A 115,343-nucleotide genomic window follows, 5' to 3' on the forward strand; every position below is an offset into this window, starting at 1 on the left:
GCTCAGGATCGTCAAAATGGTGTGGCTCACTTCCGCAGGCTGGACTTTCTGACCGCTGACAAAGCCGGACATCTGCATCACAATGCCTACCAGCATCACCGCACCGGCCTGAGATGCCTTGCGGGTCAGGGTCATGATGCCGGCGAAAATCCCTTCGCGGCGCTGGCCGGTGATTACTTCATCCACGTCAGCAATGTAGGTGTAGGTATTCCATGGCACGTAGTTGATACCGCCGCGGCCCAGCCCAGCCACTGCAGAGATCAGCAACAGCAGAGCGTAGACGTCGCTCAGGCCCGCATAATAGAGCATGGCGTAAGAGAGAGACGCAAGGCCAAACAGCACCACGACCATGCGGTAGGACGGAGCAGGTCCGAAGCGAATACACAGCGGGATCATCCCGATCACAGCGAGGAACTGGAAGATAGCCATCGTGCCCAGCAGATTGGACGCCATTGAGGCTTCCTGCATCAGCACAAACACCACGTAGTAAGTGAACACCGCATTAAACACGTCCTGCGCGATATAGCCGCCGAGGTACATGCCCAGATGCTGACGGAAAATCTTGATGCGCAGCGTGGAGCTTAACTCAACGATCAGGCGGTTGAGACTCTGCCCCAGCGTCAGCTTCTTCTTCTCTTCTTCAGCACGCAGCGCCGCTTCAGACCACTCCTCACGCGGGCGCTCCCAGGTAAAGAACCAGACAAAGGTCAGCATCAGCGCGCACAGCACGGAGAAGACCAGGCTTGCGTAGAAGAAGGAAACGGCGTTGTCTTTCCCGAATTGCGTGAGCAGGATCCCCGGCAGGAAGGAGGCCAGAATGGCGGACATCTGCGCCATAGAGATACGCGCCCCGGAGAACTTCGTTTTCTGTTTGAAGTCATCGGTCATTTCCGGCACCAGCGTTTCGTAAGGCACCAGAATCATGGTGTAGACAATATCAAACACCAGATAGGTCAGCAGGTAGTACCAGAAATTCATGTCCCCCACCCACATCAACGAGTAGCTGAACACGCATGGAATACCCAGCAGGATAAAGAACTTACGGCGACCAAAGCGTTTCCCAAGCCAGGTCGTACCGAAGTTATCCGTCAAAAAGCCCATTAACGGGCTGACAACAGCATCCAGCACCCTCGCAGCGGCAAAGATGAAGGTTGCCTCAATCGGTGTGAGTCCACAGAAGGTGGTATAAAAATACAAAAGCCAGGCCGCCGTCAGGGCGGTAGTACCTGCCCCAAGAAAATCGCCTGCTCCGTAGGCAAGATAATTTGCGAGTCCAATTTTACGTGTTTTCATTGCCGTCAACCCTAATCAAATTTGGGAGACTCCCTGCAGGTAAGGCTCATCGGGGAGTTTTTACACGGCTACAGTAAATGCAACGACGTCCTGATACCTTTCTGTTTCTGCCATCACGAGCAGGGTGAATGGCAAAAATGCAAAGGGTCGCGTCACGCGTGTCACTAATTTATAAAACAGCGTTTCTATTGCATCAAAAGAGGAGGTCAATTTTGCGAGACAGCCATCAGAATTGACTGATGGCTGGCGAAAAGGCAGGCAGCTAGCGGTAGTTGACGATGACAGAATTACTCTGCACCTTCAGCGCCGGGATCAAACGTCCCCCGCCCGGCACTTCCCAGATAAAACGCAAGGGTTCAATGGCCGGCACGCCGTTGAACGCCTGGGTTGTGCCATTTTCTCCGTCGATCTCCGTACAGCGAGTCTGAGAACAGAGACGCACCCGAAGCCCGGCAGGGGTTGGGCCAATCAGCCGGTAGTTCCAGACCACCATCCCCATCTGACCAGAAACCGTTTCAGAAGGCGACAGCGGGTTAGAGGACATGGCGACCCCCCGGTTGCTGAGGGTCACCCCCATGCTGCTTGCCTGCCAGGAGCCTTCCCCGGCAGCCTGAACCGCCAGCGGGAAGAACAAAATCCATAACCATTTACCCATTATTTTCCTCCAATCGTCGCCGTCATGCGGATATGGCGGTTGTCCGACAGCTCCATATTCGACAGCACAACCAGCTGGTTCAGGCTGCGACGCAGGAAGCGCGACAGTAGCGGGCGCAGCGCGTGGTTGACCAGCAGCACCGGCGGTGCCCCCAGCATCTCCTGACGCGCCAGCGCTTCCTGGGTCTGCTCCAGCAGGCGATCCGCCAGCCCAGGCTCCAGGCCGCCTCCGCCCTGCAGGGCCTGCAGCAGAAGGCGTTCAAGCGGCGTATCGAGGCCAATAACCTGGACTTCACCGGTTCCCGGGAACCACTGTTGGGTGATCGCGCGCCCCAGCGCCACGCGCACCACCGCCGTCAGCTCGTGCGGATCGCTTTGCAGCGGCGCATGCTCAGCAAGGGTTTCCAGAATGGTACGCATATCGCGGATCGGCACTTTTTCCTCAAGCAGGTTCTGCAGCACCTTGTGCAGCGTGGTTAACGTCAGCACGCCCGGCACCAGGTCTTCCGTCAGCTTCGGCATCTCCTGCGTCACGCGGTCGAGAAGCTGCTGCGCTTCCTGACGGCCAAACAGTTCAGCCGAGAATTGGCCAATCAGATGATTAAGGTGGGTTGCCACCACGGTACTGGCTTCGACAACCGTATATCCCTGAATTTGCGCCTGCTCTTTCAGCGCGCTTTCAATCCAGATTGCCGCCAGGCCAAAGGCCGGATCGACGGTTTGCTCGCCCGGGAGCGTGCCTGCTGCGGTGCCGGGGTTAATGGCCAGCCAGCGGCCCGGGTAGGCATCACCGCTGCCAATTTCGACCCCTTTCATCAGAATGCGGTAGCGCGCGGGCGGCAGGTCCATGTTGTCCTTGATGTGAACCACCGGCGGCAGAAAGCCCATGTCCTGGGCGAATTTTTTACGGATACTCCGGATGCGGCCAAGCAGCTCGCCATCCTGCTGGAAATCCACCATCGGGATCAGGCGATACCCCACTTCCATTCCCAGGGAATCTTCCAGTTGAACGTCGTTCCAGGTCGCCTCTACAGCCTGGGTGTTCTCCGGCATTTTCACCGGAACCGGTTCCGCAGCCGGCCTGGTCTCGCGGCCACGCATCCACCAGGCCAGGCCCAGCAGCCCCGCCGTAAACAGCAGGAATACGAGGTTTGGCATCCCCGGCACCAGGCCGAGCAGTCCCAGCACCGCAGCCGCCAGCAGCATCACGCGCGGGTTACTGAAGAGCTGGCCAACCATCTGCTCGCCAACGTCCTGGTCGGTACTGACGCGCGTCACGATAACACCCGCCGCAGTGGAGATGACCAGCGCCGGGATCTGTGCAACAAGACCGTCACCAATGGTCAGCAGCGTATAGCTTTCCGCCGCGTGGCCCATGTCCATCCCGTGCTGCAATACCCCCACCAGCAGGCCGCCGACTACGTTAATCACCATGATCAGGATGCCCGCGATGGCATCACCGCGAACAAACTTACTCGCACCGTCCATGGAGCCGTAGAAGTCCGCTTCTTGCGTCACTTCCGCGCGGCGCTTTTTCGCTTCATCTTCGGCAATAAGCCCGGCGTTCAGGTCGGCGTCGATCGCCATCTGCTTGCCCGGCATCCCGTCCAGCACAAAACGCGCGCCTACTTCCGCGATACGCCCCGCGCCTTTGGTGATAACCATAAAGTTAATGATAACGAGGATAACGAACACCACGATACCGATAGCGAAGTTCCCGCCCACCAGGAAGTGGCCGAAGGCTTCGACCACCTTCCCTGCCGCTGCCGCGCCAGTGTGGCCTTCCATCAGGATGATACGCGTGGAGGCCACGTTCAGCGCCAGCCGCAGCAAGGTGGTAAACAGCAGAATGGTCGGGAACGCGGCGAACTCCAGGGTGCGCTGGGTGAACATCGCCACCAGCAGCACCATAATGGACAGCGCAATATTGAAGGTAAAAAGCAGATCGAGGATGAATGCCGGGAGCGGCAGTACCATCATCGACAGAATCAACAGGATGAGGATCGGCCCGGCAAGGATCTGCCATTGAGTCGATTTCAGGTTGCCGGGCAGGCGCAACATTGCCACCAGATTAGCCATCAGTGTCCTTCTCGTTCATAAAATCCAGCGCGGCAGGCACCGGAAGGTTCTCAGGTTTGACAGGCCGTTGACCGCCGGCCAGACGCCAGCGCTTCAACTGCCATACCCAGGCCAACACTTCCGCCACCGCGGCGTAGAGCTGTCCAGGGATCTGTTGTCCGATATCCGCGTGGCGGTAGAGGGCTCGCGCCAGCGGAGGTGCTTCCAGGATCGGCACGCGGTTTTCGGTGCCAATTTCCCGGATGCGCAACGCAATCAGCCCCGCCCCTTTCGCCACCACTTTCGGCGCGCTCATTTTGTTTTCGTCATAGCGCAGCGCCACGGAATAGTGTGTCGGGTTGGTAACGATGACGTCCGCCTTCGGCACATCTTCCATCATGCGGCGACGGGCGGCGGCACGCTGCATCTGGCGGATGCGCCCCTTCACGTGCGGGTCACCTTCCATCTGCTTATACTCGTCGCGGATGTCCTGACGTGACATCCGCAGTTTCTTGAAGTGGGAATAAAGCTGGAAGATCACGTCAAAACCCACCATCGGAATAATGCTGAGCACCACCAGCAGCGCGCAAAGCCCGACCAGATTCAGCGCGTTGCTCATCGCGGTGAGGGGCGACTCGCTGATAAGGCGCATCATTTCGGGCCAGTGGTACCAGAGAAAAAATCCCGCGGAACTGCCCATCAGCACAGATTTGAGAATAGCCTTGAGCAGCTCGGCCCCGGTCTGCGCCGAGAACATTTTCGCAATGCCCGGCAGCGGGTTGAGTTTCGAAAATTTGGGTTGCAGCGATTTTCCGCTAAAGACCAGGCCGCCCAGCATCACCGGCGAGACCAGCGCCACCAGCACTACGCCGGTAATCAGAGGCAGCAGCGCAACCATGGCCCCTTTTATCAGCTGAATAATCTGGCTGAGGATCAGATTCGGGTCGTTGACCATGCTGTGGTCAAAACGTAAGCCGGTGGAGAGCATCCCCGCCAGCTTGCGGGCGAGCGACTCCCCGCCCCACCAGATAATGCACACCCCGACGATAAGGATCAGCAGGGAGGTCAATTCTCGGGATCGGGGTATCTGCCCTTCCTCACGCGCCTTTTCTAGTCGGTGGGGTGTGGGGGCTTCCGTTTTGTCGTCGTTCTCTTCTGCCACAGTACATGCTCAGCCCATTACGTCACGGGTATCATGCCAGCGCAGCGGAAATCCAATGGCGGGAAAAGCCCGTTTATTCGGGCTCTTTTCGGTGATTTTGTCGCAAACCGCCCCAGGCGGCGTTATCCCCCTGAGGCGGAATGGACCATCAGAAGCCGAGGCTGTCGAGAAGGTCGTCCACCTGGTCCTGGCTTGCCACCACGCCCGCCTTGCTGGCGTCGAGCTGTGGACCATTGAGCAGGCTTTCGTTCTCGCGTTTTGGACGGGCTGCCGGTTCCGGGATGTTCTCCAGCAGAACCATCAGCAGCTGACGCTCAATCTCCTGGATCACATCCATCATGCGCTTGATCACCTGACCGGTCAGGTCCTGGAAATCCTGCGCCATCATGATGTCCAGCAGCTGAGCGTTGGTAAAGCTGGTGTGGCCCGGCACATCACCCAGGTACTGACGGGTATCCGTCACCAGCTCGCGGGCATCCGCCAGCTCGATAGGGTTCTCAAACCACTCGTCCCAGCGTTTGCTCAGCGCTTTTGCGCCCTTTTCCATCGCATCCTGATGCGGCTGCGACGCTTCAACGCTGTTCAGCGCACGTTCAGCCGCCTGAGCGGTCATCTGCACAACGTAGTCCAGACGATCGCGGGCGTCCGGAATCGCTTCCGCCGCTTCGGCAATAGCCTGATCCAGCCCCAGTTCACGCAGGCTGTCACGCAGCATGCGCGTCAGGCTGCCGATGCGCACGATGATGTCGCTCGGCGAGTGTTCTTCAACGGGTTTCATTGCAGGTTGCATCATCACCAACACCTCACATGCCGAGTTTCTCGAAGATCTTACCGAGCTTCTCTTCCAGGGTCGCCGCGGTGAATGGCTTCACCACGTAGCCGCTTGCGCCCGCCTGTGCTGCAGCAATGATGTTCTCTTTTTTCGCTTCTGCAGTGACCATCAGCACCGGCATAGACGCCATTCCCGCGTCTGCACGAATCGTTTTCAGCAACTCCAGACCGTCCATGTTTGGCATGTTCCAGTCGGAGATGACAAAACCAAACCCGCCGGCCTGCAGTTTGTTCAGCGCATCAACGCCGTCCTCCGCCTCTTCAACGTTGTTGAAGCCCAGCTCTTTCAGCAGGTTGCGCACGATGCGACGCATGGTGGAAAAGTCATCCACAACCAAAAACTTAAGCTCTTTATCCGCCATAAAATAATACTCCTGAGTCAAATACGTATTGCCTGTCCGGCACTGATTTTCGCCAGCATCTGCTGGCTTACCTGGCTAAGATCGACCACTTCGCTCACGCCACCCATATTGATGGCCTCGCGCGGCATGCCGAACACCACACAACTTGCTTCATTCTGCGCAATCGTCCAGGCGCCAGCCTGGTGCATTGCAAGCATTCCGGCGGCACCGTCGTTGCCCATCCCCGTCAGGATCACCCCGACGGCGTTGCGCCCCGCATGTTTCGCCACCGAATGAAACAGCACATCCACTGACGGACGGTGCCGGTTGACCGGCGGTCCGTCATGAATTTTGATTTGATAGTTAGCGCCGCTGCGTGCCAGCTCCATATGCTTGTCGCCCGGGGCGATATACGCATGTCCCGGCAGCACGCGCTCGCCGTCTTCCGCCTCTTTCACGCTGATCTGGCACAGCTTGTTCAGGCGTTCGGCGAACGAGCGGGTAAAGCCTGGCGGCATATGCTGAGTAATCAGAATACCCGGACTTGAAAGCGGCAATGGCTGGAGTACATGGCGAATTGCCTCTGTTCCTCCGGTTGACGCTCCAATAACCAGCAGTTTTTCCGAGCTGAGTAACGGACCGGCCTTGAGGGTTACCGGCGCGGCCATCGGCTTGTGGGCCGCGAGCTTCGCACGCGATGCGGTGCGAATTTTCTCCGCAATCATCTCGCTGTACGCCAGCATACCCTCGCGAATGCCGAGCTGCGGTTTGGTGACAAAATCCACCGCCCCTAGCTCCAGCGCGCGCAAGGTGATCTCCGATCCTTTCCCGGTCAGGGAGGAGACCATCACCACCGGCATGGGCCGCAGCCGCATCAATTTTTCCAGGAAATCTATGCCATCCATGCGCGGCATCTCGACATCCAGCGTTAGCACGTCGGGGTTATATTTTTTAATTAAATCCCGCGCTACCAGCGGATCTGGCGCTGTGGCCACCATCTCCATGTCGCTGTGGCTATTGATTATTTCAGTCATGATCTGGCGCATCAGCGCTGAATCATCGACGGACAATACCCTGATTTTACTCATGCTTTTTCCTTACTCAGCGCATATACCGTTTGCCCACGCAGGCTAAACTCACGCGCGAGGTTGCTGAAGTTTTCCGAGTGCCCGGCAAACAGTAAACCGTCAGGCTTGAGCAACGGAACAAACCGACGCAGAATGTCCTGTTGCGTCGTTTTATCAAAATAGATCATGACGTTACGGCAAAAAATGGCGTCGAAAGGCCCCGGCACGTTGTACTGCTTATCGAGCAGGTTAACGGGCGCGAATTCGACGAGGTTCGCCAGCTCCTGGCGTACGCGAACCAGGCCTTCATGCGGCCCCGTACCGCGCATGAAGTAACGCTGCAGCTGCTGCGGTGACAGCGTTTTCAGCTCGTCCTGGCGATAAACGCCGTTGCGCGCCTTCTCCAGCACCTCGGTGTCGATATCGCTGGCGTAGACCTTCCAGCGCCCGGCCGCCATCCCCAGGGTATCGGCCAGGGTAATCGCCAGCGAATACGGCTCTTCACCCGTCGAGGCGGCCGCACTCCAGACGCGATACTCCCCGGTGCGACGGCGCGCGTGCTCGGCCAGGACCGGGAAGTGGTGAGCTTCGCGGAAAAAAGCCGTCAGGTTGGTGGTTAATGAGTTAATAAAAGCCTGCCACTCTGCGCTGTTTTGGTTGGCCTCAAGCATGCTCAGATAGCGGCCAAAATCATCCAGCCCCAGCGTACGCAAGCGCCGCACCAGTCGGTTGTAGACCATGTCCCGCTTATGATCCGCAAGCACGATCCCCGCACGCTGGTAGATTAACTGACATATCCGACGAAAATGCGCGTCGGACAGCGCGAGGCGCTGTGTCATCTGCAACAATAATGACGTTTGCCCAGGGGGCATTGGTGATGTCATAGCGCCTTCTTAATTACATTCAGGATACAACTGGCACGGCCTGCGACCGCCCGACTTCTGTTACTGCTTCAACGTGCTCTTTCACATTAAATACTGCGACCAGACCGGTCAGACGATCTGCCTGGCTGGCCAGTTGATCGGTTGCCGCTGCCGCTTCCTCAACTAACGAGGCGTTCTGTTGCGTTACCCGATCCATCTGGCTGACGGCCTGGGCAACCTGCTCAATCCCGCGACGCTGTTCATCCGACGCGGAGGCAATTTCGCCCATGATGTCGTTCACCCGCGTCACGGAGGTGACGATCTCGTGCATGGTTTGCGCCGCCGTATCCACAAGGGTTGAGCCCTGCTGAACACGCGAGACCGACTCTTCGATCAGCACCTTAATCTCTTTCGCCGCGTTGGCGCTGCGGCTCGCCAGGTTACGCACTTCCCCGGCTACCACCGCAAACCCACGTCCCTGCTCGCCGGCGCGCGCCGCTTCAACGGCAGCGTTCAGCGCCAGAATGTTGGTCTGGAACGCAATACCGTCGATCACGCTGATGATGTCGCCAATCTTCTGCGAGCTGGTGGCAATCTCCTGCATGGTGCTGGCGACATGGGACGCCTGGTCGCCGCCTTTCTTCGCCGTCATCGCCGCCTGTTTTGACAGATCAGACGCCTGACGCGCGTTATCGGCGTTCTGGCTAACCGTTGCGGTCAGCTGCTCCATGCTGGCCGCCGTCTGCGCCAGCGAGGCCGCCTGCTGCTCGGTGCGGGACGAGAGATCGTTATTGCCTGCCGCAATCTCTGAGATCCCGGTGTGCATGGCATAACTGCCCTGACGCACGTCGGATACCGTTTCCCGCAGAGCGCCCTGCATCGCCTTCAGGCTGGCAAAGATCGCCGATATTTCGTTTTTGCCGAACACCGCCACCGGACGCGCCAGGTCCCCCTTCGCAATACTGTCGAAGTGGCTGCTGACGATCGCCAGCGGCTGCACAATCATTCTGCGCACCCAGAGCAGCGCCCCGCCGGTCAGCAGCCCCGCCAGGATCACGACGACGGCAAAGATAACGCCGGACATGTGATAGCTGATACGGCTCGCTTCACCTGCACGCTGAACAGACCGGTTAATATCCTGCTGCCACGCGTTAAAGCTGCCGTCAAACGCGGCCTGAGACGCCTGAACCGGTGCGCTCATAAAGTCCGAAAGCTGGTTGTTCTCAAGCCAGGTCGCCTGGTGGTCCAGATCGCTGAACCACTGCTCAAAGTTCTTTTTCATGGCTGCCTTCAGCGCTTTCTCTTTCTCGCTGTCGGCTGCCTGCGCCGTGAAGGCCTTAAACTGTGCGTCTGCCTGCTTCAGGCTGTCGCGCGCCGTTGCCATCAGCGCTTTAATGTCATCCGGCGGATAGCTGAGCGCGGTTAAGGTTCCTGCCTTGTTCAGCGCAGTGCTTGCCTGCAACAGCACGGCACGCGTTTGTGCCAGTGCGGAGCGCTGCTGATTACTCGCCTCAACGTCCTGCAAATTCTGATAGCCATCGCGAAACGCCCAAAAAGACAACCCGTTACTGCCAACCTGCAACACACCGCAAAGGATCAGAATCAAAAACAGTGTGGTCGAGATACGAATACGATTTAACATCCACGCTCCCATCAAGCGGCAAGCAGCCGCGGTCTAATTGTCAGTCAAAATGTTTCCCAGTTTTCATCTTGTCCGGCCGTTGCAGCACGCATGCGGGTGACCGCCGGGTCGGCGGCTGGCGCGCGGTACGTCGACTGCGAAGTGACCGTATTTCCAGCGAGTGAAGCGAGACGAAACGCCGAGACGGCCATCTTCAGACGGCTCGCCTGGTCTTCCAGGGCAGCGGCCGCCGCAGCGGACTCCTGCACCAGGGCGGCGTTTTGCTGTGTCACGCGATCCATTTCCGATACCGCCAGGGCAACCTGGTCGATACCACGACTCTGCTCATCGGATGCAGAGGCGATTTCACCCATGATGTCCGTTACGCGGGTAACGGCATTCACGATGTCATTCATGGTCTCCCCGGCGCTTTCCACCAGCACCGAGCCGGTATCCACGCGGGAGACGGAGTCTTCAATAAGGGCTTTGATCTCTTTCGCCGCGTTGGCGCTGCGGCTGGCCAGGTTGCGCACTTCCCCGGCCACCACGGCAAACCCGCGGCCCTGCTCGCCCGCGCGCGCCGCTTCCACGGCGGCGTTGAGCGCGAGGATGTTTGTCTGGAAGGCAATGCCGTCGATGACGCTGATAATGTCAGCGATTTTCTTCGAGCTGTCGGCGATTTCGTGCATGGTTTTCACCACGCCATCCACCACGCGACCGCCGCGCTGCGCCGTCTCGGAGGCGCTTTCCGCCAGCTGAGACGCCTGGCGAGCGTTATCGGCGTTCTGCTTCACAGTTGCCGTGAGCTGCTCCATGCTGGCGGCCGTCTCTTCCAGAGCGGAAGCCTGCTGCTCGGTACGGGATGAAAGGTCGTTATTGCCCATCGCGATTTCGCTGGTGCCGGTATAGATAGCCTCTGACCCGTTACGCACGTTGGCGACGGTCTCGATCAATGAACGCTGCATATGGTCGACGCTGTTGGCCAACTCGGTGATCTCATTGCGCCCGGACACGGTCAGCGTTTTAGTCAGGTCACCGCTGGCAATATCGCGGATATGGGCAATCACGCGACCGAGCGGGTTCAGCAGGATGTGGCGAATGCCGTACCAGACCGCGATCAGCACAATGACCAGCGCCAGCGCCAGCACCGCCATCTGCCATTTCGCAAAGCGGTAGTCATTCTGGCTTTCAGTAAAGGCCGAGTGATACAAATCGCCGCTGGCCTTCGCGTATTCCCCCAGCGCCGCGCCGAGTGCGTTTTGCATCCCCTGCGTCGGCTGTGCGAAGTAGGCGTCCATGTTGCCACTCTCCAGGAACTGAATCAGCTCCGTCAGCCCGGCATAGTAGGCGTTATATTTTTCATCAATATTCTGGCTCACCTGCGCCATAGCGGGCTGCGGGGCGATCTGTTTGAAGGTGGCGTAGTGTTTTGCCGCGTCGGCCAGCGTGGCCCGGGCATTTTTTAGCAGATCGGTTTTCGCGCTGCTCTGCTGATTGTTGGGATCCATCATCATGCGCGCGGACGAGCGGCTCAGGTTGATGCGCGTTTGCAGCATCAGATCCCACGTTGACGTAAGCTCGCTCTGCTGAAGGCGGAGATCGTTCGAGGCGGCGAAGCTGTCCTGGTTCTGTTTTAACGACGAGAAAAAAAGCCCGCCGGAGATAAGCTGAAGTAGTGCGAAAATGACCAGCACCATCATGAGCATTGTGACAACGCGGATACGGTTCAACATACAACACCTTCTCATAGATTTATTAACGGTGTTATCGGCACAGGCCACAGGAACTTTACATTTGCGAAAGGGAAAAGCGCGGGGTTAAAACGCGACGTCAACAATCAGCGTATCGGTGTAGGTGCCGGCGGGTGGCGTGGCCTGATTGGTCAGGACCTTAGCGGTATAGTTGTAGGTTCGCAGCAACCCGTCGCTACTGACCTGGGACGACGTCGCGCTGGACCAGCGTTCGGCACCGCTGCCGCCCCAGCGGTTACCGCTGGCTTCTTTATAGATGTCGTAGCTCAGGGCGTTACTGCCGCTCACCATACGCCGCACGTTGTTCAGCGCGTTGGCACCATTATTAATGCCAATGGTGTAGGTGCTGCCTTTGGTACAGGTCACGGCAATAGCCTGCGAAACGTTGGGAAAACTTTGCACCAGCGGTGCGCTGTTAAAGTTTACGTCCGGCGTGGTCATGGCGCTGCAGTCGTTGGTGACGGTCATGTTAAGCAGAATACTGGTCGTTGCGGTTCCCGACTGGGGAGATGTACACAGGCTTCCCAGACCGACGGCGCAGACGTTGTAGTTGATGCTGAAGGTCAGCAGCACCTGATAAGGCCCGGCAGTCACGTTTTGTCCGGGGATGGTGCGAAAATAGAGCGGTATGTTGTACCGTTTTGACCCGAGTAGCCCCAGCAGTGTGTTCCCACTCCAGGTATACGAATTACTTATCTGCACCTCGCTGCTGCTCGCGCAGCCCGATAATCCGCACAGCCGGGTGGGGATCACGTCCGTGATGGCCGCGTTATCCGTGCGTTTCATGGTGGCGCGGCTGTTGCCCGATACCGACGCTGCGGTGTAGTTCAGGGTCACCGAGTCGTTGGTCAGCACATTGAGCACGGCGTCACACGCCACCACCAGCGTGCCGGTGGTTTCCACTTCCCCGTTTCCGCTCAACGCAAACGACGTGACGCTGCCAAACGACGCATTGACCGTACTGACGGTGCACGCCGCCCAGCCGCCGCCGGAGAAAAGCAACAGCAACAGCAGCAGCAGGCGCGTCATGGCCCCTCCCGACAAACCAGCGGACCGTAGGTTTGCAGCTTGTGCTCCGGATTGGCCCCCACGGTCAGGGTCGCCGTGCAGCGTTTTCCGGCAGGGGTGATCACCTCAAGCGGGTTCACATCGCTGAGGTTCTCCAGCCACGCGATGCCGTCATACCCCACCACCGCATTGCTGCGCGAGGCACGTCGGACCTGGCTTCCCACCGGGATCGCCTGCCCCTGCGCATCGTGCAGAATGACGCTTGCCACCCGCTCCTGCTCCATCGGGAAGTCCACCAGATAGCCGCTGTGACGACGAATGGCGATCCGCCGCTCAGTCTCCTTCAGCCGGGTATCCGCCGGCAGATTCAGCGTATCGATCCGGTAGCTTGCCGGATAGTACGCCGACACCCCGCTGACCAGCAGGTAGCCGTTGTTATTCGTTTTGCCGACGGGCTGGTTTTCATAGCTGACGGGCACGTCCGGATGGCCGTCGGTGCTGATCACCACAAACGCATCGTTGATTTTGTTCGCCGCGAACAGCTCGCCGTCCATCAGGACAATGGCGCCCATCGCCTCGCCCCACCAGGTCATGGTGTCCCTCTCGCCATAGCCACCGCCCTGCAGTTCGATATTGTTATTGCGCCAGCCCAGCGTACCCTGCTGATAATCACTGGATTTTGACTGGTTGGCCCAGGCCATGTTCCAGCTAAACCCGCCGTCAGAAGGCATAGAGTGGTTGTAGTTAATGCGCTGCGAGCTGCCTGCATCCGGGGTGTTTTCGAAGGTGACGGCAGCGCTGTCGCGTTCCCCCAGCGGCACCTGCAGCGACAGCGCGACCGTCCAGTCCCCACGCTGCTGGTCCCGACTGCCGGCCAGGTAAATACTGCTTGCCCCCCAGAGATTGCGGCTCCAGGAGAGATTCAGCAGTTCCGTTTTCTGGCTGTCAAAGCTTTCCACGCCGATCCAGGCCGCGCCAATATTGCCGTACTGCCCCAGATTGAAGGTCAGAGAATACTGGTCCGTATTGCGGCTAAAGCTGGCGATGGGTCTGTCATTTTCGTCATATACCGTCGGTTGGTCATAGAGAGCGAGATTGCCAAAGCCGCGATCGCGACGGGTGTGCTGGGTCGCGACGCTAAACTCGCTGGTGCTGTACTGATAGCCCCAGCTGATTTGCCCGCCGTCGTCCCCGCGCATGCGGCTTTGTGAGTAAGAGGAATTCACCACGCCAAACTGGCCGAGCTTTATCACCGTCCCCGCCCCGCCCAGCGCCAGCTCTTCTGCCCCTTCCGCGTGGCCCTCCAGCGTCAGCCAGTCCGTCATCCCGTAGCGATACGAGCCGCTGCCTGCCGCAGGGCCGTAGTCAAAATTCCTGATGCCGTAATTCCGGCGCAGGCTGCCGAGCGTCACGGCCCCGTCGCTCAGCCCTGTTTTAAGCAAATCACTGGTGACATAAAACGGGAGCGTGGTGCTCACCTGGCGTCCCAGCGCATCGGTGGTGACCAGCACCGCATCCCCCGCCCCGTTGATATAGGGCAGATTGGTCAGAGTGAAGGGGCCCGGCTGAAGCTGAGTTGAGCCGGACCGATAGCCGTTGATAAAGAGATCCACCGAGGTGGGGACCGCGGCCTCCCCCGAAAATTCGGGCAGCGGCCATGTCACCAGGTCCGGGCGCAGGGAGAAATCGCGTCCGTAGCTGATACCGCCCATCCGCACGCTGGAGGTCCAGCTCAGGGCATCGCTGATAACGTCTCCGGCGCTCCAGGTGGTCGCGTCATCCTCATTCGTTATCAGCAGCGTGGTGTCATAGCGAACATACCCTTCCTGCTGACCGTCGTTTCCGGTGAAATTTTTCCGGGCGTACCCGGTGGTGGAAAACGAGCCGTTCTCGTCGAAGTAGCGGAGTTCATGCCAGAGCGACGCCTGGCCGCCAGTATGCTCCGTGTGGTTGGTGTAGAGATCGTAATTCAACAGCGCGCCACGCCCGTAGTGCGGTTTGGACTGCGCCGTTTGCGCGCTAAAGGGTGTCACCCGGGCGGCGATCCAGTCCCGGGGAAGGGTCAGCAGCAGGCGCTGCGCGGCGCTGTCGTACTCCACACGAACCTGGCTCAGTGAGGAGAGATTCACCTCTCCGGCGGGCACATGCTCCTGGGGCAGCCCGGCGCGCAGCAAATCGGCGCTGGAAATAAAGAAAGCGCCGTTGCGCTGCGTCACGGGGACCACCAGACCGGTGTCATAGTGGTTGAGCACGAGGGCAAGCTGAAAGACCGCTTCATCATTTACCGCCTGTGCCTGGGGAGGCGGCGGCAAACTGTCGTCGCCGGGTTCGCCCCAGGCTGTGGTACTGACGCAAAGCAGCATCATCATTGCCGGCTTCAGTTGACGGGCGTCGACTGCCATTGTGCGTCCCTGGCATTAATCTGCGCGCTCATCCGGTCTGGCTGACGAACGCCAGCGGGTATCGGCCAGCTACGGGTACTGCCCGGCAGGACGTATCCCAGTAATCCCTCCGCTACGGTGCGTTTTTGCCCCCCCTGCACCAGCGACACCTGGCTAAGCCTGACGTGCACATCCCCCTGATTACGCACCTGTAATGCAGGTTGTCCTCCCTCCTGCGTCACCCGCCAGCTCAGGTTTCGGGTCTCCACCAGCGCGTGATGCGCTCCCTCTTTCAGGGTCGGGATCCCCTGTCCGTAAACAAACAGCGGAATGGAGTAACGCATCTGTAATTTGAGGCCGATGGCGGGTGCAGCTTTGGCGTCAGGCTGCGGGATTTCATCCACGATAATGCGGTACGCCTGTTCAACGCCTGCAGGAACCGCGCCCTGTTTAATAAGACGAATCAGCTGCTTATTACCTTTCTGGATGGTGACAATGGGCGGGCTGGCGACCACGTCCTGCTGCGCGCTGTAGCGTTCGTATCCGCCCTCCTGCTTCCAGCGCACAATCCGCACCTGCATGGTCGTTGCGCTGTTCCCCTGGTTCTGGATCCACAACTCCGTGGCGTTAGCATCGGCGGCAAGCCAGGGATCGATGGGCCAGAGCAGAATGGTGGCCGCCGCCTGCGCCTGTCCGGCCGCCGCGACGCATGACAACACACCCGCCAGACACATATGCCTGATAATTGGCTTCATTGCCTCTCTCCCTTTATTACCATGACAAGGTCACGGTGAGCTGATCGGAATAGGTTCCTGCCGGGCTAAACCCGGTCAATAGCGCCACGCCAAAAAGGGGCAGCGCGATGTTATTGCTGTTGGTATAGGTCACCGGTATCGCCTGGTTAACGCCGATTTCGCTGTTCGCGGCCAGCGAACTGCTGCTGTACAGCCGGTACGGGACCATTTCCGTCCCGTTCGTACGTTTCATTCGGCGAACGGATGAATAATTCTGACCGCCATTAATACTCATAGTCAGCGCCACGCCCGGTGTGCAGGCGATGGACAAGGCCCCGTTTGGTACAAAGCTGGTGCTCACCGGCGCACTTTCCACGCCGTTATGGGTGCCAAAATCCAGCGTACCGAGAATTCCCCCGCTGCCGGTAGCCACTGCGCATCCCGGTACAATGGTCGCGCTGACCTTAAAGGATTGCGATGTTACCGCCCCCGCAGTGGGGAGCAGCAACAACCCGACGATTAGCGCGAAAAAAGGCTGCACGTGTCCCTCTGCGCTTTTGCGCAGACCTATAAAAAGTGCCTTCATGGCAGTGCAGATCTAATAGGTCACGCTGACGTTAATCGTGTCGGTATAGGTGCCCGGTACCACCGTAACGCTGTTACCGCCGCCGGTAATACGTCCGTAGAGGGTGTAACTGTCAACGCCCCCCGCCGTGGACGCGATCGGCAACGCGGCGTTATTAGCTACCACCGTGTTGAATCCGCTGTCGCTGTACAGGCTGTAAGCCACCCCCTGCGCCGTATTGGTCGTGTTTACCAGATAGCGCGCGGGCGTTCCCGGCGAGCCGACAACGGTGCCAGGTGCCGTGGAGTTGGTGTTGCCGGTGATCGCCACCGAATAGCTGGCGGTCGTGCATTGAATGGTGAAGGTATTTCCGCCGCTGGCGCCGGTTAGCTGCGTGGTCAGAGTGGAAAACGTTGCGGGATGGGTGCCGAAATCAAGTATCCCGAAGTTAATGCCGCTTTGGGCGGGCGATCCGTTAATCAGACAACCGTTTGTTAGCGTCAGCGTGGCGCCAATGGTGCCGTTGCTGGTGACGGCCAGGGCCTGATGGGCCGTTGTCGCAGTCAGCAACGTGCCTGCGCAGATCAAAAGGAGTTTTCTTTTCATTTACCACCCTCCAGAAGACGTCTCTGTTCCCTTGCGACATTTTATTTTTAACGTTCAAGATGTTAGCCCCGCTAAACCTTCCTCTGAGGGGGTTATTGAGAATTTAGTTTACGGATATCGCTTCGACCACCCGACGTGGGGCAGGCAAAACCCATGCCCTGACCGGATCATATGTAGATATAAAACAATGGGTTAAATAATAATAAAGGAATATTCCTGCACTTTGACTGAGGATATATCCATAAAAGTGTGATTAGCATCACAATATATCGTTCAGGCATTAACAACAAAATTAATAAAAATTAAAAAGGAGTTGTATCCCCCTACGCTTTGCGTCAATTTATGTGCCGAATAATTTCCCGCGTCGCAATAAAAAATTTATATGTATCGGCGCGGGCTACAACCGAAGCGCATAGAGGGTCTTTTTTCGTGGCAAGTGCAAACAAACTCACACTCTTCATCGTGATATTCATGCTGGCGGGTATTCTTTCAGGGGCGGCAATTCACGAGTACGCATCTGCGGATGCCATCAAAGCCTGGTCGGATAATATTACCCTTCTGACCGATATTTTCCTCCGTCTGATCAAAATGGTTATTGCGCCGCTGGTCTTCAGCACGCTTACCGTGGGCATTATGAAGCTGGGAGAAACCTCCACCATTGGCCGCGTGGGCGGCAAAGCGATGGTGTGGTTTATCAGCTCATCCGTGCTCTCCATTCTGGTCGGACTGTTTATCGTCACGCTGGAGCGTCCGGGAAGCGGTCTGAACCTGACGGTCCCAACCGAGGCGGTAGATACAGGCCTGGCCGTGGGCGGGATGACGCTGAAAGCGTTCCTGTCTCACACCATTCCAACCAGTATCGCAGGGGCGATGTCGAACAATGAGATCCTGCAGATTGTGGTGTTCTCGATGTTCTTCGGCATTGGTGGCGCGTCGCTGGGGCAGAAATTCAACGCGCCGCTGGTGGCCGCGCTGGATGTGGTTTCCCATATCATGCTGAAGGTAACGGGTTACGTGATGTACGTTGCGCCGCTGGCCATCTTTGCGGCGATCTCCTCCGTCATTGCCACGCAGGGTCTTGGCATCCTGTTAAACTACGCCTCCTTTATTGGCGGCTACTACGTTGCCATTCTTCTCACCTGCATGGTGCTGCTGGCCGTGGGTTACATGGTGCTTAAAAAAGAGGTATTTCGCCTGGTCAGCATGCTGAAAGATCCGGTACTGGTCGCATTCACTACCAGCAGTTCTGAAGCAGCCTACCCTAAAACGCTGGAGCAGCTGGAGCGCTTTGGCTGCTCGCGCAATATCGCCTCTTTCGTTCTGCCAATTGGCTACTCCTTCAACCTGGTGGGGTCGATGGTGTACTGCTCTTTCGCCTCGATGTTCATCGCTCAGGCGTACAACATTCACCTGAGTTTCTCTGAGGTGACGGTGCTGATGCTGACCCTGATGCTGGCGTCGAAAGGGATTGCGGGCGTACCGCGTTCTTCGCTGGTGGTGCTGGCAGCGACCATTCCGAGCTTTAATATTCCTGTGGCGGGGATCCTGCTGCTGATGGGAATCGACCACTTCCTGGATATGGGGCGTTCCGCGATTAACGTGCTGGGGAATGGTATTGCGACCGCGATGCTGTCTCAGAATGAAGGTGCGCGGGAAGCGGAAGCTGAGCTGGTAAAGCAGGAAGCGTAATGGCATGAAAAAGGGTGAGGCCTGATGCCCTCACCCCGGCCCTCTCCCACAAGGAGAGGGAGCAAACACAAAAAACGGCAACCCGGTTGCCGTTTTGCATTTACCTACGCTACATGATTCGCCGCGATATCCAGCAGCGCCATCTCTTCGCTGTTCAGCAGCTTCTCAATGTTCACCAGAATCAGCATACGCTCGCCGAGCGCGCCCAGACCGGTCAGGTATTCGGTCGACAGCGTGACCGCAAATTCCGGCGCAGGGCGGATTTGGTCAGACGTCAGGGAGAGGACGTCAGATACGCCATCCACCACGATACCCACCACGCGCTGCCCCAGGTTGAGGACGATCACCACGGTGTTGTCATTGTAGTCAACGTCGCCCTGGCTGAACTTCACGCGCAGATCGACGATTGGCACAATCACGCCGCGCAGGTTGGTGACGCCTTTAATAAACGCAGGCGTGTTCGCGATGCGGGTAACCTGGTCGTAACCGCGAATTTCCTGCACTTTCAGGATATCGATGCCGTACTCCTCATCGCCCAAAGTGAAGACCAGGAATTCCTGCCCTGATGGCTCGCCCGCCAGTTTCGTTACATTACTCATACCGGTCATGTTATTACCTTCTACTTAATCAGGCGGCTGTGTACGCCACACGTTGTTCACGATTTAATCCCTGAAGCGCCGACACGTCGACGATCAGCGCCACGCTACCATCCCCCAGGATGGTGGCAGCAGAAATACCCGGCACCTTGCGGTAGTTGCTTTCGAGGTTCTTCACCACCACCTGGTGCTGACCAATCAGCTGATCGACCAGCAGCGCGTAGCGGCGGCCCGCGCTTTGCAGGATCACCACGATACCCTGCGTGGCCTCGGTCTTCGCCCCGTCCACTTCGAACACTTTCCACAGCTCGACCAGCGGCAGGTACTCACCGCGCACCTCAAGCACGCGCTCGCCGCCCGCCAGCGGATGCAGATCTTCCTCACGCGGCTGCAGGGATTCCATCACCGCATTCAGCGGCAGAATGAAAACTTCGTCCGCCACTTTCACCGACATACCGTCGAGGATCGCCAGCGTCAGCGGCAGCAGAATACGGATGGTGGTGCCGGAACCCTGTTTAGACTGGATCTCAACGTGGCCGCCCATCTCCTGGATGTTACGCTTCACCACGTCCATGCCGACGCCGCGCCCGGAAACGTCCGTCACCTGCTCGGCGGTCGAGAAGCCCGGCGCGAAGATGAGCATGCCCACCTCTTCGTCGGTCATGTTTTCATTCACCGCCATCCCCTGCGAAATGGCCTTCGCCAGGATGCGCTCGCGGTTAAGACCGGCACCGTCGTCGGTCACTTCGATGCAGATGTTCCCGCCCTGATGTTCCGCTGAGAGGATCAGGTTCCCGACCGGGGATTTCCCGGCGGCAATGCGGTTTTCCGGCAGTTCGATACCGTGGTCCAGGCTGTTACGCACCAGGTGCGTTAACGGGTCGATGATGCGCTCGATCAGGCTCTTATCCAGCTCCGTTGAGCTGCCCATCAGGGTCAGTTCAATCTGCTTATTCAGCTTGCTGGCGAGGTCGCGCACCAGGCGCGGGAATCGGCTGAAGACATATTCCATCGGCATCATGCGGATGGACATGACCGATTCCTGCAGATCGCGGGCGTTACGCTGCAGCTGGCCCATGCTGGTGATCAGATCGCCATGCGTGACCGGGTCCAGTTCATTGGAGCGCTGCGCCAGCATGGACTGGGTGATTACCAGTTCGCCAACCAGGTTAATCAGCTGATCGACCTTCTCAACGGCAACGCGAATGCTGGTGGACTCGCTGGAGCGCGCGGCCGGTTTTTCAGCGCGGCCAGGTGCTGCGGTCTCTTTTGGCACAGCCTTCAACGCCGGTGCCGCAGACGCAACAGCCGGTGCCGCAGCCTGGGCAACGACGGCAACCTCTTCTGCTGCAGCCGGCGCTTCTGCCGCGGGGGTTTCCGTTTCGAAAGCAATCTGGTCGGCTTCAATCACAAAGCACAGCACCGCCACGATATCGTCCTGACTGATACCGTCATCGAGGGTCGCCGCGAGGCTGTCTTTGCCTTTCACCACATTGCTTAACTTCGCCAGGTTGCCCAGCTCTTCTTCCAGCAGGTTAACTTCGCTCTCTTTCAGGCGTGACAGCACAACGCGCAGTTTGCCCGCTTGCGCAGCGGGCGCGGCCTCTTCAGCAGCAACCGCATCAACAACGCTCAGTTTTGCCGCAGGGACAACGGCTGCAGCGACCTCACCTTTTGCTTCCAGGGCGAGCTGGCGCAGCGCATTGCAGATGTATTCAAAGCTGGCGGCATCAGGCTCTGCCGAACTTTTATAGGCGTCGAGCTGTTCCTGCATAATATCTTTGGTTTCCAAAAACAGGTTGATAATGTCGGTATTGAGCTGCATCTCACCGCGTCGTGCTTCATCGAGCAGGTTTTCCATTAAATGGGTCGTTTCCTGCAGGATGGTAAATCCAAACGTTCCGGCTCCGCCTTTAATGGAATGCGCCGCGCGGAAGATGGCATTGAGCTGCTCGGAGTCCGGTGCTTCGGGCACCAGATCGAGCAAATGTTGCTCCATATCCGCCAACAATTCGTCGGCTTCATCAAAGAATGTCTGATAAAAATCGCTAATATCCATGCTCACGCTATCACCTCGGATTGGCTGGTGGCGATGTTGGAACGGCAGCCGCAGGGACGGCCCCAGGCTGTTTTAAATCGTCCAGTGACTCATTCTGACTTTCGGCGTTTTCATGCAGGATGGCCTGCTCCGCCTGCTGGTTCAGCACTAAAAGACTGATACGACGGTTGATGGCGTCATCCGGCCCGCGGTCGGAGACGCGCATGGTTGCTGCCATGCCGACCACGCGCAGTACCTTGCCATCATCAAGCCCACCTGCCACCAGCTCGCGACGCGAGGCGTTGGCACGATCGGCAGAAAGCTCCCAGTTGCTGTATCCCTTCTCCCCACTGGCGTACGGGAAATCATCCGTGTGGCCCGACAGGCTGATTCGGTTAGGAATACCGTTCAGCACCGGGGCAATAGCGCGCAGAATATCGCGCATGTAAGGTTCAACTTCCGCACTCCCGGTTTTAAACATCGGGCGGTTCTGGCTGTCGATAATCTGAATGCGCAGCCCTTCCTGGACCAGATCGATTTTCAGGTGCGGACGCAGCGCGCGCAGTTTGGGATCCGCTTCAATCAGCTGATCGAGATCGCCACGCAGCTTTTTCAGGCGCGCCTGCTCCATCTTTCGTTTCAGCTCGTCGATGTTCGGCTCTTTTTTCACCTCACCCTTCTGCTGGGTGTAATCATCGCCGCCGCCAGGAATGGGGCTTTCGCTGTTAGAGATACGCTGCCCACCGGTCACTGCCGTCGCCAGCGGGGTACGGAAATATTCAGCAATCTGGATAAGCTCTTTCGGGCTGGAGATGGAGATCAGCCACATCACCAGAAAGAACGCCATCATTGCGGTCATAAAGTCGGCGTACGCGATTTTCCAGGAGCCGTGGGAACCATGTCCGCCGCCCTTGTGCTTGCGTTTTTTTACGATGACGATCGGATGGGACTGGTTTTTCATGCGTCCTCAGTTGTCGTCTGTTGGTTTGGGTTTTTCACCGCGCGCACGTGTTCTTCAAGCTCGATAAACGACGGACGCTCGCTGGAGTAAAGCGTTTTACGGCCAAATTCAACCGCGATCGGTGGCGCGTAACCGTTGAGGTTAGAGAGCAGCGTGATCTTCACGCACTGCATCATTTTGGTGGTTTCCGCGCTCTTCTGGCGCAGCACGCTTGCCAGCGGAGAGATAAAACCGTAAGCCAGCAAAATACCGAGGAAGGTACCCACCATCGCATGGGCAATCAGCGCGCCCAGTTCGGCCGCCGGGCGATCCGCTGAGGCCAGGGCGTGTACTACCCCCATGACCGCCGCCACGATACCAAACGCCGGAAGGGAGTCGCCCACCAGCGCCAGGCTGTTGGCCGGCACTTCTGATTCGCTTTCGTGGGTTTCGATCTCTTCGTCCATCAGCGCTTCGATTTCGAAGGTGTTCATATTGCCGCTGATGATGAGTCGCAGATAGTCGACGATGAAATCCAGCATCATGGCGTCCGCCAGAATGCGCGGATAGCTTGCAAAAATCTCGCTCTCTTTCGGATTTTCAATATCCCGTTCGAGCGAGAACATTCCCTGCTGTCGCGACTTCGCCATCAGGCGATAGAGCAGCGCCAGCAGATCCATATACATGCTTTTGGTGTATTTCGAGCGACGGAACAGCAATGGAATTGCTTTCAACGTGCCCTTGATCGATTTACCGTTGTTACCAACGATAAAAGCCCCTACCCCTGCGCCGCCGATGATAATAAGTTCAGCCGGTTGATAGAGTGCTCCAAGGTGCCCGCCGGTCATCATGTAACCGCCGAAAACTGTACCGAGAACTACCAGGTAACCTAATAAGATAAGCACGACATCATCCTTCCGCTAGTGACTATGGCAAGGACGTCCAGTTCGCAGCGTTTACCGTTTGCGGGGTAAAAAAAAGCAGCGGTAATTGCTTACCGCTGCTGGAATCTTGCCCACACGTTCGGGTTAAACAGCTTGTTCGATCTGTTCATCCAGCAGTTGTGGAATAATATCGGCAGCATCCCGGGAAAGTTTACGTCTTTTTACTGCGCGGGATGGCGGCTGACATAAACTACAGGCGAAGCTGCCTGCAGGCTGATGAGCATGGGTAATAAAATTGCCATCGCAGCAATTGCAGCGCGACAGTTCAAGCATTCCGCTCTCAACAAAACGCACCAGCGTCCATGCGCGGGTCAGCGCCAGCAGAGGGCCTTCTTCCTGCTGTGGGCATTGTTCAAGGTAAAGTTTGTACGCTTTGATCACGGCGTCTACGCCGCTACACAAACCGGTTTTGAGAAGATACTGCCAGGCATTACAGAACATGGAGGCGTGGATATTCTGCTCCCAGGTCATAAACCAGTCCGTAGAAAACGGCAGCATGCCTTTCGGCGGGGGACTACCACGTAACTCTTTATACAGTTTGATGAGGCGACCACGGCTCAGCTGAGTCTCGCTTTCCAGCATTTGTAAACGAGCACCCAGCGTAATCAGCTCCATGGCCAGCTGTATGTCACGCGCTTCCTGAACAATGCTTTTTTCGCTCATTGCTAGGCCCTTTTCTTACGGGCTGCGTCATCAGGCTGGCTGATGTCGCTAAGCAAGCGAGTGGAGAGCAGAATACCGGTATGGATCTGTTGGAGATCGTCAACGCGGGATTCCTGCGTCAGACGCGTTATCGTCTGCGGATTATCAAAACGGAACTGGCACACCAGTTGATTCGTTTCCGCCAGTTTTACCATCTGTGGGAGGGTTAACCCACCCAGCATGGTTGCCATTTCTTCGTTAATACCCAGACGAAACATCGCGGACGCTTTGTCCTGACTAATTAAACGCTGCGCGAGCAGTAAATATGACAAATTGATGTCATAGATATGTTTTAGCAACTCGGATGTATGCATTGTTCCCATCCCGAATAACCAACTATTATTTTTATGCGGAAAGACCGCACCCCGTGATGTCGCCGGGAAATCACCCGGTATAAAAAAGAAAAGGCTAAATGCATAGTTGAATCTAGGTTTGTATTCATCGAAACGCGCAAGGGATGCAACAGGGTTACATCTCTGACACGGTTTATCATTTCTTACAAATAACTAAGATTTTTCCTAATTCGACGCAAACTCTACTCGTCAGATTTGCCACATACAATGCAGGCACCCTCAAATTTAAAAAAAATGTGATCCACGTCACATAATTTAAGCGAATACACCCCATAAATCCATCAGTATGACTTCTAATTTGCTCATTTTTTGCTCAATCAGCACTGTTTTGTATTCTTAATCGACGAATACTCATGCATAAGCGTGAGCAAAAGTGGCATGCAACGTGCTTTTACCATTACGTGCAGCATCAGCAATCGTTTACATCCCATATGTTTCAGGGACACATTTTGATTACCTCTATAAAACATATAGTTATGCATAGCGGCCGAAAAAATTGTTTCTGCGCGTAATCATTTGAAATGCGTTTATAACTTGTTAAAACCATTTGATAGCGAAAGCGCAGATTTGTGTGACTTACGTTAAGTTGTTAATTTTTTTCATTTAGGCTCGTTTTTTAGTTATTCTTCTTATAAGAATAATTAATGAATAATTATGATTAGCTTCACACTAATGTCGTATTCAACTCTTGCGGAACCAGGAAATTCGCGGTAATGGTGATGTAACGCTGCCTGTCAGACATCTTAAGGAGTGCGCCATGAGTTACTCCCATCTTCTTGTTTCTGTTGCTGTTTCCCCCGAAAGCCACCAGCTTGTCGCCCGGGCCGTTTCGATCGCCAGGCCCCATAATGCGCGCATCAGCCTTATCACCCTTGAGGCCGAACCCGAGATGTACAATCAGCTGGCGGCCCCCATGCTGGAAGATATTCGTGAGGTATTGCAGGAAGAAACACAGCAGTTTCTGCGAGAGCTTGTCGAAAAAGCAGATTACCCTGTACATGAAACCGTTATTGCGACGGGGGAACTGAATGCCCATATTCTTGATATGTGCCGCAAGCAGAATATTGATTTAGTGATTTGCGGGAACCATAACCACAGCTTTATATCGCGGGCTACCTGTGCGGCAAAATCTATTATCGCCTCAAGCGAGGTAGACGTGCTGTTAGTACCGCTTGGAGGGGCTTAACCCCCCCAGAGGAAAATCAGGCGAGTTTAGGGAAAGTCGCGATCTTTTTTTGCAGATCGCCTTCATGACTTTGCGGGGTTATTTCGCGTAGATCCTCAATAAAACGCGCCTGCCAGTGATTAATATCGTTTTTACGGATCGTCTCCATCATTTCGGCATGGCGGGAAATTCGCTCCGTCAGCGGCATTGTCAGGGCGCGGTTGAGGGCGTTAGCCACATCATCCCGATCGTAAGGGTTTACGAGCAGCGCAGAGGTCAGTTCGTTCGCAGCCCCGGCAAACTGGGAAAGCACCAGCACGCCCGGATCCGCAGGGTCCTGAGCCGCCACATACTCTTTTGCCACCAGGTTCATCCCGTCACGCAGCGGCGTGACCAGCCCCACGTCCGCGTAGCGGAAGACCTTCATCAGGATCTTACGGTCAAAATGCTGATTCAGATAAAAGAGCGGCGTCCAGCCCAGCTGGCCGTAGCGCCCGTTGATGCGCCCCGCTTCTGTCTCCAGTTGATGACGGATATCCTGGTAGGCCTGGACTTCCCCGCGCGACGTTGGCGCGATCTGGGTATAGCGGATTTTACCGTGGTGTTGGGGGTATTTATCCAGCAGCGTTTCATAGGCCAGGAAGCGTTCCGGCAGCCCTTTGGAATAATCCAGACGCTCTACCGAGAAGATATTCTTCACATGCTTGAGTTCATTCTTAAGCTGCGCCAGCTTCGGCGGCAGCGGGCCGGAAGCCTGTTCCGCAATTTCGTCGGGTTCAATCCCTATTGGATACACTTCGGTATGGAAGGTTTTCCCCCACGCCGTATGGCTTTTACCGCCCCTGGTGACCAGACGCGCTTTGCCTGATACGGAGTCCAGAAACGCGAGACGGTCATTTTCGGTCTGGAAGCCCAGCAGGTCATAATCACACAGCGCCTCCAGCAGCTCTTCATGCGGCGGCAGCGCGGTGAAAATCTCCGGCGTCGGGAAAGGAATATGCAGGAAGAAGCCAATCCGGTTATTGACTCCCCTTTTACGCAGCTCCCGGGCGAAGGGCAGCAGGTGATAATCGTGGATCCATAAAATATCGTCTTCTTCTATTAAAGGCAGCAGTTTATCCGCCAGCAGTGCGTTTACGCGCGAATAGCCCTCGAAGGACTCACGCTGGAATTTCACCAGGTCAAGACGATAGTGAAACGCAGGCCACAGGACGGCGTTGGAGAACTGCGAGTAATACTCGTCATAGTCTTTCTCCTTTAACGCAAATGATGCCCACGTAATGTTCCCGCGCGTCACCTTTTTAAGCGGTTTCTCTTGTTCATTGATTTCACCACTCCAGCCAAACCACAGCCCGCCAGCGGCTTTTAAGGCACCTAATACCCCTACCGCCAGGCCACCTGCACTGGCTTTTTTATCATCAGGCGGTGCAATTCGGTTAGAGACGACGACTAAGCGACCCATAATGGTTTCCCCCTTTGTTTTGCGCTATTTGTTGTTGTTGCTGGTTAGCGATATCAGAAATCCACTGCCAGACACCGGCGACATTCGCCAGACGCCATTCAGCGACAGTGTCACCAGGCCCCACCTTAACGGCGATCCCTCCGGCCTGTTTTACCACGCGAAACCCGGCCTCATCGGTCAGGTCATCGCCAAAAAATACCGGTGTACGTCCCTTAAATGGCGGTTCCGCCATAAACGCCGCAATAGCAGCGCCCTTATTAATGCCCTCAGGTTTTATCTCAACGACGCATTTCCCCGGCTGCAGCGCAAGCTGCGGGTGTGCATCGGCCACGCTGCGGGCAATCGCAAAGATCGCCGCTTCGTGATGCGGAGCCTGCCGATAGTGCAAGGCGAACGCCATGCCTTTCGCTTCCAGTTCCGTGCCCGGGAGCGATGCCAGCGCTAAGGAGAGTTCAGTCTGTAACGCCTGAATTAAGGTATCGGGGAGTGATACAACATGCAGTTGATCATGGATATCGCGGCGCTCCGCTCCGTGTACACCGGCTAGCGGAAAGTGGTAAGGACTGGCGAGCACGTCCAGCTCGGCCATTGAGCGCCCTGAAATCAATGCCAATGCGCCCTCGTTCAGTCGAGAGAGCTGCTGCAAATTCTCTAACACCGTATCCGGTACGACCACGTCGTCAGGATGCGGCTGGATCCCGGCGAGCGTCCCGTCGAGGTCAAAAAAGAAAGCATATTTTCCGGGCAGTACAGGCGGTGCGGTTAACAAGTCAGCCACCCTAATCCTCCTTACGGTTTACGAGAGGTAAACGCCTTTACCTCTTTCATAGCCATGTAAGTATAGACAGTGTGATGGGCCTCGCCATTTGACAACCGCCCCGCCAGCAAAACTGGCGAGGCGGTTCAGGGGTCAACTATGGTTATTAGTTGAGCAATAAAAAGTCAGCGCTGGAGTTACACGGTACGCTTCGCTTTTTGCTTGTAACGGTCGAAAATCACGGCTGCCAGCAGGATCAGGCCCCGCACGACGTACTGAGAGAACGGCGAAATATTCAGCAGGTTCATGGCGTTCTCCACCGTGCCCAAAATCAGGATACCGGCCACCACATATGAGATTTTTCCGATGCCGCCCTTGAGGGAAACGCCCCCTAAAACGCAGGCTGAGATGACGATCAGCTCATAACCGATAGAGGTCATAGGCTGTCCGCTGGTCATACGCGAGGCCAGAATAATCCCGGCAGCGGCAGAGACCAGCCCCGAGAGCACAAAGATAATAATCTTGGTTCGTACGACCGGCACCCCTGCCAGACGCGCCGCTTCTTCATTACCGCCGATCGCCAGCGTGTTACGGCCAAAGGTGGTGCGGTTCAGCAGGAAGCCGAACAGGATCAGGCAGGCCACGGTGAGCCAGATAGGCGCCGGCAGGCCCAGCCAGTTAGCATAGCCCAGCGTAAAGAAGCGCTCGTCTTCAATCCCCACCGCTTTGCCGTCGGAGATGATATAGGCCAGACCGCGCACTATCTGCATCGTCGCAAGCGTGGTGATCAGGGCGTTAATCTTCAGGCGTGCGATAACAAAACCGTTCACCAGACCGCTGATGACGCCGAGCAACAGACCGGCAAAAACGCCAATCCACAGGCTTTCCGTCATGTTGATCACCACCGCCGTGGTGACGCCCGCACAGGCGATAACCGAGGCTACCGACAGGTCGAAATCACCGGAGGCCAGACAGAAGAGCATGCCGCAGGCCACCATGCCGGACATGGAAATAGCCAGCCCCAGCCCTTTCATATTAATAAAGGTGGCAAAATTAGGCACGAAAATCGCACAGGCGATGAAGAGTGCGGCAAAGACCACCAGCATGCCGTACTGATCCCAGATACGGCCAAAACTGAATGCCGACTTCGGCGCTCCGGATGTAGTAACAGAGGACATCATTAACTCCTTACTCAGGCGACTGCCTGGCTGACTTTAGGCATGGCGAGGTTCAACGCCTGTTGTTCATTCGCCTGTTCATGAAGTAATTCACCGGCGATTTCACCTTCCCGCATCACCACAATGCGGTCGGCAACGCCAAGCACCTCAGGCAGATCGCTGGAGGCGAACAGCACCGCCACGCCGCGTTTTGCCAGTTCATAGATCACGTTGTAAATCTCGTGTTTTGCGCCCACATCAATACCGCGCGTCGGCTCGTCCAGCAAAATGACCTTCATATCTTCCGACAGCCAGCGGCCCAAAATGGCCTTCTGCTGGTTCCCTCCTGAGAGATTCATAATCAGCTGTTCCGGGCCGGGGGTTTTGATGTTCAGCGAGCGAATATGGTGGTCGGCGTTGCTCGACTCCCAGCCGTCGTTTATCAGGCAGCCCGCGCGGATAAACTTACGGCGGGCAGAAATGTTGATGTTGTCGCGCACCGAATGCACTGGAATGATCCCCTCCGCCTTGCGGTCTTCAGGGCAGAGCATCATTCCGGCCCTGATTGCATGGGCAGGTTTCTGAATATCCACCGGCTCGCCGTCAATGGAGACCTGGCCTGCGGTAATGCGGGTACCGCCGAACAGTCCTTTCATCAGCTCGCTGCGCCCGGCCCCCACCAGACCAAACAGCCCGACGATCTCACCGCTGCGAACGGATAACGAAACCGGCGTTCGCACGCCTGGCGCTTTGACGTTGTCCAGGCGCAGGCGCTCGGGGCCGTACTCGCGCGGTTTCCAGTGATAAATATCGCCCAGATCGCGCCCGACCATCGCCTGAACGAGCTGATCATGGTTAACCTGCTGCATATCGGTAAAGGTGCGCACATAACGCCCATCTTTAAATACGGTGATGGCATCGCTCAGGGCAAAAATCTCCTCCATGCGGTGCGAGACATACAAAATGGTGCGGCCTTCCTGACGCAGCTCGCGGATCACGCGGAACAGGTTTTCGATTTCACGTGCGGAGAGCGAACTGGTGGGTTCATCAAAGGCAATAATTCTGGCGTTACGCGCCAGCGCCTTGGCAATTTCAACCATCTGCCACTGGCCGATGGAGAGGTATTTCAGCGGCGTCTGGGGATCGACGTCCAGACCCAGGTGTTTAAGCTGCAGCCCCGCTTCATAATTAAGTAGCGAACGATTCACTACGCCGCTTTTGTGCGGAAGCTGCCCTAAATAGATGTTTTCAGCCACGGTCATCTCAGGGATGAGGTGCAATTCCTGATAGATAATGGCGACACCAGCGTTGAGCGCCGCCGTGGTATCGGCGAAGGCCACCTCTTCGCCGCGAATGGCCAGCGTGCCGGTTGTTGGCGCGTAGTTGCCGCTGAGGATTTTTAGCAGCGTGGATTTCCCCGCTCCGTTTTCCCCCATCAGGGCATGAACCTGGCCGGCATAGCAGTCGAAGCTGATATCGGTCAGCGCGTTAACACCGGGAAACGTTTTCCCGATGCCGCGAAAAGAGAGATACGGATTAGACTGTTGCATAACGACTCCGTGATTCCTGTAGTGTGTACGTCTGGCCCCTTACGGCGAGTAAGGGGCACAATCACAGCGTATTACTTACCGCCCAGTCCTTTTTTCGCCAGTTCCTCTTTGAAGTTGTCGCGGGTAATCAGCACCACGTCGGTCACTTCTGTAAATTTCGGCGGTTCTGCCCCTTTGGTTACCCAGTTGAAGAGCATTTCGCTGGATTTGTAGCCATGGACGTCCGGGCTTGGCAGCAGAGAGCCGTAGAAGCCGGTGGCCTGCGCTTTGGACAGCTCGCTCACCGCATCCACGCCGTTGATGCCGATCCCAATGACGTCTGGCGCTTTGAAGCCCTGGCCTTCCGTCGCGCGCACGCCGCCCAGCACGGTGTTATCGTTCATGCCGACCACCAGCCAGTGTTTCACTTCCGGGTGCTGGACCAGCATGGAGTTCGCGGCATCAAAGGCACCCGGGATGTCGTTAGATTTGGTAGGCACTTTGTAGATCTGTTTTTCCGGGAAGCCGGCCGCTTTCAACGCGTCCATTGAACCGGTCGTACGGCGACGCGCCGTGTCCAGCTCGTCCGCGGTGATAGCCATGACGGCGGTCTCTTTCACATCCCAGCCGCGTTTCTGCATCTCCTTATAAAGTTCCTGCCCCTGACGTTCACCGATTTTGGTCGCCGCCATCATGACCAGTGGAACGCTGTCCATGGGTTTGCCTTTGGCGTTAACGAACTGATCGTCAACCGCAATAACCTTCATGTCATAACCGCGGGCTTTTGCCGCAATTGCTGACCCAAGTTTGGGATCCGGGGTACAGATAACAAAGCCTTTCGCGCCGCTGGCCGCCAGGCTGTCGATGGCGTTCAGCGTTTTCTCACCGTCCGGCACGGCGATTTTAATCACCTCAAAACCTAAATCTTTTCCGGCTTTATCAGCGAATTTCCACTCGGTCTGGAACCAGGGTTCTTCCGGCTGTTTTACCAAAAAACCGAGTTTTAAATTCTCAGCGATAGCGGATTGTGACATAACGGCAGCCAGACCGATGGCCGCCAGCGCTTTAGTAAATTTGTGCATGGTAAACTCCAGCTTTAGCATTCTTTTCTGTAGGGAAGATTTGCGTGCTTCTTATTTAATCGGACTTAAAACAAGGCATTAGCGCTTACCTCGTTATAAGCGTTATTGCTGGTGATAGTTTTAGCGGGAAATTAATCATCCATAAGAGAGCCCCATCACACCGCAGAATTACAGTAATTGCGTACATAAATTCAGCGAAAAATGACATAAAAATGGCAGGAATTGTCAGACAAATGAAAGGGAGGTGAGCAGAATAATCCATAAGATTAGCTAAGAAATCCCTGATGCCTTACGGGGGTGGCGCTGCGGCTATCGCCTGACGAGGGAACCATGCTTTTTATCAAAAAAGCGAAAGAGGCATAAAAAGGCGTTATTACTTAAAAATTGATTTAGCGCAAATTTAGTAACGCATCATATATTTGAAATGAATAATCTGTATTTATTTTTTTTACAGAGCATTATTCCGGCTAAATATTCACGAACATAAACCAGTACAACCAAAAAGACATTTACTTTTTAATATCAATAACTTAATTAATTTTCATTTGGTGGCTATATATTTGTATTTTTGTACTATATTAAACTTTGTAATGTATGGTAAACACAGCCTAATTAAGAGTTTTCTTAATCATAAGACAAAGGTATGCTTATTTATATCGAACACAGGAAGTGAATTTTCGATCGACTTCAGTTACTGCAGAAATTGCATTTCTGTTTTTCTTCGCATTTGCCTGACTGTCAGGTTAAGCAGCGGACATCACGTCCCACAGTCTATAAGGATATGAGTATGGCTACCCAAACGATGATGCAAAAACTTAACGCGCAGATGAACCTTGAGTTCTACGCCTCGAATCTGCACCTTCACTTAAGCGCATGGTGTTCTGAGAAAAGCCTCACGGGCTCTGCCACGTTCTTTCGCTCACAGGCACAAAGCAACGTCACCCATATGATGCGCGTCTTTAACTTCCTGAAGGCCGCAGGGGCTAACCCGGTAGTTAAAGCCCTCGATGGGATCAACGAAAATTACTCTTCTCTGGAAGAACTGTTTCAGAAAACGCTGGAAGAGCATGAGCAACGCTGCACGACGCTCAACAGGCTGGCCGATGAAGCCAGAGCACAGCATGACATTACCACCCTTAAATTTTTACGCGATATGGACAAAGAACAGCAGCAGGACGGTATGCTGCTGAAAACGCTGGTGGATGAGATCCATAATGCCCGACAGGCAGGTTTATGCCCGGAACAGGCCGACCGCCACCTGCTCGACCTGGTGGCGGTGCAGCATCACTAAGCGTTTTAACCTGCCCTTTCCCTGATTCTGGGGGGCAGGTTCCCCTCCCCTTTCACCAACCCTCTGCTTTTGCTGAATTTTAACAAATCAGATCTCGCTCCCAATGATTAACCTTACAAAATGTAATGATTTATTTAATTACATAATCATTGACGAGGGAGCAGCATGATCACTATTGAGTTTGTTGTCATTCTCCTCTGCCTGCTGACGGGTACACGTTTCGGCGGCATGGGGCTTGGGTTAATCAGCGGGATTGGCCTTTTTATTTTGTGTTTTGTCTTTGGACTTCAGCCCGGCAAGCCGCCGGTTGACGTCATGTTAACCATTCTTGCGGTGATTGGCTGCGCCGCCACCCTGCAGACGGCGGGTGGCCTTAACGTCATGATGCAGTTTGCTGAACGCCTGCTGCGCAAACACCCACAGCACATCACGCTACTTGCCCCTTTTACCACCTGGATGCTGACCTTTCTGTGCGGCACAGGGCACGTGGTCTATACCATGTTTCCCATCATTGCGGATATCGCGCTTAAAAAAGGGATCCGACCGGAACGCCCAATGGCGGTGGCATCGGTGGCATCCCAGATGGCGATCACCGCGTCTCCGGTTTCCGTCGCCGTCGTGTCGCTGGTCTCCATCCTGGCTGCGCAGCATGGGATAGGTCACGCGTGGGGGATCCTGGAAATTCTCGCCGTGTCGGTTCCCGCTTCACTTTTCGGGGTGGCGATTGCGGCCCTGTGGAGTTTACGCCGCGGGAAAGATTTGGCTGACGACATCGAGTTTCAGGAAAAACTAAAAGATCCCAGGCAGCGCGAGTTTATCTATGGCGGCACGGAGACGTTGATGAACCAGCGTTTTCCGAAGCAGGCCTACTGGTCGACATGGATTTTCTTTGCCGGTATTGCGGTGGTGGTCCTGCTCGGGGCCTTCCCTGAACTGCGCCCCGCCTTCGAGCTGAAAGGCAAAATGACGGCGCTGTCGATGAACCTTGTCATTCAGATGATGATGCTCATTGCCGGGGCCGTGATGCTGATGGTCTGCAAGGTCAATGCCTCCGCTATCTCAAACGGCGCGGTATTCAAGGCCGGCATGGTGGCGATCTTCTCGGTGTTCGGGGTGGCGTGGATGAGTGATACCTTTTTCCAGGCGCATCTCGACGAGTTAAAGCTGGCGCTGGAAGGCGTTGTGAAAAGCCATCCGTGGACGTATGCCATCGTGCTTTTCCTGGTGTCGAAGCTGGTGAACAGCCAGGCCGCGGCCCTGACGGCCGTGGCGCCGATGGGGTTGATGCTGGGCATCGATCCGAAAATGCTGATCGCCTTCTTTCCGGCGTCATACGGCTATTTTGTCCTGCCGACCTACCCCAGCGATTTAGCCTGCATCGGCTTTGACCGCTCGGGGACGACCCGCATCGGCAAGTTCATTATTAACCATAGCTTTATTCTGCCAGGGTTAATTGGCGTAAGCTGCGCCTGCGCGGCGAGCTACCTGCTGGTGCAAACCTTCTTTTAACCGCATCAACGGGCGACACGCGTGGTCGCCCGTGCGCAGGTTTAATGAGACTCACCCTGCGGCGTGAAGCGCAGCTCTATGAGCGCGATGGCTTTCTGGATCGCGCGAAGCGTAACCGGATCGGCAGCAGCAGGATGGCTGGCAAAATCGATATTTTTCAGCTGAGTGGACATCTTCTCGCGCACTTCAACTGGCGCAATAACGTCCAGAACATCAAGAATTTGCTTGATAACCAGCTGACAGGCGACAACGTCAGATACCAGTTCCTGATCGGCGCTCAGGTTTTGTGACATGGGGCTTTCTCCTTATTCAAAGGCCGTCATAGTATCAAAACGTGGCCCCTGACATCTTCCCTTCATCGCCGCAAGACATAAAAAAACCCGCCGAAGCAGGTTTTTCTGTCAGAACATGGCGCCCGGCGGCACGTCTTTAAAGGTGCGGCAGTAGTTGGCCCACATACTTTTCAGGATTTTGCGCAGTTTCATTGTGATGCTCCATTAACGTGTTATACAACGCTGTCGTCAATGTGCCTATAATATGACCACGGTCACAAAAATCAATATTTTTGTGATGCGCATCACAATTTAACTCTCGAAGAGATCGTTAACCCACGATACCGCGAACAAAATCTTCGATCGCCTTATCCTGGCAATTTTCGAAGAAGCACTGCTGGAAACGCGGGCCGGAAACAGCGGTCTTTACCAGCTCAGGATCGATGGCGCGCAGCGAGTCCAGATAGTTATCTTTCACTACGGCCGCTTTCACCTGGTTCAGAATACCGGCGTTACGCACCTGCGGCTCTTTACGCTCTGGCGGATAACCCTCCCCTTTGCGGCCGGTGAATGCTTTTTCAAAGATAAAGCGAACGTTCAGCTCCGCCCCCCAGCCAAAACCTTTGGCAAACGGCAGCGAAAGCGCATTGCCGTTGTTGATTTGCGCAAAGAGGAAAGCGTCTGCGGGATCGATGCAGTAGCCGCAAATCACGCCAGGGTGGATGTTTAACGACATCAGCGCCCCCTGCCCGGTGCCGCATCCGGTGACCACGAAATCTACCGCTTTCGCATTCAGCAAAATACTCGCCATAATGCCCAGGTGGATGTAGGTCAGGTGATGATCGTTTTCGTCGCTCATACCGACGTTATATACCGGAAACCCTTTTTCATCAGCTACCGTTTTCAGCTCTTTCAGTATCACCGCGTTTTTGGCCGCCTGGCTGTTTTCCATCATCAGTGCAATTTTCATTATCTCTCTCTCCGGGATGCGCTGCGGGCGAACCCGCTATGGATACCTTTTCATAATTTACCCTACTATCAAACAAACGCACTTTCAAAGTAAATGAAATATGGTTTTAAAAAAATAAATGCGCGCTCACAGATCTGTGACAAAAGCGCCTCACGTCGTCCGTTGCAAAGAGAGAAGAGAGATTGTCCGGCTATTCGGGGGATTGCAGCGGGCATCTGCGGGTACGATAACGTATTTCCATCCACTCAGAGCGAACCATGAAAAGAGTCATCGTAGCCGGCGCTATCCTGCTGCTCGCAGGGTGCAGCGTTAACCGTCAGGCGGAAATCAGCAGCCTCGATGCCCCGAACGGCATTGTCCGCCTCGACTACGGCCAGGCAGTGCTGCAAAACGCCTGGTCCGACGAATATGTTAATAACGGTACCGCGGTAAAAGCCTGCCAGAACATGGGGTATGCCACCGCCTCTGCCTACGGGCAGCCCGTCAAAACCTGTACCCTGACAAGCGGCTCTTTGTGCCTGAACGAGAGCGTGACCATTCAATATAAATGCATGGGGTATGCCGTTAACCCTAAGTCAAATAACCCCTGGTATTAATCAAAGCTGCCAGCGCGTGCTGGCGCTTTATTTAACTAAGAACAAAAATAATTCGCATTAATAAAGATAAATATCGCCAATGCGTTTTATTCCCATTCGTATTTTGAACTAATAAATATTTAATTTTACTTTTTGCAAATAATTAAATAACAAATTATAGTGTCGCTCATTATGAACCCGTAATAATAATCCGGAGCGCCACCATGCTGAAAACTGAAATGATCGACAAGCTCAATGCGCAAATGAACCTTGAGCTCTATTCATCCCTTCTCTACCAGCAGATGAGCGCCTGGTGCAGCTATCACAGCTTCGAAGGTGCGGCAGCGTTTCTGCGTCGTCACGCTCAGGAAGAGATGACCCACATGCAGCGCCTGTTCGATTATCTGACCGATACGGGCAGCCTGCCGCGCATCGAGAACGTGGCATCGCCTTTTGCCGAGTACAATTCTCTCGACGAACTGTTCCGCGCCACCTATGAGCACGAACAGCTGATCACTCAGAAAATTAACGAACTGGTTCATGCGGCAATGATCGGCCAGGATTATCCAACCTTTAATTTCCTGCAGTGGTACGTCGCTGAACAGCACGAAGAAGAGAAGCTGTTTAAATCGGTGCTGGATAAATTATCGCTGGTGGGTAAATCCGGCGAAGGACTTTACTTTATTGATAAAGAACTTTCGACTCTCGATACGCAGAATTAATATCAGCGCGGCGCCGGTTTCCGGCGCCGCGTTAATTTACATACACCCCGCGCAGCTGGTGCAGCGCCAGTCGTGAGGATTCACGGCCTGGTAAAAATTGCGGTAATTCGCCGTCTCCAGCGGAATACCCGCCTCGAAAAACAGGTCGGTTAGCCAGTCGACGTTCTCAATAATCCACTCATCTTCCTGTAGTCCCTGGGCGAACGCCTCATCCTCGGGATCGATAATCGAATAAATTGCCCACGTGCCCATGTCTTTTTCGCGTCGGGACTCCGGCAGCGTCAGGGGCTGATTCTGCCAGCTGATAATCCAGTGACCGTGGCATAACAGATTGCCTCCCCGGCTCCATGCCGCGGTAAATGGATTCTCCCCCGCCATAAAAACCCTCACTTTATTTTATTATTTGTACAAGGTGTTTACGTTACGCCTGAATTTCGCGCCGTAATATTGCCCTTATGAAGTAGGCATCACCCCATAAAGGATTGGAGGGTTAGCCGGGTGTAAAATAATCATTACACGACTTGTAACGGTGATTTGACGAATTACCGCTTTTCCCTTACTCTGCGCCGCAGAATTTGTCGCGATTCACCATCGTTGTAGAGGAAAGCGTGAAAAACAGAACCCTGGGAAGTATTTTTATCGTCGCCGGAACGACGATTGGCGCAGGAATGCTGGCAATGCCCCTGGCCGCAGCAGGCGTGGGATTTGGAATGACCCTGCTGCTGCTTGGCACGCTCTGGGCATTAATGTGCTACACCGCACTGCTGCTGCTTGAGGTATACCAGCATGTCCCCGCCGATACCGGACTGGGTTCGCTTGCGGCGCGCTACCTGGGACGCTACGGCCAGTGGATCACCGGCTTTAGCATGATGTTCCTGATGTATGCCCTGACCGCCGCCTATATTAGCGGTGCCGGAGAGCTCATCGCCTCCAGCGTCAATGACTGGTTTGGCTCAGACATTACCCCTGCCACGGGAGCCATCTTCTTTGCGCTCATCGGCGGCGGCGTGGTCTGCGTGGGAACCTCGCTGGTCGATCTGTTTAACCGCTTTCTCTTCAGCGCTAAAATTCTGTTTCTGGTTGTCATGCTGGTGCTGCTGGCGCCGCACGTGCACAAGGTGAACCTCCTGACGCTGCCGCTGGAAAAAGGTCTGGCGCTTTCCGCTATCCCGGTTATTTTCACCTCGTTTGGCTTCCACGGCAGCGTGCCAAGCATCGTCAGCTATATGAACGGTGATATTCGCAAGCTGCGCCGCGTCTTTGTCATCGGCAGCGCCATTCCGCTGATCGCCTACATTTTCTGGCAGTTGGTGACGCTGGGCAGCATTGACTCTTCAACCTTCGTCGGGCTGATGGCGCAGCACGCTGGCCTGAACGGTTTTCTGTTGTCCCTGCGCGAGGTAGTCACCTCGCCGCACGTGGAGCTGGCGGTGCACCTGTTTGCCGACCTGGCACTGGCGACCTCATTCCTGGGCGTGGCGCTCGGCCTGTTTGATTACCTTGCCGACCTGTTCCAGCGCCGCAATACCGCCGTCGGGCGGTTGCAGACCGGCGCCATTACCTTCCTGCCGCCGCTGGCCTTTGCGCTGTTTTACCCGCGCGGGTTTGTGATGGCGCTGGGCTACGCGGGAGTGGCGCTCTCTGTCCTGGCCCTGCTGCTCCCTTCCCTGCTGGCGTGGAAAAGCCGTCAGCAGCATCCTCAACAGGGATACCGCGTGGCAGGCGGGAAACCGCTGTTGTGCGTTGTGTTTAGCTGCGGGGTGATGATTATTCTGGTGCAGGTGTTGATTGCAGCGGGGATGCTGCCGGAAGTGGGTTAAATATAAAAGGGGCTATCATCAGCCCCTTTTTTATCAGTGCAGGCAGCAGCTCTTAAACTTCTTCCCGCTGCCGCAAGGACACGGATCGTTACGCCCCACCTTCGTGCCGTTCACGACAGGCTTCTTCGCTTCCGGCTGCTGCGGGTTCTCCACCCAGTAGTTGTATAAGCGCAGGGCCGCAGGCTGGATGCGCTCGATGCTGGCGATATACTCCTCTTCGGACAGTTCATCCAGCTTCTCGCTGTTCTCTTCCGTTCCGTGCAGGGCAATCACCTCGAGGTCGGCCTTCAGGGCTTCCGGCAAGGCTGACCAGTCCGTCAGCGCCACACCGCGCATGTAGCCATAGCACCACTCTTCGACCACGGTGTAACTCTCCCCGTCAACGTCGTTATAGCCGAACATCGGCTCAAACTGATCCGGGTACTCGCTCAGGCGCTCGGCAATGTCGTTCATATGCTTAAAGCAGAGATCGATAAAACGGTTCATCTCACGATCGTTTTTCCAGCGCGGAATGTATTTCTCCCCGCCCCACACCGCCACCAGCCAGGCATCTGGCTCAACGACAACAGGGCCGGAAAGCACTGCGGTAAACATGCCGTCCAGTTCGGATACGTCAATCACGGACGCATCGTCATGACCGTAAGACATTAACGTCTCTTCCAGCCACGCCATTTCGCTTTCATTTAATGGACCTTCCGTCATCGCGGACACTCCTGATAAAAAGGAAAGGATCCTACCACAGATCGCACGCCTGCCCTGGCTGAAGTTTAGGTCTTTATTGCTGCAAAAGCGTGCAAATCGTGACCGTTGCACAACTTATGGGCTTTATTGTTAACGATGTGTGATCTCCGCTGTAATTTCTTCCGCTGCCCCAGGGCGGGATAACGCGGCACTCTATACTCAAAGATGTCATATCCCCGTCAAGGGGTTAACCATTCTGGCAACGTTTTTGCTTGCTGTTCTTCGCGCGACGCTGCGCATGGAAACCTCGCCGTATCACGCAGGATGCCGTTCGTTTAGTGCATTTTGTTCTTGCTCGTGTTTTTGGATTGGCTGCGCCCTGGGCGTTCAGGCTTACGCCGTGGTGCAAAAACCTCTTTGCTAAGGAACATAATAATGTCGCTGAAATTTATCAGAACTCCCCTTTCTCTTGTGTTGGCCGGTTGCCTGGTGACGGCGTTTTCCGCCCGGGCAGATATTGTGATTGGCGTGGCCGGGCCGTTCACCGGACCGAATGCCACCTATGGCGATCAGTACTGGCACGGCGCTACGCAGGCCGCAGAAGACATTAATGCTGCAGGCGGGATTAACGGTGAGAAGATCAAACTGGTTCAGGGGGATGATGCCTGCGAGCCTAAGCAGGCCGTGGCCGTCGCCAACCGCTTAGTCGACCAGGATAAGGTCAATGCCGTGGTCGGCCATTTCTGCTCCTCCTCCACCATGCCCGCTTCCGAGGTGTATAGCGACGCCGGCATCATCGCGATTACCCCCGGCTCGACCAATCCGCTGATCACCGAGCGCGGCATGAGCGACATGTTCCGCATGTGCGGCCGCGACGACCAGCAGGGCCAGGTGGCCAGCGACTTCATCATCGACAAGCTGAAAGCCAAACGCGTGGCCATCATTCACGATAAAGACACCTATGGACAGGGGCTGGCAGACGCTACCAAAGCGGCGCTGGCGAAACGCGGGGTCAAGGATGTGATGTATGAGGGGTTATCCCGCGGTGAAAAAGATTTTAACGCGCTGGTGACGAAGATCGGTGCCCAAAAACCGGACGTGGTGTTCTTCGGCGGCTGTCACCCGGAAGCCGGCCCGCTGGTTCGCCAGATGCGTGAACAGGGCGTGCAGGCGAAATTCTTCTCCGGCGACTGCATTGTCAACGAAGAGATGGTGACTGCGGCGGGCGGCCCGCAATACACCAACGGCATTTATATGACCTTCGGTAAAGATCCGCGCCTGATCCCGGACGGTAAAGCAGTTATCGAGAAATTCCGCGCCGGTAAATTCGAGCCGGAAGGTTACACCCTCTACTCCTATGCTTCCGTGCAGGCCATTGCCGCGGCCTTCAAGGCCACCGGCGGCAAGGACTCTGCCAAAGCCAGCGAGTGGCTAAAGGCCAATTCCGTCGACACGGTGATGGGCAAAAAAGCCTGGGACAACAAAGGCGATCTGAAAGTGTCTGACTACGTGGTTTACCAGTGGGACGACAAGGGAAAATATAAGGAAGTCGAGTAACGGGACGGAGTCACGCTCAACGTCGGCGGGCCTGCCCGTCGGCGCGTAATAAACATCAGGCTGCGCGGCTCGCGCAGCCTATAAAACGAGCGCGCTAAAATGAGTACATTCTTCCTGCAACAGTTAATCAATGGCTTAACGCTGGGCTCCGTCTACGGCCTGATCGCCATCGGCTACACCATGGTGTACGGCATTATCGGCATGATCAATTTCGCCCACGGCGAAGTGTATATGATTTCCGCCTATCTCTGCGCCATTGGCCTGGCGCTGCTCTCTTTCTTCGGGCTTGAGTCATTCCCCCTGCTTATTCTGGGTACGCTGGTGTTCACCATCGCGGTAACCGGCGTGTACGGCTGGACTATCGAGCGTATCGCCTACAAGCCGCTGCGCAACTCCACGCGACTGGCGCCGCTTATCTCCGCCATCGGGATGTCGCTTATCCTGCAAAACTACGCCCAACTGAGCCAGGGCCCGCGCCAGCAAGGGGTGCCGACCATGCTTGACGGCGTGATTCGCCTGCATTTTGGCGACGGGTTCGTGCAGATAACCTACACCAAAGTGTTTATTCTGGTCGCCTCGTTTGCCGGCATGCTGATCCTTACCTGGATAATCAACCACACCCGGCTGGGGCGGATGTGCCGCGCGGTACAGCAGGATCGGAAGATGGCCTCCATTCTGGGCATTAACACCGACCGGATTATTTCGCTGGTTTTTGTTATCGGCGCGGCGATGGCAGGCCTGGCGGGCGTGCTCATCACCATGAATTACGGCACCTTTGATTTCTACGTCGGGTTTGTGATTGGCATTAAGGCCTTTACTGCGGCAGTGCTCGGCGGCATCGGATCCCTTCCCGGCGCCATGCTGGGTGGCCTTATCCTCGGCGTCGCGGAAGCCCAGTTCTCCGGCATGGTGAACTCGGACTATAAAGATGTCTTCTCATTTGGCCTGCTGGTCATGATCCTGATTTTCCGTCCCCAGGGACTGCTTGGGCGCCCGATTGTGGCCAAAGTGTGAGGGAGAGAATGATGACATCGCACGGTTTTTCTCTTAAACGCTGCATTCTCGACGCGATTTTTTCCGGGCTGATTGCGCTGATTATCTTCGGCCCCATTGCGGGCGTGGTGCTGGACGGGTACAGCTTTAACTTCGCCGGACAGCGGCTGGCCTGGATGGTTGGCATTGTGATGCTGGGGCGTTTTCTGTTGAGCGCCTTTTTAGGTACCGCCGCGGGAGCCCGCTTTCAGGCTCGCTTTGAGGCCGATAGCGCGGGCGTGTATGTACGGCCTCCGGAATACAAAAGCCGCATGCGCTGGATTATTCCTCTGGTGATTGCTCTTGCGGTTTGCTTTCCGTTTGTCGCCACTAAATATGTGCTGACCGTCGCTATTCTCGGGCTGATCTACGTGCTTCTTGGCCTGGGGCTGAACATCGTCGTGGGGCTGGCCGGCCTGCTGGACCTGGGGTACGTTGCGTTCTACGCGATCGGGGCGTACGGTCTGGCGCTGGGATACCAGTATCTCGGCTTAGGCTTCTGGAGCATGCTGCCGCTGGCGGCGATCATGGCCGCCGCCGCAGGCGCCCTGCTCGGTTTCCCTGTGCTGCGCATGCACGGTGACTATCTGGCCATCGTCACCCTCGGATTCGGGGAGATCATTCGCCTGGTACTGAACAACTGGCTGACCTTCACCGGCGGCCCCAATGGCGTCTCGGCCCCTCCTCCCACCTTTTTCGGTCTGGAGTTTGGACGACGCGCCAGGGAAGGTGGCGTGCCCTTCCACGAATTTTTCCACCTGACCTACAACCCGAACATGAAGTTCATCTTTATCTATACGGTGCTGTTTCTGGTGGTAATGCTGGTGCTCTACATCAAGCACCGCCTGACGCGGATGCCGATTGGCCGTGCGTGGGAAGCCCTGCGGGAAGACGAAATTGCCTGTCGCTCAATGGGGTTAAATCATGTGCTGGTTAAGCTCTCAGCCTTTACGCTGGGCGCGTCGACCGCGGGCATTGCCGGGGTATTCTTCGCGACCTACCAGGGGTTCGTGAACCCGACCTCATTCACGTTCTTCGAATCGGCGCTGATTCTCGCCATCGTCGTGCTGGGGGGTATGGGCTCGACGCTGGGCGTAGTGCTGGCCGCCTTTGTGCTCACGGTCACGCCGGAGCTGCTGCGCAGTTTTGCTGAGTACCGCGTCCTGCTGTTTGGCATGCTGATGGTGGTGATGATGATCTGGCGTCCGCGCGGTTTGATCCGCATTAACCGCAGCGGGTTTGCCGTGCGTAAGGGCGTGGCGCCATGAACGAAACGATATTGCGCGTTGAACATCTGATGATGCACTTCGGCGGGATTAAGGCGCTAAACGACGTCAACCTGGACGTGCAGCGCGGCTCCATTACCGCCCTCATCGGGCCAAACGGGGCGGGAAAAACAACCGTGTTTAACTGCCTGACGGGCTTCTATAAGGCCTCCGGCGGCAGCATTTTATTTAATACCCGCACAAAAACGACCAACGTTATTCAGGTCCTCGGACAAAAATTCCAGCCGGGCGACTGGATTAACCCCGCGCAGCTCGGGCAGCGCCTGTTCTACAAAATGTTTGGCGGAACGCACCTGGTGAATCGCGCCGGGCTGGCGCGCACCTTCCAGAACATTCGTCTTTTCCGCGAGATGTCGGTCGTGGAAAACCTGTTGGTCGCGCAGCATATGCGCGTTAACCGCAATCTGCTCGCCGGGATTTTAAACACGCCGGCATACCGGCAGGCGGAGAGCGACGCCCTGGACAGAGCCTTCTACTGGCTGGAAGTGGTGGACCTGGTGGAGTTCGCCAATCGCCTGGCGGGAGAGATGTCGTACGGCCAGCAGCGGCGTCTGGAGATCGCGCGGGCAATGTGTACCGGGCCCGAGATGATCTGCCTGGATGAACCCGCCGCCGGGCTTAACCCGGTCGAAACGCATAAGCTCAGCAGCATTATTCGCTTTCTGCGGGATCGGCATGACATCACGGTATTACTGATTGAGCATGATATGGGGATGGTGATGGAGATTTCGGACGACATTATCGTGCTCGACCACGGCGATGTGATTGCCAGAGGAAAACCCGAGCAGATCCAGCATGATGAAAAGGTCATTGCCGCCTACCTGGGCATGGATGAAAGCGAGGTGATCCTATGAGCGAACCGCTGCTGGCATTTCGCGAGGTGGACGTGTTCTACGGCGTGATTCAGGCGTTGAAACAAGTTTCACTGGAGGTCCATAAAGGTGAAACCGTGGCGCTGATTGGCGCAAACGGCGCGGGGAAATCGACATTGCTGATGTCCATCTTTGGCCAGCCCCGTATCCGCAACGGGCAGATCCTTTTCAGTGGTGAGGATATCAGCCATAAATCCACCCACTACGTCGCCTCCGGCGGCATTGCGCAGGCGCCTGAAGGCCGGCGCGTCTTCCCGGATATGACCGTTGAAGAGAACCTGCTGATGGGGACCATCCCCATCGGTAACCGGTATGCGGCTGAAGATATGCAAACCATGTTCGAGCTGTTCCCTCGCCTCAAGGAGCGGCGCAAGCAGCGTGCGATGACCATGTCCGGCGGGGAACAGCAGATGCTGGCTATCGCCCGGGCGCTGATGAGCCGTCCGAAGCTGCTGCTGCTGGATGAACCGAGCCTGGGCTTAGCGCCGATCGTGGTGAAGCAGATCTTCCAGACGCTGCGCGAGCTGGCCCGCAACGGCATGACCATCTTTCTGGTGGAGCAGAATGCGCACCATGCGCTGAAGCTTTCCGACCGCGGATATGTGATGGTTAACGGGCAGATCCGGTTGAGCGGTAGCGGCGAGGAGCTGCTGGGCAATCAGGAGGTGAGGAAGGCGTATTTGGGTGGGGTGTGACTGGCAAATTCCAGGCACAAAAAAACCACCTTTCGGTGGTTTCACGACACTGCTTATTGCTTTGATTATTCTTTGTTTCCCATGGTACCCGGAGTGGGACTTGAACCCACACAGCGCGAACGCCGAGGGATTTTAAATCCCTTGTGTCTACCGATTCCACCATCCGGGCTCGGGAAGAAAGTGGAGGCGCGTTCCGGAGTCGAACCGGACTAGACGGATTTGCAATCCGCTACATAACCGCTTTGCTAACGCGCCGTAAAACTTTTCAAACTGACACCCGCTGCTGCGCATGTCTTTAATCTGGAGCGGGAAACGAGACTCGAACTCGCGACCCCGACCTTGGCAAGGTCGTGCTCTACCAACTGAGCTATTCCCGCATGTCATCAAGCTTACTGCTAACCGCTTGATTTCACTATCGTCCGGCTTGCTGTGCCGCCGTTCGATGCGTTGCATTCTACTGATATGACGTTATGAGTCAACGTTATTTTTTGCTTCCCCGGATCGTTTGCTGAAAATTACGGCGAAACGATCACTGTTCAAGCAAATCCCCGCGCGCAGCGTTCAAATATTGCAGCATTGACCACAGCGTCAGCACCGCCGCTACCCACAGAAGACCGATCCCCGCCCACTCTACCCAGGCGTTCGGGCGCCAGAGCATCCAGACCAGCGAGGCCATCTGCGCGGTTGTTTTCACTTTACCAATCCAGGACACCGCCACGCTGCTGCGTTTCCCCAGCTCAGCCATCCACTCGCGCAGCGCAGAGATGATGATCTCACGGCCGATCATGGTTGCGGCGGGCAGCGTCACCCACCAGGTATGATAGTGTTCAGCCACCAGCACCATCGCGATAGCGACCATGACTTTATCGGCTACCGGATCGAGAAACGCGCCGAAACGGGTGCTTTGGTTCCAGCGGCGCGCCAGATAGCCATCAAACCAGTCAGTTACCGCTGCGATAAGGAAGATCAATGCGCAGGCAAACGGTGCCCAGACAACCGGCAGATAAAATGCCAGCACAAAGAACGGAATGAGTACAACACGAAAGAGAGTGAGCAACGTAGGGATATTATATTGCATAGTGACGGTAACTATTTGTTGTCAGTAAAATTTAGCTCTATGTTGCTACAGAGCCCTCAATGTTTCAACGAGTAGTAGATCTTTTCTGCCAGCCCTTGCGAAATACCCGGCACTTTTGCAATTTCCTCCATGCTGGCGTTGAGTAATCCTTGCAATCCGCCCATATATTTCAGCAGCATCTGGCGGCGTTTTGGCCCCACGCCCTCAATGGTCTCAAGCGTGCTCGTGTTTTTGACCTTCGCCCGTTTTTTGCGGTGCCCGCTGATGGCATGGTCGTGCGACTCATCGCGAATATGCTGGATAACGTGCAGCGCCGGGGAGTCCGGTGGCAGGCTGAAGCCCTCGCCTTCCGGTTCGAAGAACAACGTCTCCAGACCGGCCTTACGATCGGCCCCTTTTGCCACGCCTAACAAAAGCGGATGGTTTTTGTCCCACTCAACGTCAAGCGACTCAAATACCGCTTTCGCCTGACCAAGCTGCCCTTTCCCGCCGTCGATAAGAATGACGTCAGGGATCTTGCTTTCTTCAATGGCCTTACCGTAGCGACGGCGGAGCACCTGATTCATGGCCGCATAGTCGTCACCCGGCGTGATGCCGGTGATGTTATATCGGCGATACTCGGCGCGCAGCGGGCCGTTGGCGTCAAACACCACACAGGACGCCACCGTCTGCTCACCCATCGTATGGCTGATATCGAAACATTCCATTCGCTTCACTTCCGGCAACTTCAGGAGCGTCGCCAGCGCGGTTAAACGCTGGCTGATCGTAGATTGCTGGGACAGTTTCGTGCTGAGCGCCGTCGCCGCGTTGGTTCGCGCCAGCTTCAGATAGCGCGCACGATCGCCGCGCGGTTTGGTTTGAACATTGACCCGACGGCCTGCCAGTTCGGAAAGCGAATCGGCCAGCAGGGTTTTATCGTCAAGATTAAAATCAAGCAAGATCTCGGAGGGCAACGTGCGCATCTGGCTGCCCTGCAGATAGAACTGGCCGACAAACGTTTCCACCACTTCTCCCAGCTCAGTGCCGCCAGGCACTTTCGGGAAATAGCTGCGGCTGCCGAGCACTTTTCCCTGGCGAATGAACAGCACATGCACGCAGGCCATGCCGGCATCGAAGGCCACGCCGATAACGTCGAGATCGTCACCGGTATTCGAGACAAACTGTTTCTCAGTGACTCTGCGCACCGCCTGGATTTGGTCGCGGATCCGCGCAGCTTCTTCAAACTCAAGCGCGGCGCTGGCTTTTTCCATTCGCGCGATCAGCTGGGTTAAGACCTGATCGTCTTTGCCAGCCAAGAACAGGCGTACATATTCCACCTGCTGCGCATACTCGTCTTCACTGACCAGCCCGGCAACGCAGGGGCCAAGGCAGCGCCCAATCTGGTACTGCAGACACGGGCGCGAGCGGTTGCGGTAGACGCTGTTTTCACACTGGCGGATCGGGAAGATTTTTTGCAGCAGCGCCAGCGTCTCCCGCACGGCATAGCCATTCGGGAAGGGGCCGAAATATTCACCCTTCGCATGTTTTGCGCCGCGGTGCATCGCGAGGCGCGGATGGGTATCGCCACTCAGAAAGATAAACGGATAAGACTTGTCGTCCCGCAGCAGCACGTTATAGCGCGGCTGGTAGAGCTTAATATAGTTGTGCTCAAGCAGCAGCGCTTCCGTCTCGGTATGCGTCACGGTGACATCAATATTTTGAATAAGTGAGACCAGCGCTTCGGTCTTACGGGAGGCAAGGTTGCTGCGGAAATAGCTGGAAAGACGTTTTTTAAGATCTTTGGCCTTCCCCACATAGATAACCGTACCGCCAGCGTCATACATCCGATAGACGCCTGGCTGGCTGGTAACGGTTTTCAGAAATGCTTTTGAATCGAATACATCACTCACTGACTTAACAACGTCTCCGCGTTACATAAACCGTGCCGGATGGCCAGATGAGTCAGTTCAACATCACCATGGATGTTCAGTTTACTGAACATTCGATAACGATAGCTGTTGACCGTTTTCGGGCTGAGATTCAGCTGTTCTGAGATCTCATTCACTTTCTGACCCTTAGTGATCATCAGCATAATCTGCAATTCACGCTCAGACAAACTGGCAAAAGGTGATTCCGTTTTCTCGGGTTCGATCTGGCTCAGCGCCATCTGTTGCGCAATGTCAGAGGCAATGTAACGCTGCCCGGCAAAAACAGAACGGATAGCATTAACGACTTCCTGCGGAGCGGCGCCTTTGCTCAGGTAACCGGCTGCCCCCGCCTGCATCACCTTCGCGGGCAGTGGGTTTTCAGTATGCACGGTCAGCATGATGACTTTCGTGTCAACAAAGGTACGCGCGATTTTGCGTGTTGCCTCAAGACCACCGATACCGGGCATATTCATATCCATCAGCACCACATCGGCCGAGTTTGTGCGGCACCATTTTACGGCATCTTCCCCACAGCACGCCTCACCGGCAACTTTAATACCTTTAATATCTTCAAGAATGCGTCGTATCCCTGCGCGCACCAGTTCGTGGTCATCAACAAGAAGGACGTTGATCAAAGGAAATGTCTCCAGAATAGGGATAACGCTACTGAGTGATAATTTGGCTTATATTAACGGTTTTCATCACAAGATTAAAACGTTAAAAAATCGGCCATTCGATTTTGCTCTCGTTTTTGGAAATTAGCCTGTACAGTCCATGGAAAGAGAGCCCTGCCATCAGAGCTTTTCCGCTTTTTTTAAGCATCTGTATTCAAAAAGTTACAAAAAGCTTGCTTGTTTTTCTCGCGGAAAAACCGTCCTCAAATTTTTGTAACAATAATTAACGGCAAGTAAACCAGGCGCAAACAATTAATAGCCGTACCAGAGCATCAGTTTACCGTCTGGCTGCGTTTACGCAAATAAACACCGACGTAAAAGTACGAAAAACAACCGCTGCATTTTTTGCTGCAGCTTGTGGTATACTCCGCCGCCTTGACTTTCGTCGTCGCGCTTTAGCGCCGTTTAATAATGAGGAAAATAAATGAGCACACCTGAATTTGCCACTGCGGAGAATAACCAGGAACTGGCACAGGAAGTAAACTGCCTGAAAGCGCTGCTAACACTGATGCTGCAGGCGATGGGCCAGGCTGACGCTGGTCGTGTGATCATTAAAATGGAAAAACAAATCGCGCAGATGGAAGACCAGGCGGAATCGGCCGTATTTGCTAACACCGTTAAGCAAATCAAACAAGCGTACCGCCAGTAACAAAAAACGGCTGGATGCAGTGCATTCAGCCGTCCACTCGTCTGTCACGCAGAACGTACTCTCTAATCAGATCAATCCCGTAGCCGCCGCGTAACAGGCAATCTGCGTCTTGTTTGGCGCATTAAATTTTTTCTGCATATTCTTCTGATGGAAGTTAACCGTATTCTCTGAAATAGAGAGAATGATCGCTATTTCCGCAGACGTCTTCCCTTCCGCAGTCCATTTCAGAATTTCTCGTTCGCGTTTGCTGAATTTCATCTCAGGCGGCATAACCATCTCATCTTCAAAACGCAACAGCGCGGTTAATGCCATTTGCACCAGCATCTGAAGCCGCAGCTCTATTTCCTCGCCGGCAAATGGCCCTTCCTGCACGCTAGTACGAGAAACAGAGAGGAAGCCGAGCGCATGATTAGGCAGCATCAGACACTGCGTTATTCCCGAACGTAAGCCGAAGTCCTGCGCACTGCTCCATAATTCCTGAGCATCCGCGAATAATGCGTCCGTCCAGGGTAAATGCCCCTGAATGAAATTCTCCGGCTTAAGCACCGGATCGATGGTGAAATAGTTCGCTGATTGATATTGCGCCAGCCACTGCTGCGGATAAGTGGCATACACAGAAATTTTAGGTCGCGTAAACGGCACGGGATGGCGCACACAGAGTGCGTAATAATCGAATTCCAGCGCCTGAGTTTGTCGCTGAAGTTCCTGATATACCTCGGCGGCACAGGTCAATTCCTGAAACCGGAGGGAGCAATCCCGTCGCCAGGTGAAAAAGTCTGAATCCTTCATACTTACTAAAAGAAGCCTCTGAAAAGATAATCATTATTATGGTGAATATAAACTAACACATAAAACTTATTTCTAACTACAAAATATCGGCAATAGTGCAACTGCGCTATAGATAAGGGCTATTCTGGCCGGGCGGAATAAAAGAACATCGTTTAAGGAGTAGAGCGAGAATAATTTGCTCCAGAGAAAGTTTCTGGAGCAAATCAGTGCAGAAATGCTACTGCATGAGGAATTTTTCCAGGAACTGACGGGTTCGCGGCTGCTGAGGATTAGCAAATAAGCTTTTCGCCGGTCCCTGCTCCACAATTCGCCCTTGGTCCATAAAGATGGCCCTGTCCGCCACATCGCGCGCAAAGCTCATCTCATGCGTCACGATGACCATGGTGCGTTTTTCCTGCGCCAGCTGGCGGATGGTGTTCAGCACCTCACCCACCAGCTCGGGATCGAGCGCGGAGGTCGGTTCATCAAAGAGGATCACATCAGGCCGCATCGCCAGCGCCCGCGCTATCGCCACGCGCTGCTGTTGCCCCCCCGACAGGCGGCGCGGATAGCTGGTTTCTTTACCTGCCAGCCCGACTTTGGCGAGCAATTCGCGCGCGCGAGCCGTCGCTTCTTCTTTTGGCTCACCTTTTACTATGACCGGTCCTTCAATAATATTCTCCAGCACCGTGCGGTGCGGGAAAAGGTTGAAGCTCTGGAACACAAAGCCAACATGCTGACGCAGGCGGCGAATCAACCCTTTCTGCTGGCTGATGGATTTACCGGTATCAATCGTTATCTCCCCAACCCGAATGGTGCCCCCTTCCGGCTGTTCAAGCAGGTTGATACTGCGCAGCAGCGTAGTTTTACCCGATCCGCTCGGGCCAATAATCGCCACTACTTCGCCCTGCTCAACTTCCAGGTCGATCCCGTGGAGCACCGTTTGCCCGTGGAATTTTTTCACCAGGTTTTTAACGTCGATAGCACTCATTTTGGATCACGCTCCTGGCGGTTAAGCTGGTTTTCAAAATAGTTTTGCAGCGCGGACAACACCGTCGCCATCACCCAGTAGATCAGCGAGGCGGCCAGATACATGGTGAAAACTTCAAGGGTGCGTGAGGTAATGAGCTGCGCCTGACGGAACAGCTCCGGCACCTGAATGGTTGCTGCGAGTGAGGTGTCTTTCACCAGGCTGATGAAGCTGTTGCTCAGCGGCGGAAGCGCTACCCGTGCAGCCTGCGGCAGAATCGCGCGACGCAGCGTCTGCCACGGCGTCATCCCAATACTGGCCGCCGCTTCCCACTGGCCTTTATCAATTGACGAGATCGCCGCGCGGAGGGTTTCGGAGGTATAGGCCGCCGTATTGAGCGACAGCCCAATCATTGCCGCCGGGATCGGATCCAGCTCGATCCCGAACTGCGGTAAACCGTAGTAGATCATAAAGAGCTGGGCGATGAGCGGCGTACCGCGAAACACGGAGATATAAAAGCGCGCCAGCCAGCGTACCGGCAGGATGGGCGACATGCGCATTAAGGCCAGAATAAAACCCAGCACCAGCCCGAAGAACATCCCGCCGATACTGAGCTGTAACGTAAATACCGCACCTTTCAGCAGGAACGGCAGCGAATCAATAACCAGTTGAATACTTTCTTGCATTATTATTTTTCGACCTGATTTTTAGACATGAGGATGATAAGCAAACAGCGCGGGCGCCCCGCCGGTGTGCACAAATAAAATCGGCCCTTCATCCTTAAAGCGTTTCTGCGCAATGCCATCGATAAGCCCGGCCATCGCTTTGCCCGTGTAGACCGGATCGAGCAGTATACCCTCAAGGCGCGCCAGCAGCTTAACTGCTTCCATCCCCTCTTCGTTAGGCGTCCCGTAACCCGGTGCAAAATAGTCATCCCAAAGCCGGATCTCGGCCCTGGCCTTCAGCTCCAGCTGCTCTGCCACCGCCTGTTGCAGAGTCACTACTTTTGGCTTCTGGTCCGCGACGCTGCGGGACACCGTCACGCCAATCAGCTCAACCTCCGGCAGCAGCTGTTCAAGCCCCACCGCCAGCCCGGCATGCGTGCCCGCGCTTCCGGACGCGACGACCACCGACGAGAGGCTAACGGCGCCCTCGCACTGCTGCGCAATTTCCAGCGCACTTTCCACATACCCCAGCGCGCCCAGCGCATTCGAACCACCGACGGGAATAACGTAGGGACGGAAACCCTGCGCTTCCAGACGCGTGGCCAGTTCGTTAAGCTGCGAGGTCGGGTCGGTCAACGCATCCACCATCTCCACCTGCACGTTAAACAGATCCAGCAGCAGACGGTTACCGTTGGTCAGATAGTTTTCCGCCTGCGTACCTATCGGGTTTTCCAGCAGGGCCACGCAGTGAAGCCCGAGCTTTGCCGCCACGGCCGCCGTCTGACGAACGTGGTTAGACTGAATGGCCCCGGCGGTGATCAGCGTGTCCGCCCCTTCGCGCAGCGCGTCAGCCGCCAGAAACTCCAGCTTGCGCAGCTTATTGCCGCCCATCGCCATCGGCGTCACGTCATCGCGCTTAATAAAAATATCGCGTCCCAGATAATCAGAAAGTCGCGGCAGGTACTCCAGCGGCGTCGGCGCACCGATAAACTCCAGACGGGGAAAGCGCGTTAGATTCTGTAGTGACATGGATTCTCCGGTAACTCAGACAAAATGTGATATTTTTCATTATGCACGCAGACGCGTAAGAAATAAAAAAGGCGCTTTTGAAAGCGCCTTTTTTTCACGTCACCGACTTATTTGGTGACGTCTGCCCCGAACCACTTCTCAGACAGCGCCTTCAGGCTGCCGTCTTTCTGCATGTCAGCAATCGCGGAATCAATGGCTTTCACCAGATCCTCATTGCCTTTACGAACGGCCACGCCGGATTCCTGACGAGAGAACGCATCACCCGCTACCGCGAGGGTATTGTTGGTTTTCTTCACCAGATCCAAAGCGGCCAGACGGTCAACCAGAATGGCGTCGATACGGCCTACGCGCAGGTCCTGATATTTCGTCGGGTCATCATCATAAGTGCGGATATCCACACCCTGAACGTTCTGGCGCAGCCACTCTTCGTAGTTGGTTCCCAGACCGACGCCAACTTTTTTGCCTTTCAGATCGGCAGCCGTTTTGATGGAGCCTTCGTTACCTTTCTTCACCAGCGCCTGAATACCGGACACGGTGTACGGCGTGGAGAAGTCATACTTCTTCTTACGCTCGTCAGAAATGGTCACCTGGTTAATCACCACGTCAATGCGTTTGGAGTCCAGCGAAGCCAGCATACCGTCCCATTTGGTCGGTTTCAGCGAGGCCTTAACGCCGAGGTGTTTCGCCAGTTCTTCTGCAAATTCCACTTCAAAACCGGTGAGTTTGCCGTCATCACCCTGGAAACTGAACGGAGGATAGGTTCCTTCCAGCCCAACCAGCAGCGTGCCGCGCTCTTTTACTTTATTCAGCAGGTTTTCTGCGGCGAACGTTTTTACGCTCATGCCCGCAACCAGCGCGACGGCCATAACTCCCATCAGCGCCTGACGACCCAGAAGTGCAAATTTCATAAATACCCCGATATAGTGGAATTTTTACGTAGTGTAGAGAAATCGCCTGCAACGTCAAAGGCGACTGCGCTACATCTTATTCTTTTTTAATATATATCAGAAGTTGTTCCGGCGAGCGCTTTCTGCTTCACGGAACCCGGCATTTGCACCTTATATTGTGCATACTTGCGCAGCGCAATACGGTAGTTGTTGGTGCTGGTTGCAGGCAGCCACGGTTCCAGATTTTCATCCAGATAACCGGTCTTGAGCAGATCGCGAGAGATATTGTTAACGGTCAGATGCTGCCCAAGGCGGCGCAGGCGAACCACATATTCGCGCACGGTGCCGTGGCTCATCTCCGTTTGTTCGAACAGGAACTGCTTGAAGCCGATGATGTCGAAGAAGTCGCTTTGCTCTTTGCAGTGAAGATCGCCACAGAAACGGCAAAGCGCCACCCACTCTTTTTGCTCTTCGAGCCACGCGGCTTCATCCATTAACGTGTCGAGGCGAGAGATTGCGATTTTGTTCACGATCTCGCCGCGGCGAACCAGCGTGATACGATCGAGTAATTTGTTACAGTGGGCGCAATGCGTCTGGCTGTGTTTAAAGTCTTTCAGGTAGCGGCTTAAAGGCCGTCTTTTAGATTGCTGCACCGTCATGATAACTCCTGGTTGTCAATACGTTGTGCGGCATTTTTCGGGTGATTGAATCACCTATAACTTACCCAGCTTGGTTCGTAAGCGTTTAATGGCCTGGCTGTGCAGCTGGCTAACCCGCGACTCCCCCACCTCCAGAACCGCGCCAATCTCTTTGAGATTAAGCTCTTCCTGGTAATAAAGGGTCAACACCAGCTGTTCGCGCTCAGGCAGAGCCTCAATCGCTTCCATTACGCGCTGGCGTAAATTCCCTTCCATTAAATGGTGTAACGGGTTTTCCTGCTGGTGCTCGTCCGTCACCAGCTCGATGCTATCGCCATGCTCTTCGCGCCACTCGTCATAGGAGAAGAGTTGGCTATTATTGGTATCGAGCAACATCTGACGATACTCTTCAACAGCAATGCCAAGACGTTCCGCCACTTCGGTTTCCGTTGCGTTGCGTCCCAGTTCCTGTTCCAGCTGCCCCATCGCATGCGCCACTTCGCGCGCGTTGCGGCGAACGCTGCGCGGCACCCAGTCGCGGCTGCGCAGCTCGTCCAGCATCGCACCACGAATACGCTGAACTGCGTAAGTCGTAAATGCCGTTCCTTGCAGAGCGTCGTATCGGTCAACTGCATTCAATAACCCGATACCGCCCGCCTGTAGCAGATCGTCAAGTTCCACGCTCGCCGGCAAGCGCACCTGGAGGCGCAATGCTTCGTGACGCACCAGCGGGACATAACGCTGCCACAGCGAGTGTTTATCCATTACACCTTCAGCGGTATAGAGTGAATTCACGATAAACAGCCCTGCGTTAGTTGAGTTATCGGCATGATTATCCGATTCTGCAGGGCGTTCAATTGGATGAAAAAGGGGGATAAAGTGAGGTTATTCTGAGGTTGCCCGCATCAGGGGCAACTTTTCTGGCTAAATTAACAGTTGCAGCAATGAGATATCGTCGCCCAATTTGACGCTATCTATATGTTGATGAAAGAGCTTTCCTGCTTCCTGATTATGCTGGCTCAGGGAGTGGAAGCTGTAAATAACGTCAATAATATTGTCTTTTTCAATTTTCCCCGCCGCGATGGCCTGACCGGCAAGCAGCGATTTGAGGAAATAGAACTCCGCGACGATTAAATAGAGATTATTCAACATGCTGCGGCCGTTGCTCTGCGGGAAGCCCTGCTCCCAGAGCTTGTATTTAAAAAAGTTCTTAAACAGGTGATCGTTTTCCGTCAGGTAACCGCCCGCCACATCGCGCCACACGGACTCGATGTTTTCCATGACCTTTTCTGCCGAAACGGTGTCATCGACAGATTCAAACTGTTGATAAAGCTGGTCAAAATAACGGTTTAATACGGCGCCACCGCGGGCCGTCGCTTTCTTCGTAAAGTAACTTTGGATGAGCGAGATTAACGCGAATTTCAGGCTGTAGTTCTGATTAAACCCGCCTAACTCCGTCTTGATTTTACCGCTCACCAGCTCGTTCACCAGCGAAAAATAAACCGTTTCGAGCGTGCCGATATTCTCTTCCAGGTTTTCGAGCTTTTCAGCGACCATGAGGAATTTCACCACGGCATAAACTTGTTCTTCAACGCTCACGGCCTCAACGCTAAATAGGTTCTGGCAGAAGAGATTGATGACCTTAATCTTCAAATCCATCGCTGGCGCATTATTAACGTCCTGCTGAACGTTGATGGACTCCATCATCGACATCGACGCCCGATCGTTCAACAACAGTCGGGTGACTTCCGGACACGAGAGATTGAGCGATTTTTCGATTTCGGTTTTATAGACGCGGTTTGTCCGCGGGAATGTCGAACAGGTTGGGCTTAACGCCTGGGCCCCCATGGCGCTATGAATAGAACAGAGCTTTTCCGTATCCATAAACGGGCAATTTTTACTTTCCGTATGGAAAATCACTTCGCCCCAGTTGCCATACTGTTTTTTTGTGACTTTTATCGCCGTTTTCGCCGTGTGACGAATGGCGGAATTTTTACTGTTCAGATAACGGTTAACGGAGGATTTATCAAACGCGATGGTCCAGCCCTGACAACAATGTTCACGACATTCCCCACCGACACAGGAAAAATCTGCGACCAGTTTAGGCTGGGTAATAACGATCTGTTTCACGGGCGGATCCTCAAAATTCAGAGACAAAAAAACCCCGCCGAAGCGGGGTTTGATGCGTAATATTAACGCAGCAGAGACAGAACGGTCTGTGGAACCTGGTTTGCCTGAGACAGAACAGAAGTACCAGCCTGCTGCAGGATCTGCGCGCGGGACATGTTGGAAACTTCAGTTGCGTAGTCAGCGTCCTGGATACGGGACTGAGCAGCAGACAGGTTGTTAGAGGTGTTGTTCAGGTTGTTGATTGCAGAAGTGAAGCGGTTCTGCACAGCACCCAGACCGGAACGAGCGGTATCAACTTTAGCGATTGCTTTGTCAATGGTGTCCAGATCGGTAGCAGTCATTGCTTTCAGGTCGATTGCGTTCACACCCAGAGTGGTGGTGTCAGCTTTAGCACCGCTCAGGTCCAGATCGATGGTGTCGCCGTCGTTTACGCCAACCTGAATTTTAACCACACCAGCAGTACCAGCAGAACCATCCAGCAGTTTGATGCCGTTGAAGTCGGTTTTGCTGGCAACACGGTTGATTTCAGCCAGACGAGCGGTAACTTCATCCTGCAGAGAGGCCAGGTCAGAGGTGCTGTTGGTGCCGTTGCTTGCCTGAACAGCCAGTTCACGAACGCGCTGCAGGTTGTTGTTGATTTCGTTCAGGGAACCTTCAGCGGTCTGCGCCATGGAGATACCGTCGTTGGCGTTACGTGCAGCCTGAGTCATACCTTTGATCTGAGCGGTCATGCGGTTTGCAATCGCCTGGCCAGCGGCATCGTCTTTCGCGCTGTTGATACGCAGACCTGAAGACAGACGCTCAATAGCAGTGCCCAGAGAAGACTGAGATTTGTTCAGGTTGTTCTGAGTAGTCAGGGACAACAGGTTAGTATTGATAACTGCCATAATTTTCTTTCCTTCAAAAATTGGGTTTTAGGTCCGGTGCCTAACACTCACAGCGTCTCTCACCGTCAACAAGGTTATCGACGGGTCCCGAAAAGACTTTAGAATCAATTTCGAAAAAATTATAACCAAATGATTAGTAACGATTTTATTTTTAAAAAATCAATTAAGATTTATCATAAGGTTATTATTTAGGTCTTTTTATTACGTGGAATATGCCAAAAAAGGCACACATTTATCCGTGTTATTGACGCGCTAAAAAATCGTCCCAAAGTGCAATCGTTTCATTTACCGCGCCAGGACATGCCTATTCTTTGGATTATTTTTTTCTCGCCATCGTAAACTTTTACTATTCGAGGCCGATAAGAGTCCTGAACTACTTTCGTATTTAAGGAAAATATACATGGCTACTATCAGTAACCTCGGGATAGGTTCTGCAGGACTCGGGGATTTATATAATCAGTTGGACGCAGCAGAAAGAACCAAGCTGACGACGATTACTACCCAGCAATCAACGTATAACGCACAGTTGAGCGCGTACGGCAAGCTGCAGAGTGCCATGACCTCGCTGCAGACTGCGACCGCTGCGCTGGGTAAAGCGACCACATGGAACTCAACTGCCGTAAGCAGCACCAACACGGCCTTTACGGCAACCACTACCGCTGACGCATCCGTCGGCTCTTATGTGGTTAACGTCAACCAGGTGGCAAAAGCACAGGCGCTCACGACGGGCTCCTATACCACCAACACGGAGCTGCTGGGCGATACGACCGGCACGACGCGTAAAATTACGATTACCCAGCCGGGGACTAAAACGCCTTTAGAGGTGAACCTGGCCGATGGCGATACGTCGCTGGCCGGGATCGCGAGCGCGATCAATAAAGCGAACGGCAACGTCACCGCCAGCGTAATCAAGGCGAAAGACGGCGATTATCGCCTGATGCTGTCATCGAAAACCACCGGTACGGATGGCGAGATGACCATCAGCGTAACCGGGGACGACAAGCTGCAAAGCGCCATCGGCTACGACTCAACCGCCAAAACCGGCGCGCTGACGGTAAATACCGCGGCACAGAACGCGATTGTCGTCGTGAACGACATCAAGATTGAGCGTCAATCGAATACCATCTCCGATGCGCTGCCCGGCATGACCTTCACCGTGAAGGCAGAAAGTAAAGCGGATGAAATGCTGGAAGTGACGCGCGCCACGGATGCGAACCAGAAAGCCGTAACGGACTGGGTAACCGCGTATAACTCGCTGCAGTCCACCATTAATAGTCTGACCAAATATGTGCCGGTCGACGCTGGCGCTGGCGGCCAGTCAGCCAGCAACGGCGCGCTTGTCGGTGATGCAAACGTGCGCGGGATCCAGTCTCAGCTGCGCGGTCTGCTGACCGAAGTGCAGGCCGGCTCCGTTCAGATCATGGCTCAACTCGGGATTACCCAGGATCCAGTGAAAGGCGCAGACGGTACGGTCGGTAACCTGAAGGTGGATACCGATAAGCTGAAAAAAGCGCTGACCGACAACCCGACCGCCGTACAGCAGTACTTTATCGGTGACGGAAAGAAAACCGGTCTGGCGACCCAGATGAACAACACGCTGACCACCATGCTCAGCACCAGCACCGGCAGCGCGGGTGTGATCCAGAACGCGAAAGACGGTATTAACAAAACGCTGAAAACCCTGGGCGAACGTTACGATTCTATGGAAGCCTCTATTGATGCGACCATGGCGCGTTACAAAGCACAGTTCACCAGCCTGGACGTATTAGTCACCAAAATGACCAGTACGGCCAACTACCTGACCCAACAGTTCTCACAAAAATAGTCGTAGCCTTCAGGAGTGGATATGTATAAGACCTCTGGTGTTCAATCCTATCAGCAGATAGGAGTAGAAAGCGCTGTTATGAATGCCAGTCCACACCAGCTGATTGTCATGTTGTTCGACGGGGCGCAGAGCGCCCTCGTCCGCGCGCGTTTGTTCATGGAAGCCGGACAAATTCGTGAAAAAGGCGAAGCGTTATCGAAAGCCATTAACATCATCGACAACGGTTTAAAAGCAGGACTGAACATGGAGGTTGAGAGCGATCTGTCCAGTAATCTTGCCTCCTTGTACGAATATATGGTTCGACGTTTATTACTGGCGAACGTCAGTAACGACGTAGACGCAATTGTTGAAGTCGAGGGTTTATTAAACAACATTGCGGATGCGTGGAAGCAAATCGGCCCCAATGCGTCCTCTATTTCAGGATAATTTTGATGAATAATCCCAGCGCAGCGCTTAGCCACTGGCAGGCGTTACATGCTCAGAGCATTGCTATGCTAAATCTCGCACATTCTGGTCAATGGGATGCGCTTATTGAGCAGGAAATGCATTACGTTCAACTGGTGGAAAAGATTTCGCAAACGCCCATCATGTCATGCCCCCCGGCTCAGGTTGAGCAAGCGCGTGCGCTGCTGGAGATGATCCTCGACAATGAGAATACGTTAAAGGCCCTGCTGAAAGTGCGGATGGACGAACTGCGTAATCTCATCGATCAGACCGGTAAACAGCAATCCATCACCTCTACCTATGGAAAGCTGTCAGGGAATATTCTTTATCCAGAAAGTGTTACCCGCGACACACAATTATGATTTCTTCATCCATACTCCAGAAGTCTGCCAAATGGCTTCTGGAGCACGGACGATGAAAAACCCCACCCTGTTACAATGCTTTCACTGGTATTACCCCGCTGGCGGTGAATTGTGGCGAGAAGTCACGGCGTTAGCCCCCAATCTTAATGAAATCGGCATCAACATGATCTGGCTGCCGCCCGCCTATAAAGGGGCTTCCGGCGGGTATTCGGTTGGCTATGACTGTTACGATCTGTTCGACCTCGGCGAGTTTGATCAGAAAGGCAGTATCGCCACAAAGTACGGTGACAAAGCGCAGCTGCTGGAGGCCATCGACGCCCTTAAAAGCAACGACATTGCCGTACTGCTGGACGTGGTGGTGAACCACAAAATGGGAGCAGATGAGAAAGAGCCTGTCCGTGTTCAGCGCGTGAACGAGCAGGATCGCACGCAAATCGATGATGAGATCGTCGAGTGCGAAGCGTGGACACGTTACACCTTCCCTGCCCGCGCCGGGCAATATTCGCAGTTTATCTGGGATTACAAATGCTTCAGCGGCGTCGACCATATTGAGAATCCCGATGAAGACGGCATCTTTAAAATCGTCAACGACTACACCGGCGAAGGCTGGAACGACCAGGTCGACGATGAGATGGGTAACTTCGATTACCTGATGGGCGAAAATATCGACTTTCGCAATCACGCCGTCACCGAGGAGATCAAATACTGGGCCCGCTGGGTCATGGAACAGACGCGCTGCGACGGTTTTCGTCTGGACGCCGTCAAGCATATTCCCGCCTGGTTTTACAAAGAGTGGATTGAGCACGTACAGGAAGTCGCCGAACAGCCGTTATTTATCGTGGCGGAATACTGGTCCCACGAGGTGGACAAACTGCAGGCCTATATTGACCAGGTCGACGGTAAAACCATGCTGTTTGATGCCCCCCTGCAGATGAAATTCCACGAAGCGTCACGTCAGGGTCGGGATTACGACATGAGCCAGATCTTCACCGGCACGCTGGTGGAGGCCGATCCGTTTCATGCGGTCACCCTCGTCGCTAACCATGACACGCAGCCTCTGCAGGCGCTGGAAGCGCCGGTGGAAGCCTGGTTTAAACCGCTGGCGTATGCGCTGATCCTGCTGCGGGAAAACGGTGTGCCGAGCGTTTTCTATCCGGATCTGTTCGGCGCCAGCTATGACGATACGGGAGGTGACGGCGAGACCTATCACATCGACATGCCGGTTATTGAGCAGCTCCACGAGCTGATCCTTGCCCGCCAGCGCTTTGCCCACGGCGTGCAGACGCTGTTTTTTGACCATCCAAACTGCATCGCCTTCAGCCGCAGCGGCACCGAGGACGATCCCGGCTGCGTGGTGGTCATGTCGAACGGTGACGACGGCGAGAAGGTGATTTGCCTGGGGGAAAACTACGGCAACAAAACGTGGCGGGATTTTCTCGGCAACCGTGAAGAAACGGTCACCACCGCGGCGGATGGCGAAGGCACCTTTACCTGCAAAGGGGGAAGCGTTAGCGTGTGGGTGATTGAGGATGCGTTGTAGAACGGGAAACGTGCGGCCTGATGCCCTCACCCCGTCCCTCTCCCACAGGGAGAGGGCGCAAACACCAAAAACGGCAACGAGGTTGCCGTTTTGCTTTTACCCTTAGGGCAGTTTACTCTCCAGCGGATTCTTGCTCAGATAATCAGCACATTCCACCGTTGGGCGGTCAACCTTTTGCAGCTCCATCCCGTCATACTCCAGCGTTGAGCCGTCGCGATCCAGCGGATAGATATCCAGCTTGCGGGTAACGTTGTAATAGCTGTCTGAGCGCAGCATGATCTTACCCGGCACGGCAATCACGCGCTGCCACTGGCGACAGTCCAGCGTATCGCCCTCTTCCGTGACCACCAGTGTGGCAATCGCTTCAGGGCTGACCAGGCTGCTCTGCGGCCCTTTCGACTGCCAGTACCCCGCCAGGTTCGCCGGGACGGGATGCTTGATTACATCATTATAGTTATCGACCTGAACGCACCCGGTCAGTGCCAGCAGCGCGCCAGCAATTGCTATTTTTTTCATCATCTTTCCTGCATTCGAAGAAAAAAATATTGTGGCATTAAAGCGCAGAGGCCGCCAGCGAAGATCGACGGGGCTTAAACCTGCATCCCCATCACTTCCTGATACGCCGACACCAGCTTGTTACGCACCTGGATCCCCATCTGGATAGAAACCGAGGCTTTTTGCAAATCGGTCATCACATCGTTCAGCGCCACGCCCGGCTCGCCGAGGGTAAACTTCTCCGCCTGCGTACGCGCAGCGGTCTGGGTATCGCTGATACGGTCAAGAGCGGCGTGCAGTTGTCCCGCAAAGCTGATGGTCGGCTGTTGTTCTGCCACATTCTGATTACGGGCCGTCATCGCCGTTGCCTGCAACTGACTGATTACCCCTTCAATGCCCTGTATAGCCATGACTCTCCCCTGGATGGTTTTTTACGCGGTCAAGACTAACAGCTTGTCAATAAGATAATGGCGGTAAATAGCGTGAAAAAACCAGGTTATTTGACGCATAGAAAATCCGGAATCGTCAAATAATGGCAGGGCCATCAATATGGAACTTTTGTCGTGTTTGCCGACCCGGGAGTCAGTTTTGTTTCTCTACACGAATAACGTAAACCACCAGGATTTAAGAGGTGCGCAATGAGTGCAGCAGCATCGACAGCGCCACAAAATAAATCACTCGAGTGGATGAACCGCCTTCGCGCGAATCCTAAAATCCCGTTGATCGTGGCAGGCGCTGCCGCAATTGCGATCCTTGTAGCGATGGTTTTATGGGCGAAAAGCCCTGATTACCGCACGCTCTACAGCAACCTTTCCGATCAGGATGGCGGCGCCATCGTCACCCAGCTTACCCAGATGAATATCCCTTATCGCTTTGCCGATAATGGCGGTGCGCTTGAGGTGCCGGCAGATAAGGTGCACGAGCTTCGTCTGCGTCTGGCACAGCAGGGCCTGCCAAAGGGCGGCGCGGTCGGTTTTGAGCTGCTGGATCAGGAAAAGTTTGGTATCAGCCAGTTCAGCGAGCAGGTGAACTACCAGCGTGCGCTGGAAGGCGAGCTGGCCCGCACCATTGAAACGTTAGGCCCGGTGAAGAGTGCCCGCGTGCACCTGGCAATGCCTAAACCTTCTTTATTCGTTCGTGAACAGAAATCCCCTTCGGCATCCGTTACCGTGAACCTTGAGCCTGGCCGCGCGCTGGACGAAGGGCAAATCAGCGCGGTGACGCATCTCGTCTCCAGCGCCGTCGCCGGCCTGCCGCCGGGTAACGTAACGCTGGTGGACCAAAGCGGACATCTGCTGACCCAATCCAATACCGCCGGGCGTGACCTGAACGACGCGCAGCTGAAATACGCCGCCGACGTTGAAAGCCGTCTCCAGCGCCGCATCGAAGCTATCCTCGGCCCGGTAGTGGGCAACAGTAACGTGCATGCCCAGGTGACCGCGCAGATTGACTTCTCTAATAAAGAACAAACCGAAGAGCAATACAGCCCGAACGGCGATGCGGCTCAGGCGGTGATGCGTTCACGTCAGATCAACTCCAGCGAACAGGTGGGTGGGGCTTACCCTGGCGGCGTGCCGGGCGCGCTCTCTAACCAGCCTGCTCCGGCTAACGCGGCGCCGATTTCCACGCCACCGGCCAATCAGCAGAACGGTCAGCAAAATAATCAGCAGACCACCTCAACGACCAGTAACGCAGGCCCGCGCTCCAGCAGCCGCAACGAAACCACGAACTACGAAGTGGACCGGACGATCCGCCACACTAAACTGAACGTGGGCGATATTCAGCGTCTTTCCGTTGCGGTGGTGGTGAACTACAAAACGCTGGCGGATGGCAAACCGCTGCCGCTGACCGCCGAGCAGATGAAGCAGATTGAAAACCTGACCCGTGAAGCGATGGGTTACTCCGAGAAGCGCGGCGATACTCTCAACGTGGTCAACTCACCGTTCAACTCGGTTGAAGAGACCGGCGGCGAGCTGCCGTTCTGGCAACAGCAGGCGTTTATCGACCAGCTGATGTCCGCAGGACGCTGGCTGCTGGTGCTGATTGTCGCGTGGCTGCTGTGGCGTAAGGGCGTACGCCCTCAGCTTCAGCGCCGCGCAGAAGCCGAAAAAGTGGCTCGCGAACAGATGTCTGCGCGTCAGGAAACGGAAGAAGCGGTTGAAGTTCGCCTCAGCAAAGATGAACAGATGCAGCAGCGTCGTGCTAACCAGCGCATGGGCGCCGAGGTCATGAGCCAGCGCATTCGCGAAATGTCAGATAACGATCCGCGCGTCGTGGCGCTGGTCATCCGCCAGTGGATGGGTAACGAACATGAGTAATACGCTTACGGGCACCGATAAAAGCGTCATCCTGCTGATGACCATTGGCGAAGACCGCGCGGCAGAGGTGTTTAAGCACCTCTCCCAGCGAGAAGTGCAAATTCTCAGTGCGGCGATGGCCAACGTGCGTCAAATCTCCAATAAACAGCTGACCGAAGTGTTGTCGGAATTTGAGCAGGAAGCCGAACAGTTTGCGGCGCTCAACGTCAACGCCAACGACTACCTGCGCTCCGTGCTGGTCAAGGCGCTGGGCGAAGAGCGCGCGGCCAGCCTGCTGGAAGATATTCTGGAAACGCGCGATACCGCCAGCGGTATCGAAACGCTTAACTTTATGGAGCCACAGAGTGCCGCCGACCTTATTCGCGACGAGCACCCGCAGATTATCGCCACCATCCTGGTTCACCTCAAACGTGGCCAGGCTGCCGATATTCTGGCCCTGTTCGAGGAGCGTCTGCGTCACGACGTGATGCTGCGTATCGCGACCTTCGGCGGCGTCCAGCCGGCCGCGCTGGCGGAGCTGACCGAAGTGCTGAACAACCTGCTCGACGGTCAGAACCTCAAGCGCAGCAAAATGGGCGGCGTGAGAACGGCGGCGGAAATCATCAACCTGATGAAAACGCAGCAGGAAGAGGCGGTCATTACGGCGGTTCGCGAATTCGACGGCGAGCTGGCGCAAAAAATCATCGACGAGATGTTCCTGTTCGAAAACCTGGTCGAAGTGGACGATCGCAGCATCCAGCGCCTGCTCCAGGAAGTGGACTCCGAGTCGCTGCTTATTGCCCTGAAAGGTGCCGAGCAGCCGCTTCGCGAGAAGTTCCTGCGCAACATGTCTCAGCGTGCGGCCGATATCCTGCGCGACGACCTTGCCAACCGTGGCCCGGTGCGTCTGTCTCAGGTGGAAAACGAGCAGAAAGCGATCCTGCTTATTGTTCGTCGTCTGGCGGAAACCGGCGAGATGGTGATTGGCAGCGGAGACGACACCTATGTCTAATGAGCTGTCGTGGAAGCGCTGGACCCCGGACGATCTGGCCCCTCCCCTTGCCGAATTCTCGCCCGCGGTGGTTTCGCCCGCAGAGCCCGACGCGGACGTCGAACAGCCTGAGCTGAGCGAAGAAGAGCAGCAAGCGCAGATGCTGGCGCAGCTGCAAATGCAGGCGCACGAGCAGGGCTACAATGCTGGCCTGAACGAGGGCCGCCAGAAGGGTCACGATCTGGGGTATCAGGAAGGCCTGGCGAAAGGGCTGGAGCACGGCATCGATCAGGCGCGCCAGCAGCAGGCGCCGATCCATGCCCGCATGCAGCAGCTGGTCAGCGAGTTCCAGCACACGCTGGACGCGCTGGACAGCGTGATTGCCTCGCGTCTGATGCAGATGGCGCTGGAAGCGGCGCGTCAGGTTATCGGCCAGACGCCCGTGGTGGATAACACCGCGCTGATCAAACAAATTCAGGGTCTGCTTCAGCAGGAGCCGCTGTTCAGCGGCAAACCGCAGCTGCGCGTCCACCCGGACGATCTGCAGCGCGTTGAAGAGAGCCTGGGCGCAACGCTTAGCCTGCACGGCTGGCGTCTGCGCGGCGACCCGTCATTACACCACGGCGGATGCAAAGTCTCTGCCGATGAAGGCGACCTGGATGCCAGCGTCGCCACCCGCTGGCAGGAACTGTGCCGCCTGGCGGCACCGGGAGTCGTCTGATGACCGCGCGCCTCACCCGGTGGCTCACCACGCTCGACAACTTTGAGACGAAGATGGCACAGCTGCCATCCGTTCGTCGTTATGGGCGACTGACGCGCGCCACCGGTCTGGTACTTGAGGCCACCGGCCTGCAGCTTCCGCTGGGGGCAACCTGTGTCATTGAGCGTCAGGATGGTCAGGAGACGCGTGAAGTCGAAAGCGAAGTGGTCGGATTTAACGGCCAGCGCCTGTTCCTGATGCCGCTTGAAGAGGTGGAAGGCATTCTGCCCGGCGCGCGCGTCTATGCGAAGAATATCAGCGGCGACGGGCTGCAAAGCGGGAAACAACTGCCGCTTGGCCCTGCCCTGCTGGGTCGCGTGCTGGACGGCAGCGGGAAGCCGCTTGATGGCCTGCCCGCGCCGGACACCACCGAAACCGGCGCGCTGATCACTCAGCCGTTCAATCCCCTGCAGCGTACCCCTATTGAGCACGTGCTGGATACCGGCGTGCGTCCGATTAACGCCCTGCTCACCGTAGGTCGCGGGCAGCGCATGGGTCTGTTTGCCGGATCAGGTGTCGGGAAATCCGTCCTGCTCGGCATGATGGCGCGCTATACCCAGGCCGACGTGATCGTCGTGGGGCTGATTGGCGAGCGTGGTCGCGAAGTAAAAGATTTCATCGAAAATATCCTGGGTGCGGAAGGCCGCGCCCGCTCGGTGGTTATTGCCGCACCGGCGGACGTGTCGCCGCTGCTGCGTATGCAGGGTGCCGCCTACGCCACCCGTATCGCCGAAGATTTTCGTGACCGCGGCAAGCACGTGCTGCTGATCATGGACTCCCTCACCCGCTACGCGATGGCGCAACGTGAAATCGCGCTGGCTATCGGCGAGCCGCCGGCGACCAAAGGCTATCCGCCTTCGGTCTTTGCCAAACTTCCGGCGCTGGTCGAGCGTGCGGGGAACGGCATCAGCGGCGGCGGCTCTATTACCGCGTTCTATACGGTCCTGACCGAGGGCGACGACCAGCAGGACCCGATTGCCGACTCCGCGCGCGCGATCCTGGATGGCCATATCGTGCTGTCGCGTCGCCTGGCCGAAGCCGGGCACTACCCGGCGATTGATATTGAAGCGTCCATCAGCCGTGCGATGACGGCGTTGATTACCGAGAAGCACTACGCCCGCGTGCGTAACTTTAAACAACTGCTTTCCAGCTTCCAGCGCAACCGCGATCTGGTCAGCGTGGGGGCGTATGCCAAAGGCAGCGACCCGATGCTCGACAAGGCGATTAGCCTGTGGCCGCAGCTGGAGGCATTTTTACAACAGGGCATTTTTGAACGTGCCGACTGGGAAGATTCAATCCAGGCGCTGGAGCTGATTTTCCCGCAGGTGTAACACAGGTGGAGGGCGAAGGTCATGGCGCAAAACAGCGCGTTATCAACGCTGAAAGATCTGGCTGAAAAAGAAGTTGATGATGCCGCATTGCAGCTTGGCGCAATGCGACGCGGGTGCCAGCAGGCTGAAGAACAGTTGAAGATGTTAATCGACTATCAGCATGAATATCGCACCAACCTCAATACCGATATGACGCAGGGTATTGGCAGCCAGCGCTGGATTAACTATCAGCAGTTTATCCAGACGCTGGAGAAGGCGATAGAGCAGCATCGCCAGCAGCTAAACCAGTGGACCCAAAAAGTCGATACCGCGCTGAATTTCTGGCGCGAAAAAAAACAGAGGCTGCAGGCCTGGCAAACCTTACAGGACCGGCAGATTGCAGCCTCGACCCTGGCGGAAAACCGCCTGGATCAGAAGAAAATGGATGAGTTTGCCCAGCGCGCATCAATGAGGAAACCGGAATGATCACACTGCAACAACTGCTGATGAGCGACAGCGACCTGTCAGGCGGGATGCAAACAGGGAAAGGCACCGAGGGTGCGCAAGACTTTCTCTCCCTGCTGGCGAGCGCCCTGACGGACGCAACGGGCAAAGGTAACGATGCGCCGCTCACCCTGGCGGACCTGAAAGCCGCAGGCGGCAAGCTGTCGAAAGTTGCGCTGGAAGCCAAAGGCGATACCGCTCTGCAGGCCAAAATTGCCGATCTGCTCGCGCGTCAGCCTGCGCTGAATGGCGTTGAAACGACCGAGTCCGCGCCGCTTGAAACCCTGGTTTCCGGGCTGGTGCCGCTGTCAAAGGGCGACGCGCTGAAGACGCTCACTGCGGCCAACGGCAAAGATGACGGTCAAAGCGAACTGAGCGAAGAAGAGCTGGCCGGGTTAAGCGCGCTGATGGCGATGCTGCCGCACCAGCAGACTACCGCCTCTCGTGCGGCTGGCAGCGACGGCGTTTCCGCTCCCTCAGCGCTGAATTCAGCAACGCTTTCGCCAAACGGTGCAGGCCAGCCGTCCCTGAACGCGCCTGCGGGAAGCCATGACAAAGCGCAGCTTTCTGCGTCCTACCAGAGCCAGGCGAAAAACAACGGTCCCGATCTCTCAGGCAACGCGCCTGCCACGCCGGTCGTGGCCGCGGCCGCAGAGAAGCAGGAGTTCGCCAGTTCTTCCTCGTCATCTTCGCCAACCGCGACCCTGGCACCGATTATGTCCAGCCATGCTATCAGCCAGCCAGCCGCCACCGTTGCCACCGCGCCGGTGCTAAGCCAGCCTCTGGGCACCCACGAATGGCAACAGTCCCTGAGCCAGCACATCACCCTGTTCACTAAGCAGGGCCAGCAGACGGCGGAGCTGCGCCTGCACCCGGAAGATCTGGGCCAGGTGCAAATCTCGCTTAAGCTGGACGACAACCAGGCACAGCTGCAGATGGTCTCTGCGCACAGCCATGTGCGCGCAGCGCTGGAGGCCGCGCTGCCGGTCCTGCGGACCTCGCTGGCGGAGAACGGCATTCAGCTTTCTCAGAGCAGCGTCAGCAGCGAGAGTTTCGCCGGTCAGCAGCAGTCTTCATCCCAGCAGCATCAGGCCTCGCGTTCCGGCCAGCACGGCGGTTTTAATGAAGAGAGCGATGAGCTCCTGCCGGTTCCTGCCGCCCTGCAATCCGCGGCGCGCGGTAACGGTGCCGTGGACATCTTCGCCTAAACGCCAGAGGTAGCGTGATTATCCCCGTCTTTTCCACGCTTTGACGACGGCAGGACACGGGATAATCACCTTATTAAGCTGTACCGAAACAGGAAGCTCGTATCAGATGACAGACTCCGCTATCACCAAAAAAAGCAAGCGTTCCATCTGGATCCCGCTGCTGGTGTTGATCACGCTCGCCGCCTGCGCTACCGCGGGCTATAGTTACTGGCGTATGCAGCAGGAACCTTCTACCGCTGCGGCCAAAGCCGAACCTGCTCCACCGCCGGCGCCGGTCTTTTTCCCTCTGGACACCTTCACCGTTAACCTCGGTGATGCGGATCGTGTGCTGTATGTCGGTATTACGCTGCGCCTGAAGGACGAAGCGACCCGCGCGCGCCTGAACGATTATCTGCCGGAAGTGCGTAGCCGCCTTCTCCTGCTGTTTTCTCGTCAGGACGCCTCCGCGCTGGCTACCGACGTGGGTAAGCAAAAGCTGGTCGACGCCATCAAGCAGACGCTGGCCACCCCGCTGGTAAACGGTCAACCTAAGCAGGAAGTCACTGACGTTCTGTACACAGCCTTTATTCTGCGGTAACGACATGGGCGACAGTATTCTTTCTCAGGCAGAAATCGACGCGCTGCTTAACGGCGACAGCGATAAGAGTGACGATCCGCAACCGGGTCTCACCGGCGACGATAATATTCGTCCTTACGATCCCAATACCCAGCGTCGCGTAGTCCGTGAACGTCTGCAGGCGCTGGAGATCATTAACGAACGTTTTGCACGTCAGTTCCGTATGGGGCTATTTAACCTGCTGCGTCGTAGCCCGGATATCACGGTCGGTGCGATCCGCATTCAGCCGTATCATGAGTTTGCCCGCAACCTGCCGGTGCCAACCAACCTTAACCTGATTCATCTGAAGCCGCTTCGCGGCACCGGTCTGGTGGTGTTCTCGCCAAGCCTGGTGTTCATTGCGGTGGATAACCTGTTCGGCGGCGACGGGCGTTTCCCGACCAAAGTGGAAGGCCGTGAATTTACCCACACCGAACAGCGCGTCATTAACCGCATGCTTAAGCTGGCGCTTGAGTCCTACAGCGACGCGTGGAAAGCGATTAACCCGCTGGAAGTGGAGTACGTCCGTTCTGAGATGCAGGTGAAATTTACCAATATCACCACCTCCCCGAACGATATCGTTGTCAATACGCCGTTCCACGTGGAGATCGGTAACCTGACCGGCGAATTCAACATCTGCCTGCCGTTCAGCATGATTGAACCGCTGCGCGAGCTGCTGGTTAACCCGCCGCTGGAGAACTCGCGCAACGAAGATCAGAACTGGCGTGAAAACCTGGTGCGCCAGGTGCAGCACTCCCAGCTGGAGCTGGTGGCAAACTTTGCCGACATCTCGATGCGGTTATCCCAGATCCTGAAATTACAACCCGGCGACGTTTTGCCGATAGACAAACCCGACCGCATTATTGCCCACGTGGATGGTGTCCCCGTACTCACAAGCCAGTACGGCACGATTAACGGTCAGTATGCGTTACGCGTTGAGCACTTGATCAACCCGATTTTGAATTCGCTGAATGAGGAACAGCCCAAATGAGTGACATGAACAATCCGTCCGATGAAAACAGCGGAGCACTGGACGATCTGTGGGCTGACGCGTTAAACGAGCAAAAAACGACTCCGACAAAAAGCGCGGCGGACGCGGTATTCCAGCAGTTAGGCGGCGGTGACGTCAGCGGCACGCTGCAGGATATCGACCTGATTATGGACATCCCGGTCAAGCTGACCGTTGAGCTGGGGCGCACCCGGATGACCATTAAAGAGCTGCTGCGTCTGACGCAGGGTTCGGTCGTGGCCCTTGACGGCCTGGCCGGCGAGCCGCTGGATATTCTGATCAACGGCTATCTGATTGCCCAGGGTGAAGTGGTGGTGGTTGCCGACAAATACGGCGTGCGCATCACCGACATCATTACCCCGTCTGAACGCATGCGTCGTCTGAGCCGTTAAGTATGAAAACCCAGGCAACAATATCACCACCGTCCGCCGTTCCCGGCTCCCCGCTGCTCCAGGTGAGCGGGGCGTTGTTCGGTATTATTGCCTTTATTCTTATCGCCGCCTGGCTGGCGAAGCGTTTTGGTCTGGCGGGTAAAACTGCCAGCACCCGCGGCCTGAAGGTCAGCGCCAGCACTCCCCTTGGGCCGCGCGAACGCGTGGTCATCGTCGATGTGGAAGATGCGCGTCTGGTACTGGGCGTAACCGGCTCAAACATCAACGTATTACATAAACTGCCGCCCGCCCCGGTCACGGTGGACGAGCGCGCACAAGCCCCTGCGGATTTTCAGTCCGTCATGAAGAGTTTGCTTAAGCGTTCCGGGAGATCCTGATGCGCCGTTTGTTATCCCTTACGCTTGCGGGCATTGGCCTGTTTGCTCCTGCGGTTTATGCACAGCTGCCCGGTCTGGTCTCAACGCCGATTGCGGGTGGCGGCCAGAGCTGGTCGCTCCCGGTTCAGACGTTGGTCTTCATCACCTCGCTGACCTTTATTCCGGCCATCCTGCTGATGATGACCAGTTTCACCCGCATCATCATCGTCTTTGGTCTGCTGCGAAACGCGCTGGGCACCCCTTCGGCGCCGCCAAACCAGGTGCTTCTGGGCTTAGCTCTGTTTTTGACCTTTTTCATCATGTCGCCGGTGATCGACAAGATTTATACCGACGCCTACCAGCCGTTCAGCGAAGACAAAATCTCGATGCAGGAAGCGCTGGAAAAAGGCGCGCAGCCGCTGCGGGAATTTATGCTGCGTCAGACGCGCGAAGCGGACCTGGCTCTTTTCGCTCGACTGTCCAACACCGGCGAGCTTCAGGGGCCGGAAGCGGTGCCGATGCGCATTCTCCTGCCGGCCTATGTCACCAGCGAGCTGAAAACCGCGTTCCAGATTGGCTTTACCATCTTTATTCCGTTCCTGATTATCGACCTGGTGATCGCCAGCGTCCTGATGGCGCTCGGGATGATGATGGTGCCGCCGGCCACAATTGCCCTGCCCTTTAAGATCATGCTCTTTGTGCTGGTCGATGGCTGGCAGCTGCTGGTCAGTTCGCTGGCGCAGAGTTTTTACAGTTAAGGAACGGCAATGACACCCGAATCGGTCATGATGATGGGCACGGAAGCGATGAAAATCGCCATTGCCGTTGCCGCGCCACTGCTGCTTGTCGCGCTGGTTACCGGCCTGATTATCAGTATTCTTCAGGCTGCCACGCAGATTAACGAAATGACGCTGTCGTTTATCCCGAAAATCATCGCCGTCTTCGTGGCGATTATCGTGGCCGGGCCGTGGATGCTGAACCTGCTGCTGGACTATATGCGCAACCTGTTTACCAATCTGCCGTACATCATCGGCTGACCTGACGATGCTGCACTTCACCAGCGACCAGTGGGTTCAGTGGCTCGGCGTCTATTTCTGGCCGATGCTGCGCATTCTGGCGCTGATCTCCACCGCCCCCATACTCAGCGAGAAATCGATCCCCAAGCGCGTCAAGGTGGGGCTGGGCATTATCATCACCATTATCGTTGCCCCTTCCCTGCCACCCGTGAATATTCCCATCTTCTCGGCTAACGCGATATGGGTCGCTTTGCAGCAGGTGATGATTGGCGTCGCCGTGGGCTTTACCATGCAGCTCGCCTTCGCCGCCGTGCGTACGGCTGGTGAGTTGATTGGCCTGCAGATGGGGCTATCGTTCGCCACGTTTGTCGATCCCGGCAGCCATCTCAACATGCCGGTGCTGGCGCGCATCATCGATCTACTCGCCATGCTGCTGTTCCTGTCGCTCAACGGCCATCTGTGGCTCATCTCCATGCTGGTGGATACCTTCCATACGCTGCCGATTGGTGATAACCCGGTCAACAGCAACGCCTTCCTGGCGCTTACCCGCGCGGCGGGGCTGATTTTCCTCAACGGTCTGATGCTGGCTCTGCCGATCATCACGCTGCTGCTCACCGTCAACCTGGCATTAGGTTTACTGAACAGAATGGCACCGCAGCTCTCGGTGTTTGTGATTGGTTTTCCGCTGACCCTGACGGTCGGAATTTTATTAATGTCATTACTGATGCCCCTTATCGCCCCCTTCTGTGAACATTTATTCGGCGAGATATTCAATCTGTTAGCGGATATTGTCAGCGAATTGCCACGTAAATAATAGTCCTCACGTTCGCTATTGTCTTTCTGAGGATATTCCTAAAATAAAACGCGAAAAACATCTTCCAGGATATATCTGACGCGGTTTAAATGTTTCTAACCATCTCACAATACTTAATATTTACTTTACTTTAAGAAGATTCCTGGCAAATTATACGTAACTTTACGGGATAGTGAGTCCGCCTGAAAGTCTTTGTCATGCTCACAGGTTTATTATTTTTTTCCATCCCGTATGGCTGTTTTGAGCTCTCAGGCAGATGGTGAATTATCGTTACGCATTGAGTGAGGGTATGCCATGTCAACGATCATTATGGATTTATGCAGCTACACCCGGCTAGGGTTAACCGGGTACCTGGCAAGCAGAGGGGTAAGAAAGAGAGACATCAACGATGCACACACCGTTGAAGAACTCGCAGCCGCTTGTGACGAACTCAAACCAGGCGTGGTGTTTATTAATGAGGACTGTTTCATTCACGATCCAGCCAACAGTCAGCACATTAAGCAAATCATTAATCAGCATCCAAAAACCCTGTTTATTGTTTTTATGGCGATCGCGAATATCCATTTCGATGAGTATTTGTTGGTCCGTAAAAATTTATTGATTAGTTCTAAGTCGATTAAACCCGAGTCGCTGGATGACATTCTGGGTGATTATTTGAATAAAGAAGTTAAAAATGTAGGAGCGGTTAACTTACCCACCCTTTCATTAAGCAGGACTGAATCAAGCATGCTGCGAATGTGGATGGCGGGACAAGGAACTATTCAGATCTCCGACCAGATGAATATTAAAGCGAAAACCGTTTCATCACACAAAGGAAATATTAAAAGGAAAATTAAAACGCATAATAAGCAAGTGATCTATCACGTGGTACGTCTGACCGATAATGTGACGAACGGGATTTTCGTCAACATGCGTTAGTGGCTTAAAACCCTTTGCACCCTACCTTTGATCTCTGGCCTGGCCAGAGATTTTTGCTTTTGCGGACGTAGTCGGGCACGCGCAATGCCACCCGACGCCGCACTACTCCGCTTTCTCAACAAAAATGCCGTCCGGATGCCCCAGCTCGTTAAAAAACCAGATGCCGAGCGGGTAATCTTCCAGTGAGACCAGGTACATTGTGCCTTCACTAAACTCTTCAATTGCCAGCACCACCCCCGGGCGGCGCGGCCCACCGTCCGTTTTAACGGTTACCCGATCGTTGACCTTCATACATTCCTCCTCTGGTTTTGAGCCAGTGTAGAACAAAACGCAAAAACACACATCGCCGCACGGCGTGAATGGCGTTTTTATACACAGTCTATACTTAGCGTTGGACACGGTTGAATGAGGAACCCCGTAATGAAGACCGATAAAGAGTACAGCGACACCATCAAGCGCGAAGTTGAGGTGGATGTCGATGCCCTGCTGGCCGCCATCAATGAGATCAGTGAGTCAGAAGTCCGCCGCACGGACGATGGTTCGGACCACGTCATTGTTAACGGGAGGGATTATCATACCTATCGCGAGCTGGCGGAGGCCTTCGAGCTAGATATTCATGACTTTAGCGTGTCTGAAGCAAATCGTTAGCACGAAAAAAATCCCGGTCATGGGGATGGCCGGGATCAAAACTTGCTTATGCAAGAAGCACTTGAAAATTCGTTACACCAGGAAATCTGATGTACAAACAACACTATCCCCAACGATTTTGCATGACAAGCATATATTCTTACAGTGAATATAATATTTTTAACATAATCGTTTTGGTTATGAGCAACAACATACGCCGAATGCGGGTTTGGCTGGATCGGTTCTCCTGAATCCGGTTTAAGCGCAGATAATTTTTTAGGAATATTCTTAGATTAAGACTCATTCGTTTTCGGGAGTTACTATGCTTTCACTCCAAGGTTCCCTGCTGATTTTTTCCGATCTGGATGGATCGCTGTTGGATATTCATACCTATGAGTGGCAGCCCGCGATGCCGTGGCTCGATAAACTGCAGGATAACCAGGTGCCGGTAATTCTTTGCAGCAGCAAAAGCGCGGCAGAGATGCTGGATATCCAGCAGGATTTAGGTCTCGAAGGCTTACCTTTTATCGCTGAGAACGGCGCGGTGGTTCAGCTTGACGTACGCTGGGAAATAGGTCAGCGCCACATCAACGGCATGACGCACCGGGAGATCCATCCGCTTATTGAGCAAATCCGCCAGCAGGCAGGCTTTAAATTCACCACTTTTGACGACGTGGACGAACGCGTCATCAGCGAATGGACGGGGCTGACCCGCTACCGGGCAGCGCTTGCCCGCAGGCACGACGCCTCCGTCACGCTCATCTGGCGTGATTCCGACGAAGCCATGGCCCGGTTTGAAGCGGCGCTGGCGCAGCGCGGACTGAAATGCCTGCAGGGAGCCCGTTTCTGGCACATTCTGGATGCCGGCTGCGGTAAGGACGTTGCGGCTAACTGGCTTATCGCGCAGTACCGTGAACGGGAAAATATTGAACCCACCACCCTGGGGCTCGGCGATGGGCCAAACGACGCGCCGTTGCTGGACAGCGTGGACTTCGCGGTGGTGATTAAGGGCATAAACCGCCAGGGTATTAGGTTACGGGACGATAGCCCCAGCCGGGTTTATCACACCCGGCAGGCGGGACCGCTCGGCTGGCAGGAGGGGCTGGATCACTTTTTGTCATGATCGTGCCAGACAACCCGGTTACGTCCGCCCTGTTTAGCGTTGTATAACCGGGCATCCGCCACGGACTGCAGCTGTTCGAAATCGTAGTTTTCGTTTTCCTGCGCGCTGCTGACGCCGAGTGACGCGCTGATGCGCAGGGTCATACTCTTCTTCACCAGAATCTCCTTGCTGTTGATTCGGCAACGAATACGCTCCGCGACGCCTCTCGCCTCCTCAAGACCAAGCCCCGGCAGAACGATACAAAACTCTTCCCCGCCCACGCGTCCTGCCACATCCTTCTTGCGTAACGTACTGGCAATCAACCCTGCCGTGTGGGAGAGCACCTTATCCCCGGCCTGGTGGCCAAAACGGTCGTTAATGCTTTTAAAATTGTCGAGATCGATCTGAATAACCGAGAACGGCAGCGACTGCTGGCGACAGGTTTCCGACAGCAGTTTTGCGCGGTCGAACAGCGCGCCGCGATTATTCAGGCGGGTGAGCGGGTCATGCCAGGCCTGCCACTGGAGCGAGTGCTGGAGCGTATACATGTTGCTGACCATCCGACGGATAACCAGCCACGAGATCAATAGCATGGCGGTAAAGAGTGCCCACATCAGCGCCAGCACAATACTGATACTGCCGAAGTCATCTTGTACCCCTTCATGCAGGGTGTGGATCCGCAAGACGACGCCATCGAAGTGGTTGAGCCGCTCCCAGCTGACAAAACGGCTTCCAAGGCGGATCCCACCGCCGGTATCGTTCTCAATCGCCTGCGCTATTTGCGCCGTTTCGCGTTCATCAAAATGGTTAACTGGTTTTCCTGAATGGTCAGAGGTGGCAATCATATTAAGGCGAGTGTCGTACAGCTGATACTCCCCTTCCGTCCGGTCTTCCGTCGCGTCAGCCAGCAGGCGCTGCATCGTGCTCAACGCAAAATCCATCGCCACAACGCCGTACCAGTAATGGTCAAAATAGATGGGCACGCTGGCGGCGATCGTGCGTTCCTCCCCGGTCCATGAGGAAGGCGAAGAGATGAACCAGCGCACCGCGCGGGCGCGGTTGTTGCGCTCTGACTGCTGGGTAAACCAGGGCTGCGTGACCAGATGGTAATAGCGGGAGGTGATGTCGCCCGCCAGGTCCGGCGTATCCGTGGAAAGGAAAAAACCGGCGCGGGAGACGTAGGTCGCGCGTGATTCCGTTTGCGCTCGCGTGGACGCCAGCCTGAGCAGATACCCTACTTCAAGCGCGGCAGAAATTTCATGACTGATGCGGTCAGGGTCACGGTTCAGAAGCGTGGTTTTTTCGACGAACGCATCCGAAACGCCGTTAATGGGCAGGGTCCGCTTTTTATCAACGGCGATTTGCCAGGTAGGCTGCTTGCGGACGGTGTTGAAGCGCGACACGGCATTCTGCAGGACATCAAACGCCAGCGGCATCTGGATCGCATCGCGTATGCCCTGGCGGAACAGCAGCATCCTGTCCACGCTGTTCTGTAACTGCCTGTCCAGCGAGCTGGCCACGGTTTCCAGATGGTTCCGCTGGCTGGAAATGTAGGCCTCTTCAAGCACCACCACCTCACGCCAGGTCAGGAGAGTGGAAAACACCAGAACGATCAGAAAACAGAGATTAACAATCAACCCCGGATTGCTACGCTTATGCAGCCATTGCAGAAAAGATTGTCTTACAACAAAGGTATCGCGCTGCACACACACTCCCTGACAACTGCCTACACCCGGTACTGGAGATAAAAAACGCCCGGCAAAGCCGGGCGTTATGTGATTAAGCCTTGTCCCGCTTGTGCTGCCCGTCACCCGGCTGAAGCTCATCTTCACGAAATGCTTCCCGCTGGACGCTAAAGCCATCGTGCCACCGACACTCCACCATTCCGCTGGAATACCCGGTGACAATCATACGTGGGCCGCCCTTCTTAGGCTTAACTTCATCACTGACCAAAAAGACCATACCTGCCTCCTGTATCAGGGTGAAACTGTTTCAATTTAGACGAGGAATGGTCTTTTTGCATCCTGCGACGGGTAACAATTAGTGCGCTGTACCGCGCATTTTTTCAACCAGTTTCACCGCTGCCACCACGATAGCGCCAACGATAAAGCCCAGCACAAGATTAAGCAGCGTCGGCAGAATAGCGGCCACCACGCTCCCCTGCGCCGAGGAGAAATGTTCGATAGCATGATGCAGCGGAGCAATGCCGTGAACCACAATACCGCCGCCCACGAGGAACATCGCTAGGGTGCCCACCACGGACAAGCTCTTCATCAGCCACGGCGCCAGCGTCAGTAAGCTCTTACCGATGCTTTTTGCCACCGCGCTTGATTTCTCCTCCAGCCAGTAGCCGATATCATCGAGCTTCACGATCAGACCGACCAGGCCGTAGACGCCAACCGTAACCAGAATGGCGATCCCGGAAAGGATCAGCACCTGATTCAGCAGCGGTGCGTCGGAGACAATGCCCAGCGTAATGGCAACAATCTCTGCTGAAAGAATAAAGTCGGTGCGAATGGCGCCTTTGATTTTATCGCGCTCGAAGACTTTCGGATCCTGCGCGGCCAGCGCTTCAAGGCGCTGCTGACGCGCCTCCGGGGTATCCTTCTGCTTGCGAGAGCTCAAAGAGTGCAGGACCTTCTCCACGCCTTCGAAGCATAAAAATGCCCCGCCAATCATCAGCAGCGGCGTGATGGCCCAGGGAATGAATGCGCTGATCAGCAGCGCCAGCGGCACCAGGATCACTTTATTCAGAAACGAGCCTTTTGCCACGCCCCACACCACTGGCAGCTCACGGTTAGCCCGTACCCCGCTCACCTGCTGAGCGTTAAGCGAGAGATCGTCCCCCAGCACCCCTGCGGTTTTCTTCGCCGCCAGTTTCCCCATCACGGAAATATCATCCAGTAAGGTGGCAATATCATCCAGCAATGTTAATAAGCTACTTCCTGCCAAAATGGTGATCCTTCTTTTTTTGGTAATTAAGTGAATAGTATGGAGCAAAAGCGCAATCGCGGAAACAGGCACCTTGCGTCAACAAAAATTTCACATCAACTACACAATTAAAGGGCTCGCCAGCGCGATAGTTTTCGCGTTTACTATCAGCGACCTTTTTATTTCGTCGTGAGGGATTATGCGTTTCCGGCAACTGCTTCCACTTATTGGGGCACTTTTTTCGCTGTATATCATCTGGGGTTCCACCTACTTTGTCATTCGCATCGGCGTAGAAAGCTGGCCGCCGCTGATGATGGCGGGCATTCGCTTCCTCTCGGCGGGCGTGCTGCTGCTGGCCTTCCTGCTGCTGCGCGGGCATAAGCTTCCTCCGCTTCGCCCAATGCTGAACGCCGCCCTGATAGGCCTGCTGCTGCTGGCGGTCGGGAATGGCTTTGTGACCATTGCCGAGCACCAGAACGTACCGTCTGGGATCGCCGCCGTGGTCGTTGCCACCGTACCGCTGTTTACCCTCTGCTTCAGCCGCCTTTTCGGCATCCGCACCCGCAAGCTGGAGTGGCTGGGGATTGGCATCGGCCTTGCCGGCATTATTCTGCTCAACAGCGGCGGTAACCTGAGCGGGAATCCGTGGGGCGCAGTGATTATCCTTATTGGCTCGATGAGCTGGGCGTTCGGTTCCGTATACGGTTCTCGTATCGAGCTGCCGACCGGCATGATGGCGGGGGCAATTGAGATGCTTGCGGCTGGGATTGTGCTGCTGCTGGCCTCAGCCCTGACGGGAGAGGAGCTGACTACCCTGCCACCGTTGTCGGGCTTCCTGGCGGTAGGCTACCTGGCGCTGTTCGGCTCCATCATCGCCATCAACGCCTATATGTTCCTGATCCGTAACGTCTCTCCGGCGGTCGCCACCAGCTATGCCTACGTCAACCCGGTCGTGGCCGTGCTGCTTGGCACCGGGCTTGGCGGTGAAACGCTCTCTCCGGTTGAGTGGTTAGCTTTAGGGGTGATTGTTTTTGCCGTCGTGCTGGTGACCTTAGGCAAATATTTGCTGCCGGCAAAGCCCGTGGTTACGCCTTGCGAGGTGGAGAAACCGTAAGCGCGTGGATCCCCTGCGTGTCGATCTGCGCGGCCTCGCCGCCGCCGCAGATCCATTCTTCCAGCCGTTCGCTCAGAGCGGCATCGTTCAGCTTCAGCCGCCCTTTCAGCGCACATTCCCAGACGATCAGCACCCTCCAGCCCTGCGCGACAAGCGTGGCAAGATCCCGCGCGTCGCGTTCAACGTTCTTGCCAATCTTCTCCAGCCAGAAATCGGTGCGCGTCGCCGGAACTTTAAACAGGTAGCAGTCGTGATGATGCCAGAAACAGCCGTGGGTGAATATAATGCACCGATACGCGTCGATGACGAAATCCGGACGACCCGCAAGCGCGGGATCCTGTACGCGAAAGTCAAAGCCCGCCTGCGTCAGCAGCCCGGCCAGACGCTTTTCAATCGCGGTGTCACGCGTGCCGATGGCACGCATGTTTTTGCTGCGCGTGGCCTTATCGTGAACGTCCGTCATTGACGGCCTCACCCTGGCGGAGCGCCACCGCCTGTCTGATGCGCGAGGCCAGCAGTTTTGCCACCGCCGCGAACGCGGGCACCACCACCGAGTTACCAAACTGACGGTAAGCCTGGGTGTCCGAAACCGGAATGCGGAAACGGTAGCCCTGCGGCGTTTCAAAGCCCATCAGCCGGGCGCACTCCCGCGGCGTAAGGCGACGCGGACGGTGACGCTGGTTTTGCGGATCGTCGAAATCCTTCTCGCCCAGAGCCTTGTCCCAGCCTCTGTCGATCAGGATTTCCGCGCCGTCTTTGTAGTAGCGAGCGGACAACGTGCGGGTCACGCTGTGCGGATCGTTCGGGTTTACCATGCCAAACCCGAAGCCGTTGCCTTTGGCCTGATGCTTTTTGGCATAGCGGTAGAGGTATTTCCACAGGATCGGCGTCAGGATAAATTTTGCGTCGACCACAGGCTCCAGCAGGTCGGCAATGGTTGGACGGCGCTCGGGATATAAGGAGGGAATATCCCGCAGGGTGAAATCCCCCTTCAGATTGAGATCGCGGCGGAAACCGACCAGCACAATGCGTTCGCGATGCTGGGGCAGGAAGTGTTTCCCGTCGATGATTTTCGGGTCATCCGCGCCCATGTCCCCGGAATCGGCCACGTCATAGCCCAGCTCATCCAGCGTTTGCATGATAATGCGGAAGGTCTTTCCACCGTCGTGGCTCTTTAAGTTTTTGACGTTTTCCAGCACGAATATGGCCGGGCGACAGGCGTCAATGATTCGGGCCACATCAAAAAACAGCGTTCCCTGGGTATCGCAGGCGAAGCCGTGGGCACGTCCGAGGGCATTCTTTTTGGATACGCCGGCCAGCGAGAAAGGCTGGCACGGGAAGCCCGCCAGCAGCACGTCATGCGCCGGAATCGTCTGACGAATATGCTCGGCGGCCTGTTCATCCGTGACGCCGCTTTTATGGCTCAGGGTGACATCGCGGATATCGGCGTTGAAATGATGCTCCTGCGGATCGCAGTACCAGTTCGCTTTATAGGTGCGTACCGCATGTTTGTTCCACTCGCTGGTAAACACGCACTGACCGCCGATCGCTTCAAAGCCGTGCCGGATACCGCCGATGCCGGCAAACAGATCGATAAAGCGGAAGGCATAGTTCGGGTGCGCAGCAGGTGGCCGCGGAAGCAGATTTTGCAGATAACGAAACTCGCCTTCACTCAGGCGGCGCCCTGCCCGATCGCTGGTCACTAGCCGCTTAAGGATGGCCGGGCTCCAGTGGCTCTCGCCGTGCGCCACAAGCTGGTTTGCCAGCGTTTTAGCGTCATAAATATCCAGCAGCTGACGCAGTAATGCCTGCACCGTTGCCGTTGACTTCTCTGCCTGCTCAGACGCGGGCTCTGTCACTGATCGATTTTCCTGCATTCTTTTAACCGGGCAATAAAGACTGGGAACAGATTACCACAGTTCACTTTCGCAAACTGCGACGGAAGCGGTGTTGAATCTGGCTATCCAGCCCGATGCAGTCGCCCTGTAATTCGGCACTGAGTTTCGCCATAAACTGAATCAGAAAATCGGCGTTGTGCTGCGCGAGCTCGCGCCCGACCCCGGTTTGCATTGTATCAGGCAAGCGCAGCAGCTTGGTCTGAAAATGATCGAGCGCAAACGCCCGGTCATCAAGTGGCCGCGCGTCGGCAAACGGATCGTCCGCGTTAAAAAGCGGTACGCCCAGCGCGCCTGACACGGCAAACACGCGCGCCAGACCGATCGCTCCCAGCGCCTCCAGACGATCTGCATCCTGGACAATTTTGGCTTCAATCGTTTGCGGCGTCAGTCCGGCGCTGAAACTGTGCGCCTCAATGGCGTGCTCCACGGCGGCGTAGCGATCGGACGGGAAGTCAGGGAAATCGCGGTGCAGAATCTCTCGCGTCCTGCGCGCGGCCAGATGCGACGACTGGCTGCGTTCAGGATGGTTTTTCGGCAGGCTGACGATGTCGTGAAAATAGCAGGCGGTCAGGATCGTCAGCGGGTCGACGTGATGATGCACCATGATTTTCTGCGCCGTCATCCAGACGCGACGAAAGTGTGAAATATCGTGCGCGGTGTCGTCAGTCGCGTGATGTTCATCAAGCCAGGATTCAAAGCGCTGCTGCCACTGTATAAGTTCCATCATCCTTTCCTGTTACGAAAATGGGCGTTTAATTATAACATAGCCAAATGAAATATATTAAAAAATAGAAATTCGAAATACTTAATAATAATTACCCGCAATATATTCAAATAATTAATTCACATGAAAAATAAAGAGATGAATAGAAATATTTTGTAATATTTTTACCGATTTAATTACATTTATTTTTGAACCAAATTCACAAGCCATAGAATAGTATCAAACACGTAATTACGGAGGGTGATTACATATATTCATATAAATTATCTTTAAAGGGAATATATAATGAAAAGAAAAGTTCTGGCAATTCTGGTACCCGCGTTTTTAATGGCTGGTGCAGCGCATGCGGCTGAAATGTACAACAAAAACGGCAACAAAGTTGACCTGTACGGCAAAGTAGACGCGCGTCATACCTTCTCTGACAACCCTGGCGACGATGGCGATGAGACCTATGTACAGATTGGTTTCAAAGGCGAAACGCAGATCACTAACGAGCTGACCGGTTATGGTCAGTGGGAATATAAAACCTACGCTAACGATACCGAAGGCGCCGGTGATAAATCATTTAACCGTCTGGCATACGCTGGCCTGAAATTTGGCGAATACGGTTCATTTGACTACGGCCGTAATTACGGCGTCGTGTATGACGTTGAAGCCTGGACCGATATGCTGCCGGTATTTGGCGGTGATTCTTACACCTGGACCGATAACTTCATGAACGGCCGTGCTAACGGTCTGGCAACCTACCGCAACACCGATTTCTTCGGTCTGGTTGAAGGTCTGAACTTCGCACTGCAGTACCAGGGGGCGAACGAAGGCCAGTATGCTCAGGAAGACCAGGAAGGCACTAAAAACGGCCATGAAGACCTGCGCTTCCAAAACGGCGACGGCTTCGGCATGTCTACCTCCTATGACTTCTCCGGCGACCTGTCCGGCCTGAGCCTGGGTGCGGCATACTCATCTTCTGACCGTACCAATGCACAGGAAGCTGCGGGCGTAAATAACGCGCGCTTTGCCAGTGGTAAAACCGCAGAAGCATGGACTGTTGGCGCGAAATATGATGCCAATAACATCTATCTGGCAATGATGTACGCTGAAACCCGCAACATGACTCCATATGGTGATTATGGAATCGCGGATCAGACCCAGAACTTTGAAGCAGTAGCACAGTACCAGTTCGACTTCGGCCTGCGTCCATCCCTGGCATGGGTTTACTCCACGGGTAAAGACATGACTTTCCCAGGCAACGCCAGCAATCCTCAGGGTCAGTCTGGTGACATGGACCTGGTTAACTACATCGACCTGGGTATGACCTACAGCTTTAACAAGAATTTCTCCACCTATGTTGACTACAAAATCAACATGCTGGACAACGATGAACGCTTCTATGAAGCAAATGGCATCTCTACCGATGACATCGTTGGCGTAGGCATGACCTACCAGTTCTAATTGCCAAAAACATTAAAGCCCGCAATTTGCGGGCTTTTTTCATTTCAAGGCCGCGTTTACGGTGCTTCCTGCAACGCCACGCGGATAAACCCGTTATTCTGCGCCAGCAGCTCATGGGCTTTCCACGCATCCAGACCGGTCAGCACCATCAGCACCGCCGTTTTACAGTGATGGTTACAGCTCTCCAGCGCGGCCTTTGCCTGCGCCCGGCTGCATCCCCCCGCCTCCATCACAATGGCGATTTGCCGTTCAGCCCATTTGGTACTGCTTGCCTCAAGATCCACGCGCAGGTTGCTGTAAACGCGCCCGGTGCGAACGGCCAGCCCGGTGGTAATCATCGAGAGGATCATTTTTTGCGCGATCCCCGCCCTGGTATTGAGATACCCGGCAACCACATCAGCCCCCAGTTCAGGGGCAATTACCATGCTTGCCAGCTGCGCCGCTTCACTTTGAGCATCACCGGTGATGACCGCAACAGGCGCTCCCAGCGACCAGGCATGCCGCATCGCTCCCCAGACCCACGGCGTTTTTCCGCTGACGGTCACCGCCAGCATCATATCGTGTTCACCAAATTTGATGGCCTGCAGGTCAGCGACCCCGCGCTCGTAGCGCCCTTCTCCCTCTTCTGCCGTCACGGCAATTACAGGGGTTTTCCCCGGCGCATAATCATCCGCAGCCTGCCGTGCGGCGCAGCCCGACTGTCCTGCCCCGACGATGACCAGACGGCCACCGTGGTTGAGCGCCGCGGCGGCGTTATCCACCACGCGGGCGATTGTCGTTAAGCAGGGGGTTATAGCAGCAGAAATACGTGCATCTTCCTCGTGGATAACCTTCAGCATGTCCAGCGTGGACAATCTATCTATATTCATCGTGCTGGCGTGCCGTCTTTCCTTGACCGAACCGGTAAGCGTAATGCTCATAAACAGCCTCCTTATTATGAGTACCCACACACTATAAAGTGTTTTATATAGATGACCTGCGAGTGGGGTCACGAAAAGAAGAGCAAATCGACGCTTTTACATGGCTTTAAGAAAAGCCCATCATCAGCGATAATCACCCCCTTTCTTAATCATCGCGGAGTGTTGATGAGCGATCTGCAGCCTTTCCCTCTGACGCGCAAGCGCCCCATGAAACTGTACACGCTGGTCACGTTGATGGTGTCCGCGATTATCGCCTCTGTGCTGCTGGTGGTTTTTGCGCTCTATTCCGTGCAAATCACCCGGGCGACCCGCGATGATGTAAAAGATACCGCGTTGGGTATCGCCCGCACGCTGGCCGACAGCCCGGAGATCCAGCGCGGCCTGATGCAATCGCCGCAGGCCGACATCATTCAGCCCATCGCCAAAGCCGTTACCCAACGCAACGATCTGCTGCTTACCGTGGTGACCGACATGCGGGGGATTCGCTACTCGCACCCGAACGAGGCTCTCATCGGCCTGCATTTTATTGGCAACGATCTCGAACCCGCGCTGGAAGGCAAAGAGAATGTCTCGGTAAACCGCGGCGCCCTCGCCGAAGCGCTTCGCGTTTTCACGCCGGTCTATGACAGCCAGCACGATCAGATCGGGGTCGTGGTGGTCGGTATTTCCCTCAAAAAGGTGGAAGATCAGATAGCCCGTGGGCGGCTTAACGCGCTCTGGACGATTTTGTTCAGCATCTTTATGAGTTCAATGGCGATTTGGGGTCTGGTGCGGGTGCTGAAGCGCATTCTGTTCGGGCTCGAACCCTATGAGATCTCCGCCCTGTTCGAACAGCGCCAGGCGATGCTGCAGTCGCTTCGCGAAGGGGTACTGGCCGTCGACATTCACGGCCGCGTGACGATGATTAACCACACCGCCAGAGAGATTTTACTCCTGCCCTCCGCCAAGCAGTCGGAAAACGCCAGCGCTCCCCTGCTGGCAAGCCTGCGGGAGATTTCAAAGACGGGCGTCGCGCGTCAGGATCAGGAGATCAGCTGTAACGGCCGGCTGCTGCTGTGCAATATGGTGCCCGTCAAAAGCCAGGAGCGGGTCATCGGCGCGATAGCCACCTTCCGCGATAAAACGGAAATCAGCCAGCTGATGCAGCGTATTGACGGCATGGTCAACTACGTCGATGCCCTGCGCAGCCACACGCACGAGTTTATGAACAAACTGCATGTGATCCTGGGCCTGCTGCACATGAAGCGCTACGACAAGCTGGAGGAGTACATCATCCAGACGGCGCACAATTACCAGACGGATATCGGTACGATCCAGAGCAAGGTAAAATCCCCGGTCGTTGCCGGGTTCCTGCTGGGTAAAATCAACCGGGCGAAGGAAGCGGGCGTCACCCTGACGCTGGCGGATGAATGCCTGATACCGGATACCGCCAGCGAAGAGCAGGTCGCGGTGCTGATCACCGCGCTGGGTAACTTAATCGAAAACGCGCTCGACGCGATGGCAGGACAGCAGGAAGGCGAGATTGGCCTGCTGCTACATTATCAGAATGGCTGGCTCAGTTGCGAAGTCAGCGACGATGGCCCCGGCATTGATCCCACCCAGCTGGAGGCTATTTTTACTAAGGGGTTCTCAACAAAAGGTGAAAACCGCGGCGTTGGGCTGTTCCTTGCTCGCCAGCAGATCCAGAACCTGGGCGGCGATATTACCGTCGAGTCTGAGCCTGGCGTATTTACCCAATTTTTTGTTCACATCCCCTGGGATAGCGAGAGGAATATCGCGTGATAAATGTATTAATTGTCGATGATGACGCCATGGTGGCCGACCTCAACCGTCTGTACGTCAACCGTGTTGAAGGCTTTAGCTGCTGCGGCGTCGCCTCCACGCTCAACCAGGCCAGAGCCATTATCAATAACCCCAGCCAGCCTGTCGACCTGGTGCTGCTGGACGTCTATATGCAGCAGGATAACGGGCTGGATCTGCTGCCCGATATTCGCGCGTCAGGCCGCCCGATTGATGTGATTATGATCTCGTCCGCTGCCGATGCCGCCACGATCCAGACTTCCATCCACTACGGCGTGGTGGATTATCTGATCAAACCGTTCCAGTTCCCGCGCTTTGAAGAGGCGCTGAACGGCTGGAAGGCAAAGCACAGCCTGATGGGATCGCACCAGTATTATGAGCAGGCGGACGTCGACCGGCTGATCCACGGCGGGGCGCCGGAGCTGGCGGACAGTAAGAAATTGCCGAAAGGGTTAACGCCGCAAACGCTGCGCACCATTTGCCAGTGGATTGACGGCCACCCGGAGACGGAATTTTCCACAGACGATCTGGCTAACGCGGTAAATATTTCACGCGTCTCCTGCCGCAAGTACCTGATCTGGCTGGCGCAAATCAACATTCTTTTCACCAGCATTCACTATGGTGCCACCGGCCGCCCGGTGTATCGCTACCGCTTACAGCCGGAGCAGATCGGGCTGCTCAAACAGTACTGCCAGTAACGCGGTAGCTCTCGTCCAGAAGGGTAAAACGGAAGTGGTGCATCGAGGAGATCACCACTTCTTTTGTCCTGGTCACAAAGATAGCATCTATATCCGGACGCGCGCGCAGGGCGGCGCAGCCTTTCTCTACCCCCATGCCGTACATCAGCGTGGTCCAGATATCGCCATCAATAGAGTCTTTGGAAATGATGGTGACGCTGTCCAGCTCGTTGTCGAGCGGGTATCCGGTACGCGGGTCGAGAATATGGTGATAGCGCTTGCCGTTCTGCTCAAAGTAGCGCTCGTACGTTCCCGACGTCACCACAGAGAGGTTCTCCACCGTCATCGCGCCGATCAGCGCATCACCGGCGAACGGCTTTTTCAGCCCCACGCTCCAGCCGCCTTCCGGCGAGCCTAACGTCTGGATGTTTCCGCCAAGGTTGATCAGCCCCAGCTCAGCCCCCTCTTTGCGCAGGTAGTCCCGAACCCGGTCGGCAATATAGCCTTTGGCGATGGCCCCCAGATCGATCTCCATCCCCGCTCTGGTCAGAAACACGCTGGTCTGCGCCTCATCAAGGATGACATCCTCTGGCCGGGTAATCGCCAGCAGCGAGGCAATTTCATCGGCAGGCGGAACGCTGTCGCCCTGAAAGCCAATCTTCCAGCGCTTCACCAGCGGACCGATCGCCAGGTTAAAGGCGCTGTTTTTAAGCAGGCTTGCCGCTTTCGCACAGCGGATCAGCTCAAACACCGGACGGCTGACGGTAACCGGATGCTGACCCGCCGCCTGGTTGATGTCCATTACCTGCGAATGCGCGCGGTTAACGGTGAGGAGATCTTCGTACTGTTTGATCAGGCGGAAAACGCGGGACGCGAGGGCTTCGTCATGGGAGAAGAGTTTCAGGAGAATGGGCGAGCCCATCAGAACGGCGGAGTAGCTGTAAACGCGATGGCTATCAGGCATAGCATGAGTCCTCAGATGTAGCCCCGGCAGGCACTGCGCCGCCGGGGAAACAGGTGCCTTACGTTCTTTTTGAGCGCATCGCCGCCTGATGTCCTGCAAGGGTACCAAAAATAATGATATCCGCCACCGCGTTACCGCCGATACGGTTAGCGCCGTGGATCCCGCCAACCACTTCACCCGCAGCGAATGCCCCCGGCAGCACGTTGTGGTTGCTGTCCAGCACGCAGGTTTCGGTGTTGATGGTCACGCCGCCCATAGTGTGGTGCACGCCCGGTGCAATCTGAATGGCGTAGAACGGCCCTTCGTTGATGGGCGCACGCAGGGCGGTGGTGCGGCCAAAATCATCGTCGTGCTGTTTTTCAACGAAACCGTTGTAACGTTCCAGGGTCGCCAGGAAAGCGTGGTGATCCATACCCAGCGCTTCAGCCAGGGCTTTTGGCGAGCTGGCGCTGGTCACGAAACCTTTCGCGATATACTCATCTGCGGCTTTGTTTTTGGCACGTACGTGCTCATCAAAGACGATGTATGCGTATTTCTCCGGCAGCGCGATGATTGACGCCGAGACTTTATCGCGGGTCGACATTTCGTTGTAGAAGCGCTCACCTTTCTGATTGACCAGAATCGCCCCGCCGCCGCGGATGGATTCAGAAATCAGGTACGAGGTTTTCTGCTCCACGGTTGGGTGGATCTGAATTTCGCCCATATCAACCGTGCCTGCACCGATACGCTCCAGCAGCGCGATACCGCCGCCGGTCGCCCCTTTGTGGTTAGTGGTGACGAACCCTTCCAGATCCGGGCGGTATTTCACCACCATCTGGCTGTTGGCGCTGAAACCACCGGTCGCCACGATCACGTTTTTGGCTGCCACGGTGACGGTTTCGTTCTCTTCGGTGGTCAGAAGTACGCCGGTCACTTCGCCGTTCTCGAAGATGATGTCGCTGACGGAGGTATCCAGCATCACCTCGATGTTGCGTTTATTGACGTTACGCACCAGGCCGCTGATCAGGTAGCCGCCCACCGCAGAACCGTCTTTTGGACGGTGAGTACGGTCGATGCTCATCCCGCCGGTGGTGGTGATGTCGTTCAGCATGATGCCGCGCGTTGCCAGCCACTCAATTGCTTCCGGCGCGTTCTCCACAAAGCGACGCAGCAGTTCCGGGTTGTTCTTGTTTCCGCCGCCTTTCAGGCTTTCCTGGTAGAACAGCTCTTTGCTGTCCTGAATCCCCTTCACGCGCTGGAAGCGGGTTTCTGCGGCGTTCATACCGGCAGAGGCTTTAATGGTGTTCCCGCCGATGGTCGGCATTTTCTCGACGATCAGCACGCTTGCGCCTTCGTCGTGAGCCTGGATCGCCGCCGCCAGACCGGCGCCGCCGCTGCCGACAACCACCACGTCCACGCTGCGGGTTTCGTTCGGGTCAACGCCCTCTTCCGCTGCCAGCGCCTTGCTGGACTTCAGCATCGCTTTAGATACCGCTTTCTTCACCGCTTCACTCTGACTGGTTGCGCCGGTAATGGCATCCACGTGCGGAGTATTGGCATCCAGAATGCGGGTGCGGATCTCTTCAAAGCTGGTGACAAACTCAACGTCTTCACTCGGGCCGGAGGCAAGTTCGATGTCCGCAATGCGGTCGGTTTCCAGGCTGACGTTAATCACCAGTTCGTTAGCGTCGTCCTGCACTTTCTCAACAAAGGTGCCAGGTTTGAATTTGGACTCGCCCATGCTCATGTCGCGGATCATCGCTTCCACCAGCGAGAAGCGCCACAGCGGCTCAGGGATGCTTAGTTCCTCGCGTCTGGTGCTGTCCATAAACAGCTCAAGGCTTTCACCCGCCGCGATGCGGTCGGTCCAGTCCGGGTAAGCGATAGTGGCGCGGCCTACGGCAATCAGATCGTAGCCGTGGTCCAGCGCTTCATTCACGTCTGACGCATTCACCACGCCGCCAACGCCCATCACCGGAACCTGCGCCAGCGTGTCAGAACGCATTGCGCAGTATTTTTCGATAAGCGGCGTCGGGTCCTGGGTGTCGACGATAGAAGGACGCAGGGTGGCGCCTACGGAGAAGTGGAGATAGTCCACGCCGCGCGCGGCCAGTTTCTCCAGCAGGTACATGGTGTCCTCAAAGCGGATGCCGGGAACCTCAAGCTCTTCAGGGGAGAAGCGGTAGCCAATGATGAAGGCATCATCGGCGTACTGGCGCACCATTTTGTGGGTGATGTCCAGCACCGCCAGCGGGAACTTCGCGCGGTTATCGCGGCTGCCGCCCCACTCGTCGTCACGCTGGTTTGAATTTGGGGAGTAGAACTGCTGAATCAGGTAGGTGTTCGCCCCGTGGATTTCCACGCCGTCGAAACCTGCCTGGATGGCGCGGCGCACGGCTTCACCAAACTTGCCGATCATGCCTTCCACTTCTTCTGCGGTCAGGGCAACCGGCGTCGCGGCGCCGTCACGCGGCGCGGCCACGGCGCTTGGGCCCACCGGGGTACGGCCACCGATCAGTTTCGGGTCGACCATGCGGCCGCCGTGGTAGATCTGCAGCAGTGCCTTAGAGCCTTTGGATTTTATTGCCTCGGCGATTTTAGCCAGCCCGGCGATTTTCTCGTCGGTATCAATCCCAATCGCCCCCGGGAAGGCGAGACCGAGATCGTCGACAAAGCAGCACTCCACAATGATGGTACCAATGCTGCCGGAACGGGCCCGGTAGTACTCCACCAGCTCGCTGGTAACGGTGCCGTCATAGTAGCCGGTACAGGTTGTCATCGGGGCCATTAACAAACGGTTTTTCAGTTCAGTGCCATTCGGTAATGTGAAGGGGCTAAGAATGCGTTCGTTAGTGCTCATAATAGAAACTCCAAACTTTTAAAAATTGAGAATTCGTTATCGGATTGATTTTTTGTTTCGTCGTTATTTGCCGATGTCATGATATTAATATAATGATTTTTTTAGTTTCTAAAGTTATTACGTTAGTTAAAAAACTATTTAATCCCTGCAATAACACAAATAACACATTGGTGTTAGCGATTGTAATTCAGCTATTCACAATAATTTAAAAATCGTTAAATAAAAAATGGTAAAACCAATTCACCAAAAACCAATAGTTCCGATATAAATCAATAAGTTATATCTAATTAAAAATTCATATTGTTACAAAAATGATAAAACAAATCCGAAAAACAGATAATAACCCCATACGCCAGAGTGGTTATTAATAAAAGCATAAAAATAACGCTGCAATTCTGTTTTTTTGATCGCGATCAATAGTTATGGCATTCAAAAGCGCAATATAAAAACATCATCATTTTTTAATTTAGCGCACATAAAAACGCGTTAAATCGCTATTACTGAAAATACAAAATCGCACCTTTAATAACTAAAAAAAGCAAAGAAACTTAAGAAAGCGATTCTGTTTTTTCAGTGCAACCGAATTTTTGACAACTTAAGACGTGAAACTATGAATACAAAAACTGCTGTAACGCCCCCAGTGGCGAACCAGGCATCAAATGGAAACGCAAAACGATTGCTGATGATGGCATTGCCCGTCATCGTCGCCGTACTGCTGCTGTTTGTGCCCGTACCAGAAGGCTTGCCGCCTTACGCATGGCACTACTTCGCTATCTTTGTCGGCGTAATCGTCGGCTTAATCTTCGAACCGCTGCCGGGCGCGGTGATTGGCCTGACCGGCGTGGTTGCCATTGCCCTGTGCAGCCAGTGGGTGCTGTTCAGCCCTGAACAGCTGGCCGACCCGAAATTCAAGCTGGCGGGCGCCTCCTTTAAGTGGGCGGTGAGCGGGTTTGGTAACTCTACAGTCTGGCTGATCTTCGGTGCCTTCATGTTCGCCGCGGGCTATGACAAAACCCGCTTCGGCCGCCGTCTGGCGCTGATTCTGGTGAAGTATCTTGGCCGTCGCAGCCTGACGCTCGGTTACGCCATTACGTTTGCGGACCTGCTGCTGGCACCGTTCACCCCGTCCAACACCGCGCGCAGCGGCGGGACCATCTACCCAATCATTGCTAACCTGCCGCCGCTGTACGGTTCAAAACCTAATGACCCAAGCGCGCGTAAGATTGGTTCGTACCTGATGTGGGTGGCGATCACCGCGGCCTGTATCACCAGCTCAATGTTCCTCTCCGCCCTTGCGCCGAACCTGCTTGCGCTGGCGCTGGTGAAAAGCACCGTTGGGATTGATATCTCCTGGGGCACCTGGTTCCTCGCCTTCTTGCCGCTGGGTATCCTGCTGATTCTGACCATGCCGCTGCTGGCCTACTGGTTCTACCCACCAGAAGTTAAAGTGAACAATGAAGTGCCGCTGTGGGCGACCCGTGAGCTGGAAAAACTCGGCAAACTGTCCCGCAATGAAATTCTGCTGCTGGTGTTCGTGTGCTGCGCGCTGCTGATGTGGATCTTCGCCGCCGCGTGGATTGAGCCTGCGATGGCGGCCCTGCTTATCGTCGGGCTGATGCTGTGGACTGGCGTGCTGGAGTGGAACGATATCACCGGTAACAAGGCCGCGTGGAATACCTTCGTCTGGTTCGCCACCCTGGTTGCGCTGGCGGATGGCCTCTCCTCTACCGGCTTTATCAGCTGGCTGGGTAAAGAAGGCGGTCTGCTGATGAGCGGTATCTCTCCGGGCGTGGCGACCATCGTCCTGCTGCTGGCGTTCTACCTACTGCACTACCTGTTTGCCAGCACCACCGCGCACACTACCGCGCTGCTGCCAGCGATGCTGACCATCGCCTCCACCATTCCGGGCATGAATATGGAAGTGTTCGTCCTGCTGATGGTGACCTCTCTGGGCGTGATGGGGATCATCACCCCGTACGGTACTGGCCCAAGCCCGATCTACTACGGCAGCGGCTACCTGCCAACCAAAGACTACTGGCGCCTCGGCACCATCTTCGGTGCCATCTTCCTGGCGGCCCTGCTGCTGATTGGTTATCCGTGGATGTCCATGATGTTCTGATTCCTGACCGCCGGACTTCTCCTCCGGCGGTTTTATTTTTGTGGAGCAATACTATGTCGAATAAACCGTTTTTTTATCAGAACCCCTTCCCTCTTTCCCATGACGACACCGAATACTACCTGCTGACCAAAGAACACGTCTCCGTAGCCGAGTTCGACGGCCAGGAAGTCCTGAAGGTGGAGCCGGAAGCCCTGACCCTGCTGGCGCAGCAGGCCTTCCATGATGCCGCATTTATGCTGCGTCCTTCCCATCAGAAGCAGGTTGCCGCCATTCTCAACGACCCGGAAGCCAGCCAGAACGACAAATACGTTGCCCTGCAGTTCCTGCGTAACTCTGAAATTGCCGCAAAAGGCGTGCTGCCGACCTGTCAGGACACCGGCACCGCGATCATCATGGGTAAAAAAGGCCAGCGCATCTGGACCGGCGGCGGTGACGAAGCGGCCCTGAGCCAGGGCGTGTATAACACCTACATCGAAGATAACCTGCGCTACTCCCAGAATGCGGCGCTGGACATGTATAAAGAGGTGAATACCGGCACCAACCTGCCCGCGCAGATTGATCTCTACAGCGTTGACGGCGATGAGTACAAATTCCTGTGCATGGCAAAAGGCGGCGGTTCCGCCAACAAAACCTACCTCTATCAGGAAACCAAAGCGCTAATCACCCCGGCGAAGCTGAAAAACTATCTGGTTGAGAAAATGCGCACCCTGGGTACCGCGGCCTGTCCGCCGTACCATATCGCGTTTGTGATTGGCGGAACCTCAGCGGAAGCCACGCTGAAAACCGTTAAGCTGGCCTCAACCCGCTACTACGACGCGCTGCCAACCGAAGGCAACGAGCACGGCCAGGCGTTCCGCGACGTTCAGCTGGAACAGGAACTGCTCCAGGAAGCGCAGAACCTCGGCCTCGGCGCGCAGTTCGGCGGGAAATACTTCGCCCACGACATCCGCGTGATCCGCCTGCCGCGCCACGGCGCCTCCTGCCCGATAGGCATGGGCGTCTCCTGCTCCGCAGACCGCAACATCAAGGCAAAAATCAACCGCGATGGGATCTGGATTGAGAAGCTGGAGCACAACCCGGGCCAGTATATTCCTGAATCACTGCGCCAGCAGGGTGAAGGCGACGTGGTCAGCATTAACCTGAACAAGCCGATGAACGAGATCCTGGCGCAACTCTCCGCGCACCCGGTCTCTACCCGCCTGTCGCTGAACGGCACCATCATCGTGGCGCGGGATATCGCCCACGCGAAGCTGAAAGAGCTGCTCGACAACGGTGAAGAACTGCCGCAGTACGTTAAAGATCATCCGATTTACTACGCGGGGCCAGCCAAGACCCCGGAAGGCTACGCCTCTGGCTCACTCGGCCCGACCACTGCGGGACGCATGGACTCGTATGTCGACCTGCTGCAATCCCACGGAGCAAGCATGATCATGCTGGCGAAAGGCAACCGCAGCCAGCAGGTAACCGACGCCTGCCATAAGCACGGCGGCTTCTACCTGGGCAGCATCGGCGGCCCGGCGGCGGTGCTGGCGCAAAACAGCATTAAGAGCCTTGAGTGTGTGGCCTATCCTGAGCTGGGAATGGAAGCCATCTGGAAAATTGAAGTCGAAAACTTCCCGGCGTTTATCCTGGTGGATGACAAAGGCAACGATTTCTTCCAGCAGATCCAGAACCAGCAGTGCAAAGGCTGTTCACAGCGCTGAGTGCTTCCATAGCTCCGGCAAAAGCGACAGCGTGTCAGCAATGATGGCGCGCTTGTCGCTTCCTGGCTTCCAGATGGTGACCATCGTCTGACTAATCCCCTGGCTGCCCACTTCGGTGAGCAGCCTTTTTACGTTTTGCCACCGCACGGCATGAAAATGGGTTGGTAAGAACCCCCAGCCGCATCCTCGCTCCAGCAGACCGCGCAGCATCTCCGGCTCGTTCGTAAAAAGGGTATGCCCTGAAATCTGCAGGCGACGCGCAACCGGCTCGTCCGAGTCTGGGTGCATAACGACCTGCGGAACCAGGGAGAGGTCAAGCAGTGAAAGGGGGGATGACGTCCCCGTAAACAGGGTACAGGAGGCGTAAAAATCCATATCGATTGCGCCCAGGGCCCGCCACTCCATGTTATCGCCCACGCTGCGGTTGCGCGCCTGGCAGATGGCCATGTCCGCGCGCGCGTTCGCCAGCAGCCGTTCAGATTCATCACGCGAGGCGCAGATGAGGCTCAGGCGGATTTTTCGCGCCGCCATTTCAGCGATGACCCTGCGCAGAAAAACTCTGGGCGTGAAAGGATCGTAGACCAGGGTCAGGTCCTGCGTAGCGCCGTGGGGGACCTCCCTGGCGAAGGCCTCAAAGGCTTTGACCTGCCGCATCAGCAAATGAGCCTGACGCTGGAGCTGCTCGCCTTCCGGCGTGAGCCGCAGGGTACGCCCGTCGCGAATAAACAGCCCGTAGCCTAACCCATCCTCAAGAAAATCAACCAGATCGCGAAGCGTCGTTCGGTCTTTCTTCAGCACCACTGCCGCTTTACTCAGGCTCCCGTTTTCAGCCACGGCGGTGAATGCCTCAAGCTGTGCAAAGGAATAGATCAGTCCAGCCACGCTACGCTCCCTCTGTTTTTTTGGGGGATTTTCCCCCACTACGCGTTTTTTATTATAGCCCCCGGTTTTTTAAACTGAACCCGTTCTTAACCTATACGAGACGGATATGAAAAACAGAACAGTAAATCATGCCCTGCTGGCGGGACTTGTCTTCAGCAGCCTGCTGTCCCCTGCGGCAATGGCCGCCTGCGAAGGCACCGAGCTCAGCGTGTGCCCTGCCCCCTTCGACGCCGCGTTGCCGGATACCCATAAAATGCTGACCTGGAATCAGGCCGATCGCGTGGTGGGATTTCGTAATGATTATCGCAACTACGCCGGGGATATTTTCCGCCACGGAAACGCCGTACCGCTGCAGGTATCGGAAAAGCCGCTAACGGACGTCCATTATCAGGTTAACGACAGGCGCTACGGCCTTAAGGAATATCTCAAGCGCCAGAACGTCAGCGGTATGCTGGTGCTGAAAGACGGCAAAATCGCCTGGAAATATCTCGCCCAGGGCAATACCGACACCACGCTATGGACCTCGCGCTCGGTAGGCAAATCGGTGGTATCGGCGCTGGTGGGCGTAGCCCTTAAAGAGGGAAAAATTCACTCACTCGACGACAGGATCACGAAATATGAACCCGATCTGAAAGGCACCGCGTGGGACGGCGTGACGCTCAAACAGCTTATCACCCACACCTCCGGGGTGGCGTGGAACGAGGATTATACCAACCCGAACTCCGACTTCGCGCAGCTCACCGAGTGCGAGGCGAAGCCGGGTACCTACGACTGCGTGCGCAAGCTGGTGAAAGGATTACGCAGGGTTCACCCGGCCGGAGAAAACTGGTCTTACTCTTCCGGCGGAGCCTGGCTGCTGGGTGACGTGCTGGAGCGAGCAACCGGCATGACGATCGCGGCGTATCTGGAGAAAAGCATCTGGCAGCCGTACGGCATGGCGAGCGACGGCGTATGGCATGCCTACAGTAAAGGTCAACATGACGTCGGCGCGCACGGCTTTAACGCCACGCTGGAGGACTGGGGTCGCTTCGGGGAATTTATCCTGAACAACGGTATGCTCCCCTCGGGCAAACAAATCCTGCCTGACGGCTGGGTGAAGGAGTCGTCAGACTGGACTCAGGCGAAAGGCTCGGTATCAGACGCGCATCCAGAAGGCCTGTACGGCTATCAGTGGTGGAACAACGCCGTGCCCGTCAACGCCAAGGGCGTTGAGCCGGCAGCGAAGGATTCGCTCAAAGGTTCGCTCTGGGCGCTGGGCATTTTTGGTCAGATGATCGTGGTGAACCAGAAAGAAAACCTGGTCATCGTCCAGTGGTCTACCTGGCCACAGGCGGAGCCTTCCTTTAGCGCCCAGCCGCTGGAGGCCTCTCTGATGTTTAGCGCGATTGCCAGGGCGCTGCGCTAAATTGCACCCGCCGGGTAACGAAGCGATTGCCCGGCCCTTTCTCAGGAGCCTCTCTCTGCGCCACATCACAAAATCGCAATATCAGAGGCTTAGATGACATTGGTGAATAAAAAGCCAATATTTTGTTAAGTTATTGTTGCTTATAGTGCTCATCATTATCGTCTCACTATTGATGCGTAACGCGCATCAATCAATGCGTTAATTGCGCTTATCTATTTCGCCATCCTGATCCAGTTTTCAGAAACAGACGCGTAAAACGTCAACAATAAACTGGAGATAACCATGTTTTCCTCAACCTCACCTGCAACCGTACGCTCTAAGGCGGGCGCGATACTTCGCGTGACGTCGGGCAACTTTCTTGAGCAATTTGATTTCTTTCTTTTCGGCTTCTACGCCACCTACATCGCCCACACCTTCTTCCCGGCGAGCAGTGAATTTGCATCGCTGATGATGACCTTCGCGGTCTTCGGCGCGGGCTTTTTGATGCGTCCAATCGGAGCCATCGTGCTGGGGGCCTATATTGACAAGGTTGGCCGCCGCAAAGGGCTGATCGTGACGCTTTCCATTATGGCGGCAGGCACCTTCCTGATCGTGCTGATCCCGTCCTATCAAAGCATCGGGCTTTGGGCACCGCTGCTTGTCCTGACGGGCCGCCTGCTGCAGGGCTTTTCCGCCGGGGCGGAGCTTGGAGGTGTTTCGGTCTATCTCGCGGAAATCGCCACGCCGGGCCGCAAAGGTTTTTACACCAGCTGGCAGTCCGGTAGCCAGCAGGTTGCCATTATGGTCGCCGCGGCGATGGGCTTTGCCCTGAATGCCCTGATGGAGGAGAGCGCCATTCGTGAATGGGGCTGGCGCATCCCGTTCCTGTTCGGCTGTTTAATCGTGCCGTTTATCTTTTTCCTGCGCCGCAAGCTGGAGGAGACGGAAGAGTTCAGCGCGCGCCGCCATCATCTGGAGATGCGTCAGGTCTTTAAAACGCTGCTTGGCAACTGGCAGGTGGTGGTCGCGGGCATGCTGATGGTGGCGATGACCACCACCGCGTTCTACCTGATCACCGTCTACGCGCCAACCTTCGGCAAAAAAGTGCTGATGCTGAGCGCCTCTGACAGCCTGCTGGTCACGCTGCTGGTGGCGATCTCTAACTTTATCTGGCTGCCGGTGGGCGGCGCGCTGTCGGACCGCTTCGGGCGTAAGCCGGTGCTGATTGCCATGACCCTGCTGGCGCTGGCCACCAGCTATCCAGCCCTGACGCTGCTGGCTGACGCGCCCAGCTTCTCGATGATGCTGAGCGTGCTGCTGTGGCTTTCCTTCCTTTACGGGCTGTATAACGGGGCGATGATCCCGGCGCTGACGGAAATTATGCCTGCTGAAGTCCGCGTGGCAGGGTTCTCTCTGGCTTACAGCCTGGCAACGGCGGTCTTTGGCGGCTTTACCCCAGTGATGTCAACCGCGCTGATTGAATACACCGGTGACAAAGCCTCGCCGGGCTACTGGATGAGCTTCGCCGCGGTGTGTGCCCTGCTGGCCACCCTCTACCTCTACCGTCGTCGCGCGGTTTCAGTGCAAAACACCGTTAAGTCGCAGGGGGCCGCATGACGCGCACTTCTCGTTATACCGCCAGCGCGCTGGTGCTGATGTTCATGAGCGTGAATGCCTGCGCTCAGGAGGTGAAAGTGATGATTTCAGGCGGTTTCAAAGCCGCCCTTGAAAAGCTCGCACCGGAATATGAGCGCAAGACTGGCGATACCATTGTGATTATTCCCGGTCCCTCAATGGGCAATACGCCGCAGGCGATCCCAAACCGGCTCGCGCGCGGCGAGAAGGCCGACGTGGTGATTATGGTGGGTGATGCGCTGGCGAAGCTCGAAAAAGCCGGCCAGACCAGGCCAGGTTCGCGAACTGAACTCGCGGACTCTCCCGTTGGCATGGTGGTGAAAAAAGGTGCGGATATTCCTGATATCAGCAGCGAGGCGACTCTGCGTAAAACTCTGCTGCAGGCCAGTTCCATCGCTTACTCAGACAGCGCCAGCGGCAGGTATGTCAGCCAGACGCTGTTCAGGAAACTGGGGATTGAAAACGAGGCGGCGGCTAAAGCAACAATGGTCGAACGTATTCCGGTCGCCTCAGAAGTGGCGAAAGGAAAATACGCCGTGGGTTTCCAGCAGGTGAGCGAGCTGCTGCCGGTTGAAGGCGTCACCTTTATCGGTAAAATCCCGGACAATCTGCAGTACATCACGCGCTTCGCCGGCGCGGTCACCCGTCACGCTGAACACCCCGCGGAGGGGAAAGCGCTACTGAGCTATCTCGCCTCACCGCCCTCAGGGGCGGCCATCCGTGAGACGGGGATGATCCCCGTTACGTCCGGCGATACCGCTCGGTGATCTCTTTTTCCAGTTCAGCAGCAATATAAGACTGAATGCGCCCCCGGCGCCGGATAAGCCCCACGGCGCGTTTCACCTCCGGCGCCACCAGCGGCAGATGCGTCAGCGGCGTGTGCTCCGACGTCGGCATCGACATGGCGGGAACGGCGGCAATGCCGATGCCCGCCTCTACCATGCCGAGCATCGTGGTGACGTGGCGCGTTTCGCAGACGCTGGGGCGCTCGGGAATGATATCCCCCAGCATCCGATCGAGCAGGTTGCGGTTACCCGACGTTTTATCGAGGGAGATATAGTCCTGCTGGAAAAACGCCTCCCACGTCAGGTGGCTCTTCTGCGCCAGCGGGTGATCCTTTCTGCATGCCGCAACGTAGACATCCTCCACCAGCGGGAAAAATTCAATTTCAGACGATAAGTTTCCCGCGAAGCAGATGCCAAAATCCGCCTGGCTTCGGGCCACGGCGTCAATCACATTCCCCGCGCTGCTGTCGATGAGCTTAATGCGAACGCGAGGAAAGCGAGACTGAAAGCGACGGATCACATCAGGCATAAAGTAACAGGCGGCGGAAGGTACCGCGGCGACCGTAATCAGCCCCGTCCGCTCTTCACTGGCCTTATCGACATCCGCCAGCATTGACTCCACGTTGTCAAGCAGCTGCGCTGAGCGTTCAGCAAAGTTTTGCCCATATAGCGTCAGGGCGACGCGACGGGTGGTTCGGTCAAACAGCTTTGTTCCCAGCGCGGCTTCCAGCTTTTCGATCCTGCGGCTCAGCGCCGACTGGGATAAGCAGATAGATTCAGCGGCGACACGGAAGTTACCGTATTCCACTAACGCCCTGAAGGCATAAAGATCGTTAAGGTCAAAATTCACGGGCATAGCGTCTGGATGTCCTGTCAGGGAAGATGCAACAAAGTCAAAAATAATAGCGTCTTATTGACCTGCCGCAACTGGCGCGGTGTTGTAATAGGTCAGAGATCGTTGAGATTGAGTCGAATGCGCCCGGCCTGGTCAGCAATCGCCTGCCGTTCATCTTCCTTTGTATTGGGCAGCGCCTGCTTGTTACCTTTGAAACCGCTCATCTTTTCAATACCGCACGGGTTTATCCACTTAGCCTGCGAATTAAGGCTACGACGGAGGTCACAAAATGAAGGTGATGCCTGCAAAGCGCTACCCACCGCTACGTACGAAATGATAGTTTATTCAGGCTGGAAGTGTAGCAGTGCGCAATTTTCTGGCATCTTAACTGAACCTGACTTTCCCATTTTTGTTCAAGTAACGAGTTTGCGAGCAAAGCGATGATTAAGTGGCCCTGGAAAACGAATGAGGCTGGCCGGGATATGGCGCTGCCGTGGGATGACGCGCTGGCGATCCCTGTTCTGGCAAATCTTAAGCCGGACGAACAGTCGAAGCTGGTTCAGATGGCGGATCGTTTTTTGCAGCAAAAACGCCTTGTGCCACTGCAGGGGTTCGAGCTGGATCCGCTGAAAAACGCCCGCATCGCCCTGCTTTTCTGCCTGCCGGTGCTGGAGCTCGGTATTGAGTGGCTGGACGGTTTCCACGAAGTACTGCTCTACCCCGCGCCGTTCGTCGTTGATGACGAGTGGGAGGATGATATCGGGCTGGTGCACAACCAGCGGGTGGTGCAGTCCGGTCAGAGCTGGCAGCAAGGGCCAATTATCCTGAACTGGCTCGACATTCAGGACTCGTTCGACGCCTCCGGTTTTAATCTGATTATTCACGAGGTGGCGCATAAACTCGATACCCGCAACGGCGATCGCGCCAGCGGCGTGCCTTTTATTCCGCTTCGTGAAGTCGCGGGGTGGGAGCACGACCTGCACGCGGCGATGGATAACATCCAGGATGAGATAGACCTGGTAGGCGAAAGCGCGGCCAGCATTGATGCCTACGCGGCAACCGACCCTGCCGAGTGCTTTGCGGTGCTGTCAGAGTACTTCTTCAGCGCACCCGAGCTTTTCGCCCCCCGCTTCCCGGCGCTGTGGCAGCGTTTCTGCCAGTTTTATCAGCAGGATCCGCTCCAGCGCCTGCGGCAAAATGAGGGCACAGATGGCCCCCGCCACGTGCATTAATGCTTTTCGACTGGGGTACGTTCAATAAACCGTACCCCGATGCTCAGCGCTAAAAACAGCAACGCCATTCCCCAGGCGGCCATCGTTAAATACTGTTCGCCAAAAAAGCGCGTCACAACGGGCACCAGCAGCGCGCTGACGCCGTAGCCTAACGTGTGGCTGGTCGCGATAGCGCCCGCCCCTTTCCCCGTCGTCAGGCGATCGTTCAGCAGCAGCTGGTACCCAGGCGTGGCCATCGCTGCGCCGAGCGAAGTGATAGCAATCCCCACGTAGAACAGCGCCAGCCCGGCGATGCACATTAGCGCAAGCCCTGCCACCATCAGCACCGCCGCCATGCAAAGCAGGGTCAGCGGGCTGAAATGCTGCGGGCGGACCACCAGAAACTGCGCCGCGAGCGTTGCCAGCGCGGCCAGGCTCAGCAGGAGCGCGACATGATGGCTGATATCCCGCGCGTTACCGTCCAGCAAGGGGCTGAGGTGCGGAGACAGGCCGAGCTGCATCAGGCTCACCAGCGCCGCCAACAGCATCGCCAGCAGCAGGAACGGCAGCATGGAAATCTGCAGACGGGTCGCCTGGTGTGCAACCGGCGGCAGCGGCGGATCCGCCACCTCGCGCAGCACCAGCAGCAGGGCGATTAATGGCGCGATCGCCATCAGCCAGAGCGGTGCCACCGGGTTAACGCTGAGCATCAGCGCCGCCAGGGGGGGTCCCAGCAGGCGACCGCAGCTGAGGCCGGAGCTGATGGTGGCCAGCGCCGCCATGCGTTTCTCCAGGCCCGAACGCTGAATGGCCCACGTCTGTGCGGCAGGTACCATCCCCGACACCGTTAAACCGTAAAGCAGACGCGAGAGGATCAGCCCCGCCAGCCCCCAGGGGCTTTCCAGCAACCCGGCGGCCATCGCCCAGACCACCAGCGCCATGACGCCAAAGCTGGCGAGATAGCCGCTGAGGGAGGCCACCATCACGACCTTACAACCGCGGCGCTCGCTCTGGCGTCCCCACCAGGGAGAAGCGGGTAAAAAAAGCATAGAGCCGAACATTAACAGCCCGGCCCAGACAGAGAGTGAAAGTCCGGTCAGGGTCACCAGCTGCGGAAGCATGACCAGCAAACCGTTTTGCCCGATACCCAGCAAGCCCGCGCATAGCGCCAGGGGCCAGTTTGCTTTGGAGGTGATGTTTTCGGTCAACGTTTCAGAGTCAGCGCGCATGAGAATGTGAACATAGTGTCAATAAATGTGTGGAAATTATGAAGTTTATGAAAACAAATATTGCAAAAATAGTTGCCACTGTAAACAGAATGAATATCATAACGAGAATTATTATCAGTCATGGAATGAGGTACATCTATGCGTGCTCTGCCCCGCTCTGCCGGTACAGACGTTGCAGCCCAGTGTTTTTTAAACGCCCTGGTGCGCGAGACGAAGGACTGGCGCTATCTCCCCGCTTCCGCAGCGGATGAGCTGGCGCACATTCATATTCCGCTTTCTCCCACCCAGGCCCTTCGGGTTCCGGTGCGCTATTTCTCCCCAACCCAGCATCATCAGTACCGTTTTCCGGCCATGCTTATCCAGAGCGATAGCGACAGCGGTGACGCCGTCACTTTCTCTCAACTGGTTGATTTAATTCTTGAAAAATCCTCTGTAAAAGGCTCGCTGGATGCCGATACGCTGGCGCGTTTTAAACAGCGCGCGCTCGAAAGCCACGCGCACACCTGGCAGGCGATCGATCTGCGCCACGGCTGGGGAACGCTCCGCGACAGGCCGCTGACGTTTGCCGAAGCGGAACAGGCGCTGCTGGTGGGCCACGCGTTTCATCCTGCGCCAAAATCCCACGAACCGTTCAACGAAACCGAGGCGCGCCGGTATCTGCCTGATTTCGGCTCCCGCTTCCCGCTGCGCTGGTTTGCCGTTGAGAGCACGCTCGTTGCCGGCGACAGCCTGAACGTCTCCCTGCGCGAGCGTCTGCTGCGCTTCGCCGCCCAGAGCGCGCCCGAGCTGCTCGGCCACTTCACCGATACCCGCTGGCTGCTGCCGATGCATCCGTGGCAGGCCGACTATCTGCTGGAGCAGGACTGGTGCCAGCGTCTGGCGACAAACGGTTCCTTGCAGGACCTGGGTGAAGCGGGCGCGCAGTGGCTGCCCACCAGCTCGTCGCGCTCGCTGTACAGCGAAACCAACAGCGACATGATTAAGTTCTCCCTCAGCGTGCGCCTGACCAACTCCGTGCGCACGCTGTCGGTAAAAGAGGTTAAGCGCGGCATGCGCCTGGCACGGCTGGCGAAAACGCAACGCTGGCAAGATTTACAGGCGCGCTACCCGACCATGCGCGTGATGCAGGAAGACGGCTGGGCGGGGCTGCGCGATGAAAGCGGCACTATTCAGGAAGAGAGCCTGATGGCCCTGCGCGTTAACCTGCTGTTTGACACGCCTGAAACCCAGACCAACGTGCTGGTGAGCCTGACCCAGGCCGCGCCGGACGGCGGCGACAGCCTGCTGGCCGCGGCGGTGCGCCGTCTGAGCCAGCGTCTGGATTTACCCCTCGCCCAGGCCGCCCGTTGCTGGCTGGACGCCTACTGCGACCGCGTGTTGCTTCCGCTGTTCAGCGCCGAGGCGGACTACGGTCTGGTGCTGCTGGCGCACCAGCAAAATATCCTCGTGGAGATGCAGCAGGATTTCCCTGTCGGACTTATTTACCGTGACTGTCAGGGCAGCGCCTGGACCGAAGGGGCCGACGCGTGGCTGAAAGAGGCGGGCGAAACAGACGTGGAAAACCGCTTCGGTGAGAGCCAGCTGCTGCGCTATTTCCCGTACTACCTGCTGCTGAACTCCACCCTTGCCGTCACCGCCGCTCTCGCCGCCGCCGGTTTCGACAGCGAAGAGCACCTGATGTCCCGCGTGCGTGACGCGCTGGCCGAACTGCGCGCGACGGCGAAGCAGACCCGCTGCCTCGACTACGTGCTCGACAGCCCAACCTGGAACTGCAAAGGCAACTTCTTCTGCTACCTGCACGATCGCAACGAAAACACCATCGTCGACCCGGCGGTGATCTATTTCGACTTTAGCAACCCGTTTTACAAGGAGAAGGCGTGATGGCGAACGCGAATATCGTCCATTCCGGCTACGGCTTTCGCTGCACGGCCACGGAACAAAACCTGCCGCTGACGCTGGGTCTCGACGGCAGCGCGGTCCTTGAGCGCCTGACCGGGATCCCGGACGGCTGGCTGGTGGACGCCCTCGATCAGCTATTTATTGCCGCGCCCGCCCTGACCGGCATTACCCTGCCGTGGGCGGCCTGGCAGGATGAGCCCCAGGCGCAGGCACTGTTTCGCCAGGCCCACGGGGATTATCTGGCGCGTGAAACCTTCTGGCAGCTGCCGCTGTGGCTGAAAGGCGAGCGTCCGCAGGCAAGCGGCGGTATGCAGTTTGATGAGAGCCGTCAGCTGTACTTCCCGCTGCGCCCTCACCGCCCGCAGGGTGAGGTCTATCGCCGTTACGATCCGCAGATTAAGCGCACCCTCAGCTTCCGCGTTGCCGACGTGGCGCTGGACGGCGAACGATTCACGCAATGGATGAATAACCCGCGCGTGAACGCCTTCTGGGAGATGGCGGGCCCGCAGGCCGAGCAGGAAAACTACCTGCGCCGTCAGCTTGACTCGACCTACTGCTACCCGGTTATCGGCTGCTTCGACGACCAGCCGTTCGGCTATTTTGAACTCTACTGGGCGGCGGAAGACCGGATTGGCCGCCACTACCGCTGGCAGCCGTTTGACCGTGGGCTGCACATGCTGGTGGGCGAAGAGAACTGGCGCGGCGCGCAGTATATCCGCAGCTGGCTGCGCGGCCTGAGCCACTATCTGTATCTCGATGAGCCACGCACCGCGCGCATCGTGGCCGAGCCGCGTTTCGACAACCAGCGCCTGTTCCGCCATCTGGCCTCCGCCGGTTTTGAGACGATGAAAGAGTTCGACTTCCCGCACAAGCGCTCGCGCCTCATCATGAGCCAGCGTCACCGCTTCTTCAGCGAGGTGGAACTGTGAACGCGCTCTGGCAGAAAGTGAACCGCGAGATGGTGGCGAAGATCCTCGCCGAGCTGGAATACGAGCGTACCCTGCGCGCTGAGCCGGTGTCGGCGGACGACTGGCGCATCGCCATGGGCAACGAGTCCTGGCAGTTTCGCGCCACGCGCGGGATCTGGGGCTGGCTGCATATCGACCCGGACACGCTGACCACCGCCAGCGGCGCCGCCGTGGAAGCGGAAAGCGCGCTGCTGCAGCTGGCGACGGTGCTGGAGATGAGCGACGCGCAAACGGCAGAGCACATGGAAGATCTCTACGCCACTCTGCGCGGGGACATGCAGCTGCTGCAGGCGCGTGAAGCGCTGGATGCGGACGCCCTGATCCACCTCGACCCGGACGAATTACAGTGTCTGATGAGCGGTCACCCGAAGTTTATTTTCAACAAAGGACGCCGCGGCTGGGGTCTGGACGCGCTGCGTCAGTATGCGCCGGAATACCGCGGGCGCTTCCGCCTGCACTGGGTCGCCGTCCAGCGCGAGCATCTGGTCTGGAGCAGTGACGCCGATTGCGACATCCACACTCTGCTGGCCAGCACCATGGACGATGCCGAGCGCGCCCGGTTTGACGCCCGCTGGCAGGCGCTGGATCTGAACGACAGCTGGCTGCCTGTGCCGTTGCACCCGTGGCAGTGGCAGCAAAAAATTGCCATTCATTTCCTGGCGCAGCTGGCGCGCGGTGAGATGGTTGAGCTGGGCGAATTTGGCGATGAGTATCTGGCGCAGCAGTCCCTGCGCACGCTCACCAACGCCAGCCGTCGCGCGCCGTATGACATCAAACTGCCGCTGACTATCTACAACACCTCCTGCTATCGCGGCATTCCGGGCAAGTACATTGCTGCCGGGCCGCTGGCCTCGCGCTGGCTGCAGCAGCAGTTCGCCGCCGACGCCACGCTTGCCCGCTCTGGCGCGCAGGTGCTTGGCGAACCCGCCGCCGGATATCTGTCGCATCCTGGCTATGCGGCCCTGCCGAAAGCGCCCTACCGCTATCAGGAGATGCTGGGGGTAATCTGGCGGGAGAACCCGTCCTGTTATCTTCAGGATGGCGAACAGGCGGTGCTGATGGCGGCGCTGATGGAAACCGACAACGCAGGACGTCCGCTGATCGACGCGTGGATCAAGCGTTCGGGGTTAACCGCTGAAGCGTGGCTGGAAAAGCTGTTCGAAGCGACGGTGATCCCGTTCTACCACCTGCTTTGCCGTTACGGCGTGGCGCTGATCGCCCACGGCCAGAACGTGACGCTGGTGATGAAGGACTACGTTGTGCAGCGCATCCTGCTGAAGGATTTCCAGGGCGATATGCGCCTGGTGGACGAGGATTTCCCGCAGGCACAGAGCCTGCCGGAGCAGGTAAAAGCGGTGACGGCGCGCCTGAGCGCGGATTACATCATCCACGACCTGCAGACCGGCAACTTTGTGACGGTGCTGCGCTTTATTTCACGCCTCACCCTGCAATGCGGCGTAAGCGAAAACCGTTTCTATCAGATCCTCGCCGGGGTGCTGCACCGCTATATGGCCGCGCACCCGGAGCTTGCGGAGCGCTTCACGAAATTCGACCTGTTTAAGCCGCAGATTATTCGCGTGATCCTCAACCCGGTCAAACTGACCTTCTCCGAACACGACGGCGGCAGCCGCATGCTGCCGAACTACGTCACCGATCTTGATAACCCTCTTTTTCTGGCCTCCCGGGAGTCCGCGCAATGAAAACCTATGATTTCATCGGCATTGGTATTGGCCCGTTTAACCTCAGCGTCGCCGCCCTCGCAGAAGGGCTGGATGGCTTTAGCTCGCTGTTTCTTGAGCGCAAACCGCACTTCTCGTGGCACCCGGGCATGATGGTGCCGGACTGCCACATGCAGACCAGCTTCCTGAAGGATCTGGTCAGCGCCGTGGAGCCGACCAACCGTCACAGCTTCCTGAACTACCTGGTGCAGCGCAAAAAGTTCTACCGCTTCCTGACCACCGAGCAGCGCACGGTTTCCCGCGAAGAGTTTGCCGATTACCTGTGCTGGGCGGCGGATAACCTCACCAACCTCGCCTTCAGTCAGCAGGTTCAGCAGGTGAGCTTTGATGAGCAACGCGGCCTGTTTGAGGTCGTGACCCAGCGCGACCGCTTCCTCGCGCGCCACGTCTGCGTGGGGATTGGCAAACAGATCAACCTGCCTGACTGCGTCACGGTGCAGGACGATACCTGCTTCCACGCCAGCGAGATGATGCTGCGCACGCCGGATCTCGCGGGTAAGCGCGTTACCGTCGTCGGCGGCGGCCAGAGTGGGGCCGACCTGTTCCTGAATATCTTCCGTGGAGAGTGGGGCCAGCCGCTGAGCCTGAACTGGGTATCGCGCCGCAATAACTACAACGCGCTGGATGAAGCCGCCTTTGCCAACGAGTATTTCACGCCGGAGTATGTGGACAGCTTCTCCACGCTCGGCGAAGAGGCCCGTCGTCAGATGCTGCACGAGCAGAAGATGACCTCCGACGGCATCACCACCGAGTCACTGCTGGCGATTTACCGCGCCATGTACCACCGCTTCGAAGTGCTGCGTGAAAAACCCTGGGCGCACCTGATGCCGTCCCGCTCGGTGACGGCCCTGACGCGCCAGGAAACCGGACATCGCCTGAGCATTCAGCATCACCTCGACGGCGGTCACGAGCAGCTGGAGAGCGACGTGGTGATTTTCGCCACCGGCTACCGCGCCGTGCAGCCCGCGTTCCTCGCGCCGCTCTCTCACCGGCTGCATCTGGATGCGGACGAAGCTTTCTGCATTAACAATGATTTCACTCTCGAATGGGACGGTCCGCAGAGCAATCGCCTGTTTGCCGTGAATGCCGGGATGCATCGTCTCGGCATTGCCGAACCCCAGCTCAGCCTGATGGCCTGGCGCGCGGCGCGAATTCTTAATCGCGCGCACGCCGACGAGCCGTTTGAGCTGGCCACCACCCCCGGCGTTATCCACTGGCGGAGCACCACCAGCCCGGAGAGCAGCCAGGTTTTTAAATCGTTAGCAAAAACCACTGAGTACTGACACACACAATCAGGATCAACATAACAATGAAACGTTCTCATCTTTGGGTTTTAAATCCTTGCTTGCTTGCAATGCTTTCTACCTCTGCGTGGGCGGAAGAACAAAAGGAAGAAAATATCGTGGTCTCTGCCAGCCGCGCGCACCGCAGCGTTGCCGAGATGGCGCAGACCACCTGGGTCATTGAGCGGTCTGAGATCGAGCAGCAGGTTCAGGGCGGAAAAGAGATTAAAGAGGTGCTGGCGCAGCTGATCCCGGGCATGGACGTCAGCAGCCAGGGGCGTACCAACTACGGCATGAACCTGCGCGGCCGCTCCATGATGGTGATGGTGGATGGCGTGCGCCTGAACTCGTCCCGCAGCGACAGCCGCCAGTTGGACTCTATCGACCCGTTCAACATTGACCGCATCGAAGTCATCTCCGGCGCCACGTCACTGTACGGCGGCGGCAGCACCGGCGGCCTGGTGAACATCGTCACCAAAAAGGGCCAGCCGGAGACCGAAGTTGAGTTCCAGACCGGGGCAAAAACCGGCTTTAACAGCCACAACGACCACGATGAGAACGTATCGGCAGCCGTAAGCGGCGGCAATGACAACGCGTCCGGCCGTCTCTCGGTCTCTTATCAGCGCTACGGCGGCTGGTATGACGGCAACGGCGACGAGGTGATTATCGATAACACCCAGACCGGCCTCCAGTATTCCGATCGTATTGATGTGATGGGCACGGGCACCATCAACATTGACGATCACCAGCAGCTGCAGCTGACGACGCAGTACTACAAGAGCGAGTCCGACGGCAAGCACGGGCTGTACCTCGGGAAGAACTTCTCGGCGGTAACGGGCGATGCCACCGCGTACAACAAGGATAATCTCGACTCTGACCGCGTGCCGGGAACCGAGCGCCATCTGATTAACCTGCAGTACTCCAATACCGACTTCTGGGGCCAGGACCTGGTCGCGCAGATTTACTATCGTGACGAGAGCCTGACCTATTACCCGTTCCCGACTCTGACCAAAGGCGTGGTAACCAGCATCGGCGCGTCGCAGCAGAAAACCGATTTTTACGGCGGCAAGCTGACGCTGAACAGCAAGCCGGTGGACGATCTGACGCTGACCTGGGGTGTGGATGCCGACCACGAAACCTTCGATGCCAACCAGCAGTTCTTTAACCTGAGCAAAGCCGCAGCGAGCGGCGGCATGGAGCTGGACAACGCCTACAACGTGGGCCGCTACCCGGGCTACAGCATCACCAACCTCGCCCCGTTCCTGCAGGCGAGCTACGACATTGACGCCATCACCCTGAGCGGCGGCGTGCGTTATCAGTACACCGAAAACAAGGTGGATGACTTTGTTGGCTACACCCAGCAGCAGGCCATCGCCACCGGAAAAGCCACCTCCGCCGACGCGGTGCCGGGCGGGAAAACCGATTACAACAACTTCCTGTTCAACGCCGGGATCCTCGGTCGTCTGACCGAACAGCAGCAGCTGTGGTTTAACTTCTCTCAGGGCTTTGAAATCCCTGACCTGGCGAAGTACTACGGCTCCGGCACTTACCAGCTCAGCAACGGCCACTATCGCCTGCTGAACAGCGTAAACGTCAACGACTCAACGCTGGACGGCATTAAGGTCAACGCCTACGAGCTGGGCTGGCGCTACACCGGTGACAACCTGCGCACGCAGGTCGCGGCGTATTACTCGCTCTCGGATAAAACCATTACCATCAACAAGACGGATATGACCATCAACCTCGAAGACGACAAGCGTCGTATCTACGGGATTGAAGGCCAGGTGGACTATTTCTTCACCGACAGCGACTGGAGCACCGGCGCGAACTTTAACGCCATCAAGTCTGAAACCCGCGAAAACGGGAAATGGGAGAAGCTGACGGTCGACAGCGCCAGCCCGTCAAAAGCCAGCGCATGGGTGAACTGGGCGCCGGGCGACTGGACCCTGCGCGTGCAGAGCACGCAGACCTTTGACGTGTCTGACGCCGACGGCAAGAAGATTGATGGCTATAACACGGTCGACTTCCTGGGCAGCTACGCCCTGCCGGTGGGTAAGGTCAGCTTCAGCGTGGAAAACCTGCTGGACAAAGACTACACCACCGCCTGGGGCCAGCGCGCGCCGGGGCTGTATAGCCCTACCTACGGTGCACCGGGCCTGTATACCTATAAAGGCCGCGGTCGTACGTTTGGTCTGAACTACTCCGTACTGTTCTGATCCTGCGCGCCGCCTGCGGGCGGCGCTTTTTATTGTGCAATTTGAACGCAAATTTGCCATAAAATCAGCGATTTGCTGAAATTGTCAGCAAACGAACGAAAAGTTTAATTCCCCCTTTGACAAGGTGAACGCAGGTCGATAATATTCGCCCCGTTCACACGATTCCTCTGTAGTTCAGTCGGTAGAACGGCGGACTGTTAATCCGTATGTCACTGGTTCGAGTCCAGTCAGAGGAGCCAAATTTGAAGAGCCTGCTTTTGAAGCAGGCTTTTTGCTTTTCTGCGTATCTGATGTTAACTCAGAATCGCATCCAGCCTGGCAAGCACTTCATTTACAACGGCGTCAGGTATGCGTTCCAGCCGCATGCCGTTCCGGGCAGCCATATCAATAGTTCTGGGCTGGTCGCAGCGAATAACGCCCGTTGTTTTTGTCCCCGCTCCTTCCAGTGAAACGGTGAAACCTGCTGTACGTGCAAAGTTTCCGCCGCTGGTGACGGGAACCACCACCGGTAGCCGGGTCAGCTTGTTAAACGATGCCTTCGATACGATGAGTACCGGACGTTTTCCACTTTGCTCGTGGCCAGCAATCGGGTCCAGTGAAACAAGCCAGATTTCCCCTCTTTCCATTTACAGGATCTCCTTGCCCACCGCAGGCGCATCAATCCATTCCCGATCCTCTTCGCTCATTTCAGCGTGCAGATCGCACTGCGCCAGCAGCTCCTCAAGCGAATAATGAGGTCGTTTCTGGGGTTCGATAATCAGGCAGCCACTATCAATGGTCATGCCCACTTCGCTGTCTGTCGACAGCCCCAGCGTTTTCAGCACGGCGGGAGGAACCGCCAGCATGACGGATCCGCCAACCTTTTTCAGACGAGTTGTATACATAGCACACCTCCGAATATTATATTTTAATATAACACCCATGGTGGGAGGTGCGCAATTATTCATCAGATTCATGGTGATTTCCTTTTCGTAATTAAGTGGGCAGAAAGCCGTTATCCATCGAAGGGCAGATCCGGCAGTTTTCGGAGGCGGCGTTGCCTGTAAAGAGAAAAAATTCATATACACCAGGCGCTTCTTTCAGGTCATGAAACATATCGTGCAGGCAGGAGCTAATTTCTTGATGAGAAGGGCGATAATATGAAACTGTTTTTGCGGTTAAAAAGATTCTTGTGGCTCGGATAAGCAAAATGCGGCGCAGGTTCCATATCTAGGCTGCGCCGCAGGAACATCAGCGATAACGTTAAGGCCAGATTTCCTCGGGTGCGATGCCTAGCGCTTCGGCAACTAACCTTTCACCTTTTAGCCAGCGACGGGTAAGCGCATTTGCCAGCATGGAAGACGCAAGTCCTGCCTGACACGAAAGTGCTGACAGCGAAGTGCCACTTTTTTTCAACCCGGCGATAATATGGGCAGGATGCCAGGCAGACTGCATCATGCTTTGCCCCCACACCATCAATAAACCTCACGACCTCGGCAGTACGTAACCAGCGTGGGGCTTTCATTTCCGCAGCAAAGTAGTTAATCAAGTCGTACAACAGCCAGCTAAGTTATTTCTCCGTTTCAGAGGCAAATCCCTGCCCCGCCAGCGTCTGCGTCAGGGCAAGGCAGTAGTTACAAATTTCGGTACATTCAGGCTCGAAGCGTGGAGAATTCGCAGGAAGTGCGTCAACGGTCAGGCTTTTAACCAGATGAGGGGAACAGGCTCTAACAACGTGGGTTGCTGCAGTGTCATACAGGCGTTAATTCTGCCGCAAAGAGCCATTTTTAGCATTGAATCGTTGTTTCAATAAGAGTTTCTGCGAAATTTTCGCAATGTTCGGCCAGTACTGTGAAATCCGTGGCGACAGTGAAAGGAACAGCAAGCAGCGGGTGTGCTTGAGTGGGGATCATATCCATAAAGGCAGCCTCCTGTAACGGGTTCCCCCCACCGGAGGTTCAAATCTCATGGTGGTAGAATGAACGGGGTTGGAACTACCGGCGTTACAAGCAACCGACACACCTTACGGTGCCTCCGCCCAACCCAACATTAATGTATAGCCGAGCGTACGACAAAAAAGACGCGGACGCATTGCAAATTGTTAAATATTAAATTTTTCTTCTATATCCAGTACTTGCGGGTTAATCAATAACCACTCAATCATCTTTTCATCGAGCTCAGGCAATACCACTGCGGTGTAATGCTCCTGCAAAAACTCATTAATAGAACTAATTGACACTTGCTGCTCATGTGGTTCCATCACTAAATATTTACCTAAGAATTCCCGAAATTGCGTCAAATATTTATCAATGGTAGTTTTTTGAGTCACGCTCATCACATCAAGTAGCTTTTCGGTTATCCCTCCATAAACGGATACCAGACATAAGGCAGCATAACCTCGAGCTGCTTTTCGAGCCAGAGTATATATCGCTCTCAGACTTGATTGTTTTTCTTGAAATTCAGGGAGATGTTTATCAATAAAATCGCCGCATGTATTCACAGACGATATCTGTTCTGCCGTCAGTTCCTTCCCGAGTATCGCTGCAATACGTTTAGCATATGTAAGTTGCTTTTCTGAAGGTGGCCTGACAGATGACGGGATCATTTTTCTGATAATTTGTCCAAAATCATCGCAATATTCCTCTTCTGGTATAAATGGGTCAATTTCAAGTTCGAGTGCGTCAGCAAGCCAAGCAGATACACTAAAATCGATTTCAATATCTTTAATTTTCAAACAAACCTCACGCATTCTGGGCGACAGATACCCTCTCAGAAAGCGAGACATCTCCATCTGATCCAACTTAAGGCTGTTTTCAAATGCCAACAGATGCGTTTCCAACTCTTCATGGATAGGGATATGAATCACTCTGTTGCCAATTCGAATTTCAGCCTGACCTTTTTTATGTTGCATACAAACCTTGTTAAAGATGAGATATAAGGAATTTTTTCAGCGCAAATCTACAGCATTTTCTTAAACAATTTTGCCTAACTACATGGGCATTCATCCATGTTCTTCTGGTTCAATTGGTAAGGCTAACATCAACAAAAATGATGTGCTGAATGTAATGTTGTGCAGCAGATCAACAATCATAAAGTGACTAATAGTATCATAGGGATAACCAAATTTTAGTCGTTAGTTTTAGCCCTGTAGATATGGCTCATCATAATGAAGAGTAATCGTCCTTTGATGCACTTAGCAATCTCTTCACCAGCGTTAGAAAAATGACAATTAGGAAAACAAATGATCCTGACTGACAACGAAACAAAAATTGACCTACTGAACAATGAGGCCATCGCCTCCACCATTATTGGACTGCTTTGTGAAGCGCCTAACCATCCGGTAACAATTGGTGTTCATGGCGATTGGGGCGCGGGAAAATCAAGCGTGCTCGAAATGATTGAAGCAGGTTTCTCTGACAGAAATGATGTCTTATGCTTAAAGTTTAATGGCTGGCGTTTCCAGGGATTTGAAGATGCCAAAATTGCCTTAATCGAAGGCATCGTCTCGGGATTGGTAGAAAAACGTCCGGCGTTGAAAAAAGTTGAAGGGGCTATCAAAGACGTATTCCGCAGCATCGACTGGCTAAAAGTTGCCAAACGAGCTGGTGGTCTGGCATTGACTGCATTCACAGGTGTGCCGACACTAGGGCAAATTGGAGCCATTGTTGGTTCCCTGGAAGCTTTGGTTGCAGATCCCACCCAGTTAGTTACAAAGCAAAACATCTCTACCGCCATTGATGAAATAAAGGCAGTAGTGAAAGAAGGAGAAACGAAGAATGTGCCGATGGAAGTGGAAACATTCCGTAAGGCATTTGATCAACTTCTGAAGGATGCGGGTATCAAGCAACTCGTGGTATTGGTCGACGATCTTGACCGTTGCCTACCTGACACGGCCATTGAAACCCTTGAAGCTATTCGCCTATTTGTATTTACCGCACGAACGGCATTTGTTGTAGCTGCAGATGAGGCAATGATTGAATACTCTGTGCGTAAGCATTTTCCTGACTTACCTGATACCACAGGGCCACGGGACTATGCCCGTAATTATCTCGAAAAACTCATCCAGGTACCATTCCGAATCCCGGCGCTGGGAGAAACGGAAACGCGAATCTATGTGACATTACTGCTCGCTGGTGCCGAAATAGGCGAGAATAACCCAGACTATGAAAGGTTAATCACCGTTGCGCGGGAAAAACTGAAACGGCCCTGGACCAGCGGTGGATTGGACGCTGCCACAGTAAAATCAATTCTCGGTCAGCAAGCCGATAAAGCAAATAATGCCCTTATCCTGAGCGACCAGATCGGACCAATTCTGGCGAGCGGTACAAAAGGCAACCCCCGTCAAATCAAGCGTTTTCTCAATACCCTTTTGCTACGCGAGCGTACAGCAACAGCACGAGGTTTTGGCGACGATATAAAACTGCCCGTGTTAGCAAAACTCATGCTCGCAGAACGCTTTATCCCAAGATTGTTCGAACAGATTGCTCTTGTAGCGGCGGTCCATCCAGATGGCTTCTGCAAAGATCTCGAAGCTCTAGAGACATTTCTTACAATAACCGATAGCAGTGATGATAAACTCAAGGAAAAGCAAGCCGCCGAAATATTATTGCCACCCGATAGTGCGGTTTTGACTGAATGGAAATCTTCAGAAACGATAAATGACTGGGCTCGACTCCCACCAA

The 115,343-nt window shown here is 55.7% G+C and carries 111 protein-coding genes, 4 tRNA genes and 1 pseudogene (2 of these 116 running past the window's edge); 50 read left to right on the plus strand and 66 right to left on the minus strand.

What is annotated here, in order from left to right; genetic code table 11:
• From HBM95_13800 to HBM95_13870, 15 genes are all read right to left on the minus strand, one after another.
• Positions 1-1,293, minus strand: partial view of an MFS transporter gene (locus tag HBM95_13800; protein ID NIH44003.1) — the 5' portion only. It extends 291 nt beyond the left edge of the window; the window shows 1,293 of its 1,584 coding nt (coding positions 1-1,293); the start codon lies at positions 1,291-1,293; the stop codon falls past the left edge of the window.
• A 262-nt stretch (positions 1,294-1,555) separates the two neighbouring features.
• A complete protein-coding gene (locus HBM95_13805; protein NIH44004.1) occupies positions 1,556-1,948 on the minus strand; it encodes a flagellar protein FlhE in 393 nt (130 codons plus the stop codon).
• A complete protein-coding gene (gene flhA, locus HBM95_13810; GenBank protein NIH44005.1) occupies positions 1,948-4,026 on the minus strand; it encodes a flagellar biosynthesis protein FlhA in 2,079 nt (692 codons plus the stop codon). The genes HBM95_13805 and flhA overlap by 1 nt, the downstream gene beginning before the upstream one ends.
• Entirely contained in the window at positions 4,019-5,167 is a 1,149-nt protein-coding gene (flhB, locus tag HBM95_13815; GenBank protein ID NIH44006.1) for a flagellar type III secretion system protein FlhB, read from the minus strand. Before flhB ends, flhA begins: the two co-directional genes overlap by 8 nt.
• Positions 5,168-5,315: 148 nt before the next feature.
• A complete protein-coding gene (cheZ, locus tag HBM95_13820) occupies positions 5,316-5,960 on the minus strand; it encodes a protein phosphatase CheZ (GenBank protein ID NIH44007.1) in 645 nt (214 codons plus the stop codon).
• A gap of 10 nt (positions 5,961-5,970) precedes the next feature.
• A complete protein-coding gene (cheY, locus tag HBM95_13825; GenBank protein NIH44008.1) occupies positions 5,971-6,360 on the minus strand; it encodes a chemotaxis protein CheY in 390 nt (129 codons plus the stop codon).
• A gap of 17 nt (positions 6,361-6,377) precedes the next feature.
• Positions 6,378-7,427 carry a chemotaxis response regulator protein-glutamate methylesterase gene (locus HBM95_13830; protein ID NIH44009.1) on the minus strand — a complete coding sequence of 350 codons (1,050 nt, stop codon included), beginning with the start codon at positions 7,425-7,427 and terminating at the stop codon, positions 6,378-6,380.
• The gene (cheR, locus tag HBM95_13835) at positions 7,424-8,290 is read right to left on the minus strand and encodes a protein-glutamate O-methyltransferase CheR (protein NIH44010.1); all 867 of its coding nucleotides are present in this window, start codon (positions 8,288-8,290) and stop codon (positions 7,424-7,426) included. Before cheR ends, HBM95_13830 begins: the two co-directional genes overlap by 4 nt.
• 19 nt (positions 8,291-8,309) lie before the next feature.
• On the minus strand, positions 8,310-9,911 hold the full coding sequence (gene tap / locus HBM95_13840; GenBank protein ID NIH44011.1) for a methyl-accepting chemotaxis protein IV: 1,602 nt from the start codon (positions 9,909-9,911) through the stop codon (positions 8,310-8,312).
• A gap of 44 nt (positions 9,912-9,955) precedes the next feature.
• On the minus strand, positions 9,956-11,623 hold the full coding sequence (gene tar / locus HBM95_13845; GenBank protein NIH44012.1) for a methyl-accepting chemotaxis protein II: 1,668 nt from the start codon (positions 11,621-11,623) through the stop codon (positions 9,956-9,958).
• 84 nt (positions 11,624-11,707) lie between these two features.
• A complete protein-coding gene (locus HBM95_13850) occupies positions 11,708-12,670 on the minus strand; it encodes a spore coat protein U domain-containing protein (protein NIH44013.1) in 963 nt (320 codons plus the stop codon).
• The gene (locus HBM95_13855) at positions 12,667-15,051 is read right to left on the minus strand and encodes a fimbrial biogenesis outer membrane usher protein (protein ID NIH44014.1); all 2,385 of its coding nucleotides are present in this window, start codon (positions 15,049-15,051) and stop codon (positions 12,667-12,669) included. Before HBM95_13855 ends, HBM95_13850 begins: the two co-directional genes overlap by 4 nt.
• Positions 15,027-15,785 (minus strand): molecular chaperone, encoded by a 759-nt coding sequence (locus HBM95_13860; GenBank protein NIH44015.1) that lies wholly within the window; start codon positions 15,783-15,785, stop codon positions 15,027-15,029. Before HBM95_13860 ends, HBM95_13855 begins: the two co-directional genes overlap by 25 nt.
• A 16-nt stretch (positions 15,786-15,801) precedes the next feature.
• Positions 15,802-16,350 carry a spore coat protein U domain-containing protein gene (locus HBM95_13865; GenBank protein ID NIH44016.1) on the minus strand — a complete coding sequence of 183 codons (549 nt, stop codon included), beginning with the start codon at positions 16,348-16,350 and terminating at the stop codon, positions 15,802-15,804.
• A gap of 12 nt (positions 16,351-16,362) precedes the next feature.
• On the minus strand, positions 16,363-16,935 hold the full coding sequence (locus HBM95_13870) for a fimbrial major subunit CsuA/B family protein (protein ID NIH44017.1): 573 nt from the start codon (positions 16,933-16,935) through the stop codon (positions 16,363-16,365).
• Positions 16,936-17,364: 429 nt separating this feature from the next.
• On the opposite strand from HBM95_13870, the gene HBM95_13875 reads away from it, so the two are divergent.
• A complete protein-coding gene (locus HBM95_13875; GenBank protein NIH44018.1) occupies positions 17,365-18,624 on the plus strand; it encodes a dicarboxylate/amino acid:cation symporter in 1,260 nt (419 codons plus the stop codon).
• Between the two features lie 104 nt (positions 18,625-18,728).
• Here HBM95_13875 and cheW read toward each other — a convergent pair whose 3' ends face one another.
• The 6 genes from cheW to flhD all read right to left on the minus strand — a co-directional run bounded on the left by cheW (position 18,729) and on the right by flhD (position 24,167).
• Positions 18,729-19,232 (minus strand): chemotaxis protein CheW, encoded by a 504-nt coding sequence (cheW, locus tag HBM95_13880; GenBank protein ID NIH44019.1) that lies wholly within the window; start codon positions 19,230-19,232, stop codon positions 18,729-18,731.
• Between the two features lie 19 nt (positions 19,233-19,251).
• The gene (cheA, locus tag HBM95_13885) at positions 19,252-21,285 is read right to left on the minus strand and encodes a chemotaxis protein CheA (protein NIH44020.1); all 2,034 of its coding nucleotides are present in this window, start codon (positions 21,283-21,285) and stop codon (positions 19,252-19,254) included.
• A gap of 4 nt (positions 21,286-21,289) precedes the next feature.
• A complete protein-coding gene (motB, locus tag HBM95_13890; protein ID NIH44021.1) occupies positions 21,290-22,219 on the minus strand; it encodes a flagellar motor protein MotB in 930 nt (309 codons plus the stop codon).
• Positions 22,216-23,103, minus strand: coding sequence for a flagellar motor stator protein MotA (gene motA / locus HBM95_13895; GenBank protein NIH44022.1), 888 nt, complete (start codon positions 23,101-23,103; stop codon positions 22,216-22,218). The genes motB and motA overlap by 4 nt, the downstream gene beginning before the upstream one ends.
• A 123-nt stretch (positions 23,104-23,226) precedes the next feature.
• Complete coding sequence (gene flhC / locus HBM95_13900) at positions 23,227-23,805, minus strand: flagellar transcriptional regulator FlhC (GenBank protein NIH44023.1); 579 nt, start codon at positions 23,803-23,805, stop codon at positions 23,227-23,229.
• A 2-nt stretch (positions 23,806-23,807) separates the two neighbouring features.
• Positions 23,808-24,167, minus strand: coding sequence for a flagellar transcriptional regulator FlhD (gene flhD / locus HBM95_13905; GenBank protein NIH44024.1), 360 nt, complete (start codon positions 24,165-24,167; stop codon positions 23,808-23,810).
• A gap of 787 nt (positions 24,168-24,954) precedes the next feature.
• On the opposite strand from flhD, the gene uspC reads away from it, so the two are divergent.
• Positions 24,955-25,383 carry a universal stress protein UspC gene (gene uspC, locus HBM95_13910; protein NIH44025.1) on the plus strand — a complete coding sequence of 143 codons (429 nt, stop codon included), beginning with the start codon at positions 24,955-24,957 and terminating at the stop codon, positions 25,381-25,383.
• 16 nt (positions 25,384-25,399) lie between these two features.
• Here uspC and otsA read toward each other — a convergent pair whose 3' ends face one another.
• The 5 genes from otsA to araF all read right to left on the minus strand — a co-directional run bounded on the left by otsA (position 25,400) and on the right by araF (position 31,349).
• The gene (gene otsA, locus HBM95_13915) at positions 25,400-26,824 is read right to left on the minus strand and encodes an alpha,alpha-trehalose-phosphate synthase (protein ID NIH44026.1); all 1,425 of its coding nucleotides are present in this window, start codon (positions 26,822-26,824) and stop codon (positions 25,400-25,402) included.
• A complete protein-coding gene (otsB, locus tag HBM95_13920) occupies positions 26,799-27,602 on the minus strand; it encodes a trehalose-phosphatase (protein ID NIH44027.1) in 804 nt (267 codons plus the stop codon). Before otsB ends, otsA begins: the two co-directional genes overlap by 26 nt.
• A 176-nt stretch (positions 27,603-27,778) precedes the next feature.
• A complete protein-coding gene (gene araH / locus HBM95_13925) occupies positions 27,779-28,759 on the minus strand; it encodes an arabinose ABC transporter permease AraH (protein ID NIH44028.1) in 981 nt (326 codons plus the stop codon).
• Positions 28,760-28,773: 14 nt separating this feature from the next.
• Complete coding sequence (locus tag HBM95_13930; GenBank protein NIH44029.1) at positions 28,774-30,288, minus strand: L-arabinose ABC transporter ATP-binding protein AraG; 1,515 nt, start codon at positions 30,286-30,288, stop codon at positions 28,774-28,776.
• A gap of 71 nt (positions 30,289-30,359) precedes the next feature.
• Positions 30,360-31,349 (minus strand): arabinose ABC transporter substrate-binding protein AraF, encoded by a 990-nt coding sequence (gene araF / locus HBM95_13935; protein ID NIH44030.1) that lies wholly within the window; start codon positions 31,347-31,349, stop codon positions 30,360-30,362.
• Between the two features lie 787 nt (positions 31,350-32,136).
• Between araF and HBM95_13940 the strand changes: the two genes are divergently transcribed.
• Together HBM95_13940 and HBM95_13945 are read left to right on the plus strand one after the other, a co-directional pair.
• Entirely contained in the window at positions 32,137-32,640 is a 504-nt protein-coding gene (locus HBM95_13940) for a non-heme ferritin-like protein (protein NIH44031.1), read from the plus strand.
• Between the two features lie 165 nt (positions 32,641-32,805).
• Positions 32,806-34,149, plus strand: a complete 1,344-nt coding sequence (locus tag HBM95_13945; GenBank protein ID NIH44032.1) for an anaerobic C4-dicarboxylate transporter — start codon at positions 32,806-32,808, stop codon at positions 34,147-34,149.
• Between the two features lie 41 nt (positions 34,150-34,190).
• Here HBM95_13945 and HBM95_13950 read toward each other — a convergent pair whose 3' ends face one another.
• The 3 genes from HBM95_13950 to HBM95_13960 form a co-directional block, all read right to left on the minus strand.
• A complete protein-coding gene (locus HBM95_13950) occupies positions 34,191-34,442 on the minus strand; it encodes a DUF2766 domain-containing protein (protein NIH44033.1) in 252 nt (83 codons plus the stop codon).
• Between the two features lie 108 nt (positions 34,443-34,550).
• Positions 34,551-34,634, minus strand: a complete 84-nt coding sequence (azuC, locus tag HBM95_13955; GenBank protein NIH44034.1) for a stress response protein AzuC — start codon at positions 34,632-34,634, stop codon at positions 34,551-34,553.
• Between the two features lie 118 nt (positions 34,635-34,752).
• Positions 34,753-35,391, minus strand: a complete 639-nt coding sequence (locus HBM95_13960; protein NIH44035.1) for an RpiB/LacA/LacB family sugar-phosphate isomerase — start codon at positions 35,389-35,391, stop codon at positions 34,753-34,755.
• A 257-nt stretch (positions 35,392-35,648) separates the two neighbouring features.
• Here HBM95_13960 and HBM95_13965 point away from each other — a divergent pair, with 257 nt between their 5' ends.
• Both HBM95_13965 and ftnA read left to right on the plus strand, forming a co-directional pair.
• On the plus strand, positions 35,649-35,987 hold the full coding sequence (locus HBM95_13965; protein ID NIH44036.1) for a hypothetical protein: 339 nt from the start codon (positions 35,649-35,651) through the stop codon (positions 35,985-35,987).
• A gap of 203 nt (positions 35,988-36,190) precedes the next feature.
• Positions 36,191-36,688 carry a non-heme ferritin gene (ftnA, locus tag HBM95_13970; GenBank protein ID NIH44037.1) on the plus strand — a complete coding sequence of 166 codons (498 nt, stop codon included), beginning with the start codon at positions 36,191-36,193 and terminating at the stop codon, positions 36,686-36,688.
• Positions 36,689-36,724: 36 nt separating this feature from the next.
• On the opposite strand, the gene HBM95_13975 is transcribed toward ftnA, so the two are convergent.
• On the minus strand, positions 36,725-37,066 hold the full coding sequence (locus HBM95_13975; GenBank protein NIH44038.1) for a hypothetical protein: 342 nt from the start codon (positions 37,064-37,066) through the stop codon (positions 36,725-36,727).
• Between the two features lie 230 nt (positions 37,067-37,296).
• Here HBM95_13975 and tyrP point away from each other — a divergent pair, with 230 nt between their 5' ends.
• On the plus strand, positions 37,297-38,508 hold the full coding sequence (tyrP, locus tag HBM95_13980; protein NIH44039.1) for a tyrosine transporter TyrP: 1,212 nt from the start codon (positions 37,297-37,299) through the stop codon (positions 38,506-38,508).
• A 33-nt stretch (positions 38,509-38,541) separates the two neighbouring features.
• Here the strand turns inward: tyrP and HBM95_13985 are convergent, their stop codons facing one another.
• Entirely contained in the window at positions 38,542-39,210 is a 669-nt protein-coding gene (locus HBM95_13985; GenBank protein ID NIH44040.1) for a YecA family protein, read from the minus strand.
• A 414-nt stretch (positions 39,211-39,624) separates the two neighbouring features.
• On the opposite strand from HBM95_13985, the gene HBM95_13990 reads away from it, so the two are divergent.
• The 5 genes from HBM95_13990 to HBM95_14010 all read left to right on the plus strand — a co-directional run bounded on the left by HBM95_13990 (position 39,625) and on the right by HBM95_14010 (position 44,631).
• The gene (locus tag HBM95_13990; protein NIH44041.1) at positions 39,625-40,746 is read left to right on the plus strand and encodes a branched-chain amino acid ABC transporter substrate-binding protein; all 1,122 of its coding nucleotides are present in this window, start codon (positions 39,625-39,627) and stop codon (positions 40,744-40,746) included.
• A 99-nt stretch (positions 40,747-40,845) separates the two neighbouring features.
• Positions 40,846-41,760: a branched-chain amino acid ABC transporter permease LivH gene (locus tag HBM95_13995; protein ID NIH44042.1), complete on the plus strand. Its 915-nt coding sequence runs from the start codon at positions 40,846-40,848 to the stop codon at positions 41,758-41,760.
• A gap of 11 nt (positions 41,761-41,771) precedes the next feature.
• Positions 41,772-43,046 carry a high-affinity branched-chain amino acid ABC transporter permease LivM gene (gene livM / locus HBM95_14000; protein ID NIH44043.1) on the plus strand — a complete coding sequence of 425 codons (1,275 nt, stop codon included), beginning with the start codon at positions 41,772-41,774 and terminating at the stop codon, positions 43,044-43,046.
• The gene (locus HBM95_14005; protein NIH44044.1) at positions 43,043-43,918 is read left to right on the plus strand and encodes an ATP-binding cassette domain-containing protein; all 876 of its coding nucleotides are present in this window, start codon (positions 43,043-43,045) and stop codon (positions 43,916-43,918) included. The genes livM and HBM95_14005 overlap by 4 nt, the downstream gene beginning before the upstream one ends.
• Entirely contained in the window at positions 43,915-44,631 is a 717-nt protein-coding gene (locus HBM95_14010) for an ABC transporter ATP-binding protein (protein NIH44045.1), read from the plus strand. Before HBM95_14005 ends, HBM95_14010 begins: the two co-directional genes overlap by 4 nt.
• An 82-nt stretch (positions 44,632-44,713) precedes the next feature.
• On the opposite strand, the gene HBM95_14015 is transcribed toward HBM95_14010, so the two are convergent.
• From HBM95_14015 to uvrY, 6 genes are all read right to left on the minus strand, one after another.
• Positions 44,714-44,800, minus strand: a tRNA-Leu gene (locus HBM95_14015).
• A 12-nt stretch (positions 44,801-44,812) separates the two neighbouring features.
• Positions 44,813-44,886 (minus strand) — tRNA-Cys (locus tag HBM95_14020).
• Positions 44,887-44,932: 46 nt separating this feature from the next.
• Positions 44,933-45,008: transfer RNA gene (locus HBM95_14025), tRNA-Gly, on the minus strand.
• 152 nt (positions 45,009-45,160) lie between these two features.
• The gene (gene pgsA / locus HBM95_14030; GenBank protein ID NIH44046.1) at positions 45,161-45,709 is read right to left on the minus strand and encodes a CDP-diacylglycerol--glycerol-3-phosphate 3-phosphatidyltransferase; all 549 of its coding nucleotides are present in this window, start codon (positions 45,707-45,709) and stop codon (positions 45,161-45,163) included.
• A 56-nt stretch (positions 45,710-45,765) separates the two neighbouring features.
• The gene (gene uvrC / locus HBM95_14035; GenBank protein ID NIH44047.1) at positions 45,766-47,598 is read right to left on the minus strand and encodes an excinuclease ABC subunit UvrC; all 1,833 of its coding nucleotides are present in this window, start codon (positions 47,596-47,598) and stop codon (positions 45,766-45,768) included.
• On the minus strand, positions 47,595-48,251 hold the full coding sequence (gene uvrY / locus HBM95_14040; protein NIH44048.1) for a UvrY/SirA/GacA family response regulator transcription factor: 657 nt from the start codon (positions 48,249-48,251) through the stop codon (positions 47,595-47,597). Before uvrY ends, uvrC begins: the two co-directional genes overlap by 4 nt.
• Before the next feature lie 463 nt (positions 48,252-48,714).
• Between uvrY and HBM95_14045 the strand changes: the two genes are divergently transcribed.
• Complete coding sequence (locus HBM95_14045) at positions 48,715-48,939, plus strand: DUF2594 family protein (GenBank protein ID NIH44049.1); 225 nt, start codon at positions 48,715-48,717, stop codon at positions 48,937-48,939.
• 66 nt (positions 48,940-49,005) lie between these two features.
• On the opposite strand, the gene sdiA is transcribed toward HBM95_14045, so the two are convergent.
• The 9 genes from sdiA to HBM95_14090 all read right to left on the minus strand — a co-directional run bounded on the left by sdiA (position 49,006) and on the right by HBM95_14090 (position 56,913).
• Positions 49,006-49,728, minus strand: a complete 723-nt coding sequence (gene sdiA, locus HBM95_14050; protein ID NIH44050.1) for a transcriptional regulator SdiA — start codon at positions 49,726-49,728, stop codon at positions 49,006-49,008.
• A gap of 217 nt (positions 49,729-49,945) precedes the next feature.
• Positions 49,946-50,698, minus strand: a complete 753-nt coding sequence (yecC, locus tag HBM95_14055) for an L-cystine ABC transporter ATP-binding protein YecC (protein ID NIH44051.1) — start codon at positions 50,696-50,698, stop codon at positions 49,946-49,948.
• Positions 50,695-51,363, minus strand: coding sequence for a cystine ABC transporter permease (gene tcyL, locus HBM95_14060; protein NIH44052.1), 669 nt, complete (start codon positions 51,361-51,363; stop codon positions 50,695-50,697). The genes yecC and tcyL overlap by 4 nt, the downstream gene beginning before the upstream one ends.
• Before the next feature lie 21 nt (positions 51,364-51,384).
• Entirely contained in the window at positions 51,385-52,371 is a 987-nt protein-coding gene (dcyD, locus tag HBM95_14065; GenBank protein NIH44053.1) for a D-cysteine desulfhydrase, read from the minus strand.
• 107 nt (positions 52,372-52,478) lie between these two features.
• Positions 52,479-53,279, minus strand: coding sequence for a cystine ABC transporter substrate-binding protein (tcyJ, locus tag HBM95_14070; GenBank protein NIH44054.1), 801 nt, complete (start codon positions 53,277-53,279; stop codon positions 52,479-52,481).
• Positions 53,280-53,365: 86 nt separating this feature from the next.
• Positions 53,366-53,917 (minus strand): flagella biosynthesis regulatory protein FliZ, encoded by a 552-nt coding sequence (gene fliZ / locus HBM95_14075; protein NIH44055.1) that lies wholly within the window; start codon positions 53,915-53,917, stop codon positions 53,366-53,368.
• 54 nt (positions 53,918-53,971) lie between these two features.
• Entirely contained in the window at positions 53,972-54,691 is a 720-nt protein-coding gene (locus HBM95_14080) for an RNA polymerase sigma factor FliA (protein ID NIH44056.1), read from the minus strand.
• A gap of 129 nt (positions 54,692-54,820) precedes the next feature.
• Positions 54,821-56,026 carry a hypothetical protein gene (locus HBM95_14085; GenBank protein NIH44057.1) on the minus strand — a complete coding sequence of 402 codons (1,206 nt, stop codon included), beginning with the start codon at positions 56,024-56,026 and terminating at the stop codon, positions 54,821-54,823.
• A 62-nt stretch (positions 56,027-56,088) separates the two neighbouring features.
• Positions 56,089-56,913, minus strand: coding sequence for a flagellin FliC (locus HBM95_14090; protein NIH44058.1), 825 nt, complete (start codon positions 56,911-56,913; stop codon positions 56,089-56,091).
• 400 nt (positions 56,914-57,313) lie between these two features.
• Between HBM95_14090 and fliD the strand changes: the two genes are divergently transcribed.
• Genes fliD through amyA form a run of 4 tightly spaced genes read left to right on the plus strand, consistent with a single transcriptional unit; the run spans position 57,314 to position 61,084 of the window.
• Positions 57,314-58,738 (plus strand): flagellar filament capping protein FliD, encoded by a 1,425-nt coding sequence (fliD, locus tag HBM95_14095; protein NIH44059.1) that lies wholly within the window; start codon positions 57,314-57,316, stop codon positions 58,736-58,738.
• Positions 58,739-58,759: 21 nt separating this feature from the next.
• Positions 58,760-59,164 carry a flagellar export chaperone FliS gene (gene fliS / locus HBM95_14100; GenBank protein NIH44060.1) on the plus strand — a complete coding sequence of 135 codons (405 nt, stop codon included), beginning with the start codon at positions 58,760-58,762 and terminating at the stop codon, positions 59,162-59,164.
• A 5-nt stretch (positions 59,165-59,169) separates the two neighbouring features.
• Complete coding sequence (gene fliT / locus HBM95_14105; protein NIH44061.1) at positions 59,170-59,544, plus strand: flagella biosynthesis regulatory protein FliT; 375 nt, start codon at positions 59,170-59,172, stop codon at positions 59,542-59,544.
• A gap of 52 nt (positions 59,545-59,596) precedes the next feature.
• Positions 59,597-61,084: an alpha-amylase gene (gene amyA, locus HBM95_14110; GenBank protein ID NIH44062.1), complete on the plus strand. Its 1,488-nt coding sequence runs from the start codon at positions 59,597-59,599 to the stop codon at positions 61,082-61,084.
• Positions 61,085-61,186: 102 nt separating this feature from the next.
• Here amyA and HBM95_14115 read toward each other — a convergent pair whose 3' ends face one another.
• The gene (locus HBM95_14115) at positions 61,187-61,600 is read right to left on the minus strand and encodes a lipoprotein (protein ID NIH44063.1); all 414 of its coding nucleotides are present in this window, start codon (positions 61,598-61,600) and stop codon (positions 61,187-61,189) included.
• Positions 61,601-61,674: 74 nt separating this feature from the next.
• Entirely contained in the window at positions 61,675-61,989 is a 315-nt protein-coding gene (gene fliE / locus HBM95_14120; protein NIH44064.1) for a flagellar hook-basal body complex protein FliE, read from the minus strand.
• A 228-nt stretch (positions 61,990-62,217) separates the two neighbouring features.
• Here fliE and fliF point away from each other — a divergent pair, with 228 nt between their 5' ends.
• The 14 genes from fliF (at position 62,218) to rcsA (ending at position 73,749) form a co-directional block, all read left to right on the plus strand.
• Positions 62,218-63,897 carry a flagellar basal body M-ring protein FliF gene (fliF, locus tag HBM95_14125; protein NIH44065.1) on the plus strand — a complete coding sequence of 560 codons (1,680 nt, stop codon included), beginning with the start codon at positions 62,218-62,220 and terminating at the stop codon, positions 63,895-63,897.
• The gene (fliG, locus tag HBM95_14130; GenBank protein ID NIH44066.1) at positions 63,890-64,888 is read left to right on the plus strand and encodes a flagellar motor switch protein FliG; all 999 of its coding nucleotides are present in this window, start codon (positions 63,890-63,892) and stop codon (positions 64,886-64,888) included. Before fliF ends, fliG begins: the two co-directional genes overlap by 8 nt.
• A complete protein-coding gene (gene fliH, locus HBM95_14135; protein ID NIH44067.1) occupies positions 64,881-65,588 on the plus strand; it encodes a flagellar assembly protein FliH in 708 nt (235 codons plus the stop codon). The genes fliG and fliH overlap by 8 nt, the downstream gene beginning before the upstream one ends.
• Entirely contained in the window at positions 65,588-66,958 is a 1,371-nt protein-coding gene (gene fliI, locus HBM95_14140) for a flagellum-specific ATP synthase FliI (GenBank protein ID NIH44068.1), read from the plus strand. Before fliH ends, fliI begins: the two co-directional genes overlap by 1 nt.
• Positions 66,959-66,979: 21 nt before the next feature.
• A complete protein-coding gene (gene fliJ, locus HBM95_14145; protein ID NIH44069.1) occupies positions 66,980-67,423 on the plus strand; it encodes a flagella biosynthesis chaperone FliJ in 444 nt (147 codons plus the stop codon).
• Positions 67,420-68,649: a flagellar hook length control protein FliK gene (gene fliK / locus HBM95_14150; protein NIH44070.1), complete on the plus strand. Its 1,230-nt coding sequence runs from the start codon at positions 67,420-67,422 to the stop codon at positions 68,647-68,649. The genes fliJ and fliK overlap by 4 nt, the downstream gene beginning before the upstream one ends.
• A 106-nt stretch (positions 68,650-68,755) precedes the next feature.
• Positions 68,756-69,226: a flagellar basal body-associated protein FliL gene (fliL, locus tag HBM95_14155; protein NIH44071.1), complete on the plus strand. Its 471-nt coding sequence runs from the start codon at positions 68,756-68,758 to the stop codon at positions 69,224-69,226.
• A 4-nt stretch (positions 69,227-69,230) separates the two neighbouring features.
• On the plus strand, positions 69,231-70,235 hold the full coding sequence (fliM, locus tag HBM95_14160; GenBank protein NIH44072.1) for a flagellar motor switch protein FliM: 1,005 nt from the start codon (positions 69,231-69,233) through the stop codon (positions 70,233-70,235).
• A complete protein-coding gene (fliN, locus tag HBM95_14165; GenBank protein ID NIH44073.1) occupies positions 70,232-70,645 on the plus strand; it encodes a flagellar motor switch protein FliN in 414 nt (137 codons plus the stop codon). The genes fliM and fliN overlap by 4 nt, the downstream gene beginning before the upstream one ends.
• A 2-nt stretch (positions 70,646-70,647) precedes the next feature.
• Positions 70,648-71,022 (plus strand): flagellar type III secretion system protein FliO, encoded by a 375-nt coding sequence (gene fliO / locus HBM95_14170; GenBank protein ID NIH44074.1) that lies wholly within the window; start codon positions 70,648-70,650, stop codon positions 71,020-71,022.
• On the plus strand, positions 71,022-71,759 hold the full coding sequence (fliP, locus tag HBM95_14175; protein ID NIH44075.1) for a flagellar type III secretion system pore protein FliP: 738 nt from the start codon (positions 71,022-71,024) through the stop codon (positions 71,757-71,759). The genes fliO and fliP overlap by 1 nt, the downstream gene beginning before the upstream one ends.
• Positions 71,760-71,768: 9 nt before the next feature.
• Positions 71,769-72,038 carry a flagellar biosynthesis protein FliQ gene (fliQ, locus tag HBM95_14180; GenBank protein NIH44076.1) on the plus strand — a complete coding sequence of 90 codons (270 nt, stop codon included), beginning with the start codon at positions 71,769-71,771 and terminating at the stop codon, positions 72,036-72,038.
• Positions 72,039-72,045: 7 nt separating this feature from the next.
• Positions 72,046-72,831, plus strand: coding sequence for a flagellar type III secretion system protein FliR (fliR, locus tag HBM95_14185; GenBank protein NIH44077.1), 786 nt, complete (start codon positions 72,046-72,048; stop codon positions 72,829-72,831).
• Between the two features lie 294 nt (positions 72,832-73,125).
• Positions 73,126-73,749, plus strand: a complete 624-nt coding sequence (gene rcsA / locus HBM95_14190; GenBank protein NIH44078.1) for a transcriptional regulator RcsA — start codon at positions 73,126-73,128, stop codon at positions 73,747-73,749.
• Positions 73,750-73,851: 102 nt separating this feature from the next.
• Here the strand turns inward: rcsA and dsrB are convergent, their stop codons facing one another.
• Positions 73,852-74,229: a protein DsrB gene (gene dsrB / locus HBM95_14195; GenBank protein NIH44079.1), complete on the minus strand. Its 378-nt coding sequence runs from the start codon at positions 74,227-74,229 to the stop codon at positions 73,852-73,854.
• Here dsrB and yodD point away from each other — a divergent pair.
• Both yodD and HBM95_14205 read left to right on the plus strand, forming a co-directional pair.
• Positions 74,170-74,397 (plus strand): YodD family peroxide/acid resistance protein, encoded by a 228-nt coding sequence (gene yodD, locus HBM95_14200; protein NIH44080.1) that lies wholly within the window; start codon positions 74,170-74,172, stop codon positions 74,395-74,397. The two genes, dsrB and yodD, sit on opposite strands and share 60 nt — an antisense overlap.
• A gap of 301 nt (positions 74,398-74,698) precedes the next feature.
• On the plus strand, positions 74,699-75,499 hold the full coding sequence (locus tag HBM95_14205; GenBank protein ID NIH44081.1) for a mannosyl-3-phosphoglycerate phosphatase-related protein: 801 nt from the start codon (positions 74,699-74,701) through the stop codon (positions 75,497-75,499).
• Here the strand turns inward: HBM95_14205 and yedQ are convergent.
• The 3 genes from yedQ to HBM95_14220 all read right to left on the minus strand — a co-directional run bounded on the left by yedQ (position 75,484) and on the right by HBM95_14220 (position 78,430).
• On the minus strand, positions 75,484-77,184 hold the full coding sequence (gene yedQ / locus HBM95_14210; GenBank protein NIH44082.1) for a cellulose biosynthesis regulator YedQ: 1,701 nt from the start codon (positions 77,182-77,184) through the stop codon (positions 75,484-75,486). The genes HBM95_14205 and yedQ overlap by 16 nt on opposite strands.
• A 73-nt stretch (positions 77,185-77,257) precedes the next feature.
• Complete coding sequence (locus HBM95_14215; GenBank protein ID NIH44083.1) at positions 77,258-77,440, minus strand: DUF2158 domain-containing protein; 183 nt, start codon at positions 77,438-77,440, stop codon at positions 77,258-77,260.
• A gap of 78 nt (positions 77,441-77,518) precedes the next feature.
• Positions 77,519-78,430 carry a DUF808 domain-containing protein gene (locus tag HBM95_14220; protein NIH44084.1) on the minus strand — a complete coding sequence of 304 codons (912 nt, stop codon included), beginning with the start codon at positions 78,428-78,430 and terminating at the stop codon, positions 77,519-77,521.
• A gap of 178 nt (positions 78,431-78,608) precedes the next feature.
• Between HBM95_14220 and yedA the strand changes: the two genes are divergently transcribed.
• Positions 78,609-79,523: a drug/metabolite exporter YedA gene (gene yedA, locus HBM95_14225; GenBank protein NIH44085.1), complete on the plus strand. Its 915-nt coding sequence runs from the start codon at positions 78,609-78,611 to the stop codon at positions 79,521-79,523.
• Here the strand turns inward: yedA and HBM95_14230 are convergent.
• From HBM95_14230 to HBM95_14240, 3 genes are read right to left on the minus strand one after another with little or no spacing between them, the layout of a single operon-like run.
• Positions 79,495-79,986 carry a very short patch repair endonuclease gene (locus HBM95_14230; GenBank protein NIH44086.1) on the minus strand — a complete coding sequence of 164 codons (492 nt, stop codon included), beginning with the start codon at positions 79,984-79,986 and terminating at the stop codon, positions 79,495-79,497. The genes yedA and HBM95_14230 overlap by 29 nt on opposite strands.
• Complete coding sequence (locus HBM95_14235) at positions 79,967-81,400, minus strand: DNA cytosine methyltransferase (GenBank protein NIH44087.1); 1,434 nt, start codon at positions 81,398-81,400, stop codon at positions 79,967-79,969. Before HBM95_14235 ends, HBM95_14230 begins: the two co-directional genes overlap by 20 nt.
• A gap of 43 nt (positions 81,401-81,443) precedes the next feature.
• Positions 81,444-82,145 carry a phosphohydrolase gene (locus HBM95_14240; protein ID NIH44088.1) on the minus strand — a complete coding sequence of 234 codons (702 nt, stop codon included), beginning with the start codon at positions 82,143-82,145 and terminating at the stop codon, positions 81,444-81,446.
• A 285-nt stretch (positions 82,146-82,430) separates the two neighbouring features.
• On the opposite strand from HBM95_14240, the gene HBM95_14245 reads away from it, so the two are divergent.
• Positions 82,431-83,594 (plus strand): porin, encoded by a 1,164-nt coding sequence (locus HBM95_14245; GenBank protein NIH44089.1) that lies wholly within the window; start codon positions 82,431-82,433, stop codon positions 83,592-83,594.
• A gap of 56 nt (positions 83,595-83,650) precedes the next feature.
• Here HBM95_14245 and HBM95_14250 read toward each other — a convergent pair whose 3' ends face one another.
• On the minus strand, positions 83,651-84,514 hold the full coding sequence (locus HBM95_14250; GenBank protein NIH44090.1) for an N-acetylmuramic acid 6-phosphate etherase: 864 nt from the start codon (positions 84,512-84,514) through the stop codon (positions 83,651-83,653).
• A 165-nt stretch (positions 84,515-84,679) separates the two neighbouring features.
• On the opposite strand from HBM95_14250, the gene dcuS reads away from it, so the two are divergent.
• Together dcuS and dcuR are read left to right on the plus strand one after the other, a co-directional pair.
• The gene (dcuS, locus tag HBM95_14255) at positions 84,680-86,296 is read left to right on the plus strand and encodes a two-component system sensor histidine kinase DcuS (protein NIH44091.1); all 1,617 of its coding nucleotides are present in this window, start codon (positions 84,680-84,682) and stop codon (positions 86,294-86,296) included.
• Complete coding sequence (gene dcuR, locus HBM95_14260) at positions 86,293-87,012, plus strand: two-component system response regulator DcuR (protein NIH44092.1); 720 nt, start codon at positions 86,293-86,295, stop codon at positions 87,010-87,012. Before dcuS ends, dcuR begins: the two co-directional genes overlap by 4 nt.
• Here dcuR and HBM95_14265 read toward each other — a convergent pair.
• Both HBM95_14265 and HBM95_14270 read right to left on the minus strand, forming a co-directional pair.
• Entirely contained in the window at positions 86,993-87,955 is a 963-nt protein-coding gene (locus HBM95_14265) for an FAD:protein FMN transferase (GenBank protein NIH44093.1), read from the minus strand. The two genes, dcuR and HBM95_14265, sit on opposite strands and share 20 nt — an antisense overlap.
• Positions 87,956-88,013: 58 nt before the next feature.
• Positions 88,014-90,794, minus strand: coding sequence for a flavocytochrome c (locus HBM95_14270; protein NIH44094.1), 2,781 nt, complete (start codon positions 90,792-90,794; stop codon positions 88,014-88,016).
• Positions 90,795-91,476: 682 nt separating this feature from the next.
• Here HBM95_14270 and HBM95_14275 point away from each other — a divergent pair.
• Complete coding sequence (locus HBM95_14275) at positions 91,477-92,913, plus strand: anion permease (GenBank protein ID NIH44095.1); 1,437 nt, start codon at positions 91,477-91,479, stop codon at positions 92,911-92,913.
• Positions 92,914-92,966: 53 nt separating this feature from the next.
• Complete coding sequence (locus HBM95_14280; GenBank protein ID NIH44096.1) at positions 92,967-94,616, plus strand: fumarate hydratase; 1,650 nt, start codon at positions 92,967-92,969, stop codon at positions 94,614-94,616.
• Here HBM95_14280 and HBM95_14285 read toward each other — a convergent pair.
• The gene (locus HBM95_14285) at positions 94,605-95,498 is read right to left on the minus strand and encodes a LysR family transcriptional regulator (protein ID NIH44097.1); all 894 of its coding nucleotides are present in this window, start codon (positions 95,496-95,498) and stop codon (positions 94,605-94,607) included. The two genes, HBM95_14280 and HBM95_14285, sit on opposite strands and share 12 nt — an antisense overlap.
• 106 nt (positions 95,499-95,604) lie before the next feature.
• Between HBM95_14285 and HBM95_14290 the strand changes: the two genes are divergently transcribed.
• From HBM95_14290 to HBM95_14300, 3 genes are all read left to right on the plus strand, one after another.
• Entirely contained in the window at positions 95,605-96,903 is a 1,299-nt protein-coding gene (locus HBM95_14290) for a serine hydrolase (GenBank protein ID NIH44098.1), read from the plus strand.
• A gap of 282 nt (positions 96,904-97,185) precedes the next feature.
• Positions 97,186-98,499, plus strand: a complete 1,314-nt coding sequence (locus HBM95_14295; GenBank protein ID NIH44099.1) for an MFS transporter — start codon at positions 97,186-97,188, stop codon at positions 98,497-98,499.
• Positions 98,496-99,284: an ABC transporter substrate-binding protein gene (locus tag HBM95_14300; protein ID NIH44100.1), complete on the plus strand. Its 789-nt coding sequence runs from the start codon at positions 98,496-98,498 to the stop codon at positions 99,282-99,284. Before HBM95_14295 ends, HBM95_14300 begins: the two co-directional genes overlap by 4 nt.
• Here the strand turns inward: HBM95_14300 and HBM95_14305 are convergent.
• A complete protein-coding gene (locus tag HBM95_14305) occupies positions 99,259-100,158 on the minus strand; it encodes a LysR family transcriptional regulator (GenBank protein ID NIH44101.1) in 900 nt (299 codons plus the stop codon). The genes HBM95_14300 and HBM95_14305 overlap by 26 nt on opposite strands.
• Before the next feature lie 419 nt (positions 100,159-100,577).
• On the opposite strand from HBM95_14305, the gene mtfA reads away from it, so the two are divergent.
• On the plus strand, positions 100,578-101,369 hold the full coding sequence (gene mtfA, locus HBM95_14310) for a DgsA anti-repressor MtfA (GenBank protein NIH44102.1): 792 nt from the start codon (positions 100,578-100,580) through the stop codon (positions 101,367-101,369).
• On the opposite strand, the gene HBM95_14315 is transcribed toward mtfA, so the two are convergent.
• Positions 101,366-102,577 carry an MFS transporter gene (locus HBM95_14315; GenBank protein ID NIH44103.1) on the minus strand — a complete coding sequence of 404 codons (1,212 nt, stop codon included), beginning with the start codon at positions 102,575-102,577 and terminating at the stop codon, positions 101,366-101,368. The genes mtfA and HBM95_14315 overlap by 4 nt on opposite strands.
• Before the next feature lie 138 nt (positions 102,578-102,715).
• On the opposite strand from HBM95_14315, the gene HBM95_14320 reads away from it, so the two are divergent.
• The 6 genes from HBM95_14320 to HBM95_14345 all read left to right on the plus strand — a co-directional run bounded on the left by HBM95_14320 (position 102,716) and on the right by HBM95_14345 (position 110,921).
• Positions 102,716-104,458, plus strand: coding sequence for an IucA/IucC family siderophore biosynthesis protein (locus HBM95_14320; protein ID NIH44104.1), 1,743 nt, complete (start codon positions 102,716-102,718; stop codon positions 104,456-104,458).
• Positions 104,458-105,405, plus strand: a complete 948-nt coding sequence (locus HBM95_14325) for an acetyltransferase (protein NIH44105.1) — start codon at positions 104,458-104,460, stop codon at positions 105,403-105,405. The genes HBM95_14320 and HBM95_14325 overlap by 1 nt, the downstream gene beginning before the upstream one ends.
• A 29-nt stretch (positions 105,406-105,434) precedes the next feature.
• On the plus strand, positions 105,435-107,144 hold the full coding sequence (iucC, locus tag HBM95_14330) for an aerobactin synthase IucC (GenBank protein ID NIH44106.1): 1,710 nt from the start codon (positions 105,435-105,437) through the stop codon (positions 107,142-107,144).
• Positions 107,141-108,466 (plus strand): SidA/IucD/PvdA family monooxygenase, encoded by a 1,326-nt coding sequence (locus tag HBM95_14335; protein NIH44107.1) that lies wholly within the window; start codon positions 107,141-107,143, stop codon positions 108,464-108,466. Before iucC ends, HBM95_14335 begins: the two co-directional genes overlap by 4 nt.
• 26 nt (positions 108,467-108,492) lie before the next feature.
• Positions 108,493-110,682, plus strand: coding sequence for a TonB-dependent siderophore receptor (locus tag HBM95_14340; GenBank protein NIH44108.1), 2,190 nt, complete (start codon positions 108,493-108,495; stop codon positions 110,680-110,682).
• Positions 110,683-110,845: 163 nt separating this feature from the next.
• Positions 110,846-110,921 (plus strand) — tRNA-Asn (locus tag HBM95_14345).
• Between the two features lie 54 nt (positions 110,922-110,975).
• Here HBM95_14345 and HBM95_14350 read toward each other — a convergent pair.
• The 5 genes and pseudogenes from HBM95_14350 to HBM95_14370 form a co-directional block, all read right to left on the minus strand.
• Entirely contained in the window at positions 110,976-111,308 is a 333-nt protein-coding gene (locus tag HBM95_14350) for a type II toxin-antitoxin system PemK/MazF family toxin (GenBank protein NIH44109.1), read from the minus strand.
• On the minus strand, positions 111,309-111,566 hold the full coding sequence (locus HBM95_14355) for an antitoxin (protein NIH44110.1): 258 nt from the start codon (positions 111,564-111,566) through the stop codon (positions 111,309-111,311).
• Between the two features lie 358 nt (positions 111,567-111,924).
• Positions 111,925-112,119 (minus strand): transcriptional regulator, encoded by a 195-nt coding sequence (locus HBM95_14360; protein ID NIH44111.1) that lies wholly within the window; start codon positions 112,117-112,119, stop codon positions 111,925-111,927.
• 4 nt (positions 112,120-112,123) lie between these two features.
• Positions 112,124-112,580: pseudogene (locus tag HBM95_14365) on the minus strand (hypothetical protein).
• 182 nt (positions 112,581-112,762) lie between these two features.
• Positions 112,763-113,572 carry a hypothetical protein gene (locus HBM95_14370; GenBank protein NIH44112.1) on the minus strand — a complete coding sequence of 270 codons (810 nt, stop codon included), beginning with the start codon at positions 113,570-113,572 and terminating at the stop codon, positions 112,763-112,765.
• 330 nt (positions 113,573-113,902) lie between these two features.
• Here HBM95_14370 and HBM95_14375 point away from each other — a divergent pair, with 330 nt between their 5' ends.
• On the plus strand, positions 113,903-115,343 hold the 5' portion of the coding sequence (locus HBM95_14375) for an NTPase KAP (protein NIH44113.1). The gene runs 494 nt beyond the window's last position; 1,441 of the gene's 1,935 nt are visible here — the first part of the coding sequence; the start codon lies at positions 113,903-113,905; the stop codon falls past the right edge of the window.

It is taken from the genome of Enterobacter asburiae (assembly GCA_011754535.1).
GTDB lineage: Bacteria > Pseudomonadota > Gammaproteobacteria > Enterobacterales > Enterobacteriaceae > Enterobacter > Enterobacter cloacae_N.

Bases quoted from the DNA above. Each gene is read 5' to 3' on its own strand.
- HBM95_13805 (NIH44004.1), bottom strand. From the start codon at position 1,948: ATGGGTAAATGGTTATGGATTTTGTTCTTCCCGCTGGCGGTTCAGGCT.
- flhA (NIH44005.1), bottom strand. From the start codon at position 4,026: ATGGCTAATCTGGTGGCAATGTTGCGCCTGCCCGGCAACCTGAAATCG.
- cheZ (NIH44007.1), bottom strand. From the start codon at position 5,960: ATGATGCAACCTGCAATGAAACCCGTTGAAGAACACTCGCCGAGCGAC.
- cheY (NIH44008.1), bottom strand. From the start codon at position 6,360: ATGGCGGATAAAGAGCTTAAGTTTTTGGTTGTGGATGACTTTTCCACC.
- HBM95_13830 (NIH44009.1), bottom strand. From the start codon at position 7,427: ATGAGTAAAATCAGGGTATTGTCCGTCGATGATTCAGCGCTGATGCGC.
- cheR (NIH44010.1), bottom strand. From the start codon at position 8,290: ATGACATCACCAATGCCCCCTGGGCAAACGTCATTATTGTTGCAGATG.
- tap (NIH44011.1), bottom strand. From the start codon at position 9,911: ATGTTAAATCGTATTCGTATCTCGACCACACTGTTTTTGATTCTGATC.
- tar (NIH44012.1), bottom strand. From the start codon at position 11,623: ATGTTGAACCGTATCCGCGTTGTCACAATGCTCATGATGGTGCTGGTC.
- HBM95_13850 (NIH44013.1), bottom strand. From the start codon at position 12,670: ATGACGCGCCTGCTGCTGCTGTTGCTGTTGCTTTTCTCCGGCGGCGGC.
- HBM95_13855 (NIH44014.1), bottom strand. From the start codon at position 15,051: ATGGCAGTCGACGCCCGTCAACTGAAGCCGGCAATGATGATGCTGCTT.
- HBM95_13860 (NIH44015.1), bottom strand. From the start codon at position 15,785: ATGAAGCCAATTATCAGGCATATGTGTCTGGCGGGTGTGTTGTCATGC.
- HBM95_13865 (NIH44016.1), bottom strand. From the start codon at position 16,350: ATGAAGGCACTTTTTATAGGTCTGCGCAAAAGCGCAGAGGGACACGTG.
- HBM95_13870 (NIH44017.1), bottom strand. From the start codon at position 16,935: ATGAAAAGAAAACTCCTTTTGATCTGCGCAGGCACGTTGCTGACTGCG.
- cheW (NIH44019.1), bottom strand. From the start codon at position 19,232: ATGACCGGTATGAGTAATGTAACGAAACTGGCGGGCGAGCCATCAGGG.
- motB (NIH44021.1), bottom strand. From the start codon at position 22,219: ATGAAAAACCAGTCCCATCCGATCGTCATCGTAAAAAAACGCAAGCAC.
- flhC (NIH44023.1), bottom strand. From the start codon at position 23,805: ATGAGCGAAAAAAGCATTGTTCAGGAAGCGCGTGACATACAGCTGGCC.
- flhD (NIH44024.1), bottom strand. From the start codon at position 24,167: ATGGGAACAATGCATACATCCGAGTTGCTAAAACATATCTATGACATC.
- uspC (NIH44025.1), top strand. From the start codon at position 24,955: ATGAGTTACTCCCATCTTCTTGTTTCTGTTGCTGTTTCCCCCGAAAGC.
- otsA (NIH44026.1), bottom strand. From the start codon at position 26,824: ATGGGTCGCTTAGTCGTCGTCTCTAACCGAATTGCACCGCCTGATGAT.
- araH (NIH44028.1), bottom strand. From the start codon at position 28,759: ATGTCCTCTGTTACTACATCCGGAGCGCCGAAGTCGGCATTCAGTTTT.
- HBM95_13930 (NIH44029.1), bottom strand. From the start codon at position 30,288: ATGCAACAGTCTAATCCGTATCTCTCTTTTCGCGGCATCGGGAAAACG.
- araF (NIH44030.1), bottom strand. From the start codon at position 31,349: ATGCACAAATTTACTAAAGCGCTGGCGGCCATCGGTCTGGCTGCCGTT.
- HBM95_13940 (NIH44031.1), top strand. From the start codon at position 32,137: ATGGCTACCCAAACGATGATGCAAAAACTTAACGCGCAGATGAACCTT.
- HBM95_13945 (NIH44032.1), top strand. From the start codon at position 32,806: ATGATCACTATTGAGTTTGTTGTCATTCTCCTCTGCCTGCTGACGGGT.
- HBM95_13950 (NIH44033.1), bottom strand. From the start codon at position 34,442: ATGTCACAAAACCTGAGCGCCGATCAGGAACTGGTATCTGACGTTGTC.
- azuC (NIH44034.1), bottom strand. From the start codon at position 34,634: ATGAAACTGCGCAAAATCCTGAAAAGTATGTGGGCCAACTACTGCCGC.
- HBM95_13960 (NIH44035.1), bottom strand. From the start codon at position 35,391: ATGAAAATTGCACTGATGATGGAAAACAGCCAGGCGGCCAAAAACGCG.
- HBM95_13965 (NIH44036.1), top strand. From the start codon at position 35,649: ATGAAAAGAGTCATCGTAGCCGGCGCTATCCTGCTGCTCGCAGGGTGC.
- ftnA (NIH44037.1), top strand. From the start codon at position 36,191: ATGCTGAAAACTGAAATGATCGACAAGCTCAATGCGCAAATGAACCTT.
- HBM95_13975 (NIH44038.1), bottom strand. From the start codon at position 37,066: ATGGCGGGGGAGAATCCATTTACCGCGGCATGGAGCCGGGGAGGCAAT.
- HBM95_13985 (NIH44040.1), bottom strand. From the start codon at position 39,210: ATGACGGAAGGTCCATTAAATGAAAGCGAAATGGCGTGGCTGGAAGAG.
- HBM95_13990 (NIH44041.1), top strand. From the start codon at position 39,625: ATGTCGCTGAAATTTATCAGAACTCCCCTTTCTCTTGTGTTGGCCGGT.
- HBM95_13995 (NIH44042.1), top strand. From the start codon at position 40,846: ATGAGTACATTCTTCCTGCAACAGTTAATCAATGGCTTAACGCTGGGC.
- livM (NIH44043.1), top strand. From the start codon at position 41,772: ATGACATCGCACGGTTTTTCTCTTAAACGCTGCATTCTCGACGCGATT.
- HBM95_14005 (NIH44044.1), top strand. From the start codon at position 43,043: ATGAACGAAACGATATTGCGCGTTGAACATCTGATGATGCACTTCGGC.
- HBM95_14010 (NIH44045.1), top strand. From the start codon at position 43,915: ATGAGCGAACCGCTGCTGGCATTTCGCGAGGTGGACGTGTTCTACGGC.
- pgsA (NIH44046.1), bottom strand. From the start codon at position 45,709: ATGCAATATAATATCCCTACGTTGCTCACTCTCTTTCGTGTTGTACTC.
- HBM95_14045 (NIH44049.1), top strand. From the start codon at position 48,715: ATGAGCACACCTGAATTTGCCACTGCGGAGAATAACCAGGAACTGGCA.
- sdiA (NIH44050.1), bottom strand. From the start codon at position 49,728: ATGAAGGATTCAGACTTTTTCACCTGGCGACGGGATTGCTCCCTCCGG.
- yecC (NIH44051.1), bottom strand. From the start codon at position 50,698: ATGAGTGCTATCGACGTTAAAAACCTGGTGAAAAAATTCCACGGGCAA.
- tcyL (NIH44052.1), bottom strand. From the start codon at position 51,363: ATGCAAGAAAGTATTCAACTGGTTATTGATTCGCTGCCGTTCCTGCTG.
- dcyD (NIH44053.1), bottom strand. From the start codon at position 52,371: ATGTCACTACAGAATCTAACGCGCTTTCCCCGTCTGGAGTTTATCGGT.
- tcyJ (NIH44054.1), bottom strand. From the start codon at position 53,279: ATGAAATTTGCACTTCTGGGTCGTCAGGCGCTGATGGGAGTTATGGCC.
- fliZ (NIH44055.1), bottom strand. From the start codon at position 53,917: ATGACGGTGCAGCAATCTAAAAGACGGCCTTTAAGCCGCTACCTGAAA.
- HBM95_14090 (NIH44058.1), bottom strand. From the start codon at position 56,913: ATGGCAGTTATCAATACTAACCTGTTGTCCCTGACTACTCAGAACAAC.
- fliD (NIH44059.1), top strand. From the start codon at position 57,314: ATGGCTACTATCAGTAACCTCGGGATAGGTTCTGCAGGACTCGGGGAT.
- fliS (NIH44060.1), top strand. From the start codon at position 58,760: ATGTATAAGACCTCTGGTGTTCAATCCTATCAGCAGATAGGAGTAGAA.
- fliT (NIH44061.1), top strand. From the start codon at position 59,170: ATGAATAATCCCAGCGCAGCGCTTAGCCACTGGCAGGCGTTACATGCT.
- amyA (NIH44062.1), top strand. From the start codon at position 59,597: ATGAAAAACCCCACCCTGTTACAATGCTTTCACTGGTATTACCCCGCT.
- HBM95_14115 (NIH44063.1), bottom strand. From the start codon at position 61,600: ATGAAAAAAATAGCAATTGCTGGCGCGCTGCTGGCACTGACCGGGTGC.
- fliE (NIH44064.1), bottom strand. From the start codon at position 61,989: ATGGCTATACAGGGCATTGAAGGGGTAATCAGTCAGTTGCAGGCAACG.
- fliF (NIH44065.1), top strand. From the start codon at position 62,218: ATGAGTGCAGCAGCATCGACAGCGCCACAAAATAAATCACTCGAGTGG.
- fliG (NIH44066.1), top strand. From the start codon at position 63,890: ATGAGTAATACGCTTACGGGCACCGATAAAAGCGTCATCCTGCTGATG.
- fliH (NIH44067.1), top strand. From the start codon at position 64,881: ATGTCTAATGAGCTGTCGTGGAAGCGCTGGACCCCGGACGATCTGGCC.
- fliI (NIH44068.1), top strand. From the start codon at position 65,588: ATGACCGCGCGCCTCACCCGGTGGCTCACCACGCTCGACAACTTTGAG.
- fliJ (NIH44069.1), top strand. From the start codon at position 66,980: ATGGCGCAAAACAGCGCGTTATCAACGCTGAAAGATCTGGCTGAAAAA.
- fliK (NIH44070.1), top strand. From the start codon at position 67,420: ATGATCACACTGCAACAACTGCTGATGAGCGACAGCGACCTGTCAGGC.
- fliL (NIH44071.1), top strand. From the start codon at position 68,756: ATGACAGACTCCGCTATCACCAAAAAAAGCAAGCGTTCCATCTGGATC.
- fliM (NIH44072.1), top strand. From the start codon at position 69,231: ATGGGCGACAGTATTCTTTCTCAGGCAGAAATCGACGCGCTGCTTAAC.
- fliN (NIH44073.1), top strand. From the start codon at position 70,232: ATGAGTGACATGAACAATCCGTCCGATGAAAACAGCGGAGCACTGGAC.
- fliO (NIH44074.1), top strand. From the start codon at position 70,648: ATGAAAACCCAGGCAACAATATCACCACCGTCCGCCGTTCCCGGCTCC.
- fliP (NIH44075.1), top strand. From the start codon at position 71,022: ATGCGCCGTTTGTTATCCCTTACGCTTGCGGGCATTGGCCTGTTTGCT.
- fliQ (NIH44076.1), top strand. From the start codon at position 71,769: ATGACACCCGAATCGGTCATGATGATGGGCACGGAAGCGATGAAAATC.
- fliR (NIH44077.1), top strand. From the start codon at position 72,046: ATGCTGCACTTCACCAGCGACCAGTGGGTTCAGTGGCTCGGCGTCTAT.
- rcsA (NIH44078.1), top strand. From the start codon at position 73,126: ATGTCAACGATCATTATGGATTTATGCAGCTACACCCGGCTAGGGTTA.
- yodD (NIH44080.1), top strand. From the start codon at position 74,170: ATGAAGACCGATAAAGAGTACAGCGACACCATCAAGCGCGAAGTTGAG.
- HBM95_14205 (NIH44081.1), top strand. From the start codon at position 74,699: ATGCTTTCACTCCAAGGTTCCCTGCTGATTTTTTCCGATCTGGATGGA.
- HBM95_14215 (NIH44083.1), bottom strand. From the start codon at position 77,440: ATGGTCTTTTTGGTCAGTGATGAAGTTAAGCCTAAGAAGGGCGGCCCA.
- yedA (NIH44085.1), top strand. From the start codon at position 78,609: ATGCGTTTCCGGCAACTGCTTCCACTTATTGGGGCACTTTTTTCGCTG.
- HBM95_14230 (NIH44086.1), bottom strand. From the start codon at position 79,986: ATGACGGACGTTCACGATAAGGCCACGCGCAGCAAAAACATGCGTGCC.
- HBM95_14235 (NIH44087.1), bottom strand. From the start codon at position 81,400: ATGCAGGAAAATCGATCAGTGACAGAGCCCGCGTCTGAGCAGGCAGAG.
- HBM95_14240 (NIH44088.1), bottom strand. From the start codon at position 82,145: ATGGAACTTATACAGTGGCAGCAGCGCTTTGAATCCTGGCTTGATGAA.
- HBM95_14245 (NIH44089.1), top strand. From the start codon at position 82,431: ATGAAAAGAAAAGTTCTGGCAATTCTGGTACCCGCGTTTTTAATGGCT.
- HBM95_14250 (NIH44090.1), bottom strand. From the start codon at position 84,514: ATGAGCATTACGCTTACCGGTTCGGTCAAGGAAAGACGGCACGCCAGC.
- dcuS (NIH44091.1), top strand. From the start codon at position 84,680: ATGAGCGATCTGCAGCCTTTCCCTCTGACGCGCAAGCGCCCCATGAAA.
- HBM95_14265 (NIH44093.1), bottom strand. From the start codon at position 87,955: ATGCCTGATAGCCATCGCGTTTACAGCTACTCCGCCGTTCTGATGGGC.
- HBM95_14270 (NIH44094.1), bottom strand. From the start codon at position 90,794: ATGAGCACTAACGAACGCATTCTTAGCCCCTTCACATTACCGAATGGC.
- HBM95_14275 (NIH44095.1), top strand. From the start codon at position 91,477: ATGATGGCATTGCCCGTCATCGTCGCCGTACTGCTGCTGTTTGTGCCC.
- HBM95_14280 (NIH44096.1), top strand. From the start codon at position 92,967: ATGTCGAATAAACCGTTTTTTTATCAGAACCCCTTCCCTCTTTCCCAT.
- HBM95_14290 (NIH44098.1), top strand. From the start codon at position 95,605: ATGAAAAACAGAACAGTAAATCATGCCCTGCTGGCGGGACTTGTCTTC.
- HBM95_14295 (NIH44099.1), top strand. From the start codon at position 97,186: ATGTTTTCCTCAACCTCACCTGCAACCGTACGCTCTAAGGCGGGCGCG.
- HBM95_14300 (NIH44100.1), top strand. From the start codon at position 98,496: ATGACGCGCACTTCTCGTTATACCGCCAGCGCGCTGGTGCTGATGTTC.
- HBM95_14305 (NIH44101.1), bottom strand. From the start codon at position 100,158: ATGCCCGTGAATTTTGACCTTAACGATCTTTATGCCTTCAGGGCGTTA.
- mtfA (NIH44102.1), top strand. From the start codon at position 100,578: ATGATTAAGTGGCCCTGGAAAACGAATGAGGCTGGCCGGGATATGGCG.
- HBM95_14315 (NIH44103.1), bottom strand. From the start codon at position 102,577: ATGCGCGCTGACTCTGAAACGTTGACCGAAAACATCACCTCCAAAGCA.
- HBM95_14320 (NIH44104.1), top strand. From the start codon at position 102,716: ATGCGTGCTCTGCCCCGCTCTGCCGGTACAGACGTTGCAGCCCAGTGT.
- HBM95_14325 (NIH44105.1), top strand. From the start codon at position 104,458: ATGGCGAACGCGAATATCGTCCATTCCGGCTACGGCTTTCGCTGCACG.
- iucC (NIH44106.1), top strand. From the start codon at position 105,435: ATGGTGGCGAAGATCCTCGCCGAGCTGGAATACGAGCGTACCCTGCGC.
- HBM95_14335 (NIH44107.1), top strand. From the start codon at position 107,141: ATGAAAACCTATGATTTCATCGGCATTGGTATTGGCCCGTTTAACCTC.
- HBM95_14340 (NIH44108.1), top strand. From the start codon at position 108,493: ATGAAACGTTCTCATCTTTGGGTTTTAAATCCTTGCTTGCTTGCAATG.
- HBM95_14350 (NIH44109.1), bottom strand. From the start codon at position 111,308: ATGGAAAGAGGGGAAATCTGGCTTGTTTCACTGGACCCGATTGCTGGC.
- HBM95_14355 (NIH44110.1), bottom strand. From the start codon at position 111,566: ATGTATACAACTCGTCTGAAAAAGGTTGGCGGATCCGTCATGCTGGCG.
- HBM95_14360 (NIH44111.1), bottom strand. From the start codon at position 112,119: ATGATGCAGTCTGCCTGGCATCCTGCCCATATTATCGCCGGGTTGAAA.
- HBM95_14370 (NIH44112.1), bottom strand. From the start codon at position 113,572: ATGCAACATAAAAAAGGTCAGGCTGAAATTCGAATTGGCAACAGAGTG.